Annotated in this window: 107 protein-coding genes (2 of these 107 running past the window's edge); 48 read left to right on the top strand and 59 right to left on the bottom strand. The window is 60.1% G+C overall.

Annotated features, from left to right (window positions below; all coding sequences use genetic code 11):
• Positions 1-312, bottom strand: partial view of a helix-turn-helix domain-containing protein gene (locus HF955_RS15400; protein ID WP_027837504.1) — the 5' portion only. 27 nt of this gene lie to the left of the window's left edge; only the first 312 of its 339 coding nucleotides appear in the window; it begins with the start codon at positions 310-312; its stop codon lies off the left edge, out of view.
• A 61-nt stretch (positions 313-373) separates the two neighbouring features.
• Here HF955_RS15400 and HF955_RS15395 point away from each other — a divergent pair, with 61 nt between their 5' ends.
• Complete coding sequence (locus tag HF955_RS15395; RefSeq protein ID WP_291076350.1) at positions 374-979, top strand: 2-hydroxychromene-2-carboxylate isomerase; 606 nt, start codon at positions 374-376, stop codon at positions 977-979.
• On the opposite strand, the gene HF955_RS15390 is transcribed toward HF955_RS15395, so the two are convergent.
• Entirely contained in the window at positions 970-1,968 is a 999-nt protein-coding gene (locus HF955_RS15390) for an adenosine kinase (protein ID WP_291076348.1), read from the bottom strand. The two genes, HF955_RS15395 and HF955_RS15390, sit on opposite strands and share 10 nt — an antisense overlap.
• A gap of 82 nt (positions 1,969-2,050) precedes the next feature.
• Here HF955_RS15390 and HF955_RS15385 point away from each other — a divergent pair, with 82 nt between their 5' ends.
• Positions 2,051-2,926: a hypothetical protein gene (locus HF955_RS15385; RefSeq protein WP_291076347.1), complete on the top strand. Its 876-nt coding sequence runs from the start codon at positions 2,051-2,053 to the stop codon at positions 2,924-2,926.
• 3 nt (positions 2,927-2,929) lie between these two features.
• Here the strand turns inward: HF955_RS15385 and HF955_RS15380 are convergent, their stop codons facing one another.
• Together HF955_RS15380 and nth are read right to left on the bottom strand one after the other, a co-directional pair.
• Positions 2,930-3,694 carry a YdiY family protein gene (locus HF955_RS15380; protein ID WP_291076346.1) on the bottom strand — a complete coding sequence of 255 codons (765 nt, stop codon included), beginning with the start codon at positions 3,692-3,694 and terminating at the stop codon, positions 2,930-2,932.
• A gap of 123 nt (positions 3,695-3,817) precedes the next feature.
• Entirely contained in the window at positions 3,818-4,546 is a 729-nt protein-coding gene (gene nth / locus HF955_RS15375) for an endonuclease III (RefSeq protein WP_291076344.1), read from the bottom strand.
• Between the two features lie 54 nt (positions 4,547-4,600).
• Between nth and HF955_RS15370 the strand changes: the two genes are divergently transcribed.
• From HF955_RS15370 to HF955_RS15355, 4 genes are all read left to right on the top strand, one after another.
• Positions 4,601-5,089, top strand: coding sequence for a DUF2244 domain-containing protein (locus tag HF955_RS15370; protein WP_291076342.1), 489 nt, complete (start codon positions 4,601-4,603; stop codon positions 5,087-5,089).
• 103 nt (positions 5,090-5,192) lie between these two features.
• Positions 5,193-6,524 (top strand): cytochrome P450, encoded by a 1,332-nt coding sequence (locus tag HF955_RS15365; RefSeq protein ID WP_291076340.1) that lies wholly within the window; start codon positions 5,193-5,195, stop codon positions 6,522-6,524.
• 62 nt (positions 6,525-6,586) lie between these two features.
• Entirely contained in the window at positions 6,587-7,258 is a 672-nt protein-coding gene (locus HF955_RS15360) for a nitroreductase (RefSeq protein WP_291076338.1), read from the top strand.
• 43 nt (positions 7,259-7,301) lie between these two features.
• Positions 7,302-7,910 (top strand): DUF1287 domain-containing protein, encoded by a 609-nt coding sequence (locus HF955_RS15355; RefSeq protein WP_291076336.1) that lies wholly within the window; start codon positions 7,302-7,304, stop codon positions 7,908-7,910.
• Here HF955_RS15355 and HF955_RS15350 read toward each other — a convergent pair.
• From HF955_RS15350 to HF955_RS15325, 6 genes are all read right to left on the bottom strand, one after another.
• A complete protein-coding gene (locus HF955_RS15350; RefSeq protein ID WP_291076334.1) occupies positions 7,852-9,156 on the bottom strand; it encodes a hypothetical protein in 1,305 nt (434 codons plus the stop codon). The genes HF955_RS15355 and HF955_RS15350 overlap by 59 nt on opposite strands.
• A gap of 21 nt (positions 9,157-9,177) precedes the next feature.
• On the bottom strand, positions 9,178-10,188 hold the full coding sequence (gene scpB / locus HF955_RS15345) for an SMC-Scp complex subunit ScpB (RefSeq protein WP_291076332.1): 1,011 nt from the start codon (positions 10,186-10,188) through the stop codon (positions 9,178-9,180).
• A 10-nt stretch (positions 10,189-10,198) separates the two neighbouring features.
• Positions 10,199-11,020 carry a ScpA family protein gene (locus HF955_RS15340; RefSeq protein ID WP_291076330.1) on the bottom strand — a complete coding sequence of 274 codons (822 nt, stop codon included), beginning with the start codon at positions 11,018-11,020 and terminating at the stop codon, positions 10,199-10,201.
• Between the two features lie 8 nt (positions 11,021-11,028).
• A complete protein-coding gene (gene nagZ, locus HF955_RS15335; protein WP_291076328.1) occupies positions 11,029-12,087 on the bottom strand; it encodes a beta-N-acetylhexosaminidase in 1,059 nt (352 codons plus the stop codon).
• The gene (locus HF955_RS15330) at positions 12,066-12,944 is read right to left on the bottom strand and encodes an SPOR domain-containing protein (protein WP_291076326.1); all 879 of its coding nucleotides are present in this window, start codon (positions 12,942-12,944) and stop codon (positions 12,066-12,068) included. Before HF955_RS15330 ends, nagZ begins: the two co-directional genes overlap by 22 nt.
• Positions 12,945-13,079: 135 nt before the next feature.
• Positions 13,080-14,252 (bottom strand): deoxyguanosinetriphosphate triphosphohydrolase, encoded by a 1,173-nt coding sequence (locus HF955_RS15325; protein ID WP_291076324.1) that lies wholly within the window; start codon positions 14,250-14,252, stop codon positions 13,080-13,082.
• 27 nt (positions 14,253-14,279) lie between these two features.
• Here HF955_RS15325 and erpA point away from each other — a divergent pair, with 27 nt between their 5' ends.
• Both erpA and HF955_RS15315 read left to right on the top strand, forming a co-directional pair.
• Entirely contained in the window at positions 14,280-14,621 is a 342-nt protein-coding gene (erpA, locus tag HF955_RS15320; RefSeq protein ID WP_291076322.1) for an iron-sulfur cluster insertion protein ErpA, read from the top strand.
• Between the two features lie 58 nt (positions 14,622-14,679).
• Positions 14,680-15,867, top strand: coding sequence for an epoxide hydrolase family protein (locus tag HF955_RS15315; protein WP_291076320.1), 1,188 nt, complete (start codon positions 14,680-14,682; stop codon positions 15,865-15,867).
• Here the strand turns inward: HF955_RS15315 and nusB are convergent.
• The 7 genes from nusB to glyA are packed head-to-tail and all read right to left on the bottom strand — an operon-like array spanning position 15,864 to position 20,960.
• Positions 15,864-16,331 carry a transcription antitermination factor NusB gene (nusB, locus tag HF955_RS15310; protein ID WP_291076318.1) on the bottom strand — a complete coding sequence of 156 codons (468 nt, stop codon included), beginning with the start codon at positions 16,329-16,331 and terminating at the stop codon, positions 15,864-15,866. The genes HF955_RS15315 and nusB overlap by 4 nt on opposite strands.
• A complete protein-coding gene (gene ribH / locus HF955_RS15305) occupies positions 16,328-16,756 on the bottom strand; it encodes a 6,7-dimethyl-8-ribityllumazine synthase (protein WP_027837520.1) in 429 nt (142 codons plus the stop codon). The genes nusB and ribH overlap by 4 nt, the downstream gene beginning before the upstream one ends.
• Positions 16,756-17,883: a 3,4-dihydroxy-2-butanone-4-phosphate synthase gene (gene ribB, locus HF955_RS15300; RefSeq protein ID WP_291076315.1), complete on the bottom strand. Its 1,128-nt coding sequence runs from the start codon at positions 17,881-17,883 to the stop codon at positions 16,756-16,758. Before ribB ends, ribH begins: the two co-directional genes overlap by 1 nt.
• Before the next feature lie 5 nt (positions 17,884-17,888).
• Positions 17,889-18,509: a riboflavin synthase gene (locus tag HF955_RS15295; RefSeq protein WP_291076313.1), complete on the bottom strand. Its 621-nt coding sequence runs from the start codon at positions 18,507-18,509 to the stop codon at positions 17,889-17,891.
• Between the two features lie 22 nt (positions 18,510-18,531).
• Positions 18,532-19,179: a RibD family protein gene (locus HF955_RS15290; RefSeq protein WP_291076311.1), complete on the bottom strand. Its 648-nt coding sequence runs from the start codon at positions 19,177-19,179 to the stop codon at positions 18,532-18,534.
• On the bottom strand, positions 19,176-19,646 hold the full coding sequence (nrdR, locus tag HF955_RS15285) for a transcriptional regulator NrdR (RefSeq protein WP_291076310.1): 471 nt from the start codon (positions 19,644-19,646) through the stop codon (positions 19,176-19,178). The genes HF955_RS15290 and nrdR overlap by 4 nt, the downstream gene beginning before the upstream one ends.
• A gap of 6 nt (positions 19,647-19,652) precedes the next feature.
• Positions 19,653-20,960, bottom strand: coding sequence for a serine hydroxymethyltransferase (gene glyA / locus HF955_RS15280; protein WP_291076308.1), 1,308 nt, complete (start codon positions 20,958-20,960; stop codon positions 19,653-19,655).
• A gap of 221 nt (positions 20,961-21,181) precedes the next feature.
• On the opposite strand from glyA, the gene HF955_RS15275 reads away from it, so the two are divergent.
• A complete protein-coding gene (locus tag HF955_RS15275) occupies positions 21,182-21,607 on the top strand; it encodes a MucR family transcriptional regulator (RefSeq protein ID WP_291076306.1) in 426 nt (141 codons plus the stop codon).
• A gap of 14 nt (positions 21,608-21,621) precedes the next feature.
• On the opposite strand, the gene hemA is transcribed toward HF955_RS15275, so the two are convergent.
• Positions 21,622-22,839 (bottom strand): 5-aminolevulinate synthase, encoded by a 1,218-nt coding sequence (gene hemA, locus HF955_RS15270; RefSeq protein ID WP_291076304.1) that lies wholly within the window; start codon positions 22,837-22,839, stop codon positions 21,622-21,624.
• 103 nt (positions 22,840-22,942) lie between these two features.
• Positions 22,943-23,734: a class II aldolase/adducin family protein gene (locus HF955_RS15265; RefSeq protein ID WP_291076303.1), complete on the bottom strand. Its 792-nt coding sequence runs from the start codon at positions 23,732-23,734 to the stop codon at positions 22,943-22,945.
• 168 nt (positions 23,735-23,902) lie between these two features.
• Between HF955_RS15265 and HF955_RS15260 the strand changes: the two genes are divergently transcribed.
• Positions 23,903-24,667 carry an NAD kinase gene (locus HF955_RS15260; protein WP_027837529.1) on the top strand — a complete coding sequence of 255 codons (765 nt, stop codon included), beginning with the start codon at positions 23,903-23,905 and terminating at the stop codon, positions 24,665-24,667.
• 76 nt (positions 24,668-24,743) lie between these two features.
• A complete protein-coding gene (locus HF955_RS15255) occupies positions 24,744-25,307 on the top strand; it encodes an Hpt domain-containing protein (RefSeq protein ID WP_291076299.1) in 564 nt (187 codons plus the stop codon).
• On the opposite strand, the gene HF955_RS15250 is transcribed toward HF955_RS15255, so the two are convergent.
• Complete coding sequence (locus tag HF955_RS15250) at positions 25,308-26,150, bottom strand: alpha/beta fold hydrolase (protein ID WP_291076298.1); 843 nt, start codon at positions 26,148-26,150, stop codon at positions 25,308-25,310. It abuts the gene before it with no gap.
• A gap of 27 nt (positions 26,151-26,177) precedes the next feature.
• Positions 26,178-27,818 carry an alpha/beta fold hydrolase gene (locus HF955_RS15245; protein ID WP_291076296.1) on the bottom strand — a complete coding sequence of 547 codons (1,641 nt, stop codon included), beginning with the start codon at positions 27,816-27,818 and terminating at the stop codon, positions 26,178-26,180.
• Positions 27,819-28,015: 197 nt separating this feature from the next.
• Here HF955_RS15245 and HF955_RS15240 point away from each other — a divergent pair, with 197 nt between their 5' ends.
• Entirely contained in the window at positions 28,016-28,648 is a 633-nt protein-coding gene (locus tag HF955_RS15240) for a TetR/AcrR family transcriptional regulator (protein ID WP_291076295.1), read from the top strand.
• Positions 28,649-28,700: 52 nt separating this feature from the next.
• On the opposite strand, the gene HF955_RS15235 is transcribed toward HF955_RS15240, so the two are convergent.
• Positions 28,701-29,633 carry a phasin family protein gene (locus tag HF955_RS15235; protein ID WP_291076293.1) on the bottom strand — a complete coding sequence of 311 codons (933 nt, stop codon included), beginning with the start codon at positions 29,631-29,633 and terminating at the stop codon, positions 28,701-28,703.
• A gap of 143 nt (positions 29,634-29,776) precedes the next feature.
• On the opposite strand from HF955_RS15235, the gene HF955_RS15230 reads away from it, so the two are divergent.
• Positions 29,777-30,478, top strand: a complete 702-nt coding sequence (locus tag HF955_RS15230) for a dienelactone hydrolase family protein (protein ID WP_291076291.1) — start codon at positions 29,777-29,779, stop codon at positions 30,476-30,478.
• Here the strand turns inward: HF955_RS15230 and phoB are convergent.
• Genes phoB through pstC form a run of 5 tightly spaced genes read right to left on the bottom strand, consistent with a single transcriptional unit; the run spans position 30,475 to position 35,685 of the window.
• Positions 30,475-31,161, bottom strand: a complete 687-nt coding sequence (phoB, locus tag HF955_RS15225) for a phosphate regulon transcriptional regulator PhoB (RefSeq protein WP_027837533.1) — start codon at positions 31,159-31,161, stop codon at positions 30,475-30,477. The genes HF955_RS15230 and phoB overlap by 4 nt on opposite strands.
• Positions 31,162-31,187: 26 nt before the next feature.
• Positions 31,188-31,880 (bottom strand): phosphate signaling complex protein PhoU, encoded by a 693-nt coding sequence (gene phoU, locus HF955_RS15220; RefSeq protein ID WP_291076289.1) that lies wholly within the window; start codon positions 31,878-31,880, stop codon positions 31,188-31,190.
• 10 nt (positions 31,881-31,890) lie between these two features.
• Positions 31,891-32,721: a phosphate ABC transporter ATP-binding protein PstB gene (pstB, locus tag HF955_RS15215; RefSeq protein ID WP_027837535.1), complete on the bottom strand. Its 831-nt coding sequence runs from the start codon at positions 32,719-32,721 to the stop codon at positions 31,891-31,893.
• Entirely contained in the window at positions 32,721-34,277 is a 1,557-nt protein-coding gene (gene pstA / locus HF955_RS15210; RefSeq protein WP_291076286.1) for a phosphate ABC transporter permease PstA, read from the bottom strand. The genes pstB and pstA overlap by 1 nt, the downstream gene beginning before the upstream one ends.
• Positions 34,270-35,685, bottom strand: coding sequence for a phosphate ABC transporter permease subunit PstC (pstC, locus tag HF955_RS15205; protein WP_291076285.1), 1,416 nt, complete (start codon positions 35,683-35,685; stop codon positions 34,270-34,272). The genes pstA and pstC overlap by 8 nt, the downstream gene beginning before the upstream one ends.
• A 132-nt stretch (positions 35,686-35,817) precedes the next feature.
• Here pstC and hslV point away from each other — a divergent pair, with 132 nt between their 5' ends.
• Positions 35,818-36,372, top strand: coding sequence for an ATP-dependent protease subunit HslV (gene hslV / locus HF955_RS15200; RefSeq protein ID WP_027837538.1), 555 nt, complete (start codon positions 35,818-35,820; stop codon positions 36,370-36,372).
• Positions 36,373-36,434: 62 nt separating this feature from the next.
• Positions 36,435-37,739 carry an ATP-dependent protease ATPase subunit HslU gene (hslU, locus tag HF955_RS15195; protein ID WP_291076281.1) on the top strand — a complete coding sequence of 435 codons (1,305 nt, stop codon included), beginning with the start codon at positions 36,435-36,437 and terminating at the stop codon, positions 37,737-37,739.
• A 6-nt stretch (positions 37,740-37,745) separates the two neighbouring features.
• Here the strand turns inward: hslU and HF955_RS15190 are convergent, their stop codons facing one another.
• Positions 37,746-38,549, bottom strand: coding sequence for an NUDIX hydrolase (locus HF955_RS15190; RefSeq protein WP_291076279.1), 804 nt, complete (start codon positions 38,547-38,549; stop codon positions 37,746-37,748).
• Between the two features lie 116 nt (positions 38,550-38,665).
• Here HF955_RS15190 and HF955_RS15185 point away from each other — a divergent pair, with 116 nt between their 5' ends.
• Positions 38,666-39,346 (top strand): EAL domain-containing protein, encoded by a 681-nt coding sequence (locus tag HF955_RS15185; RefSeq protein ID WP_291076277.1) that lies wholly within the window; start codon positions 38,666-38,668, stop codon positions 39,344-39,346.
• Here HF955_RS15185 and HF955_RS15180 read toward each other — a convergent pair.
• The 4 genes from HF955_RS15180 to HF955_RS15165 all read right to left on the bottom strand — a co-directional run bounded on the left by HF955_RS15180 (position 39,343) and on the right by HF955_RS15165 (position 44,161).
• Entirely contained in the window at positions 39,343-40,503 is a 1,161-nt protein-coding gene (locus HF955_RS15180; protein ID WP_291076276.1) for a DUF2336 domain-containing protein, read from the bottom strand. The genes HF955_RS15185 and HF955_RS15180 overlap by 4 nt on opposite strands.
• A gap of 138 nt (positions 40,504-40,641) precedes the next feature.
• The gene (tig, locus tag HF955_RS15175) at positions 40,642-41,979 is read right to left on the bottom strand and encodes a trigger factor (RefSeq protein ID WP_367279802.1); all 1,338 of its coding nucleotides are present in this window, start codon (positions 41,977-41,979) and stop codon (positions 40,642-40,644) included.
• 337 nt (positions 41,980-42,316) lie between these two features.
• Positions 42,317-43,294: a hypothetical protein gene (locus HF955_RS15170; RefSeq protein WP_291076272.1), complete on the bottom strand. Its 978-nt coding sequence runs from the start codon at positions 43,292-43,294 to the stop codon at positions 42,317-42,319.
• A 12-nt stretch (positions 43,295-43,306) separates the two neighbouring features.
• Complete coding sequence (locus tag HF955_RS15165; protein WP_291076270.1) at positions 43,307-44,161, bottom strand: CsgG/HfaB family protein; 855 nt, start codon at positions 44,159-44,161, stop codon at positions 43,307-43,309.
• A gap of 117 nt (positions 44,162-44,278) precedes the next feature.
• On the opposite strand from HF955_RS15165, the gene HF955_RS15160 reads away from it, so the two are divergent.
• From HF955_RS15160 to HF955_RS15130, 7 genes are all read left to right on the top strand, one after another.
• Complete coding sequence (locus HF955_RS15160; protein WP_291076268.1) at positions 44,279-44,476, top strand: hypothetical protein; 198 nt, start codon at positions 44,279-44,281, stop codon at positions 44,474-44,476.
• A gap of 322 nt (positions 44,477-44,798) precedes the next feature.
• Entirely contained in the window at positions 44,799-45,341 is a 543-nt protein-coding gene (locus tag HF955_RS15155) for a heme NO-binding domain-containing protein (RefSeq protein ID WP_291076266.1), read from the top strand.
• The gene (locus HF955_RS15150; RefSeq protein WP_291076265.1) at positions 45,338-47,023 is read left to right on the top strand and encodes an ATP-binding protein; all 1,686 of its coding nucleotides are present in this window, start codon (positions 45,338-45,340) and stop codon (positions 47,021-47,023) included. The genes HF955_RS15155 and HF955_RS15150 overlap by 4 nt, the downstream gene beginning before the upstream one ends.
• A gap of 25 nt (positions 47,024-47,048) precedes the next feature.
• Positions 47,049-47,654, top strand: coding sequence for a response regulator transcription factor (locus HF955_RS15145; RefSeq protein WP_291076263.1), 606 nt, complete (start codon positions 47,049-47,051; stop codon positions 47,652-47,654).
• A gap of 238 nt (positions 47,655-47,892) precedes the next feature.
• Positions 47,893-49,749 carry an alpha/beta fold hydrolase gene (locus HF955_RS15140; protein WP_291076262.1) on the top strand — a complete coding sequence of 619 codons (1,857 nt, stop codon included), beginning with the start codon at positions 47,893-47,895 and terminating at the stop codon, positions 49,747-49,749.
• Positions 49,750-49,821: 72 nt separating this feature from the next.
• Positions 49,822-50,322 carry a hypothetical protein gene (locus tag HF955_RS15135; RefSeq protein WP_291076260.1) on the top strand — a complete coding sequence of 167 codons (501 nt, stop codon included), beginning with the start codon at positions 49,822-49,824 and terminating at the stop codon, positions 50,320-50,322.
• Positions 50,323-50,478: 156 nt separating this feature from the next.
• On the top strand, positions 50,479-51,153 hold the full coding sequence (locus tag HF955_RS15130) for a Crp/Fnr family transcriptional regulator (protein ID WP_291076258.1): 675 nt from the start codon (positions 50,479-50,481) through the stop codon (positions 51,151-51,153).
• A gap of 6 nt (positions 51,154-51,159) precedes the next feature.
• Here HF955_RS15130 and HF955_RS15125 read toward each other — a convergent pair whose 3' ends face one another.
• The 3 genes from HF955_RS15125 to HF955_RS15115 form a co-directional block, all read right to left on the bottom strand.
• On the bottom strand, positions 51,160-51,783 hold the full coding sequence (locus tag HF955_RS15125; protein ID WP_291076256.1) for a response regulator: 624 nt from the start codon (positions 51,781-51,783) through the stop codon (positions 51,160-51,162).
• 27 nt (positions 51,784-51,810) lie between these two features.
• The gene (locus HF955_RS15120) at positions 51,811-53,394 is read right to left on the bottom strand and encodes a nitrogen regulation protein NR(II) (protein ID WP_291076254.1); all 1,584 of its coding nucleotides are present in this window, start codon (positions 53,392-53,394) and stop codon (positions 51,811-51,813) included.
• Positions 53,395-53,474: 80 nt separating this feature from the next.
• Positions 53,475-53,846: a hypothetical protein gene (locus tag HF955_RS15115; RefSeq protein WP_291076252.1), complete on the bottom strand. Its 372-nt coding sequence runs from the start codon at positions 53,844-53,846 to the stop codon at positions 53,475-53,477.
• Between the two features lie 231 nt (positions 53,847-54,077).
• On the opposite strand from HF955_RS15115, the gene HF955_RS15110 reads away from it, so the two are divergent.
• Positions 54,078-55,013, top strand: a complete 936-nt coding sequence (locus HF955_RS15110) for a bifunctional enoyl-CoA hydratase/phosphate acetyltransferase (RefSeq protein ID WP_291076251.1) — start codon at positions 54,078-54,080, stop codon at positions 55,011-55,013.
• Positions 55,010-56,185, top strand: coding sequence for an acetate/propionate family kinase (locus HF955_RS15105; protein WP_291076249.1), 1,176 nt, complete (start codon positions 55,010-55,012; stop codon positions 56,183-56,185). The genes HF955_RS15110 and HF955_RS15105 overlap by 4 nt, the downstream gene beginning before the upstream one ends.
• On the opposite strand, the gene HF955_RS15100 is transcribed toward HF955_RS15105, so the two are convergent.
• From HF955_RS15100 to HF955_RS15085, 4 genes are read right to left on the bottom strand one after another with little or no spacing between them, the layout of a single operon-like run.
• Positions 56,182-57,474: an HlyD family efflux transporter periplasmic adaptor subunit gene (locus HF955_RS15100; protein WP_291076247.1), complete on the bottom strand. Its 1,293-nt coding sequence runs from the start codon at positions 57,472-57,474 to the stop codon at positions 56,182-56,184. The genes HF955_RS15105 and HF955_RS15100 overlap by 4 nt on opposite strands.
• A gap of 3 nt (positions 57,475-57,477) precedes the next feature.
• The gene (locus HF955_RS15095; protein WP_291076245.1) at positions 57,478-59,859 is read right to left on the bottom strand and encodes an ABC transporter permease; all 2,382 of its coding nucleotides are present in this window, start codon (positions 59,857-59,859) and stop codon (positions 57,478-57,480) included.
• On the bottom strand, positions 59,856-60,605 hold the full coding sequence (locus HF955_RS15090) for an ABC transporter ATP-binding protein (protein ID WP_291076243.1): 750 nt from the start codon (positions 60,603-60,605) through the stop codon (positions 59,856-59,858). Before HF955_RS15090 ends, HF955_RS15095 begins: the two co-directional genes overlap by 4 nt.
• Positions 60,606-60,615: 10 nt before the next feature.
• A complete protein-coding gene (locus HF955_RS15085) occupies positions 60,616-61,488 on the bottom strand; it encodes a universal stress protein (RefSeq protein ID WP_291076241.1) in 873 nt (290 codons plus the stop codon).
• Positions 61,489-61,648: 160 nt separating this feature from the next.
• On the opposite strand from HF955_RS15085, the gene HF955_RS15080 reads away from it, so the two are divergent.
• From HF955_RS15080 to HF955_RS15070, 3 genes are all read left to right on the top strand, one after another.
• Complete coding sequence (locus HF955_RS15080) at positions 61,649-64,336, top strand: HAD-IC family P-type ATPase (protein ID WP_291076239.1); 2,688 nt, start codon at positions 61,649-61,651, stop codon at positions 64,334-64,336.
• 102 nt (positions 64,337-64,438) lie between these two features.
• Positions 64,439-64,945, top strand: coding sequence for a pyridoxamine 5'-phosphate oxidase family protein (locus HF955_RS15075; protein ID WP_291076237.1), 507 nt, complete (start codon positions 64,439-64,441; stop codon positions 64,943-64,945).
• A 72-nt stretch (positions 64,946-65,017) separates the two neighbouring features.
• The gene (locus tag HF955_RS15070; protein ID WP_291076235.1) at positions 65,018-65,539 is read left to right on the top strand and encodes a hypothetical protein; all 522 of its coding nucleotides are present in this window, start codon (positions 65,018-65,020) and stop codon (positions 65,537-65,539) included.
• A gap of 18 nt (positions 65,540-65,557) precedes the next feature.
• Here HF955_RS15070 and HF955_RS15065 read toward each other — a convergent pair whose 3' ends face one another.
• Complete coding sequence (locus HF955_RS15065) at positions 65,558-66,025, bottom strand: hypothetical protein (protein WP_291076234.1); 468 nt, start codon at positions 66,023-66,025, stop codon at positions 65,558-65,560.
• A gap of 269 nt (positions 66,026-66,294) precedes the next feature.
• On the opposite strand from HF955_RS15065, the gene HF955_RS15060 reads away from it, so the two are divergent.
• Both HF955_RS15060 and HF955_RS15055 read left to right on the top strand, forming a co-directional pair.
• Positions 66,295-66,774 (top strand): hypothetical protein, encoded by a 480-nt coding sequence (locus HF955_RS15060; RefSeq protein ID WP_291076232.1) that lies wholly within the window; start codon positions 66,295-66,297, stop codon positions 66,772-66,774.
• Positions 66,775-67,160: 386 nt separating this feature from the next.
• The gene (locus HF955_RS15055) at positions 67,161-67,676 is read left to right on the top strand and encodes a hypothetical protein (RefSeq protein WP_291076230.1); all 516 of its coding nucleotides are present in this window, start codon (positions 67,161-67,163) and stop codon (positions 67,674-67,676) included.
• A 121-nt stretch (positions 67,677-67,797) separates the two neighbouring features.
• Here HF955_RS15055 and HF955_RS15050 read toward each other — a convergent pair whose 3' ends face one another.
• Positions 67,798-68,445 carry a BON domain-containing protein gene (locus HF955_RS15050; RefSeq protein ID WP_291076229.1) on the bottom strand — a complete coding sequence of 216 codons (648 nt, stop codon included), beginning with the start codon at positions 68,443-68,445 and terminating at the stop codon, positions 67,798-67,800.
• Between the two features lie 62 nt (positions 68,446-68,507).
• The gene (locus HF955_RS15045; RefSeq protein WP_291076227.1) at positions 68,508-68,939 is read right to left on the bottom strand and encodes a DUF2267 domain-containing protein; all 432 of its coding nucleotides are present in this window, start codon (positions 68,937-68,939) and stop codon (positions 68,508-68,510) included.
• Positions 68,940-69,062: 123 nt separating this feature from the next.
• On the opposite strand from HF955_RS15045, the gene HF955_RS15040 reads away from it, so the two are divergent.
• Entirely contained in the window at positions 69,063-69,500 is a 438-nt protein-coding gene (locus tag HF955_RS15040) for a host attachment family protein (protein WP_291076225.1), read from the top strand.
• Here HF955_RS15040 and HF955_RS15035 read toward each other — a convergent pair.
• The 4 genes from HF955_RS15035 to HF955_RS15020 all read right to left on the bottom strand — a co-directional run bounded on the left by HF955_RS15035 (position 69,497) and on the right by HF955_RS15020 (position 77,536).
• Positions 69,497-71,770: an EAL domain-containing protein gene (locus tag HF955_RS15035; protein ID WP_291076223.1), complete on the bottom strand. Its 2,274-nt coding sequence runs from the start codon at positions 71,768-71,770 to the stop codon at positions 69,497-69,499. The genes HF955_RS15040 and HF955_RS15035 overlap by 4 nt on opposite strands.
• 123 nt (positions 71,771-71,893) lie before the next feature.
• Positions 71,894-75,022, bottom strand: a complete 3,129-nt coding sequence (locus tag HF955_RS15030; RefSeq protein ID WP_291076221.1) for an efflux RND transporter permease subunit — start codon at positions 75,020-75,022, stop codon at positions 71,894-71,896.
• A gap of 3 nt (positions 75,023-75,025) precedes the next feature.
• Positions 75,026-76,117, bottom strand: a complete 1,092-nt coding sequence (locus tag HF955_RS15025; RefSeq protein ID WP_291076219.1) for an efflux RND transporter periplasmic adaptor subunit — start codon at positions 76,115-76,117, stop codon at positions 75,026-75,028.
• Positions 76,118-76,129: 12 nt separating this feature from the next.
• Positions 76,130-77,536: an efflux transporter outer membrane subunit gene (locus HF955_RS15020; protein ID WP_291076218.1), complete on the bottom strand. Its 1,407-nt coding sequence runs from the start codon at positions 77,534-77,536 to the stop codon at positions 76,130-76,132.
• A 274-nt stretch (positions 77,537-77,810) separates the two neighbouring features.
• On the opposite strand from HF955_RS15020, the gene HF955_RS15015 reads away from it, so the two are divergent.
• Positions 77,811-78,443 carry a GNAT family N-acetyltransferase gene (locus tag HF955_RS15015; RefSeq protein WP_291076216.1) on the top strand — a complete coding sequence of 211 codons (633 nt, stop codon included), beginning with the start codon at positions 77,811-77,813 and terminating at the stop codon, positions 78,441-78,443.
• Here HF955_RS15015 and HF955_RS15010 read toward each other — a convergent pair.
• Positions 78,440-78,901, bottom strand: a complete 462-nt coding sequence (locus HF955_RS15010) for a hypothetical protein (RefSeq protein WP_291076214.1) — start codon at positions 78,899-78,901, stop codon at positions 78,440-78,442. The two genes, HF955_RS15015 and HF955_RS15010, sit on opposite strands and share 4 nt — an antisense overlap.
• Before the next feature lie 160 nt (positions 78,902-79,061).
• On the opposite strand from HF955_RS15010, the gene HF955_RS15005 reads away from it, so the two are divergent.
• The 6 genes from HF955_RS15005 (at position 79,062) to HF955_RS14980 (ending at position 89,480) form a co-directional block, all read left to right on the top strand.
• A complete protein-coding gene (locus tag HF955_RS15005; protein WP_291076212.1) occupies positions 79,062-82,301 on the top strand; it encodes an amidohydrolase family protein in 3,240 nt (1,079 codons plus the stop codon).
• A 2-nt stretch (positions 82,302-82,303) separates the two neighbouring features.
• Positions 82,304-83,158, top strand: a complete 855-nt coding sequence (locus HF955_RS15000; protein WP_291076210.1) for a formylglycine-generating enzyme family protein — start codon at positions 82,304-82,306, stop codon at positions 83,156-83,158.
• A gap of 138 nt (positions 83,159-83,296) precedes the next feature.
• Positions 83,297-84,697: a P1 family peptidase gene (locus tag HF955_RS14995; protein ID WP_291076208.1), complete on the top strand. Its 1,401-nt coding sequence runs from the start codon at positions 83,297-83,299 to the stop codon at positions 84,695-84,697.
• A gap of 36 nt (positions 84,698-84,733) precedes the next feature.
• On the top strand, positions 84,734-85,912 hold the full coding sequence (locus HF955_RS14990) for an acyl-CoA dehydrogenase (RefSeq protein ID WP_291076206.1): 1,179 nt from the start codon (positions 84,734-84,736) through the stop codon (positions 85,910-85,912).
• A gap of 1 nt (position 85,913) precedes the next feature.
• The gene (locus HF955_RS14985; RefSeq protein WP_291076204.1) at positions 85,914-87,149 is read left to right on the top strand and encodes a CaiB/BaiF CoA-transferase family protein; all 1,236 of its coding nucleotides are present in this window, start codon (positions 85,914-85,916) and stop codon (positions 87,147-87,149) included.
• A gap of 195 nt (positions 87,150-87,344) precedes the next feature.
• Positions 87,345-89,480, top strand: a complete 2,136-nt coding sequence (locus tag HF955_RS14980) for a TonB-dependent receptor (RefSeq protein ID WP_291076203.1) — start codon at positions 87,345-87,347, stop codon at positions 89,478-89,480.
• Between the two features lie 189 nt (positions 89,481-89,669).
• Here HF955_RS14980 and HF955_RS14975 read toward each other — a convergent pair whose 3' ends face one another.
• The 3 genes from HF955_RS14975 to HF955_RS14965 are packed head-to-tail and all read right to left on the bottom strand — an operon-like array spanning position 89,670 to position 95,313.
• Complete coding sequence (locus HF955_RS14975; protein WP_291076201.1) at positions 89,670-90,581, bottom strand: right-handed parallel beta-helix repeat-containing protein; 912 nt, start codon at positions 90,579-90,581, stop codon at positions 89,670-89,672.
• An 8-nt stretch (positions 90,582-90,589) separates the two neighbouring features.
• On the bottom strand, positions 90,590-92,020 hold the full coding sequence (locus tag HF955_RS14970; RefSeq protein ID WP_291076200.1) for a peptide MFS transporter: 1,431 nt from the start codon (positions 92,018-92,020) through the stop codon (positions 90,590-90,592).
• A 38-nt stretch (positions 92,021-92,058) separates the two neighbouring features.
• Entirely contained in the window at positions 92,059-95,313 is a 3,255-nt protein-coding gene (locus HF955_RS14965) for an amidohydrolase family protein (protein ID WP_291076198.1), read from the bottom strand.
• Positions 95,314-95,559: 246 nt separating this feature from the next.
• Here HF955_RS14965 and HF955_RS14960 point away from each other — a divergent pair, with 246 nt between their 5' ends.
• Together HF955_RS14960 and HF955_RS14955 are read left to right on the top strand one after the other, a co-directional pair.
• Positions 95,560-96,636 carry a PepSY domain-containing protein gene (locus tag HF955_RS14960; protein ID WP_291076196.1) on the top strand — a complete coding sequence of 359 codons (1,077 nt, stop codon included), beginning with the start codon at positions 95,560-95,562 and terminating at the stop codon, positions 96,634-96,636.
• A 126-nt stretch (positions 96,637-96,762) separates the two neighbouring features.
• Positions 96,763-97,749, top strand: coding sequence for a LysR substrate-binding domain-containing protein (locus HF955_RS14955; RefSeq protein ID WP_291076194.1), 987 nt, complete (start codon positions 96,763-96,765; stop codon positions 97,747-97,749).
• Here HF955_RS14955 and HF955_RS14950 read toward each other — a convergent pair.
• A complete protein-coding gene (locus HF955_RS14950; protein ID WP_291076192.1) occupies positions 97,746-98,906 on the bottom strand; it encodes a serine hydrolase in 1,161 nt (386 codons plus the stop codon). The two genes, HF955_RS14955 and HF955_RS14950, sit on opposite strands and share 4 nt — an antisense overlap.
• Before the next feature lie 201 nt (positions 98,907-99,107).
• Between HF955_RS14950 and HF955_RS14945 the strand changes: the two genes are divergently transcribed.
• From HF955_RS14945 to HF955_RS14920, 6 genes are all read left to right on the top strand, one after another.
• Positions 99,108-99,752 (top strand): FMN-binding negative transcriptional regulator, encoded by a 645-nt coding sequence (locus HF955_RS14945; RefSeq protein WP_291076190.1) that lies wholly within the window; start codon positions 99,108-99,110, stop codon positions 99,750-99,752.
• A 120-nt stretch (positions 99,753-99,872) separates the two neighbouring features.
• Complete coding sequence (locus HF955_RS14940; protein ID WP_291076189.1) at positions 99,873-101,246, top strand: aspartate aminotransferase family protein; 1,374 nt, start codon at positions 99,873-99,875, stop codon at positions 101,244-101,246.
• A 1-nt stretch (position 101,247) separates the two neighbouring features.
• Complete coding sequence (locus tag HF955_RS14935; RefSeq protein WP_291076187.1) at positions 101,248-102,720, top strand: NAD-dependent succinate-semialdehyde dehydrogenase; 1,473 nt, start codon at positions 101,248-101,250, stop codon at positions 102,718-102,720.
• Positions 102,721-102,722: 2 nt separating this feature from the next.
• The gene (locus HF955_RS14930) at positions 102,723-104,042 is read left to right on the top strand and encodes a putative porin (RefSeq protein ID WP_291076185.1); all 1,320 of its coding nucleotides are present in this window, start codon (positions 102,723-102,725) and stop codon (positions 104,040-104,042) included.
• Positions 104,043-104,086: 44 nt separating this feature from the next.
• Positions 104,087-105,178, top strand: a complete 1,092-nt coding sequence (gene ald / locus HF955_RS14925; protein WP_291076184.1) for an alanine dehydrogenase — start codon at positions 104,087-104,089, stop codon at positions 105,176-105,178.
• A 30-nt stretch (positions 105,179-105,208) separates the two neighbouring features.
• The gene (locus HF955_RS14920; RefSeq protein WP_291076183.1) at positions 105,209-105,925 is read left to right on the top strand and encodes a hypothetical protein; all 717 of its coding nucleotides are present in this window, start codon (positions 105,209-105,211) and stop codon (positions 105,923-105,925) included.
• Between the two features lie 420 nt (positions 105,926-106,345).
• Here the strand turns inward: HF955_RS14920 and HF955_RS14915 are convergent, their stop codons facing one another.
• Both HF955_RS14915 and HF955_RS14910 read right to left on the bottom strand, forming a co-directional pair.
• Entirely contained in the window at positions 106,346-106,774 is a 429-nt protein-coding gene (locus HF955_RS14915) for a DUF1330 domain-containing protein (RefSeq protein WP_291076181.1), read from the bottom strand.
• Positions 106,775-106,817: 43 nt separating this feature from the next.
• Positions 106,818-107,663: a DUF1838 family protein gene (locus HF955_RS14910; protein WP_291076179.1), complete on the bottom strand. Its 846-nt coding sequence runs from the start codon at positions 107,661-107,663 to the stop codon at positions 106,818-106,820.
• A 140-nt stretch (positions 107,664-107,803) separates the two neighbouring features.
• Between HF955_RS14910 and HF955_RS14905 the strand changes: the two genes are divergently transcribed.
• Positions 107,804-109,069 (top strand): acetyl-CoA hydrolase/transferase C-terminal domain-containing protein, encoded by a 1,266-nt coding sequence (locus tag HF955_RS14905; RefSeq protein ID WP_291076177.1) that lies wholly within the window; start codon positions 107,804-107,806, stop codon positions 109,067-109,069.
• A gap of 20 nt (positions 109,070-109,089) precedes the next feature.
• Here the strand turns inward: HF955_RS14905 and HF955_RS14900 are convergent, their stop codons facing one another.
• From HF955_RS14900 to HF955_RS14885, 4 genes are all read right to left on the bottom strand, one after another.
• The gene (locus HF955_RS14900; RefSeq protein WP_291076175.1) at positions 109,090-110,148 is read right to left on the bottom strand and encodes a VOC family protein; all 1,059 of its coding nucleotides are present in this window, start codon (positions 110,146-110,148) and stop codon (positions 109,090-109,092) included.
• Positions 110,145-111,281, bottom strand: coding sequence for a VOC family protein (locus tag HF955_RS14895; protein ID WP_291076173.1), 1,137 nt, complete (start codon positions 111,279-111,281; stop codon positions 110,145-110,147). The genes HF955_RS14900 and HF955_RS14895 overlap by 4 nt, the downstream gene beginning before the upstream one ends.
• A 19-nt stretch (positions 111,282-111,300) precedes the next feature.
• Positions 111,301-111,903 (bottom strand): VOC family protein, encoded by a 603-nt coding sequence (locus HF955_RS14890; protein ID WP_291076171.1) that lies wholly within the window; start codon positions 111,901-111,903, stop codon positions 111,301-111,303.
• Positions 111,904-112,007: 104 nt separating this feature from the next.
• A complete protein-coding gene (locus HF955_RS14885) occupies positions 112,008-113,081 on the bottom strand; it encodes a PLP-dependent cysteine synthase family protein (RefSeq protein ID WP_291076170.1) in 1,074 nt (357 codons plus the stop codon).
• 117 nt (positions 113,082-113,198) lie between these two features.
• Here HF955_RS14885 and HF955_RS14880 point away from each other — a divergent pair, with 117 nt between their 5' ends.
• Positions 113,199-113,651, top strand: coding sequence for an Lrp/AsnC family transcriptional regulator (locus HF955_RS14880; RefSeq protein WP_291076168.1), 453 nt, complete (start codon positions 113,199-113,201; stop codon positions 113,649-113,651).
• Here the strand turns inward: HF955_RS14880 and HF955_RS14875 are convergent.
• On the bottom strand, positions 113,648-114,547 hold the full coding sequence (locus HF955_RS14875) for a hypothetical protein (protein WP_291076166.1): 900 nt from the start codon (positions 114,545-114,547) through the stop codon (positions 113,648-113,650). The genes HF955_RS14880 and HF955_RS14875 overlap by 4 nt on opposite strands.
• Before the next feature lie 76 nt (positions 114,548-114,623).
• Positions 114,624-115,343: the 3' portion of a TonB-dependent receptor gene (locus HF955_RS14870; RefSeq protein WP_291076164.1), read on the bottom strand. The gene runs 1,620 nt beyond the window's last position; the window shows 720 of its 2,340 coding nt (coding positions 1,621-2,340); its start codon lies off the right edge, out of view; the stop codon is at positions 114,624-114,626.

Below are 115,343 nucleotides of genomic sequence, written 5' to 3'. Positions count from 1 at the left end.
CATGTGTTTCTTGCCCCAATCCCTGAGCGTCAGAAGGGCTGGTGCCAGCTCCTTGCCCTTCTCTGTCAGGACATAATCGAATCGTTTGGGCGTGGTCGTATAGGCCCGGCGTTCCAGCACGCCGGCTTCGACCAGTCGCTTCAGCCGGTCTGCGAGAATGTGCCGTGTCATGCCGCTGGACGCGATAAACTGCTCGAAGCGGGACATGCCGAGGAAACAGTCGCGCAGAATCAGCATCGTCCAGCGGTCGCCGACCACGGACAGGGTGCGCGCCACTGGACACCAGTTTTCTGAAAGATCAGACCATTTCATGCTGACACACCTATACTGATTTGCCATAGTTCCAAAACGACACTTACTTCTGGAGACTTCCATGGCAGGCAAGCTTGAGTTCTGTTTCGACTTTATCAGCCCATTCTCCTACGTGGCCAATGCGGCCGTGCAAGAAATTTCGGAACGGACCGGCGCCGAAATCGATTTTCGGCCGATCTTTCTCGGCGCAGTGATGCAGGCGACCGGAAACCGGCCACCCGGCATGGTCGCCGCCAAGGGCGCGTACATGATGAAGGACCTGCAGCGCTGCACAAGACGCTACAGCCTGCCCTTCCGAATGAACCCCCACTTCCCCATGGTCAGCACCCGCCTGTTGTTGCGTGCCGCATGCGGCTCGCAGAACACCCCCTCGGAACAGAAGCGTTTCATCGATGCCTGTTTCAAGCATATGTGGGCCGCACCGACTCCGCTGAAACCCGATGATGACGCCTCGGTCGCAGCCATGTGCGACGCAGAAGGGTTCGATTTCGACCAGATCAAGGCTCTGGCCGAAGCCCCTGCGAACCAGGACGCCATGAAGGCCAATACGGAATCAGCGATCGCACGCGGCGCATTCGGCGCGCCGACCTTCTTTGTCGGCGACGAGATGTTCTTCGGACACGACCGCCTCGACTATGCCGAGGAGGCCCTGAAGGCTCAGGCGTGAATGCCGGCCTTCTCGGCGAGGGCCCTGTAGGATTGTTCCGGACGCGGGCCCATGTGCGAAATCACTTCCGCGGCGGCGATGTGGCCCAGACGGGCGCAGGTTTCGAGCGGCAGGCCGCGTGACATGCCGAACAGGAAGCCAGCGGCATACTGATCACCGGCGCCGGTTGTGTCTTCCACCTTTGCGACCGGTTCAGCCTGCACGGTGATCGGTTCTCCAGCCCCGATCACGACCGATCCCTTTTCGCTGCGAGTCACGGCAGCGATTGCCGTGTCGGCTTGCAAGGCGGCCAGGGCGGTATCGAAATCCTCGGTCTCGTAGAGGGACAGCAATTCTTCTTCGTTCGCGAAGACAATGTCGACATTGTTCCGGACCAGCTGGAGGAAACTGGCACGATGGCGATCCACGCAGAATTTGTCCGACAGGGTCAGCGCAACCTTGCGACCGGCCGCCCGCGCGACTTCTGATGCGAAGACAAAGGCTTCCTTCGCCTCTTCCCGGTCGAAGAGGTACCCTTCGAGATACAGGATCTTGCCGGCCTTGACGGTCTCCTCGTCGACATCATGCTTGGTGAACATGACCGATGCGCCGAGAAATGTGTTCATGCTGCGCGCGCCGTCATCCGTAACGAAGATGATGCTGCGCGCCGTGGCCGGACCGCTCTCGAGTGGCTTGGTGGCAAATGGCACACCGGTTGCCGCCATTTCGCGCGTGAACTGGCTGCCAAGCTCATCCTTGGCCACCTTTCCGATATAGGCAGCGCTGGCACCGAAACTGGCGAGTCCGGCAATGGTGTTGGCGCCACTGCCCCCGGACGTGAACACCGGGTTGACCGCGGCTGCTGTCAGCTCATGCGCCCGATCTTCATCAATCAGGGTCATCACATTGCGGGCGATCCCCCTGGACTGGAGGAAGGCGTCATCTGTCCGGGACAGGACATCAACAATCGCATTGCCAAGGCCGACGACTTCGAAGCGGATTTCACTCATTTCACAGTTTCCCTCATGTGCCCACGCGGACTGCCAGAGGAGCGGTCTGGACGCAACTGCGGCACATGCTAAAGGCGGTCGGATGAAGATTGCCTACCTCTCCTCACAAGTCACACAACCCGGTTCTCCCATCCGTCGCGCCGATGCATTCGAACATGATTACATGATGCGCGCCCTGCGACCGGAGTTTGCCGAACGCGGCATGACGATCACGGATATCTGCTGGGACGACGAGCGTGCGGACTGGTCAGACTATGATGCTGCGCTGATCGGTACGACATGGGATTACTGGGACCGTCAGACGGACTTTCTGGAAACGCTGGAGACGATCGAGCGCCATACGGCGCTGTTCAATCCGTCGGCACTTGTGCGCTGGAACAGTGACAAGACCTATCTGAAGGACCTGGCCAAGCGGGGCGCCAATCTCATCCCGACTCTCTGGATCGACGACATGACGCCGGATCTCTATCAGGCCGCATTCCGGGAACTCGGCGAAGACAGGCTGGTATTCAAGCGCCAGGTCGGCGCTGGGGCTTCAGGCCAGCATTTGCTGAGCGCCGGAGACCCGATGCCGGACATGCCGCACAGGATGATGGTGCAACCCTTCCTGCCGACAATCCGGACCGAAGGCGAATTGAGCTTTGTCTTTGTGGACGGGGAATTGTCGCACGCCCTGTTGAAGCGCGCCAAGGCAGGCGATTACCGGATTCAGTCGGCCTATGGCGGCCATGAAGACCCGATCCAGCCAATGCGTGCGGATCTGGATGCGGCGCACAAAATCCTGTCGACGCTGGATGACACGCCCCTGTATGCGCGGGTCGACATGCTGCGTCATCCGGACGGATCCCTGCGCCTGATGGAACTCGAACTGATCGAACCCTATCTGTATCCGGAACAGGGACCGCGCCTCGGAGAAAGACTGGCGCGCGCCGTCGCCGCGCGCCTGAAGTCCGGCTAGGCTCTATTCGCCCAACGTGTAGACGAGCGAGAACTTCGTCGCCGTGTCAGTCGCTTCATAAGTTGGCTGTGGCGAGGTATCATGGCGCACGTCGAAGGAGATGCGCGCTGCCAGATGGCCGTTGAGCGCGGCCGTGAGCGCGATGACGTTGCCGATCTGTGTGGATTCCTGACCATAGACAAGATTGGTCTTGTTGCTGAGCGAAACGGCATCATTGAACGCATAGAAATATTCGGACTGCGCCACGGCGCCGAGGGATTCCTCCGTGCTTGCCGGAATGATCAGCACCGCGCCGGTACTATCGGTCGTGATCTGGCGCTTGACCTCGTCGATCTTCAGACCTGGACCGCCGCGAACCGTCCAGTTGTGGTCTTCATCATCAAGAACATACCAGCCGACACCGCCGCCGATGAAGGTGCGGCTGTCGAAACCCGTGAACTGGTCCACCTCATAGGACGCGCGTCCGAAGGTGAACATCGTGTCGTTGAAGTCATGCTCTATGTCGCCAGCCAGGAAATAGCGATTGCGGCTCTCGACGCCGTCTTCCTTGCCATAGTCGCCCGAGATCTGCAGCCCGAAATTCCAGGCGCCGGCATCCCGGTCGACATCGATGCCGAGGCCTGCTTCCGAGGTTTCCGTGTTGCCCGTGGTCAGGCCGGCGCTGAGTGCGGCTTCGCCGCTCCAGCCATTCTCGTCAGCCGATGCGGGGGCGGCGAAGACAAGGCCCAGGGCCGTGGCGCCGACGAGCAGGTTTTCCATGCGGATCATGCGGTTCACTCCGTGTTTGTACAGGCACGAGGCCGTGTCGGTCGGAGATGGCCCTGTTTTGGTTAAATTGGGGCAAACTGGTGGCACCCTGCCCGCATGGCAGGCAGGCCACAGTCCGGCTCGTCAGCGGGATCGCGGCCCGAGCGAGGAGACATTTGCCGGATCCGGCGTCTTCGGCGTGTAGCGACAGAGGTCCGCAATGGCGCAGTGCCAGCATTCGGGCTTGCGGGCCTTGCAGACATAGCGGCCGTGCAGGATCAACCAGTGATGCGCGCCTTTCTTGAATTCGGGCGGTGTGGCGCGTTCCAGCCCGGCCTCCACGGCGTCCGGCGTCTTTCCGGGGGCAAGGCCGGTGCGGTTGCTGACCCGGAAGATATGCGTGTCCACGGCGATGGTGGGCTGGCCGAAGGCCTCGTTGAGCACGACATTGGCCGTTTTGCGCCCGACGCCCGGCAGCCGCACCAATTCTTCCCGGGTTTGCGGAACGTTGCCGTCAAACTCCTCAATCAGCATGCGACTGAGCGCAACCACGTTCCTGGCCTTGTTGCGCCACAGGCCGATCGTACGGATGTATTTGGCGACACCGGCCTCGCCGAGCGCCAGCATCTTCTCGGGCGTGTCTGCCACCTTGAACAGGCGGGCGGTGGCCTTGTTGACGCCGACATCCGTCGCCTGGGCCGACAGGGCCACGGCCACAACCAGGGTGAAGGGATTTACGAAATCGAGTTCAGTACGCGGGTCCGGCCGGTCCCGGGCGAGCGCCGAGAACAGGGCAGTCGCCTTTTCACGACCAAAGACGCGCGGTGCGCGGCGCTTTCGTGCGGGTCTGGAAACCGGAGGGGTATTCGTCATGGTCTCTGTCTAATGCGCCCTCGCCTGCGCACAAGACCGTGCTATCTAGAAGACATGAGCACAGCTGAAGAAACCATCTACATGGACGCCATCCTCCGGCCGAACCGATCCCTGAGTGAACGCGGCTTCGCCATCGTGATGGGTATTGTCGCGGGGGTGAGCTTTTTGACGGGCATCGCGTTCCTATCCATGGGTGCGATCCCGGTGATCGGCTTTTTCGGACTGGATGCGCTGATCTTCTATCTGCTCTTCCGGTCCTCGTTCCGGAAACAGAGGGAAGAGACCCGAATCATCGTGACGGCCAGCGAGGTGCGGCTGAGCCATCGCAAGCCCAATGGCGCGGAATCGTCGGCGACCCTGCCAACGGCATTCGCGCGGGTGGAGCTGGATGATCCCCTGACGCCGACCAGTTGGCTGCGCGTGGAATATGGCAAGACGGCCTATGTGATCGGGCGATTCCTGACCTTGCCGGAACGCAAATCTCTGGCCCGCGCGCTTCGATCGGCCCTGAAAGAGGCCCGGGCAGAACGATTTTCTGCGTAAAAAATGACGCAGGCGTCATAGTTTTTTCAGACAAGCCGTGTTAAAGTGACTCCAACGTCATAAATCGAGCCTGCCCAGAAGGCTCAACGTCGGAGGAATATTCATGGCTGCCGATACGGTTCGTCTGCTCGACCACCCTGCTCTTCAGCGTCCGAAGATCTCGCATCGCGATCCGCTGTTTGAAGGCTATCTTGAAATCGGCCAGGACGTCCCGCCGGCCAGCAGCCTGCCGCTGGCTGACCTCCACCCGGAAGATCCCGAAGTCTGGCGCCAGCAGAAAATGTGGGACCGGTTCGAGCGACTGCGCAACGAGGCGCCGGTCCACTATACGGCAGATTCCTTTGTCGGACCGTTCTGGTCGATCACGCGCTATGAAGACATCATGGCGGTGGACACCGACCACAAGCGGTTCTCCTCCAGCTGGGAGCATGGCGGCATCACGCTTGGCAGCCCGCCAGAGGATTTCGAACTGCCCATGTTCATCGCCATGGATGAGCCCCGTCATTCCGAGCAGCGCAAAACGGTCCAGCCGGCAGTGGCCCCGAACATGCTGAAGGAATTCGAGCCCCTGATCCGGTCAAGAACCCAGGGCCTGCTCGACTCCCTTCCCGTCGGAGAACCGTTTGACTGGGTCGACACCGTGTCGATCGAGCTGACCACGATGATGCTGGCAACCCTGTTCGACTATCCCTTCGAGAAACGCCGCGATCTGACCCATTGGTCCGACATGGCCACCGGCATGAACAATCCGGACATCTGCCCGGGAGGGGAAGAACAGTGGAAGCGCGAGATGATGGAATGTCTCGCCACCTTCATGCAGATTTTCCAGGAACGGGGCGCGCAGCCGCTTAAGAATGATCTGATGAGCCTGCTGGCACATGGGGAAAAGACCCGGAACATGACCCCGATGGAATTGCTCGGCAACGTCATCCTGCTGATCGTGGGCGGCAACGACACGACCCGCAACTCGATGTCGGCATCGGTCTATGCCCTGAACAAGTTCCCGGCCGAATACGAGAAGCTGAAAGCAGACCCTTCGCTGATTCCGAACATGGTGTCGGAAACGATCCGCTGGCAGACCCCGCTTGCGCATATGCGCCGCACCGCACTCGAAGACGTGGAAATGCACGGCAAGACCATCAAGAAAGGTGACCAGGTCGCCATGTGGTATGTGTCCGGCAATCGCGACGAACGCTTCTGGGACAAGCCGAACGAATTCATCATCGATCGCCCGAATGCCCGTCGCCACATCTCATTCGGGTTCGGGATCCATCGCTGCGTGGGCAACCGGCTGGCGGAACTCCAGCTGCAGATTCTGTGGCAGGAATTGATGGAACGCTTCAGCCATATCGAATTGCTGGACGAACCCTCCTTCACGGCGGGCGGCTTCGTGAAGGGTTACACCTGGATGCCGGTGATGCTGCACGGCAAATAATCTTTGGCTGACGCCGCGCCAAGTCATTAAACCTCCCATCTGACCAGATGGGAGGTTTTTTCATGGACGTGTCTCAAGCCGTTGCTCAAAGAATTTCGACGCGGGCATTCCTGCCGGACCAGTTGCCGGAAGCAGACGTGCGCGATTGGCTGGAACTGGCCCAGCGCGCGCCATCCGGTGGCAACACCCAGCCCTGGCGCACCATTGCCGTGAGTGGCAAAGCGAAGGACGCGGTGATCCAGATGGCCGGACCGGTCCTGGCGGCAAACCCCAAGGGCCAGCCGACCGACCGGCCAATCTATCCCAGGGACCTCTGGGAGCCCCATGAGGCGCGGCGCAGACGCGTTGGCGAAATGATGTACGAAGCGCTCGGCATCCCACGTGAGGACCGGGCTGCCCGCATTGCCTGGTTCGCAAACAATTTCCGGTTCTTCGGCGCGCCCGTTGCCCTGTTCTTCGTGATCGACGAGCGTATGGGCCATGGGCAGTGGGGCCATGCAGGCATGTATCTGCAAACGCTGGCGCTTCTCGCGGAAGAGCGCGGATGGGGCACCTGCATGCAGGAATGCTGGGGAATGCTGCGCCCTGCCCTGAAGGATCATTTCAAGCTGGGAGACAGCGAGATGATCTGGTGTGCGATGGCCGTCGGGAAGCCGGATCCGGCGCATCCGGTCAATACGCTTCGGGCAGAACGCGCCCCTCTGGACGAGATCGCGGACCTGCAAGGTTTCTGATTTTCGCCCCATTGCTGCCGGATCGGCATGGCGAAATGCCGACATGCCGACCCGACGCGCCTTCCTGCTCTCCGGACTGAGTCTGCCCCTGGCCCCGGTCCAGCTCGCCAGGCGCAGCCTGCCATGGCCTACCCGTCTGGCCATGGCCGCGCGCGCTCAGATCGGCGTGACACGAATTTATGACCCGGCCTATGTCCGACTGGATTATCCGATGGGAGATGTACCGCGATCCCGCGGCGTGTGTACGGATGTGATCATTCGCGCCTATCGCGACGCATTCGGCATGGACCTTCAGGAATTGGTGCATGAGGACATGCGCAGCGCCTTCGGCGCCTATCCAAGCATCTGGGGACTGACCCGTCCGGACCGGAACATTGATCACCGACGGGTACCCAATCTCGAACGCTATATCGAGCGGCATGGACACGTATTGTCTTTGCCGGATTCGAGTTCTGGCTGGCAGGCGGGAGATCTGTACACAATGCGCTACAAGGGGGCCCTGCCGCACATCGGCATCGTATCCGACCGCGCCAGCCGGACCGGCCGCCCCCTGATCCTTCACAATATGGGGTGGGGCGCCTCCGAGGACGACATCATTGGCCGTTTTCCGGAAGAGCGTCGATTTCGGCTGCCGCCGCCTTCCGGGGCGTAGACCGCGGCGACACAAGCAACAGTATGGCGACCGCAAGAAATGGCAGAACGCGATGATGATACCGGTCTGGCGGTCCCGAAAGGAGGGCAAACAGGAAGTCATTGGCCAAAACCAGCAGGGTGATGGCAATCACATTGCGTCGTGTCAGCGGGTCGGCCTTGTTCCAGTAGAACAGAATGGCGGTAACGAAAATCGCGTACAGCAGGTACCGCATGAAGGTGGCTATCCCTTCTGCCGGGGACGAGGAAAAGACCCCTTCGGCCTGCCAGGATGATTGAAATGGCGGAGGAAAGGTCTCGGACAGAACCGGCCGAAAATCAAACTCAGTATCCGGACCGTAAAAGCTCGCAAAATCCTGCAGGACCGCACGCACCAATTCCGATGGACGATAAACCCATGCGTCCTTCAGGATTGGAAGGGCATGACGGGATTCAAACTCGACGAGATCGAAACGTCCCTCTGTCTGCTTCCAGACATCCCAGAACAAATCTCGCCGCAACCGGTTTTCTGGATCGGCTTTCAGGTCGATGACCAACGCCGCGCTTTCTTCAAGAACGACATTGCCTGACCGGTCTGCTTCGCGCACCAGCAATTCCGGCTGGACCGAAAACACGCGCGCGGCGGGAAATGTCCTGGCGAGCCGAGGCGTGTCCGGCTCGATGGTCGCATCCAGAACAGCATTCATGCCAAAAGCGACGACAGCCGCGATCACAGCAGCCCAGACCGGCCGGCGGGACCGGCACAGCAAGAATGCCAGGACCGCAAACACCACTGCCATGATCTGGCCAGACCCGTGCGCCGACAGAAGAAGGCCTGCAACCGCCCCCGTCATCAAGGGCGAGTGCCTCAAAGACGCTGCGAGCAACACGATGGCCGGGAAGAACCAGGCGTCCACCAGCACGGCACTGGCATAGAGCGGCTGAAGGCTGATCAGAATGAGGCCCAGAAGCACCAAAATGTTCGGTTTCAGATCGAATGCGCGTATCAGCAGCATCCACGCGCCGGCGATCAGTGCACTGTTTACCAGTGGAGTGGCCCAATATCCCAGAGCCTTGTAGGGCAAGGTCATCAACAGGGCGGGCGATTTCGCCCGCATCCAGTTTACCCCTTCTCCCGAATAGGCGATCGAGTCCGACATGACGAGCGGGAACCCGTTGAGCATGGCCGGCGCAATCAGGAGCGCAAATATGGCATAGCCGAAAAGCGCAACCGGAGACGTCAAACGGCGGGCAATGTCACCGGTCATGTGCAGCGTTCCGAAGCAGACCTATTCGTCGTCTTCCCATTGGCCCATGGGTTGCTCTGGCGTACGGGGCTGTTTCGACAATTGAATAACGGCCGCCTTGACGTCCTGGCTATCGAACTCGTCATCATCCGCCTTTGAACGTTCAGGTGCCCGCGTATAGGCAAAGACGCTGACCGGCGCATCGTCGTCTTCTTCTTCGCCCTCGTCGGTATGCTGAGCGTCAACCGGATCGGCCAGATCTGACTCGCTGTCCAACTCGGCATCTGCAATATCGCCATCGTCATCGGCGCCTTCATCTTCCATGAAATCCGTCACGAAAGACTCGCTGTCTTCGACCTCCGGCAGGGTGTCTTCCGGCATTTCCTCGCCCATGAGCGCTTCCTCGTCCGGCATCTGGAACCCTTCGGGTATGACGTCGGACAGCAGCCCTTCCGCTTCGAGGTCAGCCTTGCCCGGCAGGGTTTCGAGGCCCTCAAGGCCGAAATGCTCCAGAAAGGCGTCGGTCGTGCCATAGGTAATTGGCTGCCCCGGCGTCTTGCGGCGCCCCTTGATCTTGACCCACCCTGTTTCCAGAAGCGTATCGATCGTTGTCTTGGAAACGGCAACACCTCGTACGGCTTCGATCTCCGCCCGCGTGACCGGCTGGCCATAGGCAATGATGGCGAGCGTCTCCAGCGTGGCCTGTCCCAGCCGCTTCTGGACCTGACGCTCTTCAACGAAGAGATAAGCGAGGTCGGAAGCGGTCTGAAAGCGCCACTTCCCGGCCACTTCAACAAGGTTGACGCCGCGGTTCACATATTGCGCGCGCAGGGCCATGAGGACTTCAGCGGCCTCGACCCCGTGCGGAAGCGTTTCGGCAATCTGTTCCGCCGACAGCGGCTCGCCCGCGGCGAACAGGATTGCCTCGGCCCGGCGAATACCTTCGACCAGCGCTTCACTTGCCCCTTCGATCAGAGCTTCTTCCGACCGGCGATAGGCGAATGACAATTGGGCGACCGGATCGCGTTCCGCTTCAGGTGTGTCGTCTGTCATCAAGTGTTTCTCAAGCGGTTGCATTGCTGCCCCCCTCTGCTCTGTTCCCCGCATTGCGCAAGTAAAGTGGCGCGAAGTGTTCATCCTGGCGCACATCCACTTCCCCATCACGGGCAAGTTCCAATGCGGCCGAAAACACGCTGGCAGTGACAGACCGAGGTGGCAGTTCAGGGTCCACGTCTGTCATGGTTGATCGGATTTCGTCCAGTGAAGACCACTGTTCCAACTGCTCTCGCAGTGCACGCAGCGTTGTCCGCGCCAGTTCGAGAGGCAATACGAGCTGTTGTTCGATCGTGTGCGGGCGCTCTTTCTCGCGACGGTCCCGTATCGTGCCGAAAGCCTGAGTCAGTTCATACAACGTCGCCGTGAACTCAGTATGCTTCACCACTTTCGGCTGTACCGGGGCACCCCTCAGGAAAACGACATTGTTCAGGATCGGCCCGGATTCGAGTTCTTCAACCGCACTTCGCATGGCATCCAGCCGCTTCAGGCGAAAAGCGAGACGCGTCGCCATTTCCTCGCCGGTCGGCTCGTCTTCCGCCGCCTTTTCCGGCTTGGGCAACAACAGGCGCGACTTCATGAAGGCAAGCCACGACGCCATCAACAGATAGTCGGCGGCCAGATCGATCCGCTTAGATTTCGCCTCTTCGATGAAATCCAGATACTGCTCCGCCAGCGAGAGCATGGACAAATGCAGAAGGTCGACCTTCTGGCGGCGCGCCAGTTCGAGCAACAGGTGCAGCGGGCCTTCATACCCGCCCACATCGACTGTGAACAGGTCGCCGGCTTCGGCGTCCTGCGCGTCTGCAGAGAGCGCGTCAATGGAGATCATGTCCGCGCTCATGCAGCCCCCGCCATTTGCGGGAAGTAAGATTTGAAGGTCTGCCATCCTTCGACGAGATCGAACTCTTCCTGGCGGGTCGACATAGCCTCCGCCCGCTCGGCGCGCTCCAGCGCCCGGCCGGACAGGATTGGCGCAGCGGCGGCCACTTCCGTCATTTCGGCCAGAATGGCATCGGGATCGGACAGGAAGCCCGAACAATGCAACAGGACGTCACAACCTGCCGCAATCGCAGCATGCCCCCGCTCGCCAAGGCTGCCGCCCAGCGCTTTCATCCCCAGATCATCCGTCATCAGCAGACCATCAAACCCGATTCGCTGGCGAATCACGTCCTGAATCATGATTTTTGACAGGGTCGCCGGCACATTGGCGTCAAATGCATCATAGGAGATATGGGCGGTCATCGCCATTGGCGCGTCCGCCAGGCGCGCAAACGCGTCGAAATCGCTTGCGAGTTCATTATCGCCTGCCGTCACGCGCGGCAGCTCCATATGACTGTCGGCCATGGAACGTCCATGCCCCGGAATATGCTTGATGACGCCAGCCACGCCACCTGCCGCGAGCCCCTTCAACGCAGCACCGGCCAGGGCCGCAACAGATTCCGGATCGGTACCAAACGCGCGATCCCCGATGACGTCGTGCGCGCCTGCAACCGGCAGGTCGACGACCGGAGCGCAATCGGCATGGATGGACAGGGACGACAATTCCGCAGCGATCAGCCGGTGGCCGAGCCATGCGGCAGACAGACCCTTTTCCGCATCGCGCGCATGGAGGTCGGCATAGTCCCGTCCGCGCGGGAACAGTGGCCATTCCGGCGCCTTCAGGCGGGCAACACGCCCACCTTCCTGATCGATGAAGATGAGACAGGGCCGTCCAAGCGCCTGCCAGATGTCATCCACGAGTGTGCGGACTTGCTGGCGCGACACGCAGGATCGCCCCATCAGGATCACGCCCCATGGCTGCTGCGTTGCAAACAGCCTGGCTTCAGCCGCTGTGAGCGTCGGGCCCGATACGCTGAGGATGCACGCCTTGACCACTAGCCCGTCACCACGATGCAATTGTCTCCGCCTGCCTTCACGGCCTCGCAGAAATCGGATGCAGATTCACGATCTGCGAAACTCCCAACGCGCAATCGGTAGAAAACACCCTTGGCGCCAAGATCTGCCCGCTGGATTTGCTTCCGGGCGCTGCGATACAGGCCGGGCTTCGCCTTGTTGAGCTGGGACCAGGCGGTCTCTGCGGCTTCTTCCGACCGGAATGCGGCCAACTGGACGAGATAGCTCCCGTCCTGGACGAAATCGAACTCGTTCTCCGCAACGACCGGTTCGGGAGCCCTTGGCTGGCTGAGCGGCGCGGGGGCGATGGTGTCACCTGTGCGGGCCATCTCGACAGGTTGCCGGGAGCCTTCCGGAACGGTCTGCGTGCGCACACCGCCGATAGGCTCATCCTCGTCTTCGGGCATGGTTTCGAGATCCGCGAGGGCGCGCACCTGGTCATCATCCGGCCCGGTCCCTTCGCGGCCGGGCCGCAACTCTATCGGCGGGCCGCCCTGCAACATGCCGTCCGACTCGCCGCCCGCCTCTGCGAAGTCCTTTAAGTCTGATTCCGCCCGTTCGGAATCGTCCATCTGGTCGTAGAAGCGCTTGTCCGTGTCGGGGACGGCCGTTCCACCGCGGTCTTCGGGGGCGCGCTTGTAGGGCTGGGCGTCGGCAATCACGCTGGGAATACCAGCGCCATTGGCCCGAACTCCCTGCCGGTAGGTATTCCAGACGACAGCGCCGAAGACGAGCAGCACGCCGACGGCGAGGGCTAGGATCAGCGGACCGCGCGCAGCATCATCCTCGCGCACGTCGAATCCGCGGTAATCGTCTTCAAACGGGGAGTAGTCCCCACCGTTTTCCCGATATCGCCCCATGGAATCATCCTCGCAAAAAGGTTCACAGAGTTAAAATTACGGCCCGTTTCGTTAACGACGGTTGAATATCCAACAGGATTCTCAGCCGCGCCCCCTTCAGGATGCGCCTAGTACCTGAACCGGGCGGCAATGTGGCTATCTCAGGACGTCCGGGTGATACAGCCGCCGGTGCTCGTCGATGGCGTACCCATCCGTCATGCCGGCGATGTAGTCACACACGATGCGGGCTCTGCGGGCTTCGGTCGCCTGTGACGCATCCTGGCGCCAGGGCGCCGGCAGGGTCTCCGGCTCCTGAAAGAAGATATCGAACAGTTCCGAAAGCATGCGCTTGGCTTTGCTGCGCATCCGGTTAACGGTGTAGTGCTTGTACATTCGCTCATGCAGGAAGGCCCGAAGGGCCCTCTGGCGGCTTTCCAGTTCCTCGGAGAAGGCGACCAGGGGCACAGACATGGCGCGCACTTCCGCTGCGCTCTGCGGCGCATATTCCCGCGCGCGGCGACCCGTCTCCGCAGTCAGGTCGTTGATCCAAACGCCAATCAGGCGGCGCACAGCCTCGTACGACACCATTCGGTCGCTGAGATGGGGATATTCTATCTTCACGCCCCGGAACTGATCTCCCACAATCGGGAGGTCCATGAGATCGTCGATCGTGAACAGGCCGGCGGCGATCCCGTCATCGATATCGTGATTGTTGTAGGCGATGTCGTCCGAGAGCGCCGCGACCTGCGCCTCGGGACCCGCGAACTGGTGAGGTTCAAGATCCATGAAATTCGCATAGGCGCGAAAGGCGGCTGGTAGAGAGTCCAGCGGCGTATCCTCCTGCACCATCGGGCCGTTATGCTTGACCAGACCCTCCAGCAGTTCCCAGGTAAGGTTCAGACCCTCGAAATTCGGATAGCGCACCTCGAGCTTGGTGACGATCCGCAGGGTCTGCGCATTGTGGTCGAAACCTTCATACTCTGCCATGCAGGCGTCCAATTGATCTTCGCCGGCATGGCCGAAGGGCGGATGACCGAGATCATGAGCAAGCGCCAGGGCCTCGGCCAGATCTTCGTCCAGCCCCAGTGTTCGGGCGATGCTTCGGGCAATCTGCGCCACTTCGAGGGAATGGGTCAGGCGCGTGCGGAAATGATCGCCTTCATGGGCCACAAATACCTGTGTTTTCTGTTTCAGACGGCGGAAAGCGGTTGAGTGGATGATCCGGTCACGATCCCTCTGGAACGGGGTCCGCGTCGCCGAAGGTGCCTCCGGAAAATACCGGCCGCGACTGTCTTCGTGCCGTGTGGCGTACACTGCTCTCTTTTCCATTGGCCCGGGAATCCCTATGTTGAGGTCATGAGCACGACGATGGCCCCTGATGTGACCCTTACAGCCTCTGCTGCCAAGCGGATTAATGCGATTCTGGCGAAACAGGACGGGGCAGATTTTCTGCGCGTTTCTGTCGAAGGCGGGGGATGTTCCGGATTTTCCTACAAGTTCGATTTCGATTCCGCTGCCGGGGAGGATGATGTCGTGCTCGAACGGGATGGTGCGAGAGTCCTGATTGATGAAATGAGCCTGGAATTCCTGAAAGGCTCCGAGATCGACTTCACGACTGAATTGATCGGCGCGGCGTTCCGGATCAACAACCCGAATGCCACCGCTGCGTGTGGCTGCGGAACCAGTTTCTCGATTTAACTTGCATTGCCCCACGGCAGGCTCGCTATGGTGAACGAACCGTAGCGAGGATGAAGTCATGCCCACTGCAAAGCCCTATCGCATTGATGTGCCACAGGAAAAGCTCGACGCCATCATGGCGCGCGTGAAGGCCTATGACTGGTTTCCTGCCCCGGCGAACGAGGAGGGATTTGCCTATGGCATGTCCACTCCAGTCATGAAGGACATCCAACGCTACTGGCTGGCCGGATATGACTGGCGCAAATCCGAGGAAATCCTCAACAAGTTCCCGAGTTACAAGGTCGAAATCGATGGGCAGGTGATCCACTTCGTTCATGTGGTTGGCGAAGCGGGCGGGCGCCGCCCCCTGCTGCTGACGCATGGCTGGCCGGGATCGGTCTTCGAGTTCTGGGAAACCATCTCGCCCCTTGCTTTCCCCTCCCGCAATGGAGGCGCCGCCGAGGATGCCTTTGACCTGATCATCCCGTCCCTGCCCGGCTACGGGTTTTCCGGACGTCCGAAATCCCCCATTGGACCACGGGCGACAGCGGCGCTGTGGGACACGCTGATGCGCGACGTGCTGAAATATGATTCCTATCTGGCGCAGGGCGGAGATTGGGGCAGCATGGTCACGTCCAATCTCGGCCTCCATCATGGAACGGTCGACGACAAGGGCGGATGCCGCGCGATCCATCTCAACATGGTCGGATTCCGCCCGACACCGGCAACTCCCCAGTCAGAGGAGGAAGGTCGCTGGCTGTCGGGCATGCAGGATGCGATGCAGCGTGAGGGTGCGTATCTGATGCAGCAAATGACCAAGCCGCAAACCCTGGCGATGGCGCTGATGGATTCTCCCGTCGGAACGGCGGCCTGGATCATCGAAAAATTCAATGGCTGGTCCGATCTGTCCGAAGGCGGTCTGCTCGACACCTATTCGAAGGACCAATTGCTCACCAATGTGATGATCTATCTCGTGAACGACGCGATTGCGACCAGCGTCTGGTTCTACAATGGCTTTGCTCAGGAGGGCGGCAATGCGCTGCCGGAGGGGGTTCGCTGTGAAACGCCCACCGCCTTTGCCAATTTCCCGGGTGAGCCTGTTTACAAGCCGGCCCCCCGCAGCTGGATGGAGCGCGCCTACAATCTCGTTCGCTGGACCGACATGCCAAGAGGTGGACATTTCGCCGCCATGGAGGCGCCGGACCTGTTTGTCGAAGAAATGCGCAGCTGGGGCCGCAGCGTGGAGACGACTGAAGCTGAAAGCTAGCTGCGCAGATCCTTGCCCAGATTGTCGAGCACGGCATTGGCGAATTTCGCTTCCTGCTCTTCAAAGAAATCGTGCGCCAGAGAGACGTATTCATCCAGAATGATGGCATCTGACAGGTGCTGGTGCTCAATGAATTCAGCAGCTCCTGCCCGCAGGAGCGCACGCATCGTGGCGTCCAGACGGGTCAGTTTCCAGCCGGAAGCAAGGCGTCCCAGGATCGCCTTGTCGATAGCGGTCTGGTGGGTGACCACGGCATTCACGATCGACTTGAACAGATCCGGATCGGCTTCTTCCACCGGCTCCTCGTTCGGGCCGATGCCCAGACGATCCTCCATGAAGGCCCGAATGGTGGCCCTGGCAGACTTGCCGGTCTGCTCCATCTCGTAGAGCGCCTGAACTGCTGCGAGGCGCGCTCCCGCCCGCCTCGCCCGAGTGACTTCGAAAGGTATCTTCTGGTCGGTCACCGAATGAGTTCCTTGCGGAATTTGATCATGGCCAGACAGGCTTCGGCGGCATCCTTGCCCTTGTTGCCGCGCTTGCGGTCAGCGCGTGCCAATGCCTGCTCTTCATTCTCGACGGTCAGGATCCCGTAACCGATCGCCTGGCGGCGCTGGACAATCAGATCCATCAAGCCTCGGGCGCTTTCACCGCAGACATAGTCATAGTGCGTGGTTTCCCCGCGGATCACGCATCCGAGCGCAACCGCACCATCAAACCGTCCACTGTCGGCCGCCATGGCGATCAGCCCCGGCAGTTCAAACGCGCCGGGGACTTCCATGACCGTCACCTTGGCGCCGGCAGCTTCGAGGGCTTCGAGGGCGCCTGCCTCGAGTTCATCGGAAATGTGCTTGTAGTATCGCGAAATGGCAACGAGTACGCGGTCTGCCATCAATTGCTCTCCTCATGAAGGTTGCGCCACCCCTCTATGGTCAGGCCGTAGCCGTCAAGGCCTGCCAGGCGGGACGGCTGCGTTCCGGACAGGTAGATCATGCGGCGAACGCCAAGGTCTCTCAGGATCTGAGCCCCGACGCCATACTCTCGGATGGGGGCCGTCGGGTCCGGAGATACTGAAGGTTTCAGGCCAAGACGTTCGGCGATTATATTCGGCCGCATCGTGTTCACGAAAACAATGACGCCCGGCTCGTCGGCATCTGCGATCATCCGCATGGCGCGCTCGACCAGTCCATGGCGCGGCCCGCTCTCTCCCAGAACGTCAGACAGGATATCCATACGGTGCACGCGCACGAGGGTCGTACTGTCCGGGGTGACGTCGCCATGGACGATGGCAATGTGTTCGGAATTGTCGAGCTTGTTGCGGAAGCAAACCGTGCGGAATCCATCACCATATCCGGAGTCGAGCTTCGCCTCGATGCGTCGCTCCATGAACCGGTCATTCTTGCGACGCCAGGCGATAAGGTCTGCAATCGTGCCGATCTTGAGATTGTGCAGCTGGGCAAAGGCAACCAGTTCCGGCAACCGGGACATGGTGCCGTCTTCGTTCATGATTTCGCAGATCACGCCTGCCGGATAGAGACCTGCCATACGAGAGATGTCCACGGCTGCTTCCGTGTGGCCGGCCCGCACCAGAGTGCCACCCTCCCGCGCAATCAGCGGAAACACATGCCCTGGGGAGACGATATCGTCATGATCCTTGGTCGGATCGATCGCGACGGCAATCGTGCGCGCGCGATCATGCGCCGAAATACCGGTTGTGACCCCTTCCTTTGCCTCGATCGAGACAGTGAAGGCCGTGCCCATGCTTTCCCGATTGTTCCGGGTCATCATGTCCAGGTTCAGTGTGTGCGCACGTTCCTGCGTCATCGCCAGGCAGATCAGCCCGCGCCCATGCCGGGCCATGAAGTTGACGTGTTCCGGCGTTGCAAAGTTGGCGGGGATAATGAGGTCTCCCTCATTCTCCCGGTCCTCGGCGTCCACCAGGATGTACATCCGGCCGTTGCGGGCGTCCTCGATAATCTCGTCAATCGAGGAGATTGCGCTGTGAAATTCGCTGCTCATCTTGCTTACTGCCCTTCCGGCGCATCGGCGCCAATCATCCGCGCCACGTAGCGTGCCAGCATGTCGATCTCAAGATTGACGCTGGAGCCGGGCTGCAGATCGCCCAGCGTCGTCACCTGCCAGGTATGCGGAATGATGGCCAATTCGAAATCCCCGTTTGGCAAGGCTTCAGCGACGGTCAGAGACACGCCGTTTACGGCTGCAGAGCCTTTCGTGGCGAAGTACCGGGCGATGCCTTGGGGGGGCCGGATCGTGAGACGATAGCTCTGGCCTTCCGGTTCGACGGAAACGACCTGCCCGACACCATCGACATGGCCAAACACGAAATGCCCGCCGAGTTCGTCGCCAAGCTTCAGGCTCTGTTCCAGATTTACCCGCGACCCGACATGCCAGTCGCCGAGGATCGTCTTTGACAACGTTTCCGGCACCGCCTCGGTTGCGAACCATGCGCCGCGCTCGCCCTGTCCCATGTCGACCACGGTGAGGCACACGCCGGAATGCATGATGGACGCGCCCATTTCAATTTCGTCGAGCGGATAGGCGCTTTCCACTTCGAAACGCCGCAACCCATTGCGGTCTTCCACGGAGCGGACCGTGCCGACATCCGTAACGAGGCCTGTAAACATTTTCCTGCCCTCAGTTTCTTATTCAGACCCTTACATAGGTATCGAGCACGTCGACCCCAATCCGTTCCGTCGCGACAGCGCGCCAACGTGACGCCTCCGACAGGGCATTGAGACCGAGGGCGCCCAGCGCGGGCAGGCCGTCTCCGCCGATCAGGATGGGCGCGCGAAACCACGCGATTTCGTCCACCAGGCCCGCTCGGATGAAGCTTGCGGCAAGGGTCCCGCCCCCCTCGATCAGGATCGATGAAATGCCTTCGATTTCCGCGCGGCGAACCAATTCTGTCACATCGACCCGAATGCCGCGTCCGCATCGCCATATTTCGACCCCGCTGGCCGCCAGGATGTCCTGTGGTTGCCCATTCGTGGCGACAACCACACGGCCCGAGGCAGCTGACTGGACGAGGCGGGAACTGCGCGGAGTGCGCCCATGAGAGTCGGCGACGATGCGGACCGGCTGCTGCTTCGGCAGTGGCACGGTGCGAGCAGTCAGCAATGGGTCGTCAGCCAGGACGGTGCCGATACCGACCAGAATGGAGTCATGGGCCGCCCGTAACTGGTGGGCACGCGCACGTGACTCACTGCAGGTGATCCACTGGCTCGTTCCGTCTGACAGGGCGATGCGCGCATCCAGCGATGTGGCCACTTTGAGGGTGACCTTGACCCCGCTCATTCCGCGTCGCTTTCATCGTCCAGCGATGTGGCTTCAATGAATTGCGCGAAGTCATTGGGGTCCCGGAAATCCTTGTACACGCTGGCAAAGCGGACATAGCCGACAGGATCGACCTGACGAAGCGCCTCCATGGCAAACTCGCCGACCTCATTCGACGTGACTTCCGTTTCGCCGCCACTTTCCAGCTTGCGGGCAATTCCGGACACCATCTGGTCTATCTGCTCACGGTCCACCGGGCGCTTCCGAAGTGCAATCGTGATGGATCGCGTCAGCCGGTCACGATCAAACGGCACGCGCTTGCCATCCCGTTTGACCACCATGATTTCCCGCAGCTGGACGCGTTCGAATGTTGTGAACCGGGCTCCGCATGCCTCGCACACCCTGCGGCGGCGCACAGCCGTATTGTCCTCGGCGGACCGGCTGTCCTTGACCGAAGTGTTCTCGGATCCGCAGAACGGGCAACGCAAGGTCTATCAGCCTCCCAAACCATTATAGATCGGGAACTGGGCCGTAAGGGCTTTCACCTCTTCGCGAACCTTGTTCTCGACCGCGGCGCTGTCGCCCGATGCGACCGCGTCCACGATTTCGCCGATCCAGTTGCCGATCTGGGTGAATTCCTCTTCGGCAAACCCGCGCGTTGTGCCGGCAGGCGAACCGACACGGATGCCGCTGGTGATCATCGGCTTCTGGGGATCGAACGGAACCCCGTTCTTGTTGCAGGTGATGAAGGCGCGTTCCAGGGCGTGCTCGGCATCGCGGCCGGTTACATTCTTGGGCCGCAGGTCAATCAGAGCCACATGCGTATCGGTGCCGCCGGACACGACGTCCAGCCCGCTCGCCTTGCAGGCCTCGGCCATGGCCCGCGCATTGGCAACCACTTGCGCTGCATAGGCCTTGAAATCCGGGCGGAGCGCTTCGCCGAAGGCGACCGCCTTGGCCGCAATCACATGCATCAGCGGGCCACCCTGAATGCCGGGGAAAATGGCGGAGTTGATCTTCTTCGCCAGCGCCTCGTCATTGGTCAGGATCATGCCCCCACGCGGCCCCCGCAGGGTCTTGTGGGTTGTTGTCGTCGCGATATGGGCATGGTCCAGCGGGTTCGGATGGGCGCCCCCGGCCACCAGGCCGGCGAAGTGCGCCATGTCCACGAGGAACAGCGCCCCGACCTCGTCGGCAATCTCGCGGAACCGCTTGAAATCAATCTGACGCGGATAGGCAGATCCCCCGGCAATGATCAATTGGGGGCGATGGGCCTTGGCAAGCCGCTCGACCTCGACGAAATCGATCCGGTCATCCTCGCGGCTAACACCATACTGGACCGCGTTGAACCATTTTCCCGACTGGTTCGGTCGTGCGCCATGGGTCAGGTGTCCCCCGGCGTCGAGACTCATTCCCAGAATCGTGTCACCCGGTTTCAGGACGGCGTTGAAAACGCCCTGATTGGCCTGGCTGCCCGAATTCGGCTGCACGTTCGCAAACCCGCAATTGAAGAGTTTCTTTGCCCGCTCGATGGCCAGTTCCTCAGCAATGTCCACAAACTCACATCCGCCGTAGTAACGCTTGCCGGGATACCCTTCGGCATACTTGTTGGTCAGAATGGTGCCCTGGGCCTCCAGCACGGCCTTCGAGACAATGTTTTCCGACGCAATCAGCTCGATCTGTTCCTGCTGACGGGTGCGCTCCTTCCGGATGGCGTCGAACAGGTCCGGATCCCGCTCCTCCAGTGACTGATTGAAGAAATCCGTCGTATCGAACCGAGTGGGCTGGGCGGTATCTGCCATGATGGGAATCTCCTGCTGGGTTCGCGGTATTTACGCTTCAGGAGGTCAAGTCGCAACCATGCGTGCGCGCTCACGTCACAATATCGCACCGGAACGACCTTTTTGAGAGAAAGGACCCGGAATATCGTGCAATTACTTGGAGAAGTATGGTATTTGGGGGTTAATTTGGGGCGTGGATGCGCAGTTTTAACTTCAAATACCTGACAGAGTCTTGTTGAGCCATGAGTGAACATGAGACATCAGATCTGCTCGACATGACGACCGAGATCGTTTCGTCCTTCGTTTCGAACAATCAGGTCGAGGCAGAATCACTGCCGGAGCTCATCCGGAGCGTGTTCGACACGGTTTCGGGCCTATCGGGTACCATGGAGCCGCCGCCCGCCGCTCAGGAGCCGGCTGTCCCGATCTCGAAGTCGGTCATGCCGGACTTTCTGGTCTGCCTGGAAGATGGCCGGAAGCTGAAAATGCTGAAGCGCTATTTGCGATCGAAATTCGACATGACTCCGGAAGAGTACCGGGCCAAATGGGATCTTCCGCCGGATTATCCCATGGTGGCGCCCAATTACGCGAAGTTACGGTCGAAACACGCCAAACAGATCGGGCTTGGCAGGAAGGCCACCCCGCCTGCGAAGAAGAAGACGAAATAGGCTGAACAGGCCGCCTAGGCTGCCTTGTCGAGCCCCAGCTGCTTCCAGACGGCCAGGATCGCGGCGACCAGTTCGTCCATCATCGCTTCATCATGCACCGGGCTCGGCGTGAAGCGCAGGCGCTCGGTCCCCTTCGGGACGGTCGGGTAATTGATCGGCTGAACATAGATGCCAAAATCGAACAAAAGCGTGTCAGACAGTGCCTTGCAGCGTTCAGGATCGCCCACGAGCAATGGCACGATGTGCGTATCCGTTTCGATCATCGGCAGGCCGGCCTCACGGAATTTCTGCTTCAGCATGGCAGCATTGGCCTGGTGCTGGCGGCGCAGATTGCGGCCTTCATCGGTCCGCAGTTTCTGGATGCTGGCCAGCGCGCCGGCCGCCATGACCGGACAGGTCGATGTCGTGAAGATGAAGCCCGACGCCATCGACCGGATGGCATCAACCACGGTTTCATGGCCGGCAATGTAGCCGCCCATCACGCCATAGGCCTTGCCGAGCGTTCCCTCGATAATGTCGATCCGGTCAGCCAGATTCCACATTTCGGCAACACCGGCACCATTCTCACCATACATGCCGACCGCATGTACTTCATCGAGATAGGTCAGTGCGTTGAACTCGTCGGCGAGATCGCAAATCTCCTCCATGCGGCCGAAATCGCCGTCCATCGAATAGACGCTCTCAAACGCAATCAGCTTCGGACGGTCCGGATCATCATTCTCCATCAGGGCACGAAGATGATCGACATCATTGTGGCGGAAGATGCGACGGTCCGCGCCCGACCGGCGAATGCCTTCGATCATCGAGGCATGGTTCAGCGAGTCGGAATAGATGATCAGATCGGGCAGGATCTTTCCGAGCGTCGACAAGGTCGCCTCATTCGACACATAGCCCGACGTGAACAGGAGCGCTGATTGCTTGCCATGCAGGTCCGCGAGTTCACGCTCGAGGTCGACATGGTAGCGGGTGGTGCCGGAAATGTTGCGCGTGCCGCCGGAGCCGGCGCCGAAACTGTCGATCGCCTCGTGCATCGCATTGATGACGTGATCATCCTGGCCCATGCCAAGATAATCATTCGAACACCAGATGGTGACTTCCCGCTCGCCGTCCTCGAACCGTGCCGTAGCTTTCGGAAACCTGCCCTTGTGACGGTGCAGGTCCACGAAAACCCGGTAACGGCCTTCGCCATGAATGGAATTGAGGGCGTCCTCGAAGGCCTTCAGATGCTTCATCTGTCTACTTCCCGATCTCTTCCGAGCCTACATAATGGCCGAAACGGCAATTGATAATGGCTCCATACGTCGCGGACCGCTTTTGTCGCATAGGGGAAACCCCTTAGGCGTCATAGCCCGGCATCTGGCGGTCCAGTTTGCGCAGCAGCGCAGGCCAGATCAGTTTCTCCGTGATCATGTTCATGCCGGAACTGTGTTCCGTCATTCCGCCCTGACCGGCAACCTTCTCCTGCAGATCGGATTCACATTCCAGCACGCCATCTCTTCCGGCCGACAGGGCCATGATCTGCATATTGCAGGCGCGCTCGAGGAAGAACATGCGGGTGAAGGCAGACGCAGCCGTGTCGCCGATGGTCAGCGTGCCGTGATTGCGAAGGAGCATGGAGTGCTTTTTCGGACCAAGGTCGGCCACGAGCCGCTCGCGTTCATCGAGATCAAGCGCAATGCCTTCATAGTCATGATAGGACACATCCTCCCGCACGATCATTGCGGTCTGGCTGAGCGGCATCAACCCTTCCTTCTGGGACGACACGGCCACCCCCTGATCCGTATGAAGGTGAATCACCACTTTGGCATCCTCGCGCGCATCATGGATCGCCGAGTGGATGGTAAACCCTGCCGGATTGATGAAGTGATCGGTCTCCTGCACGACATTGCCTTCCAGATCGACCTTTACCAGAGAAGATGCCGTGATCTCCTCGAAGAAGTGACCATAGGGATTGATCAGGAAATGGTGGTCCGGGCCGGGCACACGGTGGGAAATGTGCGTGAAGATCATGTCATCCCAGCCATGCAGGGCGACCAGTCGGTAGAGTGCCGCAAGGTCCACGCGGGCCTGCCACTCTTCTGCGGTTACTGCGGACCGGATGTCTGGTTTCTGTGCGCCGTCGGCCATGATCGTATCTCCCTTGTCGTTCTGGCGACAATTTAGCGGAAAAGGCGATATCAGGCCAGAAAAAGCTGACGCCCGCGTCACGAAGCTGTCTGCCGGCCATTTTGCTGAGGCCGCCCGTTCCGCAAACCGCCTTGACGCCAACCCCTCCGGCAAAGCAGATGAGCCCCCATGAATGGAATGCGCTTACACTTTTACGCGTCAAAACGCCCGGAGGCGCAGGACGCCTGGTCTGTCCTGACGAAACGCTATGGCCAGTGTGACGAGGAAGATGCGGACGTCATCGTGGCGCTGGGAGGCGACGGCGCCATGCTGGACTCGCTGCGCCGGCAATTCGAGGGGGGCAAGCCGGTCTACGGCATGAACCGTGGCACGGTTGGCTTCCTGATGAACGAGTTCGGGACAGACGATTTGCCCGATCGCATAAACGCGGCCGAACGCGCGGTGATCTCCCCGCTCCGCATGATCGTGCGCGACGTGCATGATCAGGAACATCGTGCCCTGGCCATCAATGAAGTCTCGATGTTCCGGCAGACCGCCCAGACCTCTCGCCTGCAGATCACGGTAGACGGCAAGATCCGGATGACGGAACTCGCCTGCGACGGATTGATGGTGGCAACTCCTGCCGGATCGACTGCCTACAATCTGTCGGCTCATGGCCCGATCCTGCCGATCGGGGCCGGTCTGCTGGCGCTTACACCCGTCAGCGCATTCCGGCCAAGGAGATGGAAGGGCGCGCTGCTTCGCCGGGACGCGCATGTCCGGATTGATGTCGTTGCTCCGGTCCTGCGGCCGGTCGCGGCTGCAGCAGACAATCAGGAAGTACGCGACGTGGTCAGTGTGGATGTGCAGGAAGACCGCAGGCGCCTCACCATGCTCTTCGATCCGGGGCACGCCCTTGATGAACGCATCCTGCGCGAGCAGTTTGGTTTCTAGAACGATTTCAGTGTTCTTTGGTCAGTAAAACGTTAAGCCTTCGACGCTAGGGTGGTTCCAAATACAGGAATACACCATGCTCAAGGCTTTGATTGGCAAGCTGAAACCCAGCTCCGGCTCCCCCTCTTCCTCGTCAACGGCACCGGTTACCCCGGACATCAGTCGCGTGATCAAGCTGACCCCGGCTACATCGCCCCCGGAAGGTATTGAAGACACGCAGGACAACGGACACGATCCAGACGAGTTGGGCAATCGCGCAGAAGCGGCTGTGGACGGCCTTGCCTCGCAATTCGATGCCTGGATGCAAGCCGATCTCGACCGCCTCAAGACTGCCTGGGTCGCCGCCCAGTCCGACACGGCTGGTCTTGCCGACTACAAGATGCTGGAAACCTGCGCCCACAATATTCGTGGCGTGGCCACATCCTACGGATATCCGGCAATTTCCCGCTTGTGCGGCTCGCTTTGCACTCTCGTTGCGAAGTCCGAACCCGGAGAGAATGTCGCGCTGATCAATTTGCATGTTGAAGCCTGCGCAGCGGCGTTCAGTTCAATTGGTCGGGGGGATGCAGCGCAATCTGTTGCGGACGCCGTATGTGATGCCCTGGAAGAGCGCGTCGCCGTCAAGACTTCCGCGACCTGATCACGCCGCGGCGATGCCTTCCGACATGTGTTCGGACAGGAAACTCCGGATGACCTGACCGGTCTCCCCTGCGCGCGTGACAAGGAAAAGATGCCCCCCCTTCTCGATGACATGAAGGCGCGCATCTGGAAGCCCGGCCCTGAGTATCCGTCCGTTCACGAGCGGCACGATTGTGTCCCGATCCCCCATGATGACCAATGACGGCATGTTCAGGAAGCGGATGAATGGCAGGCTGGTCCACCCGGCGAATGCCAGCAATTGATAGATATAGCCCTTCGGGTCCGGGGGCATCAGATTGTCTATGTGACGGCCTGCCTCCCCCTCTACAGCCTCGCCATACAGGCTCTCGAAACTCTGGCGCATGAAGTCGGGGTCGGTATAGCGACGCGCGTCCACCATCTTGGTCAGGGACTTTGGGTGTCCCGGAATCATCGTCACGCCAGCGCTTGTCGCACACAGGACCAGACGCTGGACACGGTTGCGATACTGGAAGGCGAATTGCTGGGCCAGCGCGCCGCCCCAGGACACGCCCATGACATCGACAGCGCCAATACCGTTGCGGTCCAGAAGCTTGCGCGTCCAGCGCGCCAGCATCCACGGTCGGTATGGCCATCGCGTAACGTCGCTGCCCCCGACGCCCGGAACGTCAAACGTGAAAATTTCGCGATCCGGAAACATGTCCCCAAGACCAGCCGTGAGCTCCAAATTCGCACCGATCCCGTTGAAGAAGAGCAATGTTGGCTGTGTCTCCGGACCGTCCAAAGCCCAATGAGCTGTCCGCAGGCGCAAGCCGTCCAGTTCCTGCATGGAAATCTCTGGGTGACGGTCTGGCTTGCTCTTCATGGGCCCCTACTCCGGTACAACAGGGCTTCACTCGTCGAAAACGTAGCGGCCCGGCGCCTCATAGAGAGGGGGAAAGGCATCGCTTCCGCAAGCCTCGGGCGCAGTTTTCAATGCGCCGGACCGAGCCTTCAGCCACGCTCCCCAGACAGGCCACCAGCTGCCCGTCTCTTCACGTGCGCCAGCAAGCCATGCTTCGGGCTCCGATGGTCGTTCGCCATTCCGGAACATGCGTGCCTTCGGGTTTCCCGGTGGGTTCAGGAGGGACTGGATATGCCCGCTCGACGACAAAACGAACTCGACATTCTGCGAGCCGAGGAGCCCGAGGGTTCTGTAGCAAGCCTTCCATGGGGTTATATGGTCCGTCATTCCCCCAACGACGAATGCGTCAGCGGTCACCTTCGACAAATCCAGCGGATGGCCAGCGACATCAAACTCACCGGGGTGATCGAAGGGCTGGTTCAGTCCGATGTCCAGATAGTCGGAATGGAGCTGGGCCGTCAGATTGGTGGAATCATTGTTCCAGAACAGGATGTCAAAGGGCGGCGGATCCTCGCCCAGAAGGTAATTGTTGACGACATAATTCCAGATCAGATCATTCGGGCGCATCCACGCAAACATGCGTGCGAGATCCTTGCCCTTCAGGATTCCTTTCCGGCGGGAATAGGCGCGAGCGACTTCGAGACTGTGGTCGGATGCAATCTGTCCGAGTTCACTGTCATCCCGCTGGGGGTTGAGCACACAGACCATGAAGGTCAGACTGTTGATCCTGTCATCGCCTGCAGCGGACAGGAGGCTGGCAAGGACCGCAGCCGTGATCCCGCCGGAGCAGGCCCCGGCCACATTAATCCTACCGGACCCGGTCACCTTGCGGATTACCGCGCTGGCCTGGATCAACGCATCCACATATTCCCGCATGCCCCAGTCGGCATGCTCCTTTTGCGGGTTTCGCCAGGACAGCACAAATGTCTGCAATTCCTGCGCCCGCAGGAACCGGACCATCGATGTGGCCGGCGACAGGTCCATGGCGTAGAACTTGTTGATCTGTGGTGGAACGATCAGCACAGGTGTTTGATGTACCTTGTCCGTATTCGGCTCATACTGGATCAGCTCGAGCAGTTCATTCTTCCAGATCACCTTGCCCCGGGACGTCGCCAGATTTCGCCCGACCTTGAACGGTCGCTTGTCGACCTGGCTCGGCAGACCATCATTCCGGGTCAGGTCCGAATAGGCATTCTGAAGGCCCCGCAACAGCGATAGCCCGCCCGTCTCGACCATGCGTCGGTTGGCGTCCGGATTGCCGATGAAGGTGTTTGTCGGGGCGGCAGCATCCAGCAGCATGCGGGTCATGAACCTGGCGCGGGCATGTTCAAGTTCCGACATGCTGAGATTTTCGACCCAGTCCTGAACATGCTCCTGAGTTGCCAGATAGGCCTGCATGCCGCGGCGATAGAATGGATTCTCGCGCCATGCCGGGTTCTGGAAACGGCGGTCGCGCGGGTCAGCCTGTCGATCCGACTGGCCCATGAGGATACGGGCGCTGTCCGTCGCCATCCGGCTGGCGGCCTTGGCTGTCGAGACGGGGTTGGACATGGATGCCCGCAGCATCATGGCCACCGCCCCGACCAGTTCTTCGGTATCGAATTCAGCCATCAGCGGATGGGGCGGCATGAAATCACCTCCCCTTGCACGACGTTCGGCCCACCGCAGGAGCCCACTTGATTGATTATTCTACCCTTCATGACGGTCTCCACCCCAACCGAAACATAGATCTTACTGCTCTTTCGTATTCGGAAAGAGTATCCTTCAAAATTTCAAATAAAATTCGTTTCATAGTGAGAATTGCGTGTCAAACTGCCGGTCGACCCATGAAAACCCGCGACCGCATACTTCATGTCAGCCTGCTGCTCTTCAACGAAGAGGGCGAGTCCCACCAGACGGCCGTCGACATATCCAATGCGCTGGATATCAGCCCGGGCAATCTCTACTACCATTTCAAGGGCAAGGACGCGATCATCCGTACGCTCTTTGACCGTCACGATGCAGAAATGAAAATCATCCTGAACGGTGCCAGAGGCCGTCTGGCGCAGATCGAGGACAGCTGGATCTATCTCTACATCCTGCTCGAAGAAATTTACGATTTTCGCTTCTTCTATCGCGATCTCGGCCTGCTGCTGGATCGGTATCCCGATCTTGCGGTGCGGTTCCGGGGGATCACCGGGCAGATGCGCCACGCTCTGGTGGACATGTTCGACGAATTGACGGCCGGGTCTGTCCTGCGGCTTGATCCCCGCCTGCGGGATGTCCTGACCGACCAGGTCATGACCACCCTGACCTTCTGGCTGGCAGAAGACCGTCTGAATACGGAGCGGCATGATGGCCCCAGCCTGATCCACAAGACAGTGCTCCAGGTCATGTGCCTCCTGCCGCCCTATATGGGGGAAGAGGGCGTGGATGCGCTGGCCGGCCTGTTCGAACATTATGATCGCGTGACCGCATGAAAAAGGCGGCCGTCACGCGGCCGCCCTGATCACAATACCCGGTTTGCGCAGTTTACTTCATCAGGGCCCGCGCCTGCTTGACCCAGCCATCCCGCACGATCCGGCCCCTGGCCATGATTTTCGCATCAAGCGCGTCAATGTCGGCCTTTTTCAGCGCTGCGATCTGGGCAAAGCTGGTAATGCCCGCAGCCTTGAGCTTGGCGGCGAAGGCCGGACCGACTCCTGTCATGCGGGTGAAGTCATCCACACTTGCCTGTCTGGTCGCCGGCTTCGGTTTGGCGGCGGGCTTTTCCGGAGACTCCGCCGGCTTCGTCATTGCCGCCTGAACGGCCTTGCTTGTGCGGGTAACGGCCTTCTTGCCCGACTTGGCCAGGTCAGCGCCGGTTTCGGTCGCCACCGCCTCGATCTCTTCGGTCAGGCGCGTGATGCGCTGCTTCAGATCATTTGTGCGTGCCTTGGACTTTGACCGGGCCTTGGAGACGGTTTCAGCGACTTCGTCCTCCAGCTTGTCCAGTTTCGCGGCCAGCTTGCTGCCCTTCTTGCCAAGGCCCTTCACGCCCAGCAGGTCGCGCATGCGCTCCATGCGGGCTTCGAACTCGTCGCGCGCCTGGGTCTGGAATTCGCGAGCAGCTTCGGCATATTTCGCAGCGCTCTTCGTGGCGGATTTCATCGCCTCATTGTCCTCGACACGGGCGCGGACATCCTTCTCGATTGCTTCACCCCGCTTGACGAGATCCTCGAACAGTTCGGTGGACTGCTTGTTGAAGGCCTTGGTATTCGCGATCGCCGTATCATAGGCCTTGCCGTACGCGCCAACGCCGGCCAGCCAGATCTTGTGGGCCATGTCGGCCGTGTTGAGGTCGGGCGCGACGGTCGTCTTTCCGGCCTTGCCAGTCTTCTTGGCCTTGGACGATTTCTTTGCCGTCTTGCCGGATTTCGCTTCCGCCGGTTTCGGGGCGGTCTTCTTGTCTTTCTTCTTCGCCATGAATGCCTCCAGGGAGTTGGATGTATCGATGGTTCTGAAGGTACAGGATAATCCTAGAATCCTCATACTAATCCCGACAGGCCTTGAAACCGGGAGACGAATGCCCTGTATCAGGCAGACACCCACCGAAGGAGAGAAATGACATGAGCGCAGTTGATTACACGGTCGACGGGAAGACCTTTGAAGGCTTCTTCCTGCGTCCAAAAGGCAAGGACGTCGCCCCGGTCGTCATCATCGCCCATGCCTGGGGCGGCCTTGGCGATAATGAACGGGAGAAAGCCGCACGCGTGGCCGAGATGGGCTATGCCGCTTTTGCAATCGACGTTTACGGCAAAGGCAAGCGCGGGACTACGGTCGAAGAGAACCAGGCCCTGATGAATCCGCTGGTCGAGGATCGTGCGGAGCTTCAGAAACGTCTTGCCGGTGGCCTTGCCGCCGCAAAGCAGCAGGTGGGTGTCGACCCGAAGAAAGCCGCCGCCATCGGGTTCTGCTTTGGTGGCCTCTGCGTGCTGGACATGGCTCGCGCCAATCAGGATGTTCTGGGCGTTGCCTCATTCCACGGCCTGTTCCGTCCGGCCGAGAACCTGCCTGCCCCGAAGATCACCGCCAAGGTATTGATGGAGCATGGCTGGCACGACCCGATGGCCACGCCGGAGGATGTGATGGCCGTGACGAAGGAAATGGACGCTGCTGGCGCGGACTGGCAACTCCACGTCCACGGCAATTCCATGCACTCCTTCACCACGCTGGGCGCAGACAACAAGGAGATGGGCACGGTCTACAATGCTGATGCAGACCGGCGCAGCTTCGAAAACCTCGAAAGCTTCCTGGCGGAACTCTTTTAGTCGGCGCGCAGCGCATATCCGGCGGAACGGACGGTCCGGATCGGATCGTCCCCGCCTTCCTGACGCAGGGCCTTCCGCAGGCGCCCGACATGCACGTCAACCGTGCGCGCCTCGACATAGACGTCCGATCCCCAGACCGTGTCCAGAAGCTGTTCGCGTGAGAACACGCGCCCCGGATGCTGCATGAAATAGTCGAGCAGGCGGAATTCCGTCGGGCCGAGATGGATGTCCTGACCATTGCGGGCCACCTTGTGGGCGACGCGGTCGATCTCGATGTCCCCCACCGTGATCTTGTCATCCTTCAGGCCCGGACGAATCCGGCGCAGCACCGCCCGGACACGGGCCATGAGTTCGGTGGTCGAGAAGGGCTTGGTGACATAATCGTCGGCGCCGGTATCAAGACCGCGGATCCGGTCACTTTCCTCACCGCGCGCCGTCAGCATGATGATCGGCAGGTTGGGATTGGCACCCCCGCTGCGAATCCGACGGCACACCTCGATCCCGCTGACCTTGGGCAACATCCAGTCGAGCAGAAGCAGGTCCGGCGCGCGCTCCTCGATCATGAGCATGGCTTCCTCGCCATCCCCCGCAATCGCGACCTCGTAGTCTTCCTTCTTCAAATTGTAGAAGAGCAGTTCCGAGACGGCGCTTTCGTCTTCAGCGATGAGTACGTAAGGCTTCATGACAGATCCTCTCGTGCCGCGTCCATTCAGACGCCGGTATTCGGCGATTTCGGGCGCTCATGGGGCACCAGATATTCGCCAGTGATTTGAAAGTAAATAAATTCCGCGATGTTCGTGCAGTGATCACCGATGCGTTCGAGATTCTTTGCCATGAACAGCATGTGTGCCCCGGCACCGATCATGCGTGGGTCCTCGATCATGTAGGTGATCATTTCACGAAACAGCGAATTGTAGTGTTGGTCGATGTCGTCGTCGCTCTCCCAGACGGTCTTGGCTGCCTCGGCGCTGCTGGTTGCATACGCATCCAGGACCGAATTGAGCTGCAGGGAGACAGGACGGGCCATCCGTGCGACGCCATTGCGCATGTTCGAGGGAACGGCATCGTCGAGCATCAGGGTGCGCTTGCCGATATTCTTCGACAAATCTCCGATCCGCTCCAGTTCGCCGGCAGTCTTGAGGGCTGCGAAGACGGAGCGGAGGTCATGCGCCATCGGCTGGCGGCGGGCGATGAGGCTGACGATCTGGCGTTCGACCTCCTCTTCCAGTCGGTCAACACCGGCATCGCGCGCGATGACCTCCTTGGCCAACTGGATGTCGTTCCGGTCAACCGCCGCGCAGGAGTCCAGGATCATCGTCTCGACGATGCCGCCCATGCGCATCAGATCCGCCGCGATCTTGTCGAGTTCGTCTGTAAATGCAGAGACGATATGATCTGCCATGAGGACTCCCTTAGCCGAACCGGCCGGTGATATAGTCTTCCGTGCGGCGTTCGCGCGGACTTGTGAAAATCTGGTCTGTGTCCCCCATCTCCACCAGATGGCCGAGATGGAAAAAGGCGGTGCGTTGCGAAACCCGTGCCGCCTGCTGCATCGAATGGGTCACGATGACGATGCAATAGCGCTTGCGCAATTCATCGATCAATTCCTCGATCCGCGCCGTCGCGATGGGATCCAGCGAAGAACAGGGTTCATCCATCAGGATCACTTCCGGGCGGACGGCGATGGCGCGTGCGATGCACAGGCGTTGCTGCTGCCCCCCCGACAGACTGGTCCCGGGCTGGGTCAGGCGATCCTTCACCTCGTCCCACAGGCCGGCCCGGCGGAGGCTTTTCTCGACAATCGCATCAAGCTCATGCCGGTCATCCACCAGGCCGTGAATGCGGGGCCCGTAGGCGATGTTGTCATAGATCGATTTCGGGAATGGATTGGGCTTCTGGAACACCATGCCGACACGGGACCGCAACAGGACCGGGTCCACATCCGGCGAGTTGATATTCTCGCCGTCCATATAGATCTCGCCGGATACCCGTGCCCCGTCGATCGTGTCGTTCATTCGGTTCAGGCATCGCAGGAATGTGGACTTGCCACAGCCGGAAGGCCCGATCAGCGCCGTCACGGAGCGATCGAAGACAGGCAGGGAAACATCGTAGACGGCCTGCTTGCCATTATAAAAGACGCTGACATTCTGACAGTCGATGCGCGGGTAAACGAGGTCACGGCTTGAATCGGCGCCCTCCCCCGTCAGGGCTGGATCATGTTTTGACTGGGTCGTCGTGTCCATCACCATCTCCGCTCGAATCGACGTCGCAACAGAACGACGATCAAATTCATGACTACCAGTATCGACAAAAGGATCACGATGACAGCCGCCGTCATCGGCTCCCAGGCCCGTTCCGCATTCGATGCCCAACTGTAGATCAGCACAGGCAGGGCTGTCGCCTCGTCCGTGGTCGAGGACGGCACCTCGGCAACAAATGCCACCATGCCGATCAATAGCAGCGGCGCTGTCTCGCCCAGCGCCCGCGCCATGCCCAGGATCGCTCCCGTCAGCATACCTGGCAAAGCCAGAGGCAGGACATGATGGAAAACCGCCTGCATCCGGGACGCGCCGACCGCCAGAGCGCCACTGCGAATGGACGGCGGCACAGCCCGCAAGGCCGCGCGTGCCGCAATGATCACGACGGGCAGGATCAGCAGCGCCAGAACCAGTCCCCCGACCAGCGGGGCCGAACGCGGAAGTCCGAACGTGCCAAGCAAAAGCGTCGCCCCCAGCAGGCCGAAGACGATTGATGGCACGGCCGCCAGATTGTTGATGTTCACTTCGATCAGCTGGGTCAGTCGATTTCGCGGTGCGAATTCCTCCAGGAAGATTGCCGCGAAGATCCCGATCGGAATGGCGACCGATGCCGTTACCAGCAATGTGAGCAGAGAGCCGACAATGGCAGCCAGAGATCCTGCCAGTTCCGGATAGGTGCTGTCTGTGCGCGTCAGCAGGCTGCCATGCGGCACACGCTGGATCACTCCGGCGGATTTCAGAGACAAAGCCCAGGCAATCTGTTGGTCCGAAATGGCCCGCCGCGACTCCGAGGAAGGCAGGATAAAGATCCGCAAGGGCTCAGCCTGAAATGGTTCTGCCGTCCCTGCGAGCAATTCCAGATCGACTGTTTCCCCTGACAGGCCTGTCATCCTGGCAACACTCTGTCCTGCCATGATGATCACGGAAGGCACCTCATCACCGGCCAGAGCCGCAAGCTTTGCCTCCACCTGTCCGAGCGCGCGATGCCGCAACCGAAGGCCCTGCTCTGCCTCGATCGGTTCCCCCGGGCCAAGCCGCATCAGAATTACCCGCGGAGCCGCGCGCTTGAGGAACATATCCACATCATCCGAGACCGGAATATTGACCATGACGCTCTGGCCAATAAGCGAAGGGGTCTCCGCGACCCGGCGTGCCAGAGGCAGAACCGCCAGTCGGTCAACCAGGGCATTGAATTCCTGTCGCGCCTGAACCGTTTCCGCAGCACGCGGGAATAGCGACGAAAGATCGTCGCGAAGCAGGGAATAGAACCCCTCGATATTGCGGGTAATCTCGCCGGGCGACGCATTGCCGTCGGGAACAATTCGTTCCGGAACCAATTTAATTTCCGTCTTGACCACATGGTATGTAGCTGCCCCTGTCGCCTTCCAGGCAATTGCCCCCATCAGAAAAACAAGAGACAGCAGCGCGAACCCCAGCGCACACAAGCCATAGGCACGAAATCTTGCGTCCGCCGCGCGGCGACTGCGCAACCTCTTGAGTGCCTGTTCCGTCTGGAAGGTCGGTTTGGGAGAACTAGTCATATTTCTCCCTGTAACGTTGCACCACGCGCAGGGCGATGAGGTTGAAGCAGAGTGTCACGGCAAACAGGACGAGTCCCAATGCGAAAGCTGACAAGGTTTTCGGACTGTCGAACTGGGTCTCACCTGTCAGCAAGGCCACGATCTGTACGGTTATCGTGGTCAGATCCGTCGACGGGTCAAAGGAGATACGCGCCCTCTGGCCTGCTGCCATGACCACGATCATCGTCTCACCGATGGCACGCGACACTGCCAGCAGCATCGACGCCACGATTCCCGGCAACGCGGCCGGCAGGATGATCTGCTTGATTGTTTCAGACTTGGTGGCCCCCATGGCGAAAGCCGCATCCCGCAATGTGCCAGGTACGGCGTTGATCACATCATCCGACAGGGATGACACAAACGGTATGACCATCACGCCCATGACAAGACCTGCTGCCAGTGCACTGGTGGGCTGCGCTGCCAGAAGTGGCTCGGACCGCAAGCCGGCTTCTATCAGAAAACTGTTCACCCCGAGCGAGGCCGCCCGGACGGCAGGCGCAATCACAAGCAAGGCGAAGAAGCCATAGACCACGGTCGGAATGCCAGCCAGCATTTCCAGAAGCGGTTTTGCAAGGCGTCGCGTTCGGGGCGACGCGTATTCGGAAAGGTAGATCGCCGAGAACAGCCCGACCGGCGCGGCGACGAACATGGCAATGAGCGCAATCATGAACGTGCCGAAGAACAGCGGCAGTGCGCCAAATTCCGCGCTGGTCTGAGCGTTCCAGTGCAAGCCGAACAGGAAATCGGTGATCGGCACCTTCGAGAAGAAGCGGAGACTTTCGTAAAGCAGCGACGCCACGATGCCGACCGTGGTTGCAATGGCGATGGCGGCGCAAAGAAACAGGAACACTTCTGCCCCGCGCTCCACCTTGATACGCGCCCTGAAGGCAGGCGCCACGCGACTGCGGGCATAGGAGATCCCGGCTATCGCCGCGCCGATCATGGAGACCAGTGTGATCGCCTTCAGCCCGCCGGAAAGCTCGAGATAGCGTGCGGTCACCGTGGCAAATATCCGGTCCGCACCGGAATAGCCGCCGGTACCTGCAGCATTCGCAACAGCCTCGAGATAGGATTGCAGCTCTGCCGCAGACAATTCATGGAAAGCTGACGGCAATTCGCCGCTCAGAACATGGAACAGGGCCGATTGGGAGAAAAGCGCGTAAAAAGTGGCAATCAGCAATGGAGGGACAAACCCCCACATTGCCACATAGTAACCATGGTAATTGCCGCGCGAATGGAATCTGTGGCCGCCGGCCACCATGTACCGCTCAGCCCGTACGCGTCCGATCGAGAATCCGGTTGTCACCACGAATACGATCAGCGCGGTCAGCAACCATCCCATCGGTAGTTGGCCGAGCTGCTGCACCATTCAGGCGGTCCCTTTCCATCCGCGCCCAGATAGCCGCGCAAAGCTACACTTATATGACATAACTCTGTGGAAATTCATGTAACAGGAACTCCCTTGAACCGCAGGCCCGGATCGGCCACATCAGACCGCATGATGAATGACAGCAACAGTGACGCCATCTGGCATGGCACCACCATCCTCGCCGTCCGCAAGGGCCAGAAACTTGTCATGCTCAGTGATGGTCAGGTGTCCATGGGGCAAACCATCATGAAAGGCAATGCCCGCAAGGTTCGCCGGATTGCGGGCGGAGAGATTCTTGCAGGGTTTGCCGGCGCGACCGCTGATGCCTTTACCCTGTTCGAACGACTTGAAGCCAAGCTGGAGCGCCATCCCGGTCAGTTGCAGCGCGCGGCGGTAGAACTTGCCAAGGACTGGCGGACCGAAAAATACCTCCAGAAACTGGAGGCATTGCTGATTGTTGCCGACAAGGAGTCGACTCTGGTCATCACCGGTGCCGGAGACGTGCTTGAGCCGGAACACAATGTCGTTGCAGTCGGATCGGGCGGAAACTATGCGTTGGCAGCCGCGCGTGGCCTGTATGATTATGAGAGCGACGCCGAAGAGATCGGTCGCAAGGCGATGCAGATCGCCGCTGACATCTGCGTCTACACAAACAGCCATTTCACGCTGGAATCGCTGGACCTCTAGGTGTCCCGTTCCAGGCCTTCTTTCAAGACTGACGCCCAGGTCAGCGCATACCGGAAAACCTGATGAAAGACCTCACCCCCCGCGAAATCGTTGCAGAACTTGATCGCCATATTGTCGGCCAGGCAGGGGCGAAGCGCGCCGTGGCCATTGCGCTTCGAAACCGCTGGCGCCGCAAGCAGGCATCTGAATCCATTCGTGGTGAAATCACGCCGAAGAACATCCTGATGATTGGCCCGACCGGGGTCGGCAAGACCGAAGTGTCCCGGCGCCTCGCCCGTCTGGCCAATGCACCCTTCCTGAAAGTGGAAGCGACGAAATTCACCGAAGTGGGCTATGTCGGACGAGACGTTGAGCAGATCATCCGCGATCTGGTGGAGGCGGCAGTCTCGATGGTACGCGATCAGAAGCGCGAAGGCGTAGCCGACCAGGCACGGGACGCGGCCGAGGAGCGCCTGCTGGACGCGCTGGTCGGTGAGGATGCGCAATCGTCCACGCGCGAAGTGTTCCGCAGGAAACTGCGCGCGGGGGAACTGGACGACAAGCCGGTCGACCTGGACATCGCCGAATCCGGTAGCCCGATGCAGATGCTGGACATCCCCGGCCAGGGCGGCTCCATGGGCATGATCAATCTGTCGGACATGCTGGGCAAGGCCATGGGCGGGCGCACGAAACGGGTCCGGACCACCGTCAAGGAAGCCTATCAGCCCCTTGTCGAGGAAGAATCCGACCGGCTTCTGGACGAGGATGCGATTGTCCGCGAGGCCGTGCACGCCGTCGAAGAAGACGGCATTGTGTTCCTGGACGAAATCGACAAGGTCGCAGCAAAACAGAATCGCGGCGGCGCGGATGTCAGCCGCGAAGGTGTGCAGCGGGATCTCTTGCCCCTGATCGAGGGAACGACCGTCAGCACCAAGCGCGGCGCCGTGAAGACCGATCACATCCTGTTCATCGCGTCAGGCGCATTCCATGTCTCGAAGCCATCGGATCTTCTTCCGGAGCTGCAGGGCCGTTTGCCCATCCGTGTCGAACTCGACGCCCTGACGCGGGACGATCTGCGTCGCATCCTGGTCGAACCGGAGGCCAGCCTGATCCGGCAGTATCAGGCGCTCATGGAAGCCGAAGGCGTCACGCTCGAATTCGAGGATGCGGCGATCGACCGACTGGCGGACCTGGCCGAGGCGGTCAACAGCAGCGTCGAGAATATCGGCGCCCGGCGGCTTCAGACCGTTCTCGAGCGCCTGCTGGATGAAATCAGTTTCGATGCCCCCGACAAGAAGGGCGAAACGGTCACGATCACCCCGGACTATGTCGATGAACGCGTCGCCAGCCTGGCCGGAAATGCCGACCTGTCGAAATTCATTCTCTGACAGGGTTCAGACATTGACCCGCGATAGCAATTCGATGGTCTGACCGTAGCCTTCCACCTCGGGAATCACTAGACAGGGTTCGCCTTCGGGCGTCTCCGATTGCTGCGGCTTCACGGTGATCACTGTCTCTGCACCGAAGCGCTCAACCGCATCGGCGACAGATTTGGCCGTGGCCAGCTTTTTCAAATTCATCCGGGTCGGGAATATGATGACAGCTTCCCCTGCCTCTTCCGCGTCGAGCGCAGCCTGGGCCCCGATCCATACGGAATCCGTCGTCTCCCGCCCATCATGGGCGGCGATCTGGTCCGGCGGCGCTGGCGCAAGGTAAAAGTGGGTATCGAACCGTTTCGGCATCATGTCCGGCGTGATCCAATGTCCGAAATGCACAAGACTGTCGAGCGCCAGAACGAGCCCATTGTCCCGGATGAGTTCCAGAAAGCTTTGCTCTCCCCGATCCACAGCTGAGCGGAAGGGATCGAGCTTTTCGGCTGTCTCAGGCCCGACCAGGGGCTGGTTGGTTCCGCGTTGGGCCTTGTGGCGCGCCAGCAGCAGGCCGGACTCCTCGAACGCTTCCCGAACCGCGGCGATCCGTGCGTCCTGCTGGACCGGCCCGAAATCCCCGTCGGTATAGGCGTCCCAGTCCGGACTGGAATCTTCAGGCGTTGCCTTCCCGCCCGGAAAGACCAGCGCACCGGCGGCAAAATCGATCTGGTAGTGCCGTTTCACCATCAGCACTTCAGGCAGCGCGTCTCCATCACGAACGACAAGTACGGTGGCGGAGAGCTTGGGGCCTGCAGGCTGTGACGACATTCTTGATCTCCCGATTAATTGAAATTTCTTCTAAATCCGCACGGATTTCTGCGCGTGATCTTCAATTATCTCCCTTAGGGAAGGCAATAGGCACGGTCAGAAAGACAGGAAGAGTGATGCGGGAATTATTTCAAACGAAAGTTGTCGCTCACAGTGGACAGAAGGTCCATCTCCGTTTCCAGCCCGTCATGCATGTGCTTGACGGCACCGCCTACGGCACGGTTTGCGAACTGTCCCGCCACTATGAAGAACGCGCCGCATTCGGCCCGGCGAGCCGGTCAAACACTGCGTCAGAACCAGCAAAATGGCTGAGCGACCGTCTGGCGGAAGTCGCAAGCGCGGCGCACACGTTCGACAATCGTATGCGCCCGATCATCGTCCCCGCCCCGGCAGCCGCTCTGCGCGACAAGAACACGGCAGTGGGTTGCGACGCTGCCATTCGTCGGACAACACTCTGCCAGCAGGAAGTCAGTCTCGAATTCCCGGACGCTGCCTTTTCCGACGGACACGCGGACGCCATCAATCATGTTGCGGCTTTGCGCAAGCGCGGCTTTCGCGTGTCCATCGACATGCGCAAATCCTGGCAATCTCCTCTCCGTCAGGGGCTTGGCCTGTTGATCGACAGCATCCGCGTCGACGCAGAGGAAGTGTCCGAAAGTGACGAATTGATGGATATCTGCGAATCCGCCAGCCATGCCGGCATTCTCGTGATCGCAGACAAGGCCAATTGGCGGGATGGCGCCTTTCTGGAACGCATCGGCGTCAAGGCCGGTGTCCGCCTCCGCAGCGACTGCTAGGCGACATCCATCGAGCCGCCCGCTTCTTCCATGGCGGCCATCTCTGAATAGTAATCCAGTTTTTCCAGCAGGTAGTCGAGGTCTTCCTTTGGAATGGCCTGAAACTGCGTGAGCACGCGTTCGATCATGCGGGCCCGGAAACGGGCGCGGTCATTCGGACCGCCATCATGGCTGGTCTCGTGGAAGACGTTCACGGCTGCGCGAAAGGCCGGAAGCATCTTGCGCGGCATGCCGGCGCGATCAAAGACGGCCTGCAGACCCAACGGGCCCGCATCATGGATCATCAACCAGACACGCTGGTGCCCGACGCCGGACAACTCTGCCAGGGCATGCTCTACGAACGGCATCTGGCCGCAGCACAGGGCGCGCATGATGAGGGAATGGGTCAGCCTGCCATTCAGGTGCAATTGTGACACAAACCTTGGAAGATCATAGGTGCGACCCGCCTGCTCGACCAGATCCAGCGTGGCGCGCTCTCGTGACGCCGAGGCCAGGTCGATCGCCAATTGCGCAGGAAGCTCGTGCCGATTGACCAGCAGGTCGAACAACTGACCCGATACGAGAGAGACCATTTTCTCGGCGATATGAACCGGAATGAATTCGCGGCTGATCAGCCCCTTCTGCACCCCTTCGTCCGATCCGAAACGCCGAATCGAGTGATCATAGGCCGCGTCGTTCCAGTCTGCGCCCTCATTGGCCGACAGAACCCGGACGGCCTCTACCGTTCCATGCTCTGAGATGACCTCGGTCAGCGTTGTGGAAAGGCTTTCGCGGTTGGCAATGGCCGCTTGTTTCGCGGCCGTCACGGACAGGACCAATTCAATCAGGTCCTCATCAGAGAAAACCGGAGAATCCTGCAGGACGGGAATGGCCACCGCCTCGACATCCTGAGCAAGCTTCAGCGCAATATCCCGCGGCAGAATGGGCGAATTCCGCAAGGTGACCGACAAGGTCCGCCGGACGAGGTCGGCCGCATCATCAGCCAGTATGCCCATGATTTCCTGAGCATATTCCCGTTCGCGATCGCTGAGCACGTCAAGCGCAATGCGCCGACACAGACGATGAGCCACGGACGCACGATCCTCCGGCGTCTCGCCCTTGATCAGGCGATGGATATCCTGTTCGGTCAATTGCGGGCGGATGCTCTGGACGCTCATCTTCTGATGCCTCTTCCTTGCGATTCGACACAAATTCGCGAGATGCGGTTAATATCCAGTTTACCTATTAGGGTTCGGCGCATGAAAAAAGCCGGCCCTGCGGACCGGCTTTGTTCAGACTGCAGTCTTCTGTGAAGTTTACTCGTCGTCTTCCTTGAACAGGTCCTCGCGCGACACGGTCTCTTCCGTGATTTCGGCGACGTCCAGAATGTGGTCGACGACCTTGTCTTCATAGATCGGTGCGCGCAGCTGGGCCATGGCACCCGGGTTCTTGCGGAAGAATTCCACGACCTGGGTCTCCTGCCCCGGATACTGACGCGCTTCTCGGATCAAGGCCTGATTCACTTCCTGCTCGGAAATCCGCACGTCGGCAACGCGTCCGATTTCTGCCAGGACCAGTCCGAGACGCACACGGCGCTCGGCAATCTTGCGATACTCTTCCTTGAGTTCGTCTTCCGACTTGTCCTTGTCCTCATCGGCCGTGCGGCCGGCATCCATCTCAGCCTGCAATTGCTGCCAGATCTGGCCGAATTCCTGTTCCACCATGTTCGGCGGCAGATCGAAGCTGTGAGCTTCATCCAGTTGGTCCAGCAGATTGCGCTTTGCCTTCGCACGGGACGCATTGTCGTGCTCTGCCTTGAGCTGGTCCTTAACCAGGCCTGTGAGCTGTTCCAAGCTTTCCAGTCCGAGGCCCTTGGCGAATTCCTCATCGATTTCGGGGGTCTTCGGCGCGCGCACTTCATGCACTTTCACTTCGAAAACAGCATCCTTGCCAGCAAGATCGGCAGCACCATAAGCTTCCGGGAAAGTGACATTCACTTCCTTTTCCTCACCAGCCTTCACGCCGACCAATTGGTCTTCAAAGCCGGGGATGAACTGACCGGATCCGAGCACGAGCGTCTGCTGCTCGGCGCTACCGCCTTCGAAGGCTTCTCCGTCGATCTTACCGACGAAATCCATCACGACCGCGTCACCATCCTTGGCCTTCGCGGTCTTCGCACGAGCCTCATATTGGGTGTTTTGCTCGGCGATACGCGCGAGTGCTTCGTCAATCTGCTCCTGGGCCACGTCTGCCACTGGGCGGGTAATCTTCAGCTTCGTCACGTCAGCGGGTTCGAACTCCGGCATGACATCGACGTTCATGTTGTAGGAAAGGTCGGCCTCGCCCTTCACAACCGCTTCCATGTCACCTTCGATTTGAACGTCAGGCTGGCCGGCCGGGCGCAGTTCATTGTCTTCCAGCGCCTTTTGATTGGTCTCGGTGACAAGCTTGTTGATCAACTCGCCCATCAAATCCTGGCCGTACATCTTGCGCACGTGGGATGCGGGAACTTTGCCCGGACGGAAGCCTTTCAGCTTCATTTGCGGCCGGATTTCCTCGATCCGCTCATCGAGTTTCGCCTGCAGCTCTGAGGCTGGCACCTTGATGGCAAACGTGCGGCTGAGACCTTCTGCCTTGGTCTGGGTAACTTCCATCGGTTCAATCATCCGTAATCTTGGGTCACGGGCGCAAGAATTGCGCGCGGGCGCCCTGTGAATCCTGTCTGAAGGGGCGGCTTATGTCATAGCCGAAAGCCCCTGTCCACGCTGGACTATGCCCGGATAGCAGCACTTTCCGCCATGCCAATACGGGAAAGGCTGAATGAAGGGTTTTCCGGTCAAGCTGACGTCATGAAACTCGGGTCCGAGCAAGAGAAAAAGGCCCGTCGCGTGAGCAAACGGGCCTCGATACCAGAATGATATCCTGCAGATCATGAGGGCGCCGAACGTTCATTCGGGGGACTAAAAGGCCGTCCGGCGCCCTCTTCCGCACTTACTGCACCGAAATGTTCACCGTGTTGCCGATGGATGCTGCAGTCGCAGCAGCCTCGGCCCCATGGCACACTTGGGCAGCCAGTGAGGAAATCTGGTGACCCGAATTGGCTTGGTTGATGCGGGTCAGAACGTTGCCGACCAAATCCGAGTTGAGGCTGGTCAGCGATGCCGAGTTACCGATCGCTGCAGCGGTTGCCGTGCCATCTGCAAAACCGGACAGGCGGCCGTTCAATTCGGCAACCATAGTTCCGGAATTGTATTGCCGTGCGCTCATGGTGCCGCTCCCCGGAATCTCGACTGAAAGAGAGTTACCAATGGACGCGGCGGTAGCTGTGGCCTCGTTCATGTCAGTGACGACAGCGTTCATTTGCGAAGTCATGTAACCGCTGTTCGATTGTACGGAACGGCTAGCAATCGTGCTGACCTCGGACGCGACAGAAGCGGTGTTGCCGATAGCGGCAGAGGTCGCTGTGACGGTGCCGGAATTCTGGATATCCACATTCGCGTTGGCGTATCCGGCGCCTGAGTTGGTTTGGTTCACCGACGACACCGCATCAGCGACCGATTCGATCGAGTATGAGTTGCCGATGGCAGCTGCTGTTCCGGTGACTTCCCCCAGCTTGCCGCCCAGAAGTTTCAGGGTCGCCGTCTGGTTTCCGGAGTTCGCCTGGCGTGTAGCGTAATCGACGGCATTCGATGCCGCGCCCGCGACATCACCAGCCACAGAACTGTCCAAGCCAAGATTCACATCAGCGTCCACCAAAGCGTCTCCACCGAGTGTGATATCTGCATCGACAAGGTCTCCACCGAGGACATCGACATTGGCATCGACCAGGCTGTCACCACCCACATCGACCGTCGCGTCCACGACACCGCCAAGACCCAGGTCGACATCAACAAGGCTGGAATCCTGCGCCATCGCAGCTGGGGCTGCAAGAATGAGGGCAGAAGCGAAGAAAAGAGCAGACCGTTTCATGAGAAATCTCCTTTAATTTTGGGTCTGTTGAAGGGCAGGCACGTCCGACATGACGAACTCTGCTTGAGAGCAGGCTTGCGCGGACGGGCCGGCGATGCCTGAGACGAGGTCGAAAACAGCGCTTTCGACAATCGTTCGAATTGCGGTGTGGACCGGTTCCTGGGCGCGTTCGCCCAAGCCGATGTCGATGGTCGTGTCGCCTATGAACTCGAACACGCCCGCGCGAATTTCGCGCCCGCGAATAACTTTCCGTTGGCTGACCAGGTTGACCACGGACAGGTCCGTCGTGTTCACCAGCCGAAGATCAAGCGCCACAGTCATGGCATAGTGTCTGGCACCGCCGATGACTGGACCGATACGTGCCTCTCGAACACCGCTATGCACATTGAAATTGAGTTCTGTGATGCCGCCCAGCAGGATGTAGTCACTGCCCGCGATGGAGCCGGTGAAAACCTTCCGGTAGTCCTCTGTTGGCTCGCCCGCTTCACTGATCAGGCGATTATTGGCAAATTCGAGCTCCTGCTCGGCCACGGCCGTGTCGAGACGCTCGGCCAGAGGAAATCCTGCCTGGCTCAACGCTGTCATCACCATCAGGGATGCCCCCTGCGTGGCGACTGCGCCTTCGAATGTAGAGAACCTGCCGGTCATGTCCCGTATGTCGCCGACTGCAATCCGTGGTTTCTCAGCCCCAGTTGTTCGCTTCATGCAGGCGAGTTGGCTGGAATACGCAGTTGTGCTGGCCTCAACGATCGCTCCGGTGGAAAGATAGTCCGGATCAGAGACCACAGCGTCCATCGATGTACATGCGGTTGCTGCAAGCAGACCTGCGCCGGCAAGGGTTGTGAAAAATGCTTTGCGATACGTCATGATCAATCGCCCCCGCCTGCCGGCAAGTGAGCGACGATGGCGGTCTGGTTTCCCGTATTCACTTGGGACGCATCGACGACCACCGTGTTGTTGTTGCCTTCGATCTCGACACTGATCATGTTTCCAATCGCAGTCGCCTGGCCTCCTGTGGTGGTCCCCGACCAGGATGGCATCATGGGAGTCGCGCTGATGAACGATCCGACCCTCTCGGAAGGACTGCCCCCCCCACTGGACAGCACGACACGGTTGGCCTGCGCATCGGAGCTGAAACCGAGAGGCCGCTGCGACCACCCCGATGGCTCCATGCTGATCTGAGCCGAAGCGGACGCCGCAGACAGCAGGAACGCCGCAGCCCCAATCGTTTGTATTTTTGGATGGAAGTAATTCATGTCGTATCCCCGAATGAGTACCAAGCTCACGGCGATAGATGCCCGGTTTCACCCGGCACGGATATTCTCCGGAAGAACGGTCATGCAGCGCAAAGGGTGGGGGCCACCCTGACCTTTTGGTCAGGTAGTCGCTCCATTCGATCACTGTTATCTGTTCGGAAGTGGAGCGGTCGCACTTCCAAACCGTGAGATACCGAGGCGCAGGTCGCTAGAAACCAGATGAAAGGGGCAGATACTTGAAAGGTGTTGTGTTCAGACAGTTCCTGGATTTTGCCGAACAGGAATTCGGCGAAGTGATTGTTGACGAATTGCTGAACTCCGTCGAACTGGAATCGGGCGGTGTCTACACCAGCGTCGGGTATTATGATCATTCAGAAATGATCGATTTGGTTGGCGCCCTATCCGCAAAGACCGATGTGTCTGCGCGTGAGCTTCTCGTCAAGTTCGGACAGAGTCTCTTTCCGAGTCTGATTGCAGGACACCCTCAGGACAATGTCCATCATGCTTTCGATCTCATCGAGCGCATCCACGGCGTCATCCATCGGGATGTCCGCAAACTGTACCCGGACGCCGAAGTCCCGGAAATCCTGCCGCAATCACGTGATGGCGATCGCGAAATGAAGATAAGCTACGCGTCCGCGCGTCCCATGGCCGATTTGTGTGAAGGCATGATCCTCGCGGCCCTTGCGCATTACGGAAATCTCGCAGATTTTGAGATCGTGAGAACCGATAGTAAACACCGTTACCTGTACAATGCGGACTTTCACATTCTCCGCAAGGATGGACGTTGAACGGAACGGACGACACGGTTGCAAGGCTGACGCGCAAGCTCGAAAGGGAGACGGCGGCGCGCGCCGCTGCCGAGCGCCTGCTGGAACAGCGATCTGCCGAATTGTATGACATCACCGAGCGCCTGCGCGAGGAGGCCATTCAGGTCAAACACCTGACGACCGCGATTGACGTATCCGCGGACGGGATCGCCATCACAAACCGGGATGGATTCTTCACATACATGAACCCGACCCATGCCAGCATGTTCAGCTTTGCGCAGGCAGATGAGTGTATCGGCATTCACTGGAGCACGCTGTACAGTACCGATACGCTACAACGTTTCGAGACAGAAGTTTTTCCGGAATTCCAAAGAAACGGATACTGGCGTGGAGAGGTCACCGGGTTGGGCAAGGACGGCTCGAAAGTGCACCAGGACCTGTCACTGACGGCCCTGTCAGATGGAGGAATCCTCTGCGCCACGCGGGATGTCGGCATCATACGCCGGCGGGAAGCGCAACGGGAAAAGATGCACGAGATGCTGGCGGATGCTGAGCGCAGGGACGCCCTCGGGCGTATGGCGCAGTCTGTCGGGCATGATTTTGCCAACATTCTCGCCATCATCAACGCGTCCGCTCAGCTGCTTGGCGATGACTCGCAAGCGGATATTTCAGATCTGCTGATCGCCCGTATCCAGCAATCCTGTGATCAGGCAAATCAACTGGTTGAAGACCTGATGCATTTCGATACCACACCGGAACGCAAGGTCTGCGCGCTCAACCGTCTTGTCCGGGATGTGGGCGAACTCAACAGCAACCAGTTTCTTGCGACTCAGGGGTTCGAACTTCTGATCACTCAGGACAAGCTGGTGTGCGAAACCGATCCGACCCTGTTCTCTCGCATGGTGTTCAACCTGCTCAAGAATGCCCGCGAGGCCATCTTGCCAGACGGGCAGGTATTCCTGTCCCTGATGCAGATCGCCCAAGACAGTGCTGTGGAACCGGATTTTTCCCCGGCTGCAGTCTATGAGCGTGGCAAGTGCAGCACGTTTCCGGCAGCGCGTCTGATTGTCCGCGACAATGGAGCAGGAATGTCTCAGAAAGCGCTGGACACAGCTTTCCTGCCCTTTCAATCGACAAAGGGAACAGGCCGCGGGCTTGGTCTGGTTACAGTTGATGCCCTGCTTCAAGGACAGCCCGGTCGCCTGCGCGTCTACAGCCGGCCCGGCGAAGGGACCATGATCGTGATTGATCTTCCGCTGCTAGAACCGCTCCAGGCACTTCCTTCATCAATCGGTGCGGACAGTGTTGAAGCTCAGGTGACAGGAACCGGCGCCATGGTCATTGACGACGACCAGTTTCAGGTCGACATGCTGGTATCCCTGTTGAGGGATTTCGGCTGGGACCCCGTCGGATTTACCAATCCTCTGGAAGCGCTTGAAGTGTTCCGCGTTGCACCGTCCGCCTTCGGACTGGTTGTAACGGACCGGCGAATGCCACAGATGAGCGGGGATGAACTTGTTCCTCAATTGAACGAAATCTCGCCATCTGTTCCGGTTATCATGAGTTCAGGCGCACTCGCTGCGCCGCTCCCCGCCGGGCTGGCCGCCACACTGAAGAAGCCGATCTCGCGCGAAACTCTCTGGGCGACACTCGACCGGATCGGTAGAACTGCACCTCTCGACCCCGCGGACGAACCCATCTAATCGGGCAATTGAACGGACCAGATACATGCGCATTCTCATCGCCGACGATCACGACCTTGTGCTGGATGCCGTGCGCTCGCTTCTTGAACATGAACTGCCGAATGCGGATGTATCAGTCGTGCGAACCGGACAAGCAGTTCAATCTGAACTGGAGAGCGGCGCACGGTTTGATCTCGTGCTGCTGGATCTGCGTATGCCGGGCATAACAGGCGTCCAGGACGTCAAGGAAATGATTGCCAACTTCTCCGATCAGAGTTTTGCGATCCTGTCCGGCGTCGCGGGACAAATGGAAGTAAACGCCCTGATGGATGCTGGCGCCAGGGGGTTCATTCCCAAGACCATGCCGGGGGATGGGCTTGTTGCAGCGGTCCGGCTCATTCTGGCGGGGCAAGTATTCACACCGGCACAAACCGAAAATGCATCCGGTCCGGACGGAACCGATCTCACGCCGAGAGAACGGGAAGTCCTGTTTTGTCTGCAGCGGGGGGAGTCCAACAAGCTGATCGCGCGCTCCCTGGATATTCAGGAAACGACCGTCAAACTGCATCTGAGATCGCTCGCTTTGAAACTGGACGCCCGCAACCGAACTGAAGTCGTTGTAAAAGCCATTCAGTCCGGATTGATCGCGTAAGCGAAGGCAGGTTCTCGGCCTTGTCCTGATCCTGTTTGAGCAAGCTGCAGACATGAAGCCTGCGAACACGCGCAGGCTCACACATTGATTGAACTTACGGCCCGGCGCAAACGCCAGAACCGTAGACCCGAACACCGAAGTGCGGGTATTGATGATGATCAATACTGACGCCCCGTCTTTCCGGAACACAGTGAGACTCGTCTCAACTTTTGATGTGTTCTGCGAAATGCCTGAAGATTTGACTGGTCCAACAGACGAAACAGCCTCGAAACAGGCGCAATGGCCGTTTCCCTGGCTGTCCCGGGCAACGCCAGCATGGCATGCCCCATCTCTCGCGCCCTTCTTCGAGTCTCGGCGTGACAGCTACGCGTCGACTGCTCTTGGAGACGTGCTTGACCGGTCGATGCACGCCCACATCGCCCAATTCACAGGTGGCTTGTCCCTGATAGGATTATGGCTGGCCTATGCGGACTGGGCCATTCATCTGGCTGTGTCACCGGGAAAGCAGATGCAGCTGCGTACCAAGGCCGTTCGAAAGGCATTGCGCTATCTAAGCTGGCTCGATCGCGCTGCGCGGGAAGACGACGGTCAGGAACGCTGCATTGACCCCCTGCCCCAAGACCATCGCTTCGACAGCCCAGCCTGGCGAAGCTGGCCCTACAATATGATCTGCCAGGGATTCCTGCTGACCCAGCAATGGTGGCACAATGCGACGCGCGACGTGCGCGGCGTAGATGCGCAGAACGAAGCCATCGTCACATTTGCCACACGTCAATTGCTCGACCTGGCGTCGCCCTCCAATATCCCCTGGCTGAACCCGGACGTTGCTCAGGCAACGCTGTCCACCGGCGGCCTGAACCTCGTGCGGGGCTTTCAGAATTTCGTTGAGGACTGGGAGCGTCTGGCCGGAGGGCACGCTCCGATTGGTGCAGAGGCATTCGCTGTTGGGGAGACGCTTGCCATCACGCCCGGAAAAGTTGTCTACCGAAACCGGTTGATCGAGCTGATACAGTATTTACCGACGACCAAATCCGTCCGTCCAGAACCGGTGCTCATCACACCGGCCTGGATCATGAAATATTACATTCTGGATCTCGGCCCGGACAATTCCCTCGTCAAATACCTGACGGACCAGGGCTATACAGTCTTCATGATTTCCTGGAAGAATCCGGCGCCGGAAGACCGCGACCTGGGCCTGAACGACTATCTGGAGCTCGGCTTCCGTGCCGGCCTTGCCGCCGCGCGTGACATCTGCGGTGGCGCCAGGGTTCACGCCGTTGGATACTGCCTCGGCGGCACACTGCTTTCGATTGCCGCAGCCGCAATGCGGTCAGATGCAGAACGGCAACTGGCCAGCCTGTCCTTCTTTGCGTCCCAGTCCGATTTTACGGAGGCCGGCGAGCTGACCCTGTTCGTCAATGAGAGCCAGCTGGCATTGCTCGAGGACGTCATGTGGGAGCAAGGCTTTCTCGACAGTTCGCAAATGGCCGGAGCGTTTCAGATCCTGCGCTCGAATGATCTCGTTTTTTCGCAGAATATGCGGACCTATCTGATGGGCGAGCGCGCAGCCATGTCGGACATGATGGCGTGGAATGCCGATGGAACGCGTATGCCGTACCGCATGCATCGTGAGTATTTGAGGCAGCTGTTTCTGGACAATGATCTCGCCGAAGGAAGGCTGAAGGTGGACGATCGGCCCGTCTTCCTCAGCGATGTTCGAACCCCCACCTTCGCGGTTGGCACAGAACTCGACCACATCGCCCCATGGCCGTCGGCCTTCAAGATTCACCAACTGACCGATGCGGAAGTCACATTTGTACTGGCCAGTGGCGGCCACAATGGCGGAATTGTATCCGAACCCGGTCGGGAAGGCCGCCATTTCCGTATACTGACACGCACGCATGACGCCCCGCATATGGATCCGGACGCATGGCTTTCTGCTGCCACACATTCGGAAGGATCCTGGTGGCCCGCATGGATTGACTGGCTGGACCGGCATTCGGGCGATCCTGTTGCGCCGCCTTCACCCGGTGGAGGCCTGGAGGAATATGCGCCTCTCTCGCCCGCGCCCGGCCGCTATGTGTTGCAACGCTAATCTCAGGACTTGACCTGCAACAAGCGTCACCGAGTTGCCCACACTAGTCTACGACGAAAACAGGAGGTTCGTGTGTCTATTCTGATCGTCTACTATTCCCGGACCGGGAACACGCAACTGCTGTCAAATCATCTAGCAAATGAACTGGGCGCCGATCTGGAAGCACTTCACGATGGACGCGACTGGATCAGTTCATGGGGCACGATACAAGCGGCACTTGCGTCGGTTCTGGGCGGAAACTCCCGCTTGGCACCACTTGGCAAAAACCTGTCAGATTACCAACTTATCCTGATTGGAACACCGGTCTGGGTCGGTCGTCCAAGCGTACCGATCCGGACATTCATAAAGATGTATCGTCGCCAATTGCCCAATGTCGCTTTCTTCTGCACGCAACAGGGCGAAGGCGGAAAAAATGTCATGAACACGATGCAGAGTCTTGCACGTCGAGTTCCGGTCGCAAGACTTGTCCTGCGTGAAGGCGACCTTGCGGGCATTCATGAGAATACGGATGCAGACCGTTTTGTGGACACGATCCGGACTTTTACGAAGGATCAAATCACCCAGCCGGCTTGAGCATCGTCCATCACACCGGACAAACCTGTATCGGGGAAGACGAGCTGCGTGTCGCAGCCTGCGTACAAACCCTTATGCGTAATGTCCCGTAATGTCAGGTGCCACCCGCTTGCGTCATCCTGAGACTGTCACATCACGCAGCGTCAGGAGACCGACATGACCCGTACTGAAGCCCAAAATGCAATTCAGGCGAACATGACGGGACAAAGACGCGTGTTCGCACCGGCTGAGCATCTGTTCCATCAAGGTGATGCCGACCGCGGACTGCACAAGATCCTGTCAGGTACGGTCACAGTCTATCGTGTGACGGCCGACGGATACCGGCAGATCGAGGCCTTTGCAGGCCCCGGAGACTATGTCTCGTTGTGCCTGTCTTCCACCAGCCCCACCAGCGCAGAGGCATTGAGCCCCGTCGAAACGGACTATGTCAGCCGAGCCGCGTTTGAACGACGACTGCTGGAGGATGCGGAGTTTCGCGCGGAGGTTTTCCGCGACATAGACAAGGCGGCTGCGGATGCCCGTCGGCAGGCGACATTGCTTGCATGCAGGTGCGCAAAGGAACGCGTGGCCGATTTCGTTCTTTTCCTCGCCGGACGTTTCCGGCCTCGAGCGGATGGATATATTCCGATCCCAATGAGCCGCTGTGACATGGCAGATCATTTGGGGCTAACGCTTGAAACCGTCAGCCGGATGCTGAATCGGCTGAAGCAAACAGGGATTATCGACCTGCCCCGTCCAGATCGCTTTCGCATAGCAGATATCGGCCGCCTGCGTCGGCAGGCCGGTCGTGGAGATAGTGGCGCGTGCGACCCGGGCGAAATCGCCGTCTAGAGCCCGTCAGAGCTCGGCGCCGCGCGCAAGGAAAGCCAGTCGCACCAATTCCGCAACACTTCCTGCCCCGGCCTTCTCGAGTACGTTGGCCCGGTAAAATTCCACAGTCCGCGGGCTGAGATCGAGCGTCCGTGCGACCAGCTTGTTCGACGCGCCGGTGATCAACTGGTCGAAAACGTCCTTCTCTCGCGGTGTAAAGCTCAAGATCGCGTCCAGCGCTTGCTTGCGGGCTTGCGCGAGTTCCGCGGCCGCACGCGCATTGTCGGACGCACGCTCAATGGCATTGAACAAGGCATCCTTGTCCCATGGCTTTTCAATGAAGTCGGTCGCACCGGCCCGCATGGCCTTCACCGCAAGCGCAACGTCGCCATGTGCCGTAATCATGATGATCGGGCGCGTGTCATCATTGGCGCGAACCGTCTGTATGGCCTGCATCCCGGACATGCTGCCCAATGAATAGTCCATGAGGATAATGGCCGGGTCTGCTGCGTTATGCTGGTCAAGGAACGCCTCGGCAGAAGCAAACAGCTCGCAGGCATAGCCCTTTGCCTCCAGCAATGCGTCCAGCGAATCCCTGACACCGGCATCATCGTCAACCACGATAATCTTGCAGGCATCAGGCGCTGTCACGTCGGGCTCCCCTCTGTTCTGCCCAATCTACACCACACGGCGTGGAAGGGTAAGGGTGAACTCGGCACCACCCCCAATTGCATCCGCAAGCGTGATATCGCCGCCATGAGCCTGTGCAAGCCGGCGGACAATTGACAGGCCCAGCCCCATTCCGGACCGACTCCTGCGAAAAAACCGGTCAAATATCTTGGGTTTGTCGTCGTCCGCGATGCCTGGACCTGTATCGCGGACGATCAACTCCAACACAGAAGCGTCCTGTCGCGTTACGACAGTGAGTTCCGCCCCCTGCTGGTTGGCCATCGCCCGAAGCGCGTTGCTGACCAGATTGATCAGGATCTGCTGCACCTGAACCCGGTCAAACAGGGATGGGTCCCGCCGCCCGTCATGACTGAAACGGATCGCGACCCCCTTGGCGGATGGCGCATGGGACAGCATCGCCATGGCTTCTGCCACTGCGCCGTGGAAATCGTCGAGTTTCATCTCACTGTCGCCGCGCAGGGTCATCCGCCGGGTGCGCGCGATGACCTGTCCGCCCAACCTGGCCTGGGCTGCCGACTTTCGGGCAAGTTCGAGCGCCTCCTCGAGATCGCCGTCCCTCGGCGATTTCAATCGCAGCTCCAGCGCGTCCATATAGTTGGCAATCGCTGTCAGGGGCTGGTTCAGCTCATGGGCGATGGTTGCCGCAAACTCTCCCAGCGCGCTTTGCAGGGCGGCCGCATCCAGCGCATCTCTCAACGATTCGACTTCTGCCTCACGCGCCACGCGGCGAGAGATGTCCCGGACGATCCCGATGAATTCCGGCCCGTCCCGCCCCGGCAGTTCACTCAGGGCCACCTCCACCGGGAATACGTGACCCGATTTGTAGCGAGCCTGGAGCGTGCGACCAAAATCGGGCAACTTCCGCTCTCCCGTCTCCAGAAACGCGGCAAGATAATCGTCATGTTGACTGGCATATGGCTCTGGCATCAGCAGGCTGAGAGGCTTGCCGATCATGTCTGACGCCGTCCACCCGAACACACGTTCTGCGCTGCCGGTGAAGTCCAGGATCGTTCCCTGCCGGTCGATGCGGACGATGGCATCGGGAGCTGCGCTCAGAAGGACTGACAGCATGGTTTGCTGGTCGGTCATCTTCGAACGCAGGCGCCGGTCCTCGACGACGATGCCTGCGAGTTGAGTGATCTCGTCCAGGAAGCTGCTGAAGACCGTATCATCCGCCTCGTCCTTCGGATCGCGGACCGTGACCAGGATCGCCGCCGGTTCTTCGCCAGCAATGCGCAGGGGGAACAGCCGTGTCCTGTGCACGGGGCCATTGTCCAACGAGACAGCCATGATCGCAGGCAGGCCGGGCAATGACGCACCGGACAGCGTTTCATCAATCCGACTGCGAAGCATGTCTGATTCAACTGAACTGAAGGATGGTCCCGACACGAGTTGCGCTGTGTCCGACGCCCCCCGCAGATAGATGGCGACCCGCCCGGAACCGGGCACGGCTTCGATCGCCTCGATCAGGGGACGCGCGGTTTCAGCCAGGTCCGGATCGTTGTCCACACGGTTCAGCGCGTCGTGAAGAAACGCCGTTACGGGTCTCAGGACCGTGTCAAAAAGTTTCAATCTGTCCAACCGGACCGTCCCATCAGTGTCGAGGCATCAGACCAGCCGCAGATTTCGTTCCAGGTCAATTCAGGCCCGGATCACTCCTTGGACGCTTCCTTGTGCGATCCGTTCATCGCAATCTTCATCACCCGGTCCAGTTGATCGGCATAGTCATGCGCCGCCTCGCTGGCTGCGCGCAGCCATACTTCTGCGCCTTGTGCGGGTGTCCGGCAGGCACCGAACTCGCTCAGATAAGAGAAATCCTTGATCAGGCGCGTATTGTAGAAGCGGGCCATGTCCTGTCCGGTTTCGAACCAGTGTTTCATCGCCTCGGTTCCGTAACGCATGCCATCCGCGAATGGCAGCGGCATCGCCGCGGCGGGATCGAATCCGACCGATGCCTTCTTCGTCGTCCGACTGGTACGGGGACTGGCGGCCGCCTGTTCCGCCTGCGCTCGCTTCTGGGCCATGTCAAATCTCCTCTGGCTAATCCTGTGATGCCCCCATCAGGTCAGGTCCAGTAAGCCGCCACTTTCCGCGAGGCTCAATTGCGGGGAACTACCTAGCGGCATCACCCCGGAGAAATGCGTATTGAGGCATCCCCATCTTGCGAGCTTGTCTGACTTGCAGGTTGGCAGCGGGGCCACAGCTGAGCAACACTGAGCGGACACACGCCAGAACGAGTCGTGAGGAGGAAAACCATGTCCGACACGCCTTCCCTACCCTTTGACGACATCCGGTCCCGGGCCACTGCGCTCAGTGGCGAGCCCTTGCGCGTAGCAGTGGTTCATCCGGTCAGCACGTCGAGCCTGAAAGGCGCTCTGGACGCGGCCCGGTTAGGGATCATCATTCCCATCCTGATCGGCCCGGAGGACAAGATCCGCGCCGCTGCCAAGGCTGGCGAACTGGACATTGACGGCACCGAACTCGTGCCGACCGCCCACAGTCATGCAGCTGCGTCCAAAGCGGTCGAATGGGTTCGAAACGGACGAGCCAACGCTGTCATGAAAGGTGCGCTGCATACCAATGAATTGATGGAGGCCATTGTCAAACGCGATAAAGGTCTCAGGACGGACCGGCGAATGAGCCATGTGTTCCTGCTGGAGACCAGCGGCTATCACAAACCCATCCTGATCAGCGACGGTGCGATCAACATCGCACCGGACCTGCCTGCCAAGCGCTGGATCACTCAAAACGCCATCGATGCCGCGCGCGCGATCGGAATTGAACAGCCCAAAGTGGCCATCCTCTCGGCCACGGAGGAAGTCGATCCGGTGATCCCTTCCACACTAGATGCGGCGGCCCTATGCAAGATGGCTGAGCGGGGCCAGATAAAGGGCGGCCTGCTGGATGGTCCCCTGGCCTTCGATCTGGCCGTCTCGCCAGACGCGGTTACCGCAAAGGGGCTGACCTCGCCGGTTGCGGGCGACGCAGACGTTCTGATTGTGCCAACCCTGGAAGCCGGGAACATGTTGGCCAAGCAACTGGACTATCTCGCCGGCGCTTCGGCCGCCGGAATCGTTCTGGGCGCCTCCGTTCCGATCATTCTGACCAGCCGGGCAGACACTGCGGAGGAACGTCTGGCCTCCTGTGCCTTCGCTGCGCTGGTTTCAAACTGGTATCAGAGTGTTTCATGAGCGTTCAGGCCGTTGCCACTTTCAATATCGGATCCTCCAGCCTGAAGTTTTCAGTCTATGGGCTCCAGCCGGACAAGAAGCTCTCGGCGTGCCTTCTCCGCGGCGCGGTGCGCGACCTCTCCGGCGCACGCAGTGTCGACATTTCAGATCCGGCAATGCTGGAAGGCCTGGAAGTCGAGATTCGTCAGTGCGAAGAGCCACACCAATTGACGGAACGCCTTGCGGGCTGGCTGTCCCGCCAGACCGAACAGTTTACTCTGACCGGCATCGGTCACCGGATTGTGCACGGTGGTCGGAAACATGCGCGTGCGGTCATCGCCAATGAGACCAACCTGGAAGAGCTGGAGGCATTGTCGGTCTTTGCGCCCGCGCACCAACCGCACAATCTGGCAGGCGTGCGCGCCGTTCAGGCTGCCCTGCCAGACCTGCCCCAGACACTGTCGTTCGACACGGCCTTCCACCGTACCATCCCCCGCATTGCCGAACTCTACGCTCTGCCCCGCGCATTGAGCGAGGAGGGCATTTTGCGTTTCGGGTTCCATGGACTTTCCTATGCCCACATCTCCGAGAGCATTGGCGAAATTCTCGGCAGTCGGCCTGCGCGGCTCATTGCCCTTCATCTCGGCAGCGGCGCAAGTGCCTGCGCGATGCGCAATGGCGCAAGCATCGCGACCTCCATGGGCCTGACGGCGCTCGACGGACTGCCTATGGCAACGCGGTGCGGCGACCTCGACCCTGGGGTTGTCCTGCATCTGGTTCAGGATCGCGGCATGTCGCCTGACGACGTAGGCGACCTGCTCTACAGGCAGTCCGGCCTGCTGGGCGTGTCCGGCATATCGAGTGATCCAAGAGTGCTGCTCGAAAGTAGTGCGCCGGAAGCGCGAGAGGCGCTGGATCTGTATTGCTATCGTATCGCCAGTCAGGTCGGCTCGCTCATGGTGGATCTTGGCGGCATCGATGCCATCGTGTTTTCCGGAGGCGTCGGCGAAAACTCACCCGAGATACGCAACCGGATCATCGAGCATCTGGAATGGCTCGGCCCCCGGATCGAGCAAACCGCCAACCTCGCCAATTCGACATTCCTCTCCCCGCCCGATGCACCTGTGTCGGTCATACGCATCGAAGCCGATGAAGAACGGATCATCGCACGCGATTGCGCCAGCCTGCTCTAGCGTATCAGGAAATCGCAGCCGCTGGCGTCTGTGTCCCAGCTCGCGGACAGGGGAACCGCATCGGCGGTCATACCCGGAGACTCTTCCATCACGGGTCCTGCAGATTGCCGTGCCCGAACGAGGACGCGATCTTCGATGCGGCTCGAGGGATGCTCAACCAGCGTGTCACCGGGCTCGAGCCCAGCAAGAATCTCTGCGACCTGTCCGTTCATGTGGCCAATTTCGACCTGGCGCAAACGCGCGCGTCCGCGCTCCACACGATAGACCGACCAGGCGCGGTCCTGCTTGAACAGGGCGGTCATCGGCGCGGTCAACACATCATCAGCCGACCAGACCTCGACAGCCACATCGACACGATAGCCATGGCCGAGTCGTGCGGAGGGCTGTCCGGGAGACAGATCCATCACCACATTGACCCGTTGCTCTTCAATGCCGAGTGCGGAGACTTTCGTGAAGGCGAATGGCTCTATCCGGCGGACTTTTCCGTAAAGATCAGGTCCGCCCCAGTCCGAGATCGTCACCGGGTCCCCGGGTGAAATCCGTACGGCGTCTTCCGACAGGAGGTCCGAGATGATTTCAATTTCGTCCGGATCGCCCACTTCGACCAGAGGCGCCCCCTGCGCGACCGGCCCCTCGCTCTGTCGCAAACGACGCAACAGCACGCCGTCAATCGGTGCAATCACGTCAATCAGTTCGCCACCTTCAGATGCGCTGCTCGGGCGAAGGGCCGCACGCGCAGCGGCCAGTTCCTGCCGTCGCATGGCCAGGGCCGCTTCAGCGGCCCGTGCGGCGGCGTGCAAAGTCCGCTCTTCCGCCTCGGCACGCTCGAGCACCTGCCGGGCGATCGACCCTCCCGGTGCGAGCTGACGATAGCGGTTCGCGTCGGTTTCTGCGCGCGAGAGTTCGGCCCTGACCCGGTCCAATTCTGCAGCTGCTGCCCTGACGGCGGCGGCGGCGGCGTCTGCCACCGCGGAGAGCTGCTTTTCAGACCGGCTGTCCAGGACCGGGGCCGCAATGGGTTTGATGACGGCCACCACTGTCTCACCCTCATAGACACAATCACCAGCATCGAGACCAATGCGCTCCAATTGCCCGGCGACCGGCGCCGAAATCTCGAACACGTCGTGAATGCGGGTCTCACCTTCTTCCTCAACCGATACGGTCATGGGACCGCGCTGCACTTCGACGATATCGACGTCCACGGCGCGCGGTGAGAAGGCCCACACCGCCAGACTGACAACAACAAGGGCAATGACTGCCCAGAACAGGATACGGTTTCTCAGGGCCATGGGTTACTCCCGGGTCTTCAATACGGCGATCAGATCGAGTGACTTCACTCGATTTCGGACAAACAGGGCGGCTGCAATGGAGGACGCGATCACGATCAGCGCCGCGAACCCTTGTGTTGAGGGGTCAATCGTCAGTGGTACACGGAATAATTCCGTAGCCATGGACGTCGCCACAAGATAGGCAAGCCCAGCGCCGAGCAAACCGCCGAGCGGCAAGGCGAGAAAGACGAGGAGTGCCAGTTCTCCAATCAGGATGTAGGATACTTCGCCTTCGGAGAATCCCAGTACGCGGAGACTCGCAAGTTCTCGCCCCCGTTCGGTCAGCCCGATACGCGCGGCATTGTACACCACGGCGGCCGCGATGGCCCCGCCGATGAGCGCATAGATGGTCATCATGATGTTCACATTCTCTTCCATCGACTCATTGAAGCTTTCGATGGAGGCGCGCTGCAGCGTTACACTGGCAATTCCGGGGCGCTCAAGCACCGCATCGCTGAAGTCCGCTTCAAGGTCAGGATCGACCATGACGTAGACTCCGCTGATCACCCTGCTTTCCCCCAGGAGCCTGCCGAGCGCCGATGTGTCCATGAAAGCAGGCCATCCCATCGGTTCATTGACAATCGCCGTGACGGTCGCTTCGACAATGGGACGTTCACCTTCGAGAACCTCCAGCGTAACATGATCGCCCAATCCTGCCGCGATCATGTTGGCCAGCTGCGCCGACAGGGCCAGTCCCCTGTCCGGCACTTTCATGTATCGTCGGTCACCATCCAGAATCCGTCTTTGGCGACCATCGGCATCGAGCCCAACCAGCCAGGCCCGCTCGTCCAGATGCCGGTGGCGCAATCTGACGGACACGTCCCGACTGGGCTGCACCGACAGGACACCCGGCAGGCGTTCGATTTCTCTCAGCGCACCAAAATTGACAGGTTCGACAAAACTGATCGCCGCATCATATGCATCGGTACGGTGGAATCTCTGCTCCAGCATCTCGTCAATCGCATCAAAGGCAAACAGGGTGCCGACCAGAAGGCCCTGCGCCGCGGCCACGCCGGCAATCGTGACAGCGGCCCGGACCGGCCAACGCGTGATATGGCGCAGGATCATCCGTGTTGGCTCGTCCAGTTTGAAGAAACCGAACATGCGCTGAACCAGTCCCTTGCTGTACATGGTCGGTGGCGCGGGCGACATCGCTTCGGCAGGCGCCAGTTTCGCCGCGGAGCGCGCTGACCCGACCGCACCGATGACCGCCGCAAACGCCGCCGCACCGCCACCGATCACGAAGGCGGAAGGCTCCAGGCGAAAGATCATGTCGGGAAAGCGGAAACTGTCCGAATAGAGATTGGTCATCAGCCGGGCCAGCGCTGCCCCGAGGCCGAAGCCGACCAGGATGCCACCCGCCACCATGCCCAGAGCCATTTTCACATAATGCCAGGCAATTTCCCGCTGATCGAACCCGAAGGCCTTCAACAAGCCGATCTGCTGGCGTTCCGTGGCAATCAGACGCGCCAGTATGGCATTGATGAGCATTGCGGACACGACCAGAAAGATGGGCGGGATGATGGCGGCAATGGCCGCAAGCTGCTGCATCTCGCTCTCGATGAACGCGTTCGACAACTGATCTTCCGCGCCATACGCGCCGCCAGTCCCGTAAGGCTCGAGCAATGTATCGAGCGCATCGATCACATGGTGCGGATTGGTGCCGGGATTGAGGGACACGCTGACATCATTGAACGCGCCATCAAGATCGAAGGCCGCTTCGAGTGCGCGGCGCCCCATCCAGAAAATGGCAAATCGTTTCTCGTCCGGAAGCAAGCCGCCCGGACCAAGCATGTAGATATGTTCCGGTGAATCGCCGATGCCGACGATCTCCACATCACGAGCCCGTCCGTTCACCACGGCCCGGACGCTTCCGCCCAGTCTGAAGCCGTGCGCATCCATGAAGGATTTCGAGACGACCGCTTCGTCCGGCCGGCCCGGATCCGGGAAGCGTCCGGAATACAGCAACACCCCGTTCAGGCGAGGCTCGCCAATTTCCGGCAGCGAGACGAGTTGCGCATTGGCCGGCTCCCGAAGCCCTTCGATATCGAGCGTGACCAGACGGGAAATACGCGTTTCGACCGCGCGTACACCGTCGATTTCCGCGATGTTGCTGACCAGGCGTTCCGGGGCGCGCTTCGCATTGCTGAACACGTCGGCAAAGCGGAAACGCTCATAATAGGTCGACCGGCTGAGTTCGAGAGAGGAAATGGCGCCGAGCGCCATGACCATGATGGCGACCCCGCAGGCAACGATCGCCCCCACAGCCATGCCCTGCCCGCGCATGTGCAACAGATCCCGCAGCAATTTGCGGTCGAGAGCGGAGATCCAGGCGCCGAACTTCACCAGGACAGTTCCGACGGCTTCTTTGCGCGATCAATCTGGCGGGTCTCCGCTATCTGTCCGTCGGACAGGCGGATGGTGCGGTCCGACATGTCGGCGATCCCCACATTGTGCGTGATCACCACGGTCGTGGCGCCGAGCTCGCGATTCACGTGATCGAGTGCTTCCAGGACCTGAATCCCGGTTGTGCTGTCGAGCGCGCCGGTCGGCTCATCGCAGAACAGCAGCGAGGGACGTTTGGCAATCGCCCGGGCCACGGCAACCCGTTGCTGTTCCCCGCCGGACAGTTCAGCCGGAAAATGGTCCAGCCGCTTGCCGAGCCCGACCATGGACAGCGCATCTTCCGGCGGAATGGGGTCGCGCGCGATCTCCGTCACGAGCGCCACATTCTCGCGGGCTGTCAGGCTTGGCACGAGATTGTAGAACTGGAAAATGAAACCGACATGATTGCGCCGATAGCGGGTCAGCCCCGCATCTGTCCGCCGCGTCAGCGATTTTCCTTCAAACAGCACATCCCCTTCACTGGGTCGGTCCAGACCGCCCAATATGTTGAGCAGGGTCGACTTGCCGCTTCCGGACGCGCCCAGCATGACGAGAAGCTCCCCCCGGAAGACGTCGAGGTCAACGCCGCGCAGGGCCTGCACCTTCACCTCGCCGGTGTCATAAACCTTTGTCAGTCCACGCGCAGACAGCAGGATGTCTGCTTCAGCCGTGCGGTCGGGATCCAGGCTGAATGCGGTATCCGCCATGATTCGGGTCCTAGTGGATCATGAGAAGGGGTTGGTTGGCGTGTCGCAGCATGTGCAGTGTGACCCCTCCCAGCATGCTCTCGCGCAGTCGCGAATGCGAATACCCGCCCATCAGGACAATGTCGCTGCCGGTGGCCTCGCACTGATTGAGGATCCGTTCGGCAATGGGCCGGTCGGGCCATTCGACCGTGCGGCTCTTCACCTTCACGCCTGCCCGTTCCAGCCAGAGCCGGGCGGCTTCGATGCCGGGCGTGCCGAAATCCGTTTCGCCGATGGTGAGGAGCGTGGTTTCCTCGCTCATCTGCAGAAGGGGCAAGGCGCACCGCAGGATGCGGGATGCCTGAAGGCTGCCATCCCATGCGACCAGCGGGCGACGCGGGGCCGCGTCCAGTCCGTCGCGTGGCACAAGCAGCACGGGAGCGCCGGACTGCATGAGAATTTCTTCAAATATCTCCCGTTCGAGCAGGATTTCCTTCGGGTCCGGATTGGACATCACGACCAGATCCGCGACCCGAGCCGCCATGGCATAGTTTCGCGTCATCGCGCCGGTTTCCTCCGACCATGAGGCCGTGACACCATTGTGTTTGAGCGCTTCGGACACCGGCACGATGTGCGCACCATCCTCGTCACACCGCTCCTCGAACGCAACACGCATGGTGCGGGCAAAGGCTGCGGTTGCTTCATCATGGCTTTCCATCGCCATGGTCGTGGCGCTTGCGGCAGCCGGAAAGAACTCCATCGGCGGATAGGAGGCGAACCGTTGGCGGACATGGTGCGCCATGACATGTCCATGAAAGGCATGGGCCATCTTCAGGGCGGCATCGGACACGCTTTTCGCGGTTTGCTCAAACGCCATGGGCACGAAAATGGTCTTGAAGCTCATGCGACTCCCTCCGGGCTGACAGATCGTGCGCCAAATTCGCCACAGGCAGGCATTCCCGCCTTGATCCCAATCAAACGGAGTGGCGATCCACCGTCCTAGGGACTTGAAACCCGCCCTTCAGGCCGGGTCCCGTTTCCGCTTCGCCGCCTGGAGCCGATCCATGACCGCAGGCCGTCCTTCAGAAGTTGTCACGCATGCCAAAACGGTTGATGCGGTCCTGGAGCAATTCGGAACCAGCCGAGAGGGTCTCTCCAGCGCCGACGCCGCGATACGGCAGGACATTCATGGGGCGAACCGGATTCCCCGCGCGCGCAAGACACCGATTGTCCTCCGGTTTCTGTCTCACTTCCATAACGCGCTGATCTATGTGCTGATTGTCGCGGCCATCGTCACCTGGTGGCTCGGCCAGCCCATCGACTCCGCGGTCATCCTGTTTGTCGTCCTCGCCAATGCCATCATCGGCTTCGTGCAGGAAGGCCGCGCTGCTGCCGCACTCGAAGCGATCGAAACCATGCTGTCGCCGCACGCGCACGTGGTGCGGGACGGACGCCGGATTACCCTGGACGCCGAGCAATTGGTGCCGGGGGACAGTGTGTTCGTTGAAGCCGGAGACCGGGTGCCGGCTGATCTGAGGCTATTCGAGGTGCACGGCCTGCAAGTGCAGGAAGCGCTCCTGACCGGCGAGTCTGTTCCAGTGAACAAGGCCATTGAGCCAGTACGCGAAGACGCACCACTTGGGGAACGGACCTGCATAGCATTTGGCGGTACCATCGTTACCGCCGGACAGGCCCAAGGTGTGGTCACAGCCATCGGCCCCCGGACAGAAATCGGGCATGTGAGCGGCATGCTGTCCTCGGTGGACACGCTTCAGACACCGCTTCTCGGTCAGATGAATGCGTTTGCACGCTGGCTGACCGTGCTGATTCTGCTGATGGGAGCAGCATTGTTGTCCTATGGCGTGTTCATTCGAGAGGACGATTTTACGGACACGTTCATGTCCGTGGTGGGTTTGTCGGTCGCAGCCATTCCGGAAGGCCTGCCGGCCGTCCTGACGATCACGATGGCCATCGGTGTCCGCGCCATGGCCCGCAAGCACGCCATAGTCCGGCGCCTGCCGGCAATCGAGACGCTTGGCGCCGTTTCTGTTATCTGTACGGACAAGACCGGCACGCTGACCCGAAACGAGATGGTTGTGCGTGCAGTGTGGACGGCGGGCCAGTCATATGATGTGTCCGGAGAGGGATACTCCCCGACAGGACTCCTCTCCCCTCGTCCACAGCTTTCCGCGACCTGCCCTCTGCACACCTTCGCCATAACGGCCGCCCTGTGCAATGACTCACGATTGCTGAAACAGCCGACGGGTTGGGCGCTGACCGGGGACCCCATGGAGGGCGCCCTTCTGGCCCTTGCCGGCAAGGTGCTGCCGGATCCTGAGGCACTGCGTACCGAGCAAACCCGTCTTGATGTGTTGCCTTTCGATTCCCGCCATCGCCTGATGGTGACCCGGAACCGGGATGGCGACAGCGAAGTGCTGCATGTCAAAGGCGCGCCCGAGGCCATTACGGGGCTTTGCTCCGACATGCTGGACGCTGATGGTTCAGCCATTCCCATCGATCGCAGGGAAATTCGTGCCGTCACGGACCGCTTCGCCGCGCGTGGCATGCGGGTCCTCGCCCTTGCCACACTGAAGAATGCGACCGAAACGGAACTGGGTCCGGAAGCGCTGTCAGGTCATCTGACCTTCATAGGCCTGGCAGGTCTGGCCGACCCTCCCCGCCCGGAAGCGATCCGCGCGGTCGCGGAGTGCCGGGCGGCCGGTATTCAGGTCAAGATGATCACAGGTGATCATGCGGGCACGGCCACGGCCATTGCCGCCGAGATCGGGCTGGAAACTCCTGGGCACGTGCTTGAGGGCCGCGATCTGGATCATCTGGACGATGTCGCGCTGGCTTCTGCGGTTCGCGACACCAATGTCTTTGCCCGGACCAGTCCCGAACACAAACTGCGTCTCGTCAAGGCTCTCCAGAGCCAGGACCTGATCGTGGCCATGACCGGCGATGGCGTGAACGATGCGCCCGCGCTCAAGCGGGCGGATGTCGGTGTGGCCATGGGACAGAAAGGCAGCGAAGCCGCCAAGGAGTCCGCTGCCATAGTGCTTGCGGACGACAATTTTGCCTCCATTGCCGCCGCCGTCACTGAAGGCAGAAGGGTCTATGACAATATCCGGAAACTGATCCGGTGGACACTGCCGACCGGCGGCGGGGAATCCAGCGTCGTGATTCTGGCGCTCCTGTTTGGTCTTGTCCTGCCGATCACCCCCATCCAGATCCTGTGGATCAATCTGATTACCGAGATGACGCTCGGGCTGGCCCTCGCCTTCGAGCCGCTCGAACCCGGGACAATGAGCGCGCCGCCCCGCAAGCGGACAACGCCTCTTCTGGATGCCGGCCTGCTTGGAGATATCGTCGTGGCAACCCTGTTGTTCGCAGCCGCCATCTTTGGAATCTTCACTTACACGCTCAACGAGACCGGATCGCTCGACCTTGCCCGAACCGTGGCCTTCAACGGCCTGGTCGTATTGCAGGTCGCCTACCTGTTCTTTGTCCGGTACCAACACGGCGCGTCCACCACACTTGCCGGACTGCGCGGCACCCCGGCTATCTGGATCGCCTTGTGTGTGGTTGTTGCGGGTCAGTTGGCCGCGACCTATTGGCCGACGGCCCAGGCCGTGTTTGGCACCACAGGCCTTCCGCTAAAACATGCCGGCATCGTTCTCGGCGCAGGAATTGCCGTTTTCGGATTGCTGGAAGTGGAGAAACAGTTGCGGCTTGCCATTCAACGCACGTGACGCCGCGCGGCATGCCTGAATTCTCAACGCCTTGATCAGCATCAAGGCGGTCCGGCTTGACCCGTTCCATTCTGAAGACGCCATATGACGGAGGTTCCAGCCATGAAGTCCGACCTGGAAAAGAAGGCAATCGCCATTCTGGACGCCAGCAATGATCTGGCCATCGCGACTGTTCGACACGACGGCTTTCCCCAGAATACCACGGTGTCTTTCGTCCATGACGGACTGACCCTGTTCATCGGTGTGGGCCGGGACTCCCAGAAAGCGAGAAACATGCGCCGCGACCCGAGGGTCTCGCTGACAGTGACGCCGCCCTATTCCGACTGGGATCACATTCGCGGCCTGTCCATGGCCGCCCGGGCAACGGAAATGACGACAGAGGAAGAGAGCGCAGAGATCGTCGGCATGATGCTGAAGCGGTTCCCCCAGATCGCGAACATGGACCCAATGGAAGGCATCCCACCCGCCTTCTTCCGCATAACTCCGACCATTCTGTCCATTCTCGACTACAGCCTGGGATTTGGACACACGGATACAATGACAGTCGACGATACGGACATCGCCGATACACGCGAAAGCATGCAGCACAAATGGCTCATTCCGACCTGATCGGGAAACTTCCGCCCCGAAGTGCCGACTTCAGATAGCCCATCACGCCCGCCAAAAGGAGACTCATGACTCATGTGCACGCTCAATCGAACCCGGTATTTCGCCACCTGCATGATTGCCGCCAGTGTCGTGGCAGGATGCGCCCTGACGCCTTCACCTACGCCGTATCAGCCTGCAAGTGATCTTCACGGCTACACAGACGAGGCTCTCGCTGAAGACCTTTTCCGTGTCGGTTTCCGGGGAAACGCCGGCACGAGCCAGCAGGACGTAGAAGACAGCCTGTTCCGACGTATGGTCGAGATCGCCGAGACCAAAAAAGCCGGAAGCTTTTCAATCGTCGGCCGGGAGACAACCTGCACCACGACGCTACGGACGACACCCGAAACGACCTGCATCTATCACCAGTCAGCCGACACGACGTTCCCCTACTATTTCGGCATCTACGAGCTCGAGAGCCCCTGGCATTCGAGCCCGAAACGCGAGTATGAGGCGGTTGCAACCATCCGTCTCTCATCTGAAGCCGATTGCGGAGATTATCGGGATTGTTTCGTGACGTCAGAGGCTCGGGCCAGTATCGGGAGTGACAGCGAGTGATCCCTTGAGCGCGGATTTTCAGCGCCGTACACACGCGTCCAGATCCGACAGGACGCGCCCCGTCTCGAACACACCTTCCGTTTCCGACGCGGGCCGCAAGTCAAGGAATTCCACTTCAGCCGTGGCGAGGAATTCCTCCTCTACATTCACGATCGAATAAGCGAAATAGGTCATGTAGTAGGGCGAATGGCACGGGTTTGGCTTGTCGACCTTGTGTTGTTTCACAGTCCGGTTCACGAACCGGAATGTTTCGGCGCCTCTTGATCGAGCCAGTTCCGCAGAGCGGTACAGCAGGAAGAGTTCCACATCCTGTCGGCTTGTATGTGTATTGCCACGAAAGCTGACTTCAGCGCGATCTCCTGAAAGCAGACGATCACTGTAGCCATAGCCTCGCTCGGCTTGTTGATAGGGCGTGGCCGTTGCACAGGCCGTAGCCAGAGCCAGCGTGATACTCAACAGCGCATATGTCGTGCGGGAACCGAACACCGATCTCGTCTTTCGAAACAATCTTGACGGAGACATGAGGCTGCCATGGAACACCAGAAGCCAAATTGACCGGCGTCAACCTGCCGGACCGATTGAGACCTGCATGCAACTAGAAAGCGGATCGAAGCGCCAGTTTCGGCAAGACGCGACAGCAGACTCTGTCCATAATCTGGTTTCACCTTTTCATCCGGACAAAGATTTCCGGCAACAGATAACGGGCTCGAGTCAGGACCAAACGCCTGATGGTATCGGCCCGGGGGATTGATCATATGCGTCTCAAGCTGCTGCTTTTGCTTCTGATCCTAAGTCTAACCTCCGCTCTCGGATCTCCCTCCCATGCTGACGTCCGGTTTCACGTCAAAAACTGTACGGATCAGTCAATCGGGTACTGGACCTTTGATGGAGGGGACAGTTTGCGCATCATCCAGGCCAGTCATGGAACACTTTCAGCTTTCCACCCGGCTGAGAAGTCTGGCGAAAGTGACACACGGTTCCACACGATATCTTGCGAGACCGGTTCCCATTGCCAGCTTTACCTGCACCCCTCAGAATTTTTCAACAAGACCTTCAAGTACAATATCGGCAAGAACGTTTACATGCGCATCATCTCGTTGGTGCAGTTCGAATATGATGACCCCGCAATCGCTGCGCGGGAAGGCACACAATACGCTTTGCGATTCACTCTTTCCAGCGGAACTGAACGTTGTGACGACCCGACCGACAGCTACGCCTCATTGGCAGCGGAGTGAAACAGATGCTGTTCGCCCAAACACTCCTGGCGAACAGACTCGCAGTCGTCCTGTATCTCCGTCGATCGAGACAAGGGCAAGGCAATCACATCGCACAAAGCCACCCCACTCGCGCGGCACGGAAAGAAAAGACTACTTGGAAATCAATCGGGAAAACTGTGCTCGCGATCGGTTCCAGCATACACCGAAGCCCGCCGCTCCAGCGGATGCCGCATCCGACTTATTCCGTGCACTCCCGAACCGAGGTCTACCAACTTGAACGCGAGCAGCGAAAGCTTTGTCGCTCTTTTCACCTGACGCCAGAATGCATGAGGACTCTCAAAGTGATCATCCGAAGAGTTCGACCGAACGGTCAGTTAAATCGCTTCCATACGCAAACCAGGGACATGCCGAGGAGCCGCGACAGCGTTCATCCCATTCATGGCATTGTCAGATCTCCGGCGGTGGCCGGCCTGTTCCGAAAGGCGGCCTGTTCGTGTTTGGCAGTCATCATGCTCTCCAGCATGGCTACCTCAGCGGCGCACGCTGATGTCCATATTCGCGTAAAGAACTGCTCTGACTATCCCGTCAAATTCATGACCTTTGATGGAGCAGACTGGCTCGATGCGGTCCCCTACAAGGTGGGAACTGTTTCCGGTCGGCATACGAGTGAAGCCGATGCTTCACCGAAACGAACCGCCTGCTCTTCGGGTGAGTTTTGCAAGATTGATATCATCCCTCAGAATTTCGACATCGAAGTGAAAAAGAGACTGAAAATCGGCGCTGGAAAATATCTCCGGATCACCCGTATCGACAGGAAATATGCCCCGCCGGACAATCCCACGATGGATAATCGGGAAAAGAGCTATCCGGTGATAGGGTATACGATCGATGCCCGGGAAAAGCGCTGCCCGAATAGCTGAAGCGCGTCACGGCATTCGTTGAAGAGGTCCTTTACGGCTCCATACGGAGGCGTCCAAATGCACGATAGCGATACGCCTGCAGGTCAAATGCAGTTCAGCGCGATTGCATAGATCCGATATTCTACCCCAGACGAAGCCTGTCCTCTACGGAGACAACTCCCGGCGCGGCCCATGCGGCCTGTTCGGCGACTTCCCGATCATGCCAGTCCTCCACGACACCATCCAGCACCACATTGCCGTCGACTACGGACACACGAATGCCGCTCGCTTCGGTTCTCGCGTGCCGGACAAGAGCCTTTTCGATCCGTGCCTTGATGTCGGACGGCGAGGCCCGCTTCCTGACGCTGATCGCGTTTGACACACCTCGAACACCCGGCAGGCTGGACACCCGCCACTTTGCAGCGTCCCGTTGATAGTTCCAGTCGACTTCTCCGGAGAGCGTAACCCAGCCATTTTGCACGCGTACCTGAATCTCGTTGTCAGGCAAGGAGACATCCCAGTCGAGCACATCGGCCGCCTTGCTGGCGATTTCATCATCATCCGTCTTCGGCCGGCCTGTCAGGCGTACCTCGATCTCCTGGGCAATGCCCCGAACACCCTTGACGCGCTTGACGGCGTCCTCGGCGGCCAGTTTCTCCGCAAAGGATGAGACGTGTCCCATCAGCGTCACCACGCCGTCCTCAACCGCCACACCAATACTGGCTGCGTCAATCCGCGGCTCCCATTCCAGTTCATCTTCCACAAAGTCCCTGAGAGTCAGATCGTCCATTCAAACCTCCTGCCTTGGCATGTGTCCATTACAGGTCCTGAAGTCTACTGTATTGACGCGGGTCAAGCAGGCTCAAACAAGGGGCGCAACGGTTCCGGCAAGGCATGAAGGACATGGTCAAACTCACCGGCCGAGACATGCTTTCTCAAGGTCGCGAAAACGGCGCGGGCGATGGCGTCTTCATCCTTTTCCGGATCGGCGCCGAATATGGCAGTGACCGGCGCCAGAAACTCCCGGACTGACCGTATGTTCCCTCCGCATCTGGAGGGCTTCCAGCCATCGTAGAATACGCCTTTCAGGATCAGGGGTAGTTGCGCCGACAAATGCGCACCCTCTTCCACGGTCAGCCTGTCGCGCAATGCGTGCAAGGCTGCGCGCAAGGCGCTGTAGGCCGCGCGCCGGTCCGTCCATCCGAGTTGGTCCGTGATATCCTTCAGCCAGACATTGGTCAGATGAAGGCTTTCGTCGAATTGGCTCACACTCGCTCGGCTCATGGCGCGCTCCTCCTCATGATATCTGACCATTTTGGCATTCGGATGCCGCGATTGGCTTGATAGGCGTCAATCCGGCGCCTCAGGACGCGTGCAATCTGAAGTCACAGCAAGGAGGAGTCCCACATGCAACTGGCAACCGGAACCTATGTCTTGGTCAGTGATGGCGCCAAGGCGCTTCTGCTCCAGAACAAGGGCGATGATGGCATCATTGACCTGCGCGTTGTGAAGGCGCTGGAAGAGAGCACGCCGGCCGCGAAGGAGTTGTCGAGTGATCGCCCGGGGCGGTTCAGTACGCCGTCCGGCGGACAGGCTGCCACAGAGCAGACGGACTGGCACGAGGTGGGTGAAACCCGCTTTCTTGCACAGGTCGCACAAGCAACGCTGGAGACCGTAACTCAGACGTCGCCCGCGAACCTCGTTGTGGCGGCGGACCCGAAATCCCTTGGGGAACTCCGCCGTCTACTGATCGATTCCGGCTCAATCAAGCTGCTTGCGGAGATCAACAAGGATCTGGCGCACCAATCCATTCCGCAAATAGAAGAGGCGATTACCGGCGCCTAGGCCGGAATCTCCGCCCGCACCTTGGCGGCCAGATCCTCGCCCAGTTGCGAGATTGGGGCCGGGCGTCCAAAGAGGTAGCCCTGCACTTCACCGAACCCGGCCAAGTTCACAAAGCGGAACTGTTCTTCGGTTTCGACGCCTTCGGCAATCACATTGATATCGAGCACACGGCTCATTCCGGACAGAATTCCCAGGACCTGGCGCGCGCGATCGCTGTGCTCGGCACGCACAAAGAAGGACCGGTCGAGTTTTACCCGGTCCACCGGCAAATTCTCGAGACGGCTGAGCGAAGAATTGCCGGTGCCGAAATCGTCCAGTGCGATGGTCACCCCCAGATCCCGAATGGCTTCGATGACTTCACAGGATGTGTCCAGATTGCGCAGGACGCCGCGCTCGGTGATTTCGATCTCCAGGAGATTTGGCGGAAAGTGCGTCTCTTCAAGAATACGGGTCACCGACGCCACGAACCCATGCGACAGGAGTTCGTTCGGCGACACATTGACACTCAGGCGGACGGTCTGTCCGAACTCCGTCATCCAGGCCAGCATGTCGGTGCAGGCCTGCCGCATGACATATTCGCCAAAAGCGATGATGTGCCGGCTGGCCTCCGCGATCTCGATGAACTCGGCCGGATCGATGGCCCCATATTTCGGATGGGTCCAGCGCGCCAGCGCCTCAACTCCGACAAGCGAACAGTCCGACACACGCATGATGGGCTGATAGTGCAGGCCGATCTCGCCGCGCGCGATGGCGGACATGAGGTCGCGATGGATCGACACGCGGCGTTCCAGCCGCTCCCGGATATGCGGTTCCGGAACAATGCAGGCATCGCCGCCCTGGGACTTCGCATCATAAACAGCGGCGTCGGCAAGCTCGAGGATGTATTCGATGCCCTCTCCCCGCTCGCCCGTAGATGCCCCGACCGACGTGGTCAGATCAATCAGGCGGCCGTCATAGGAAATGGGTTCGGACGCCAGGTTCTTGATTCTGCGGGCGAGGCCAGACACTTCCTTTAGGCTCGCACTGCGCAGGAGGATGCAACAGAACTCGTCCCCGCCGATGCGGAAGATGCGCAGCCCCGGCTCCTCGATCGCAAGCCGGGTCAGGCGCTGGCCGAGCGCCACAAGCGCGGCGTCGCCACCTCCATGACCATGGCGGTCGTTCAGCTCCTTGAACTTGTCGAGATCAAGATAGAACACGCTGACAGCCTCGGGATCGACACCGTCCTTGAGGGATTCGATCAAGGCGTTGAAGGCGTGGCGGTTTTCCAGACCTGTCAGCAGGTCGGTCGTGGCCTGCTGTCTCAGCCTCTGCTCGAATTCCTCGCGCACGCTGATATCGTGGGCGATGCCAATATATCCGCGGAAGACACCGTGCTTGTTGAATTGCGGACGCCCGCTGAACTCGACCCGGTACTGTTCCCCCCCGAGGCGCAGAATGGCCTTTACCTTCGAAAAGGGTTGGCGCTCCATGATCGTCTGGTTCAAGGCCGTTTCTTCCGCGTCCCATCCGATGAGGACATCGCGCCAGTGCCGCCCGGTCGCGTCCCCCTTGCCGAAAAAGTGGATGATCTTCCCGGCTTCATCGACTTCCAGATGCCAGTCCGATGAAAGCTCGGCATAGGCCATCGAGCGGTTCAGATTCAGATTCTCCCGCTGGACCCGGCGTTTGAGCGCGTCATAGACCTGACGCCCGAAATGCTTCGGCAATACAGCCGCAATTCCGCATCCGACGGCAATCAGGCTGAGCGAGACGCCTGTCAGGAATGTGTCATTCGCACCATTCACGATGACGTCCAGACGCGCCGCCGGACCGACATACCAGTTGATGAATGTAACCACACAGCCTGTATACAGAATGCTCATCAGAGGCGTCGTAAAGAGACCCCAGATGATCGGCGTGATACTCAACAATTGCAGCGCCAGAAAAATCCCCTGATCATCCATCAACAGCATGGCCAGCAGATTGGCCGGCACGCTGATGCACAGCAGCAGGCCCTGGAGGAGCAACTGCCGACGCTTGCTGGCCAGATAGGCTGCACTGCAGAGAGCCGCTACAGTCAGACTGTCAATGATCGTGCCGAGATTGAGATTGTATTGCCCAGCCACAACGAGACTGACGATGACAGCGAACATGATTACGAGCACCGTCAGCGACGAGTACAGGATGATCGAATGCTGCAGCCTGTCCGGCGCCGCAATCGCGACGACAGCCTGATCGTTCGCGCCAGCCCCTGCGGACGGCTCGGTTATCGTGAATTTTTTGCGCATTGGCTCCTCGACATGCGAGGTTAACCCTATCGCGGGCGTGTTAGCCCTCCGCAAAAGCGCGGCGCGAATATCCCTCTTTCCCGTTAGGTCTCTGTTAGGGGTGCGCCACAGCCTGCACTCGAACTATTCGGCCGGGACGCTGACCTCTGCGGTTTCGCGCGCCTCGGATTCGAGTTTCCGGGCCACGTCGCCCGGAGATCCTGTTCCGCGTGCAATCAGCGCATACGCCGTCGGCACGAAGAGAACAGTCACAAGCGCTGCCACGATCACTCCGAACAGGATCAACACACCAATCGCCGCCCGCGTCTCGGCACCCGCCCCGCTGGACAGGATCAGCGGCAAGGCGCCTGCTGCCGTTGTCAGGCTGGTCATGATGATCGGGCGGAACCGCGCCAGCGAGGCTTCCCGAATCGACTCCCTGAATGGATGGCCTTCATCGCGCAACTGATTGGCAAACTCGACGATAAGAATGCCGTTCTTGGCGGCCAGACCGATGAGCATGATGAGCCCGATCTGCGTATAGATGTTCAGCGAGTTCCCGGTCAGCCAGATGCCCGCCAAACCACCTGCGAGAGTGGCCGGGACGCAAAGCATGATGATCACCGGGTGGCGATAGCTCTCGAACTGCGCCGCGAGCACGAGAAACACGATGACCAATCCTGTTGCAAACACGAAGAGGATCGATTGGCCGGATGTCTTGTAATCCAGCGACTGCCCCTTGAAATCGATCGTGGCTTCCTGCGGGAGCACATCCCGCGCCCGCGTCTGCATCGCCTCCAGCACATTGCCGAGCGATGCCCCTTCCGCAAGACCGGCCTCGATCGTGATCGAGCGAACACGATTGTATCGGTTCAGGGAGGGACTGTCCGCAATCGGACGTATGGAGATCAAACTGGACAAGGGGATCAGCTGGCCGGACCGCGCTGACCGCACATAGATGTTCTGGACGTCGTTTGGTGTGTTCTGTTCCGACCGCAAGCCTTCGAGGATGACATCGTATTCCTCGCCATTCTCGATATAGGTCGTCACCCGGCGGGACCCGAGCATCGTCTGAAGCGTGACGCCGATATCCGCGACCGTCACCCCCAGATCGGCCGCACGGTCATAATTCACGTCGATCCGGTATTGCGGCTGGGTTTCCTTGTAATCCCAGTCGATATCCACGAGACCGGGATTGTCCGCTTCAAGTGAGGCGACAAACGTATCCCGCCATTCTGTCAGCTGCTCATAGGATGGGCCGCCCAGAACAAACTGTATCGGCTTTCCGGTGCCGCCTCCCAGGCCCTGACGCATGATAGCGAAGGCCCGAATACCGGGCAGGTCCGAAAGATCCCGATTGACGTTTGAAATGATCTCATCGGCTGGCCGACGTTCCGACCAGTCGTTCAACACGACAATGACAAATCCCTGATTGAACGCCGAACTGCCGAAGCCGGGGGCCCGCATCAGCAAACGGTTGACTTCTCCTGTATCCGTATACGGCAGCAGGCGCCGCTCGATTTCGTCCATATAGCGTTCCATATACTCGTAAGACGCCCCCTCCGGACCCCGAATGGACACAAAGAACGCACCACGATCTTCCGACGGCACATATTCCTGCCGGATCGTCTGTGACAGTCCGAAAGCACCCACAGAGAGACCCAAAAGCAGCAAGCCTACCAGGATGGGACGGGAGATCAGCCGGTCAAGAATCCAGGCATATCCACCGCGCAGACGAGTAAAGGCCGCATCGATGGCATTCGGCAATATTGCGAAGACGCCGAGTCCCCGCTCCCGCTTCAGCAATTTGGACGCAAGCATCGGCGCCAGCGTCAGGGCCAACAAACTGGAAAAGGCCACGGATGCGGCCATGGTCAATGCGAACTCGGTGAACAACCGGCCGACATCACCCTGCATGAAGGTGATCGGAACAAAGACCGAGATGAGCACAAGCGTTGTCGCCACGACGGCAAACCCGACCTGACGAGTCCCGCGATAAGCAGCGACCAACGGTGTCTCGCCATGCTCGTCCATGCGGCGCACAATGTTCTCAAGTACCACGATCGCGTCATCCACAATCAGGCCGATTGCAAGGACAAGCGCGAGAAGGGTCAGCAGATTGACCGACAGGCCGAGTGCATAGAGCACGATGAAAGTGGCGATGATGGAAATCGGCACGGTGACCGCCGGTACAATCGTGGCCCGCACGCTGCCAAGGAAAAGAAAGATCACCAGCGTCACAAGTCCGACCGCGATGGCCAGGGTCGTGTAGACTTCCCGGATCGAGGCATCGATGAAAACAGAACTGTCAAAGCTTCGGGCAATCACCATGCCGTCCGGCAAAGTCTCGTTCAGCCGTTCGGCCAGCGCACGAGCAGATGCCGCCACATCCACCGTGTTGGCTGTCGACTGCTTGATTATGCCGAGGCCCACCATGGGCACACCATTGCCGCGGAACAGGGTCCTGTCTTCCACGGTGCCCCGCTCGACACGCGCAACATCGCCAAGGCGAACAAGGTATCCATCCTCGCCCTCGGCAACGACAAGTCCTGCAAAATCCTCAGGCGTGCGAAACGCGCGCTCGATCCGGACCGTGAAGGTTCGCTTTTCGGACTCGAGGCTTCCGGCAGGCGCCTCGATGTTTTCACTGCGCAGGGCCTGCTCGAGATCCGCGACGGTCAGCCCACGCGCCGCCAGAGCCTTGCGATCAATCCAGACCCGCATGGCATAGTCCCGCGCACCTCCAACCTGAACGCGCGCCACACCGTCAAGCGCAGAGAAGCGGTCTACGAGATAGCGCTGGGCATAGTCGGACAATTCCGGCGTCGTCATGGTCTCGCTGGCGAGATTCAGCCAGATGATCACGTCATCATTTGAGTCCGCCTTCTCGACCTCGGGCGGATCCGCATCTTCAGGGAGGTTATCCATCACACCTGAAATCCGGTCCCGGATATCGTTCGCCGCAGCATCAATGTCCTGGTCGATCGAGAACTCGACACTGATGCGTGACCGTCCGTCGCTGGATCTCGAGTCGATGAAGCGTATGCCTTCCACTCCGGCTATGCGGTCCTCGATGATCTGAGTGATCCGGGTCTCGACAACGCTGGCAGACGCTCCCGGGTAACGCGTATCAATGGAGACAATCGGCGCGTCGATGTCCGGATATTCGCGCAAGGGCAAACGGTCAAACGCGACGAGCCCGAAGATGACCAGGATCAGCGACAGGACCGATGCGAACACCGGCCGTTTTATGGATGTGTCCGACAACAACATGGCTTATCGCCCGGACGATGCTGGAGCGCTCGAGGCGTGACCGCCCCCCTGCATGCCGCCGCTGCCTGGCGGCAAGAGCATGGACTTGTCCCGGATCACGACTTCGCCTCCTTCGCGCACCCGGATCACTCCCTCCGTGATCACCACATCGCCGGCGTTCAAACCGGAGAGGACCTCAACATGTCCTGCCTGACGCTGGCCGAGTGTCACTTCCTGACGCCGGGCAATCCCGTCCTCGACCCGAAACACGAATGTTCTCGGGCCGATCGGTTGCACAGCCTCCTCCGGAATGGACAGGGCTTCGCGCGGCTCCGCCAACAACGTCACCTGCACAAACATGCCGGGAACCAGCAGCCGCTCAGGATTGGGCAATGTCGCCCGAACGCGGATCGATCGGGTGACCGGGTCGATGGCATTGTCGAGAGAGGCGATGCTTCCAGCAAAGCTCTCTCCCGGAAGGTCGTCCGTGCGTGCCTCGATCCGCAGACCCGGCTCCAATGTCGTCAGAAATCGGGACGGCACAGAGAAATCGAGATTCATCTCGCTGTCGTCGATCAGACGGGCGACCACATCGCCTGCCCTGACATAGGACCCAACGCTCACCATGCGAAATCCGAGCACACCATCGAACGGAGCCACAAGAACGCGATCCTGCTGGCGCGATTGCACGGCGCGCAATTGCGCCCGCGCATTGTCCAGATTGCGATTGGCCTCGTCGAGTTCGGATTGCGAGACCGCCTGCTGCTCCGCCAGCCGCGCCAGTCGTTCCTGCTGACGGCGCGCTTCATCTACATTGGCTTCGGCCGCTTCGACCAAGGCGACCTGTTCGCGCTGCGCCAGCGACAGAAGCGTCTTGCCCTGGCGCACCCGGTCTCCATCATCGAAATATATTGCGCTCACCCGGTCCGCCACATTCAGCGTAAGGTCCACCTGCTCATTCGGCTCAAGTGTCCCAAGCGCTTCGATGCGCGTTGCGAAACTGCGCGTCTCGACAGATTCTGCAAACACGCTGGCTGGTCCGCCGCGCTGTGCATGAACAGGCAGCGCCACGAGTATCAGGCAAGAAACGATCAGGGGCAGCAAGATCAGGCGCATGTCGGTTCCATTCTAGTTCGGTTCAGACGCAATGTCGTCCGCGTCTTCTGAAATTCCACCCAGGGCTCGGTACGCAGCAATTGCTGCTTCGGATGTCTGTTGCCGGCTTTCGGCCAGCCGGTCTTCCGCGTCCAGCAGGGTGCGTTGCGCATCCAGAACATCGAGATAGTCGTCGACGCCTTCTTCGAAACGAAGCCGTGCAAGTTCAAGTGATCGCCTCGCAGAGGTCGCCGCGCTTTCGAGGTCGTCGCGCCGCCGCAATTCACTGACATATTGTGTCAGGGCGGATTCAACCTCACTCAGCGCCGCAAGGACCGTCACCTCATACTGGGCGATGGCCGCCTCGGTGCGGGCATCGGACGCATCAATATTGGCGCGCACCCGGCGCAGGTCCGGGCCGGCCCACTGAATCGCCGGGCCGATGCCGAATCCGAGGCTCGAGAGATCACCGACGCTGTTGTCCGGGTTGAAGAGGGCAAATACATCCGCGTTCCACACTATGGTCGGGAAAAGCTCGGCCCGCGCCGCCTCACCCAACGCAATCTGCCGACCAAGCGCCGCTTCGGCCGCGCGGATATCGGGCCGGCGGCGCGTCAGGCTTTCCACACTTCCCGTGAGGATTGCGCCCTGATGTTCGGGAATGTCGTCCGTTTCCAGAACCAGGCGGGCCAGCTCTTCATCGGGATCGGTCGCCGGCTGCCCTGTCAGGGCGGCCAATGCGTTCAAGGATGTTTGAATGGACGCTTCAAGTCGCGGAATGGACGCCAGAGTGGTGCGGTACTGGGTGTCAGCCCGTTCCAGATCGAGCCGGGTTGCCCGTCCATTTGCGAACAGTGATTGCAGCAGGTCCAGCCCTTCCAGCTGGGTCCGCGCATTCTTTCGCGCGACATGCAGGCGAGCCTGGGCACTGCGGAGAGTGACATAGGCCAGCGCAGTGTCGCTGGCGACAATCACCGCAACATCGCGCCGGAGCTGGCGGGCTTCCTGCACGGAGAATTCGGCAGCCGCGATTTCGGCATCAATCCTGCCGAACAGGTCCATTTCCCAGCTTGCACCGATATTGCCCGTCGCGGATGCCTCGACATCCTGTCCGGCACCCGTCGAACGCCCGACATTGGCCCCCGCGCTGGAGGATGTGCCATAGGACCGGTTCAATCGCGCGCTGCGGGCAAGGGATCCGGCCAGGCGAATGTTCGCCTGCGCAACGTCGAGCGATTTGTTGGCGGCCAACGCTTTCGCGATGAGAGACTCCATCTGGGGGTCGTCAAAACGGGTCCACCATTCAGTATCAAACGCAACTTCCTGCAACCCCTCCGAGAATGCCGTTCCAAGCGCCACCGGCGCAACGTCAGGCGCTGGAGGCGCGGAGGCGCAGGCGGACACCAGAAAGATGCCACCTGCAAGAACTGCGGAGGTCAAACGCAAACTCATGAAGGGGCACTTACGTCAGCCGGAACGGAAAACCAATCCAGAACACGGCATTGCAGATCACATATTTGTCAGCAGGATTGGCACCTGCGTCATGCAACCTGCAATTTCCGTAAACCATCCCATGGTTAATCCTTCTCCCTGAGAAATACTTTTTCCACTTGCCGCTTGCGAGATTGCGTTCGCCACTCTGCATGTTACTCCAGCCGATCCTGCATACTGCCCAACAGATACCGGGCAGGATTGCACCAGATTTCCGAACCGAATGCGCGCGAGAATGACCCCGTCCTGCCCGATCCTTGACCTGTCTGAATATCCGGAGCGCTTTGGAGCGGCCTACGATATCTACGAGACGTCCCTGCCCGCTGCCGAGCGGAAGAGCCGTGGCGATATCGAGGCGCTCCTCACCCGGGACGATTACGCCCTCAGTGTGGCCATCTCGGACACCGCCGTGGTGGCAATCTCGATTGTCTATGTGGACCGGACCCACCAGTTCGGATTGCTCGAATATATGGCGACCCGGCCAGATTGCCGGAACATGGGACTGGGCCTTGCCCTGTTTGAGCATGCGCTTGCGACCTGCCGGAACCGCACCCTGCTGATCGAAGTGGAATCAGTATCAGGCGCGCCCCGGGAACGGGCAACCCAGCAGCGCCGACAGGCCTGGTACACCCGTTTGGGGTGTCACCGTCTCACCAGTCTGAACTATTGCATGCCGCAGCTGCAGAACCTGCCGCCACCGCCGCTGGATCTGATGTACCATCCCAACGGCCGACAGACGCCGCCCCGGAAGGCGGACCTTCGGGCCTGGATCAGCAGCATCTATTCGAACGTGTACGGCCTCGACGACAGTCAGGACATCGTCGAGGCCATGTTCTCATGCTTGAAAAGCGACTAGCCCTCTGGATCGTCCACCGCCGTGTCGGTGACGATCTTCCACTCTCCGTCGATCTTGCGCCACACAGTCACGTAATTGCCGGTCGTTTCCGGATCGCCATCGACGGAAAAGCTTCCCCATGTGATCCCGAGATCCCCGCTGGTCGCGCCCATCGCGCCGATGGGCTGCCAATGCACCGGAGACGGCACCGTATCCAGTTGCCGCTCGGCCATGATCGCGTCCTCGCCCACCAGGAATCCGTCGCCTGCCTCGATCATGAATCCCTTGTCGAAATCCACGAATTTCCGCGAAGCCGCTTCGTATCCATTTTCCAGATTGTAGGCCTCATATGCGCGGTCCGCCGCAAGCAGTTCCGCTTCAACCTGATCCGGGGATACCGGCGCGCTGACGCAGCCTGCACTCATTGCGACAAGGGTGCCGATAGCGACAGCCCGACCTGTGTTGACAATCTTGTTCATGAAACGCTCCTCTTTGTGCCTGACTGTAGCGACGGCATCGCGGGACCGGCACTGCGTTTTGCGGCGACATCGGTGCGCCATCAGCACCAGTCTGTCGACAGTTTGCATCACCCTGCGAGGAGACGGGGTGATATCGTGCCTACTGGAGGAGAGATATCGTATGTACATCCGCTCACTGATTTTTGCCGCCCTCGCCTGTGCTCTGGCGCCTTCCGGATCGGCCGACAGCCCGGCATCTGCCCCTCCGTCGCCCTCACGTACGGTGTCGCTGGACCTGTCTGAAGGCACATGGATGAGTCTCGATGTCAGCCCGGACGGGGAGCACATCCTGTTTGACTTGCTGAACGACATCTACGTGATGCCGGCGTCCGGCGGCACGGCCGTTGCCGTGCATGACGGAGCCGCTGCACAGCGCAGCCCGCAATTCAGCCCCGATGGTCAAAGCATGGTCTATCTCAGCGACGAGAGCGGTGCGGACAACATCTGGATATCCAGTCTCGATGGCAGCGGCACACAACAGATCACGCATGAGACACATGCAATGATTGCCGGACCGGCCTGGTCTGCCGATGGAAACGCAATTGCCGCCGTGAAAACCTATTCCGATATCTTCCGTGTCCGAAACTCCGAGATACACCTCTACAGCCTTGATGGGTCTTCAGACGAAATCATCGTACCTCCCCCAGCCAGCGGCAAGGATGTTCAGGAACCTCGCTTCGCCCCGGATGGCCGTCACCTCTATTACACCGAACGTATCGGGGGCGATCACTATGTGTACATGAATACCGGCCTGAAGAACTTCGCCATCAATCGACTGGACCTTGAAACCGGAAAGAAGCGGCGCGCCATTTCCGGTTTTGGCGGCGCGTCCACACCCCAGGTGTCGCCGGACGGCAAGTCGGTTGCCTTCATCCGCCGATTGGGCGCCAAAACCGTTCTCTTCGTGAAGAATCTCGAAACGGGGTACGAGCAGCCGATTTTCGACGATCTCGGGCGCGACCTGCATGGCGACTACCTGCCACAGGAACATTACTATCCGTCATTCGACTGGTTTCCGGACAATCGCACCATTGCCATCTGGGCGAAGGGCAAGATCGTTCGCGTCGACACGCAGACAGCCTATTCGGAAGTGATCCCCTTCACCCTGACAGCCAGACATGAGCTGCAGCCCGCGATACGGTTCCGTCAGGACCTCGCGCCGGACGAAGTGACGCTTCGCACCCTGAGACAGTTTGCGCCCCACCCCGACGGTCAAACCCTGTTGTTCCGCGCGATTGGCAAGCTATGGAAGATCACCCCAGACGAAGCGGATACCCCGGTCCGGCTGACACAGTCCGATGCAGCCGAATCCGAACCCGCCTGGTCTCCGGACGGGAACACGATTGCCTATGTCAGCTGGACGGATCAAACCGGCAGCCGCCTGATCCTGCGGGATGCGACCACGGGGGAAGAACGCACCCTGGTCGAGAGCCGGGCCGTCATCCGGGAGCCCCGTTTCTCGAATGCGGGAGATCTTGTTGCCTATCGCCTCATGGATCCCGATCCATCCTTCAATGCAGCCGGTCCGGAAACAGGCGTGTATGTGATCGACGTTGCCGGGAACTCTCCGCAATTCGTTTCTCCGGCTTCCGGACTTGTCGGGTTTTCACCGGATGACAGCAGGGTTTTCCTGTTCGCCGAACCAGCATTCTATCAGCGTCGCGCTTCCGTTCTGATGAGCCTTGCCCGCGACGGGTCAGACCCGGTCGAGCACGTGATCGCGGAGACGGCGGATATTCGCAATCTCAGTCTCAGTCCCGACCAGAATTGGCTGGGCTTCAAGTATCACAATCTGCCTTATGTCATGCCGGTCGACCTGACAGGTGAGCCGCTCATCCTCTCGATGGAAGACAATCCCTCCGTCCGCCGGCTCAGTGACGTCGGTGGCTATGAGATGAGCTGGACACCGGATTCGTCCACACTCTACTGGACCTTGGGCGCCAATCTGATGTCCGTCTCCCCCGGATCGCCCGATGCCGTGATCGTCTCGACCCCGATCCACATGAGTATGAGCACGGACAAGCCTGAAGGCATTATCGCCTTTGTAGGCGGCAAGATTGTGCCCATCGAAGGGGATGTCATCAAGAATGGCACCGTGATTGTCGAGGGCAACCGGATCACCGCGGTTGGGCCCCGCCGAAAGGTCAAGATCCCTCGAGACGCGAAGCGGATCGACATCAAGGGCAAGGTACTGATGCCCGGCCTGTTCGACGCACATGGCCACATCGAATGCTGTTTCCGCGCCGGGACAATGCCTCAACAACATCCGACGCGTCTGGCGGCCCTGGCCTATGGCGTCACGACGAATTTCGACCCGTACTCCAATGACTTGATGTCCTATGAGAGCGGAGAAATGACTCTCACCGGCGAACTGGTTGGCCCACGCTGGCTGAAGTCTGGGCAGGTCGTGCACGGCCTCGAGGCACGAACGGATGGCGTCTATCATCCACTGGCCTCACTGGAAGAAGCCCGCAACCTTCTCGAACGGCGCGAGGCGCTCGGCCCTTCGATCCTGAAGAGCTACAAGCTGTCGACGCGCGCGCAGCGACAGCGCCTGCTGCAGGCCGCGCGGGAACAGGGCTTCATGGTTGATGGAGAAGGCGCGGGCCAGTTCTATACCAATATCGGCATGATCCTGGACGGACACACCAATCTCGAACACAACCTTCCCGTTGCGACATATTACGAGGACTTGCAGAAGCTGATTGCCGCCTCTGACGTGTCAATGACCCCGACCCTGATCGTGACGTTCGGCGAACTTTTCGGTGAGAATTTCATCTACGAGAACGAAGACCCCTGGAAAGAAAAGAAGGTGCAGACCTTCATTCCAGACGTAAACAATGCCTACAACCCGATCGCAGGTCCGGGAGGCGCACCGCTGCATGTTCGCTGCATGCATTCGATCCACGTCTCGGACGAGATCTACGATATCGGCTTTCGATCCGTAGGAAGATCTCTGACAAAGCTGGCCGAGGCGGGCGCGACCGTGAATGTCGGCTCCCACGGGCAAGCCTCTGGGGTCGCCATGCATTGGGAAATGCTGTTGTTCGCCGAAAGCGGCATGGCCCCGATGGATATTCTGCGCGCGGCCACACTCAATGGTGCGAAGACGTACGGGCTCGACCATCAACTCGGCTCCATCGAGCCCGGGAAACTCGCCGACATCATCATTCTGGACAAGGATCCAACCATCGACATCCGCAATGCAAACAGCGTGCGCTACACGATGGTGAATGGACGCCTGTATGACGCGCACACCATGGACGAAATCGGCAATTACGACCGCCCCAGAAAGGAGTTCTATTGGGAGACACAACCGACCAATGGGATCGACTGGAAATGGACGTGGTCAGGAGACTAGACATGAAACTTCTTTATCTTTTCACGGCGTGCCTGGTCGCTGCTGCGTGTTCGATGACGACCGACGAGGTCACGTCAGGCCCGGAGATGGCAACCATTCCCGCTGCAAGTTTCTTCATGGGCGAGACGGTTGACTATGGGTATGGCGAGATTGACGGCCCTCGTCATGAAGTCATCATTGATCGGCCATTCGCCCTGTCAATCACAGAAGTCACTGTCGGAGAATTCCGGAGATTTGTGGAAAACACAGACCATGTGTCCGAGGGTATTTGCAATATCTATACGGACGAAAAGTCTTGGCACATCGATCCAAGCCGGAATTGGGAGCACCCTGGTTTCGCACAAGAGGAAAACCATCCTGTCGTCTGCGTCAGCTGGGAAGATACTCAGGCCTATACGGCGTGGCTCACCCGGCAGACCGGCAAGGCATTCAGATTGCCGAGCGAAGCCGAATGGGAATATGTCGCGTCCACTGGCGGGGTCGAAGGCGACAATGGAATCGTGGATCATGAAGAGGCCAATATCGGGCTGGTCGAATGCTGTGGTGGACGAACCGAAGGCCGGGACCAATGGATCGAGACGGCCCCGGTCGGCAGCTTTCCGCCAGACCGGTTCGGTGTCCACGACATGCGGGGCAATGTATGGGAGTGGCAGGCCGACTGCCATCAGGACACATATGATGGCGCCCCGGTAGATGGTTCAGCGAGAACCGAATGCGATACGCCGGACAAGCGCGCCATCCGGGGCGGGTCCTATGGGGACGCCGGAGACTATCTGTCACCGCGCTACCGTTTGCCAGGACCACAGTCGCAAGGTTACTTCACTGTCGGCTTCCGGGTCGCGCATGATGTCGACTAAACAATGGTGCGAAAAATGCACCACATGTGCTCCAAATCGCATCTGTCTCTCGCGCCCTCAGAACAACTAGAGTGAAACAAAACAGCAGGGATCGGACACATGATGGCTCGCAAAACGCGCAACTCCGCAAGAAATTCGATGCTGGGAGCAGTCCTTGCCACTGCGCTGCTGACAGCTTGCGCAGCCCTGCCACAGGGCGCCGTTGCGGAGCCTGATGGCCAAGCCGAGCTTCCCGCCCTGATCAATGACGGATTCGACAGCGACACCGCCTTGTCATTCGACTGGCCGATGCTGGAAATTGGCACGGGCCAATACGAGGATGGTCCGACGGGCCTGACCGTTCTGAAATTTGGAAAGAAGGTAAACGCCGCTGTCGATTCCCGCGGGGGTGGTCCTGGCACCGTGAACGCGAAGTATCTGGAACTTGGCTACAATCAGCCGGAACTGGATGCCATCGTCCTGTCGGGCGGATCCTGGTACGGTCTGGAAGCCGTAACGGCGGCCAATACGGCCCTGCTGGACGACCGGTATCGCGGCGGCCGCTGGGACAATGTCGGTCTTGTCGTCGGATCGATCATTTATGATTTCGGCGGACGTCGTCTCAACGAGATCTATCCAGACAAGCGCCTCGCTCAACTCGCCCTGCGCGCAGCGCGGCCGGGGATTTTCCCGAATGGCGCTTATGGAGCCGGCCGGTCCGCCATGAATGGCGGCATCTTCGGCTGTCACGCTCGCTCCGGACAAGGCAGCGCTTTTCGTCAGATCGGTGAGGTCAAGATTGCCGTCTTTACCGTCGTCAACGCGCTCGGTGCAGTCACTGACCGTGACGGCAACGTCGTGGCCTGTCACAAGGGCAGCAACTGGCCCGACGACCTGAAGGCCTCCGATCTGATGAGAGCCGCGCCCGCCAGCCTGCAACCTGGCTGGAATGGTGATGATTCCGGACATGACGCCGAACGCAAGAATACGACCATCAGTGTGGTGGTCACAAACCGGTCCATGAGCCCGGCTGAATTGCAAAGACTGGCCGTACAGGTCCACACCTCCATGGCGCGTGGAATTCAGCCATTCGCAAGCGAATTCGACGGCGACGTCCTTTACGCGGTCTCTACCAATGAAGTCGAAACCGGGCCGGGTCAGACCCTGCCCAGCATGGAGATCGGTGTTACGGCTTCCGAACTGATGTGGGACGCCATTCTCGCGGCAATGCCCGCCGAACAGGTTACGCAACCTGAGCCGGACCCGGACCTGAACATCCCGCAATCAACCCTCAATTCCTATGCCGGCACATATCGCTTCAGCCATCTGGCAGAGTTGACGGTGCGCGTGGAAGACGGCGCGCTGGTGGCTTCCGCCACCGGAGAACGCGATGTCTTCCAGGTCAGCAAGGGCTCCCCCCGTGCCTTGCTGGCCGCCACGCCAGATACATTTACCGTCGAGCGTGGCCGCTATCCGTTCAGCCTTCAGTTCAAGGATGACACAGTCGTCGTCAATCCGGGCCGGTGGCAGCAAACCGGATATCGCGTCGAAACCGACTGATCCGCACCCTACAGACCACATTTCAGGAACTTCAGGATGACCCAACACTCAGCCTTTGACTGGGCCGATGCCCTTCTGCTCGACTCCGACCTGACCGATGATGAGCGCGCCGTTCAAGCCACGGCTCGCGACTTCGCCAGAGACCGGCTCCTGCCCGGCATCGTTGAAGCCAACCGGTCTGCACATTTCGACAGGCAGATCATGAAAGACATGGGCGCACTCGGTTTGCTGGGGCCGACCCTGCCGGAAGAGTATGGCGGCGCCGGTGTCAGCCATGTGGCCTACGGACTGGTCTCCCATGAAGTGGAAGCGGTGGATTCCGGATACCGCTCCGCCCTGAGCGTGCAATCCTCTCTCGTCATTCATCCTATCCATTCCTATGGCACCGACCAGCAGCGCGAACGCTGGCTGCCCGGACTCGTATCAGGCGATCTTGTCGGATGTTTCGGGCTCACCGAGCCTGATCACGGGTCCGATCCGGGCAATATGGCGACGCGCGCCGAAAAGGTCGATGGTGGCTACCGCCTGAATGGCGCGAAGATGTGGATCACCAACAGTCCGATTGCTGACGTCATGGTTGTGTGGGCGAAGCTGGACGGCGTGATCCGGGGATTCGTGCTCGAGCGCGGCATGACAGGACTCACCACACCCGAGATAAAGGGCAAGCTGGCGCTTCGCGCCTCGATCACCGGTGAAATCGTCATGGATGATGTGGTCGTGCCGGAGAACCATCTCTTGCCCAATGCGCACGGGCTGTCCGGGCCGTTCGGGTGCCTGAACAAGGCAAGGTTCGGCATTGCCTGGGGCGCTTTGGGGGCAGCGCGCACCTGCTGGACGGCGGCACGGGACTACGCAGTCGAACGGTCGCAGTTCGGCCGGCCGCTGGCCGCCAACCAGTTGATCCAGCGCAAGCTGGCCGACATGCAGACCGAGATCGCCATCGGCTTGCAGGCCTGCCTCAAAGTGGGCCGACTTCTGGACGCCCATCGCGCGAGCCCGGAAATGATCTCCCTGATCAAGCGCAACAGCACGGGCAAGGCACTCGACATCGCGCGGGCCGCCCGGGACATTCATGGCGGCAATGGTGTCTCGGACGAGTTCCACGTCATGCGCCATATGTGCAATCTGGAAGCGGTGAACACATATGAGGGCACGCACGATATCCATGCCCTGATCCTGGGACGCGCCCAGACCGGGCTTGCAGCATTCAACTGACATGACCCAGGCACTGGCCGGCATTCGTATCCTTGATCTCAGCCGGGTCCTGGCCGGACCATGGGCCACCCAGCTTCTGGGCGACCTCGGCGCGGAAGTGATCAAGATCGAGAAACCGGGAAGCGGCGACGATACGCGCAGCTGGGTACCGCCTTTCCAGTACGGCACCGACCCGGAAAACCGGGAGGCATCATACTTCCTGAGTGCCAACCGGAACAAGAAGTCGGTCTGTATCGACATGGCGTCATCACGGGGTCAGGAGATCATCCGCGAACTGGCGCGCACGAGTGACGTGGTGGTCGAGAATTTCAAGACCGGCGGCCTGGCAAAATACGGGCTCGATGCCGACAGCCTTCGCAGGTCCCATCCCGGACTGATCTATTGTTCGATCACCGGGTTCGGGCAAACCGGCCCCTATGCGGCCCTGCCCGGCTATGACCTTTTGATACAGGCAATGGGCGGTCTGATGAGCGTGACCGGCGTCCCCGACGGGCAGGCCGGTGCCGGTCCGATGAAAGTCGGTGTGGCGCTGGTGGACATACTGACCGGTCTTTATGCAGCGAATGCCATTCAGGCAGCACTGCTGCACCGGACGCGCACCGGCGAGGGTCAGGTGATCGATGTCGCCCTGTTGGATACGTTGGTCGCAGCGATGGCCAATCAGTCCCAGGGATTTCTCGCAACAGGTGAAAGTCCGGGCCGGATGGGCAACGCGCATCCAAGCATTGTGCCCTATGACGTCTTCCCGACAGCCGACGGGCATATTGTGCTTGCCGTAGGAAATGATCTGCAATTTGCTGACCTCTGCGAGCGTATCGGGCTGGTCAGGCTGCCAGAGGATACACGTTACGCAACCAATGCCGCCCGGGTGACAAACCGCGCGGAGTTGACCCACATCCTCAGCGAAAGACTGACATCAGCCTCGACCGCGCATTGGCTGGACCTGCTAAAAGGTGGCAAGGCTCCAGCAGGACCTGTCAACAGGATGGAAGATGTGTTCGCAGATCCTCATATTCGCGCCCGAAACACGCAGATCGCACTGCCCCATTCCAAACTGGGATCAGTGCCAGGTGTCGCCTTTCCGGCGCGGCTCAGTCACACGCCGGCCCGCTACCAGGCGGCAGCTCCTGTGTTGGGGGAACACACAAGGCAGACCCTGCAATCTGTTCTAGGCTATTCGGACGATGACCTTCGCCAGCTCGAAGCGGAACGGATCATCGCCCCGCCGCCCAGCTGACACCATCCCCCTGCATCCTCACCGTCCTTGTACCGCACGCTTCTCAACGTTACGGCGCAAACTGACATGGTGCCCGAACGCGCATGTATTGCAGGTGCGCAATTCGCACCATGTGGCTCTTTTTTGGCATCTGCCCAAGATTTTGTTTGTCCGTCTTACTTCCAGGTAATGTAGCAAAAGCGAGCGGGAGAAGACATGAAACGTAAATATCTATGGACATCCAGCAGCGCCATCCTGGCACTGATGCATGCTGCGACAGCGGGTGCGCAAACGGCTGAACCGCCGTCGGACGAGACGGAGCTGGTGCAATCCGCGATCATGGTCACAGCACAGAAGCGCGAACAGCGCCTGATCGATGTGCCAATGGCCATCGAATCCATTTCAGGGGACGAACTCGACAAGCTGGGCATTGAGAGCGTCCAGGACCTGTCGTTCAATGTACCTGGCCTGACCATGCGGGAAGATGGTCCGGGCAGCTACACCATCTTCATCCGGGGTCTCGCAAACCAATCCGGTTCGGGCGCCCTTGTCGGCATGTATATGGACGAAGCGCCCCTGTCGCTCAGCGGATATGACCAGCTGAGCCCGGTCGCTCTGGACCTTGCGCGCGTCGAAGTCCTGAAAGGCCCGCAGGGCACCCTTTATGGTCAGGGCGCAGCGGGCGGCGTCATCCGCTTCATCACGGCGGACCCGGTCCTCGACAAGGTGGAAGGCAAGGTGAAGGGCGAGCTCTACACCGTCTCGGATGGCGAAATGGGCCAGAAAGGCGAATTTGTCGTCAATGCACCAATCGTTGAGGACCAATTGGCGGTCCGCCTGGCTGTCGGTCTCGAAAGCGGCGGTGGCTGGATCGACCAGCCAGAAGCCGGCATTGAGGATGGCAATGGCACCGACCTCGTGAACGCCCGCGGCAAGATCCTCTGGGTACCGACCGAAAACTTCTCCGCAAAAGCCATGGTTCAGGTTCAGCGGGCCAAGACACAATTGGGCATGGGATATGAAGAGCCGGACCGCGCCGTCGATGTCGGCCCGGACCGCAGCAAGGTGATGATCCCGAAAAAGTTCGATTTCGACATCTACAATCTCGAACTGACCTATGATTTCGGATTTGCGGAACTGACTTCGTCGACCACCCAGATCGATCATGACCACCAGTATCCGTTCAGCTATATTCCCCGCGAAGGCAACTATTCCTATGGCGTTGTCGAAGGGAATGACGACCGCTTCGTGAAAGCGGAGCAATTTTCGCAGGAACTCCGTCTGTCAGACGCCGGCGAGAAGCTCGCCTGGACAATTGGCGCCTTCTACAGCGACGGGGACCGCTCCCTGACCGTGGACTATGAATATGCCTATGCTCCGGGAGCTGACCTCTATGAAGGCGGCGGGGTTCTGTATGATGACCTGTACTACTATTCCGCATCTACCTCGGAATCCTACTCCCTGTTTGCGGACGGAGCCTATGACCTCACCGAGAAGCTGACGGTCGGAGCAGGCCTGCGTTATTTCCATGACGAGCAGACCAGCCTGATCGAATACGCCCCCGGCACAGGCACCGAACTGTCGGACACATTCCAGTCCGTCGATCCGCGCCTCTACATGACTTATGAATATGCGCCGGATGCCACGCTGTATGCCAGCGCCGGATCGGGTTTCCGCAGCGGCGGTTTCAACTCGGCGCCGTTTGATCCGTATGATCCCGAGAACATTCTCACCTACGAGATCGGCACGAAGGGCTCGACAAGCAATCTTCAATACGACGTCGCGGTCTTCTTTACCGAGTACAAGGACATGGTGCGGCGCCGCCTGACCGAGGTGAACGGAGCTTTCCTGGCCGAATCCAGCAATATCGGCAAGGTCGAAGTCAAGGGCGTTGAAGCCGGTCTGGCCTACCAGCCTACGTCTGGCCTGACCCTGTCCGTCAATGCGGCTTATCTCGACAGCGAGATCGTCGAAACTGCCGACACTGACCAGGTCAACGAAGTGGGCGACCCGACCGACTACACGCCGGAACTCAGCTACACACTCGGTGTGAACTATGACTTTGACCTGACCCCGGATCATCCGGCCTTCGTCCGGGTCGATTTCAACCACCGTGACAAGGTCACATATATCGACCGGTCGAGCTTCCTGCCATCGGCGCTGCCGCAAAGCTCGGACGCACTGAACCTGCTGAATGCCCGTGCCGGTGTACAGCTGGGGCAGTTCGACCTCGAGATCTTCGCGACCAATCTCACCGACGAGAACAAGTCGATTGACCCGTATCAAGGCTGGGCGAACGCAAACCGCACCCGTCCCCGCGTTGTTGGTGTCAGCGCTGCCCTCAATTTCTAGAGAGCTGCCACACAAGAACTGACGGCCTTGGCATCAGGCTCTGGCCGTCAGCCCAATTCAGACAAGGCCCGCAACTCTCCAGAGTGCGGGCCTTTTTTCATATGCGTCAACCGACAAGAAAAGAGGCCGACCCGTCATGAAACGGGTCGGCCTCTCTATTGTTTGTCAGGAATAAGGGTTTCTGCGGGCTCAGAGTCCGCAGGCGTCCTCGTCATCGTGAAGGACGCTACCATTGTCCTCCACGCCCACGGCCTCGGCATTGTCCAGAAGCTTGCCACCGCAAATCAGGATCTCGCTGTCACCCGAGGCGCGCGCGCCATAGGGTGAATTGCTCAGGATAGCCGTACGCCGGCTGACGATCCGGGCCCGGTCCTCGGTGTAAAGGCCGTCATCCTCGTTCCCGTCGATCACGCTGTCAGTCACATTCGCCGTCGCATCGCCATAGGCGGCAATGGCAGCCGACTCACTTCCGATGATACGGCTGTCCTTCAGATCAATGACCGCGAACTCTTCCAGCCATACCCCAAGATGAGAGTTGGTGATGGACAGTCCGTTTGCAGTAATGTGTCCGTTCTCCCGTCCGGTAACCGCCATTTTGGCCACGCCGCGGATTTCCACATCGTCCAGCATTACCTGGCTGTTGATCGTGAAGATGCCGTGACCGTCATACACATCGTCCTCAGGCTCCTCATAATGGAAACCGGAAACTTCGAGGCCGGAAATCCTGACCTCCGAATTCCTCACCACCATGGCGCTCACGGGATAAGCCGGGTCGCCCTGAATGATTGCACCCGTGTCGGCCAGCAGCGCAACTTGCTTGTCATCGATCACCACGGCGCCCCGGACTGCGAGATCCTGGAACGGCACATCACGATGAGCGTGCGGCGTGTAGAGACCGGGCCGGATGCGGAGCGTAGCACCGGGGGCGGCTGCGTCGATCGCTGCCTGCAGGCCCGCAATACCGACATGATCGCAGCCTGCGGACTCGGACTCGTCTGCGCAGACAATGATCTCTGCATCTGCTTGCTCCGGCGCGTCTGCAATGGGTCCACAGGCGGCCAGTGCAAGAAGGCCCGGCATGGCAAAATGGGAAGAACGCATGTTCATGATTATTGAATTTCCGATTGAAGGGCTTCCGAAGAAGCGATGTCCGGCTCGTTTTCCAGACGCATCAGTCGCGTCAGCGTGGACCGGAGTGCGAGAATGAGAACGGCCGCTGCCCCGACGATCGCGGCATGCATCAACCAGAAACCGGACGCCGACATCTGTTCATAGAATCGTGCCAGCCATCCGCTGAACAATCCCCCAACAAAAATGGCCAGATAGTACGATCCCACCATCATGGAGTTGACCGATTCCGGCGCCGCCCGGGATGTCAGGGCCAACGCGATCGGACCGACATACAGAAACCCGATGGCACAGACGAAATGGAAAATCGTCGGCCAGACGAGCGCCACGGCTCCATCGCCCGACAGCATGTCGCCAAGTCCCAGCAGAACAAAAGCGGCCGCAAAGACGGCACAGCCCAAGGCCAGCTTGATCAGATCGCCGGGCTCGGCATTCCGTCGCGACTGGTGACGCCAGTACCAGAGCACCAATGGGGCCAGAAGCAACACGGCAAGCGAATCCAGGGACTGGAACCATGTGACGGGCACATCCAGTCCGAATATGGTGCGGTCCACGTCCGAACGCAGCCACAGGGGATAGGCATTCCAGACCTGGCTCTGCGCCGTCCAGTACAGGGAAGTCAGCGCCAGCATGACCAGGATCGACAGGATCACCACGCCATCCCCCTTTTGCAGGCGCGGTCGCGCGTCGCTTTTCTCCACTGTGTCCACAGGCAAATGGGACAGGCCGGACAGGTAAACCGCCAAGCCGATCATCATGCCAATGCCAGCCGCCCCGAACCCGTAATGCCAGCCATACACTTCGCCCAGCGTGCCGCACACCAGGGGTGCGATGAAAGCGCCGACATTGATGCTGAAAACATAGATCGAATAGCCGGAATCCCGGCGTTTGTCTGACTTGTCGTAAAGGCCCCCGACCTGCGCAGCCAGATTGCCCTTCAGCAAGCCGGACCCCAGGATCAAGGTGCCGAGCGCCAGCAGGAAGCTTGCCTCGAAGGCCATGAGAAAATGCCCGGCTGCCATCAACAAGGCGCCAAGCAGGACGGCTTTCGTCCGTCCAAGCATCCGGTCACCGATCAGGCCGCCCAGCACGGGCGCAAAATAGACAAGCCCGACATAGGCGCCGAACACCTGGGAGGCGAGCGCCTGAACACTCAAGGGACCGAATATTGCCTCGAACAGCCCACGGAATGGTTCAAAAGCGGCGACATTCCCGGAGTTTTCGGGCAGGAACAGGTATGTCGCCATGTACAGGATCAAGAGCGCCTGCATGCCGTAGAACGAGAAGCGCTCCCACGCCTCCGTGAACACGATATAGGCAAGGCCCTTCGGATGACCGAAGAAGACTGCATCTCCTGCTGTTCGCTCCAGCGTACCTGCAGCCATGTCAGCGTCTCCGGGCGTATCACTCATTACACTTTTCTCTCCGATGGGTGACTGGGACAACGAACTCAATGCTCGCCCCAGGCTGGCTTCCACTGGATATGCTTCGGCACATCATTGACTTCCCAGTAGAACGGGCGGCGCGATCTCTCATGATTGCCGATTTCGTTCATGGAGCGCGTGTCGAAGAGACGGCCGTTCACCATCGTCATCGAAACAGTCTCCGTATTCCGGATATCTGTGAGCGGATTTTTCTCCAGCACGAGAATGTCGGCGAGCTTTCCGGAACGGAGCGACCCGATCTGGTCTTCCAGGCCCAGTGTTTCTGCGCCGTTGAGGGTGCCGGCCTTCAACACGTCCTCAGGGCTCATCCCGCCTTCAGCCAGCAATTGAAGTTCCCAATGCATCGCCAATCCGTAGACCTGGCCGTGGGAGCCGGCATTTACCCGGCCTCCTGCATCGCTCAGCGCCTTCATCGACCTTGCTGCAGCCCGGAAACCGATATCCCAGATCTCCTCGGCGGCCTGCAGGCCCGTCATCCCGCGGACATAGGGAGGGGCACCGACAGGAACGGCCAGCGGGCTGTAGGAACTCGTGGTCGTCTGGACAAAGGTCTCGACACGGGGATCCTCCCACAATCTCGATGATGTGTAGAGATAGTTTTCCCCCATTACCTCACCGAACAGCACGATCAGGGTGGGTGTATGCGCAACGTCGGACGCGGCCATGAGCTGAATGAAATCATCATAGAGCGTTTCCACCGGCACATTGTGCTGAAGGTTCAGATTGCCGTCCAGAATGGCCGAGATTCCGTTGAAGTAATGGCTCTCACCTTCGACATCCACCATGATGCCATGCGCGCGACCGGCCTTGTTGAGCATCTGCCGCTGCCGACGCTGAATCTGGCGATAGCTCTTGATAATGGTGCCGCCGAGCGCAGTCTTGCGTTCCATCACCGTTTCGGCGTCCGCATAGGAATTGATCGGCACGAAGACCGGATCATATTTGCGTTTGCGGCCGAAGATGACGCTGCCGACCGCAATGTTACGGGGGCCGACCATGTCTCCCGTGAGGGTCATTTCAGACGCGCCATAGGTCGGAAGCTCGGACGTGTAGGGGTCGTAATTCGTGGTCACGCCGAAGGCCAGTGCAGCATAGCGCGACGCCTGCTGCTGGGGAGGCAGGCCGGCGGAGGCGTAGTAACAGGTATCGAGATGGCCATGCATGTCGACCAGTCCCGGCATGAGCGTCTTGCCTGTGACGTCCACGACAAAGGCATCGTCCGGTACCGCAACCTGCCCTTCGGCCCCGATGGCCGCGATCCGGTTGCCCTCGACGAGGATGGTTCCGCGTTCGATCGAGCCGGCCTGGTCCAGGGTGATGATCCGCCCGCCAACCAGGGCTGTAACCCCTTCCGGGCGATCCGCCGTCACGCGCAGATTCACGTTTGCGAACAGCTCCGGCCTGTCATCGGGATCTGACACATCAGCCCGGAAAACCTGCGGCCCCAAGGCCCAGTAAACGGTTTCGGACTCCCGATCCCAGATCAGTTCATATCCGCCTGCCGTCTCCAGCTGACGACCGGCAGTGGCGTCCAGAACCGACTCATCCGCATCCCGGTCAAACCGCGCCACATGGTAGGTCTGATAGTGACGGTAGGCGAGCCATTCCAGATCGGGACTCAGTTTCAACTCGCTCGTGTCAGAATCCTGTGTCCGCAAATGCGTGCGGTGATCGTCTCCCGCAATCGAGATGCTTTCAAGCGTCGTGATGAGCGTCCCGTCGGCATAGCCTTCCGTGGTGAAGTAGACACGTGACCCGTCCGGGGCGAATCTCGGATTCCCTCCGGCCACGCCCAGCGGTACCGCAACACCGCCGTCGGCCGGAATCCAGTAGATTCCGGGATCAGCCTTGTGTCCGCCCAGACAGTCGTCACCCGCCGCGATCTGGAACATGATCTTCGAGCCGTCCGGTGAGAATGCCGGCTCGCGAACTATGCCGGCTGATGTGAACAGGGTTGTAACCGCTCCATCTGCCGACCGGATCTTGAGACTGCCCCCCGTCACGTCATCCCATTCGATGAAGGCGAGCCGGGAGCCGTCGGGCGAAAATGCGGCTTCCGACTGAGAGGCGTCGCTCGGCGCGAGTGCCAGCGGCTCTCCACCGGACACTGGTTGCTGCCAGACCTTTCCCAAAGCGCTGAAGGCCAGCGTGTCCTGATCCGGAGAAATGGCCAGGCGGGAAATGGCTTTTACCTGTACCGTTTCAGGGTCGAGATTCTGAGTGAATCTTGCCGGTTCTGTCAGCTTGTGCTGCGCGGTGAGGGCAAACGGGAGGTCTTCGGCGCGCCCGTCCTCGAGATGGATCCGGTTGATCTTGCCGCCGGCCCAGATGCCGATGGACTTGCCGTCCGGAAACCAGGAAAAACGCGGATAATACGTCCCCTGGCCGAGAAAGTCGGCCTGTCCGTCACGATCGAGCCCGTCATATACCGGGACCTGCTCACGCGTTTCGAAATCATAGGTGAACAGCAGTGTCTTGTCCTTGACGCGGCGAACAAAGGCCAGCTTGCGACCATCGGGCGAGACCGAAGGCGCAAGCGCTCCGCCGAAGCCCCCGATCAGAGTGTCGATCTTGCCGGAGTCTAGGTTCTTCCGGCGGATCGCGAAATTCTTGTGGTTGGCATCGACATAGACCCCGGAGTCGTGCGGTGGGGTCACCTTCTCGACGAAATAGAGGTGAGAACCATCCGGCGCATAAACGGCGTCGTGCACGTTTTCCCCATTGTCGGGCATCGGCACGATCTGTTCCGCCGGGCCGCCATCGGAGGGATAGGTCACCAGTTCGGATGCGTGCAGCTTGTCGGCAGTGTCGAACATGCGCGCTGCGACCAGCGTCTTGCCGTCTGCGCTCCAGGCCGGATCGACCACGGCGCGGGTGGCTTCGAAGGACACCTGAACCGGATCGCTGCCATCTGCGGCAGAGGTCCAGACATTGTCCGTCCCGTCGGCATCGCTGATGAAGACAATCCGCGTTCCGTCCGGGCTGAATACGGGAGAGTGCTGCATGGCTGGCCCGCCGTGCAGCAGCCTCGCCTCGCCGCCGGTGGCAGGCATCGCATAGATGTCGCCAAGTACATCGAAGACGATGGTTTCGCCGGACGGGCTGACCGACACGCTGATCCAGGTGCCTTCAGTGAGGCGCAGTTCGACCGTGCGATAGGGCTCCCCCGTGTTCGTGACATCCCAGGCCTGTGCCGTCGACATGCATCCGGTCGTCAAAAGCAGTCCGAATGCTCCCAGAACCAGCGATGTAAGTTTCATCAATGCCTGCTCCCCCAGTCAGTGCCGTCGACGCGTTGTTTTCAGAATGCGCAATCGACGGTTCGGCGTGTAGGTTTTTCCTCAGCTGCAACTTCACCATGCCCCGCCGCTGTCGGCGAAGGGGCCTAGGATGCAACCGCAGGTGCGAAATCCGCACCACCCAGCGCGCGCTTCGCATCTGTCGGGGGATGAAACCTGTTTGCGATAGTCCGGAACGGTCATGTTCACATGGTGTCAGGAGGTTTCATGACGTTTCCCAGAGTCCGGATTCTTCACAAATGGATCAGCCTGGCGTTTCTGTTTGTCTGGGCCCTGCAGGCGGCTTCGGGCCTAGCCATTTCCTTCCGGGCGGACATCGATGATTTCTTCCTGGGTCAGGCGGCAACTGAGACCGATCCGGCCGCAATCGAGCGAACGGTCGCGCAGATGCAGGCCAACGGCGACGATATTTCCTCCATCTGGATATCCGGCGGACAGGACGGGCAATTCGATCTCTATCTCGACCGCGCAGGCGACAGCCGGACGGTTCGCATGGACGGCACCGGCCGCCTGGTGCGCGACCGCTCCGATGCGGTCCTGTTCTCGGACGGCGCGGTCTTCGAGACCCTGACCCGGTTTCACAAATCCCTGATGCTGGGAACTGTCGGATATGCCTTCCTGACCCTGTCCGGCCTGCTGCTCGCATCGAACATCGTGCTCGGCCTCGTGGCCGGCTGGCCGCAACGCAAGCGCCTCAAGGCCTTCGCGACGTCTTCCCGGGCGCCGAAGCCAGCCGCCCTGTCGGGCTGGCACTGGCGGATCGGTTTCTGGGGGGCCTTGCCCGCCCTCGTTGTTGTTCTGGCCGGCGTCGCCCTCACCCAAGCGGACGTACTGGCCGACGGATTGGGAGTGCAGCAGGAGACGCCGGAAATCATGCAAGCGTCGGATATTGCGGCCATCCCGCTGGATCAGGCGATCGAGACGGCTCTGGCGGAGTATCCGGGCGCATCGCTCGTGGCGATAAACCTGCCTTCGGACTCCCGCCCCTGGTACAAATTCCGCCTGAACGCTCCGGGGGAGATGCCGCGTCTTTACGGGGCAACCCGTGTATTCGTCGGACTGGACGGTGCGGTCCTGCTTCGTCACGACGCCGCACACAGCGCCCCCAATGAACGCATCACGGAAGCCCTCTACCCCCTGCATACAGGTCAGATCGGTGGAATGGCCGGCCGTCTGCTGAACGCAGCCACCGGTGCCTGGCTGCTCAGCATGATCATACTGGGCCTGCAGCTCTGGAGCGCGCGCAGGCGCCAGCGCGCCACGAAACCTGCCCAGGGAGACTGAAGCATGATCAGCCTTGAAATCGGGCGCGATACGCCCGCGCCAACAGGCGAGTCAGCCAGCGGCTTGACTTCGCATCGACCCGCGCCGTCAAATGCAGGCAAGACACGCGATCACAGGGACCCCCATATGGCCGACCGAAAGGACGACCTTCCCAGAACCGGACAACAACCGCCACAGCGCAAGGCGCTGCCTCCGTTCGAGGGCCTGCGTGCCTTCGATGCCATTGCCCGGCTGGGGGGTGTTCGCAAGGCCGCCAAATGGCTGGACCGGGATCATGCGGTCCTCAGCCGCCATTTGCGGACGCTTGAAGAATGGGTGGGCATCACCCTGGTGGAACGCGCGCCAACCGGCCTTGTCCTGACAGAGGCCGGAAAGGACTATCACCGCTCGATTGCCACGGCCCTCGATATGGTCGCGCATGCCACGCTGGATGTTCTCAATCAGGGCATCCACCATCAATTGCTGATCTGGAGCACGCCCGGCTTTGCCCAACAATGGCTTTCGCGCCGAATCGCATCCCTGGAACGTGCCAATCAGGGCGTGGAAATCGAACTGAAGCCTTCCGTGACCGCGCCGGACTTCCTGTCTCACGAGGCAACCGCCGACATCCGGTACTGGGCGTCCTATGAGGATTTGGGAGAATTGCCGCCGCATCTGCGCAGTCAGGTTATCGCACAATCCCCGATCATTCCCGTAGCGAGCCCGGATTACCTGGCCAACGCCCCCGAAATCGAAACACCGGAAGACCTGCTGAACCATCAGCTGTTGCACGAGAATACAACCGAGACCTGGAAGATCTGGCTGGAGTCGCTCGGCGTGGATTGCGGAGACGGCCTGAAGGGTCCACGCCTCTGGCAGGGCAATCTCACCGTTGACGCCTCACGGCACGGACGCGGCATTGCACTGACCAACCCCCTGCTCTCCGAAAAGCATCTTGCACGTGGCGACCTTGTCTGGATCGGCAAGGACAATCCCGCCTTTCCGCCAAGACGCGGTGACTATGTGCTGATCGCACGCCATGACCGGTGGAACGAGCCGAGCCTGCGAAAATTCCGGCAATGGCTGACGAACACAATCGCCAAGGACACGCCGGAATTCAAACCGTCCCGCTAGGACAGGGCCTCCACGGCCGCGTTGAAGAAATCATTGTCCAGAATGGCTTCGGCGAATTTCGGCTTGGACCGGCAACTCAAAACAGTTAGCACAATGTTCCGTGCAGGGTTGATATAGATATACTGCCCGAAGATGCCGCGTGCACTGAAGGCCCCGTCCGTGAAATTGCCTTCGCGATCCGGAACCGGCCACCACATATAACCGTAATTCAGGGGCGAACCGCCTGCCATGCGCGGCTCTGTGGCTTCCCGGAACCATCCGTCCGGAACGATTGCTTCGCCGTCGATCACGCCGCCCTTCAAGGCAAACAGTCCAAGCCGGGCATAGTCATGCAGCGTCGCGCAGATTCCACTGCCGGCCACTTCCAGACCATTGGGCGCCTCCAGCCACCATTCGGCGTCCGCCTGCATGCCAAGCCGCGACCACATGGTTTCGGAACAATAATCCGCAAGCCATTTTCCGGTGGCCGCTTTCACCAGCGCCCCGACCACATGCGTCTCGCCGGTACTGTAATTCCAGACATCGCCCGGCTCGGCGATGCGCGGCAGGGATGCCATGAACTCCATGATCGCCCCTGACTCCTGGGCAACCTGCAAGTCCAGCATGATCCTCCGTTCCGATCCCGCCGTGGTATGGGTGTCATCCCACTGCACGCCGGACGTCATCTGCAGCAAGTGCCGGATGGACACCCCATCATATCCGCTGCCGGCCAGCTCGGGCATGTATTTCACGAGTTGATCGTCGACACTGTCGATGAACCCATCCTGGATTGCCGTGCCGACCAGTGTGGTGGAGACGGACTTGGCCATGGACATCGACATCCACCGCGTATCGGCGGTGAAACCAGCATCGTGGAACTCATGGACGATCTCACCATCCTTGATGGCCAGCAGTCCGACCAGGCGGTTTCGAGACACATAGTCGTACAGGTCATACATCTCGCCATTCGCCGCGATGGGCATGTCCTCGAGCATACTGGCCGCGCGGGGGATCGGCACTGCGCTGCCGCCGGCCTTTATCGTGCGTGTCGGGAAAATCCTGTGCGTGTTGGCGAATGTCCGCATCTGCACATCGGGCATGAGCTTTCCGGCATAGGCAGACACGATGTCACCCAGTTCCGTGTTGCGCTCTTGGGTCAGCTCGGGGGATAAGGTCACAAAGGGTCTCCTTGCAGGCATGCCTCGGGTCGCAGTCACACGGCCGGTCTTTCGGAAACCTTACAGGGTCGGGACGTGCCGCTCAGGTGCGAAGGAGTTGCACCCCGGTGCCCTCGCCGCACCGGTGCCGGGAAATTACGCGCCTGACAATCGGGCCGCAGGCAGGAAAACTGGCGCGAACACAGCACAGGGAGACACTTCATGACCAGCGAAACCCCGCCATGGGACATGTATATTCCAAAGGCCTATCGCGCCGAAGATCCCATTGCCATCATCGCTGAGCATCCTTTCGGCCAGCTTGTCACGAGCAGCGATGGCCTGCCCTATGCAACCGCGATCCCGATGTATCTGGACGTGGCACCGGATGGCTCAACGGAGCTGATAGGACATATGGCGCGTCACAATCCGCACGCTGCAACGCTTCAGGCAGGTCAGAACGCCTTGGCCATCTTCAACGGACCGAATGCCTATATCTCCGCGAGCTGGTATGCCGAACGACCGACTGTTCCGACCTGGAATTATGTGGCGGCACAGGTGCGCGGTGTGCTTACACCTGTGGATGATGATGACGCGCAGCTGGCCATCATGCGCACGACAATTGCAGAGAGCGAAGCGGATTCCGGCAGCAGCTGGTTGATCGAACATGCGCCCGACGGAAAGGTCGAGACCCTGCTGCCCCACATTCGCTCTTTCCGCATTGCCATCACCCGAATGGATGCCGTGTCAAAGCTCAGCCAGACTCATCCGGCCGGAGACCAGCAGCGCGTGGTGCAGGCCCTCGAAATGCGTGGCGGTGTTCAGGACCGGGAGATTGCCCGGCTCATGCGCGGTCTCTGGAAAGATTGAGCAGGTGGTGACGTTTTCGGTGTTCGGTGCCGAAACCGCACCGCCCCCATCGGTTTAGTCATCTTCTCCGCATCCCGGCGGCGGCCCAACATGGCCTCAAAGACATGAAAGGGACGCGCAATGGCGATCGCACATCGGAACACAGCACAGTGGCAGGCACTGGATGCCTCTCACCACATTCATCCCTTCTGCGATCCGAAATCCCTGGCCGAGCGCGGCGTGCGCGTCATCACCGGGGCGGATGGATGTTACGTCACCGACAGCGACAACAATCGCATACTGGATGGCATGGCCGGCCTTTGGTGCGTAAATGTCGGCTACGGGCGCCAGGAACTCGTCGATGTGGCCGCCCAGCAGATGGAACAGCTGCCCTTCTACAATTCCTTCTTCCAGAGCGCCACGCCCAGCCAGATCGAACTGGCGCAGAAACTGTCAGAGATCGCGCCCGGGAATTTGAACCATTTCTTCTTCGCCAATTCCGGCTCGGAAGCCAACGACACGGTCATCCGTATGGCACGCCATTACTGGCATGTGCGCGGCCGGCCCGAGAAATACAAATTCATCGGTCGGAACCTCGGCTATCATGGCAGCACGCTGGCCGCGACCAGCCTGGGCGGTATGAAACACATGCACGATATGGGCTCATCCACCCTGCCCGGCTTCGAGCACATCATGGAACCCCACTGGTACGCCCACGGAGGAAACATGACTCCGGAAGAGTTCGGCGTTCGCGCTGCTCAGGCGCTGGAAGACAAGATTCTCGAAATTGGGGCTGACAATATTGCCGCCTTCATCGGCGAGCCGATCCAGGGCGCCGGCGGTGTGATTGACCCGCCGTCCACCTATTGGCCGGAAATCCAGAGGATCTGCCGCAAGCACGACATCCTGCTGGTATCGGATGAAGTCATCTGCGGCTTCGGTCGTCTGGGTGAATGGTTCGGTTGCGAACATTATGGCGTCCAGCCCGACATCATGCCGATGGCCAAAGGCATGTCTTCCGGCTACCTGCCGATTTCCGCCATCGCGTTCAGCGACGAAATTTTCGAAACGCTCAACGAGGGCGGGCCGATCTCACATGGCTACACCTATTCCGGCCATCCGGTGTCTTGCGCCGTGGCCCATGCCAATATCAACATCATCGAACGCGAGGGCCTCGTCGCCCGTGTTCGCGAGGATGTCGGCCCCTATATGCATGCGCGCCTTCAGGAACTTGCTGACCAGCACGCCATCATCGGAGAAGTGCGCGGCGCGGGCCTGATCGCCGGACTTCAGCTGATGAAGTCCCACGAGGCACGCGAAGCCTTCACCGCCGAGGACAATGCGGCGAACATCTGCCGTGACATCTGTCTCGACAAGGGCCTGATCATGCGGGCGGTGGGTCAATCCATGGTGATCTGTCCGCCTTTGACGATCACGCATGAACAAATCGACGACCTCGTCCGGATCGCATCCGAAGGCCTGTCCGAAACGGCTGCACGGTTCGGGATCGCCTGACATGTCACACACGATTTCTGCCATGCCGCACCTGGCTGCGGAGACGAATGCTATGCTGGAACGCATCGCCACGAGACTGGATTCCTTGAACGCGGAAACCCGTTTTGACGTCGTCAATCCGTCAGACGGCGCGATCATCGCCCGCATTCCCGATCTTGATGCCGCTCATGCCGAAGAGGCCGTGGTCCGTGCGCGTACGGCCCAAGCCGACTGGGCTGCGCTGACGGCCCGGGAACGTTGCAGCATCCTGCGCCGTTGGCACGACCTCATCCTGTCGGCCGAGCGGGAATTGGGGGAAATCCTGACACTGGAACAGGGCAAGCCGCTCGCCGAGGCGCGCCGCGAAGTCAGCTTCAACGCGGCCTATATCGAATGGTTTGCCGAAGAGGCCAAGCGCGCCTATGGCGATGTGATCCCCACAAGCGCCGCGTCCCGGCGCCAGATCGTGATCCGCCAGCCGGTCGGCATTGTCGGCGCAATCACGCCGTGGAATTTCCCAAGCGGCATGATCACCCGCAAGGCTGCGCCTGCGCTGGCGGCCGGGTGTGTGATCATCCTGAAGCCATCGGATGAAACCCCGCTGTCGGCGCTCGCCCTGGAAGTGCTGGCGGAAGAGGCCGGATTCCCGGCCGGCGTGTTCCAGGTGGTCACCGCCAAGGACCCGGCCCCCATCGCCAGTGTCCTGACGGGCCATGCAGACATCAGGAAACTCTCCTTCACCGGATCGACCCGGGTGGGCAAGTTGCTGATGCAGCAAAGCGCGGCGACCATGAAGCGCCTGTCACTCGAACTCGGCGGCAATGCGCCCTTCATCGTCTTCGAGGATGCCGACATCGATGCGGCCGTCGCAGGCGCCATGGTGGCCAAGTTCCGCAATGCGGGACAGACCTGCATTTGTGCGAACCGCATCCTGCTGCACACGGCGATCCGCGACGAGTTTCTGGCAAAGTTTGCCGCCGCGGCAGATGCGATGAACGTGTCGGACGGCTTCGATCCGGCCTGTGACATGGGACCGATGATCAATCTGGCCGCCAAGCGCAAGGTGACGCAACTTGTCGAAGGCGCCCTGTCCGGCGGGGCCCGCCGGATCACCGCGCGTGTGCCGGAAGAGGCAGGAAATTTCCATCCCCCGACGATCCTGACCGATGTCACATCCGAAATGGACATTGCGTCCACGGAGATCTTTGGTCCCGTAGCCCCGGTCTTTACATTCGACACCGATGCGCAGGCCATCGCCCTGGCCAATGACACGCCCTACGGGCTGGCAGCCTATTTCTGGACCCGTGACTATTCCCGCGCCTGGCGGATGGCGGAAAACCTCGAAGCCGGCATGATCGGCCTGAATGATGTGGCCATTTCCGGAGATTCCACGCCGTTTGGCGGCGTCAAGGAATCCGGCATGGGCCGCGAAGGCTCGCGCTACGGCCTCGATGACTATCTCGAAATCAAATATGTCGCCATGGGAGGGATCTGACCATGCCCTGCGCCCCATCCCGCTCCGCTGCCAGACCCGTCCGGACCGCGACCGCACTTGTCCTGATCCTGCTGACGGGCGCGCATTTGCCGGCTGCGGCCGAAGCGCCGGACGCAGACGACCAGGCGGCGGTGATTGCCGAGCTGCAGGACCGGATCCGCGCACAGGAGGCGCGTCTGGAACGCCTCGAAGCCCTTCTGGCAGCAGGAACCCCTGAACGCCGGGACGCGTCGCCAATCCTCCAGCCTGCAGCACGTCCTGATCCGGCCCTGACTGCGCCGGATTCCGTGCCCGGGCCGGCGGCCGCGTCCCGGTTCCGGCTCAGCGGCGATGCCCGTCTCAGATACGAATACAATACTTCAGAAGGCTCGCAGCGCACCGATTCCCGCGGCGTGGTCCGGGGGCGGCTCGCAGCATCCTATCAAGCCTCTCCCGACCTTGAACTTGGCGCCAGGCTGGTGACGGGGGATCCGGATGACCCCAATTCCGCAGATGTCTCCCTGTCCAATTTCAATGATGACCTGCAGGTCAGTCTCGACCGGCTCTATGGCCGGAGGACATTTGGCGCCCTGACCCTGACCGGCGGCAAATTTGCCAATCCTTTCCGGCGCACCGATCTGGTCTGGGACGGGGATGTCAATCCGCAGGGCCTCGCCGCGCAGTACGCCGCCCTCGACACAGGCGCCACACAGCTTCAGGCCAATGCGCTTCTGTTCCCGATCGAACGGTCCGTCGCTGATGCCGACAGCATCGCGTCCGGGCTTCAGCTGGTCCTGGACCACCAGGCCGGGCCCGGCTGGAAATTCGGTCTCGCGGCCGGCTATTATGACTATGAACTCGAAGCACTCGGCACTGCGGATACGGGCGACACGAGAACCAACCGGCTCGACGCGTCCGGCGCCTATGTTTCCGACTATGACTTGATCGACGTTATCGCCTCAGCCGCCTATACTGGCCTTGGTGATCGCTGGCCGGTACAGGTTCAGGCCGATATCGTGCAAAACCTCGGCGCAGACGATTATGACACCGGCTATTCCGTGACCGCCGCGCTCGGACGGGCGAGCACGACCGGTGATGCCCGCTTCAGCTATGGATACCACAGCGCCGAGGCCGACGCGGTGTTTGCCGCCTTCGCTCAGGACAATATTCCGTATGGCAGCAATTATCTCCAGCATGCCCTGTCGGCATCCTATGTGCTGGGCGAGCACCTGACGCTGGACGCCACGTTCTCCGCCTACCGCGTCAAGGATACCGAACTGATCCCTGTCTCGACGGAAGACTGGCAACAACGCCTGCGCCTGAACCTTGTCAGCCAGTTCTGACACACTTTTCCCATTCTCACTGATTATTTCGAAGGATCGTAGACTTGCGTATCGGCACTCCAAAAGAACTCAAGAACCGTGAATACCGCGTCGGCCTCACGCCGCAGGGCGCACAGGAACTGATCCGGTCGGGCCACACTGTTTCAGTCGAAACAGGCGCTGGATCCGTGGTCGGCTTTACAGACGAATTGTACGAATCCGTCGGCTGTTCCATCGTAGCTGATGCAGACGCATTGTTCGAAGCGTCCGACATGATCATCAAGGTGAAGGAACCGCAGCCCGTTGAAATCGCCCGGCTGCAGCCCCGCCACACGCTGTTCACCTATCTGCACCTTGCGCCCGACCCGGAGCAGACAAGAGGGCTGATGAATTCCGGCGCGACCTGCATCGCCTATGAGACGGTGACGGACCGTTTCGGACGACTGCCGCTGCTCACGCCGATGAGCGAAGTGGCCGGACGCCTGTCGATCCAGGCTGGCGCAAAATATCTCGAAATCTCCAATGGTGGGTCCGGCACACTTCTGGGCGGCGTCACCGGTGTAGCGCCGGGCAATGTCCTCGTCATTGGCGGCGGCGTCGCGGGCCGGAATGCAGCTGAAATGGCGGTGGGGCTCGGCGCCAATGTAACCATTCTCGACCGCTCTCTGGACCGCCTTCGCGAACTGGACGTCATCTTTGCGGGCCGGGCGCGCTGTCTCTATTCCACCTCGTCTGCCATCGAATCCCTGCTGCGCACGGCAGATCTTGTGGTGGGCGCCGTGCTTCTGCCCGGCTCGGAAGCGCCGAAAGTCGTGTCCGCAGACCAGATCAGCCTGATGAAACCCGGTTCTGTCGTGGTTGACATTGCCATCGACCAGGGTGGCTGTTTCGAAACAAGCCGGCCCACCACGCATGATGATCCGGTCTATGAAATTGGCGGTGTCATCCACTATTGCGTCACCAACATGCCGGCCGCAGTGGCCCGGACGTCTACGATTGCCCTGTCGAACGCAACCCTTCCCTTCGCCATGGCGCTTGCGAACAAAGGTGTCGACGCGGCCATCCAGTCCGACCCCCACCTCGCAGGGGGCGTGAACGTGGCAGGCGGCAAGATCGCGCATCCCGAGATCGTGGCCGCCATGGACGGCAAGCTGTAAATCCCGTTCAGAAACCTGGAGGACCAGTTCATGCGGTCGACCGTGACAGCGCTCACCCTCGCCACCAGCTTTCCGGCATGTGCCGAAGCCGAAGGACGATCCCTGTTTGCTGAAGCAGGCTTTGCCAGCGCCCTGAATGACCGCGGTGAACAATTGAGCGCCGAAACGCTGGAATTGCTGGCCGGACTGGAGCAGTCGACCGCCTTCGGGACCGTTTACGCGACAATATATAGAATACAGCCCCTGGACGGAGCAGCCTCACCTTTCAGTGAGGAAACAGACTACTCAGTCGGCCTTGTCGTGGAGGACAGCGCCTATTCACTCGACCTGTCAGCCAACTGGTTGACCTATCCGGGATCCAGCGACGACTCCTCTCTGGAGCTTGTTGCCGCACTCGATCTTCACGTCTGGGCCAAACCACACATCATGATGTTCCACGATGCGCATACGGATGATGCCGGAGTCGAAGTTTCAGCAGGCCCGGATTGGGAGTTCGCGAAATGGAAGACGCACATCCGCGCGCGCCTCGGCAGCGTGCGGCTTGGCGACGGATCTCCGGGCCGGACCTATGCCGGATTTGAATTCGGCGCCGAGCGCGCGCTATCCAGATCGTCCGATTTGGGCGTGTTTGTAGCCTATGATGCATCGAGCCGGAAAACACTGTCTGCTGAGACCCGGGCGGGTGAAATTACCCATCTTCGCCAGCAAGGTGTCGCGGCGGGTGTATCGGTGGCAACACGGCACTGACCGGTCTTCAGCGCGATTCCGGAGAAGGTTCCGACGTGCTCGCTCCACTCATGGCGGCCCCAAGCGGCACAATTCTTGGCTGACGCAACCCTCTCTTCTCGAGCAGCGTCATGTGCCCGTCTGCACCATTTGCAACAACCGCGCAGTCAGCGGTGATGATCTTGACCTTTCCGACCCGCTCAATGTCAAAGATCGCGGGACCGAAGCGTCGTACATTCAAAGTGGAGCTGGACGGTTTGACACGAGAATAGATGGTCTCGGAAATGGCGAAATTCAGCTCTCCCGACTGAGTATATGGCTCGAGATGGGGATTGGAAAACACGTGAAGATCTACTGCCGGATCCTGCGCGTCCCCTTCCCTCCTGTTTTTACGCAGAAGGCGCCGCACAGAGCAACCGATGCAGGACGATTCCCGCCGCGCTAGTCCGGTTCAGGCAGTCCCTGCACCAGGATCACGTCGAAATCACCCCACTGATTGTCGATGCGTGCCGCTTTCAGCGGCGCATATTCCGGACTGTTCCAGAAGGCACGGGCCGCCTCCATATTCTTCCACTTGCCGATGACCACGCTCGCGGCCGAATAGTCGCCCTCCAGGATTTCGACCGAAGGCCCGCCCGTCACGGCGAGATAGGTGCCACCATACTTCTCGTACAGCGGTGCCAGCTTCGAGGCATAGCCCGCCATGAAAGCATCCCGGTCATGTATTTGGCCCAGTACCAGCATGTAGGCAGGCGCTGTCTCGGCGGCCGGTGATGCCGCGACCGGGGCCGTGTCCCCCACGCTCGCACACGCCGCGCTCAGCAGGCCAGCACAGACCACGCCGGCAAATCCTGATATCCGCATCACCATAACACTCTCCTCTGCCCGTCTGTCGCGTCCGCCAAGACGGAGCTCAGTCGCTGAACCCGGTTCCGCTGTCCTCGCGCTGGATCGCCTCGATCTCTGCGAGATCTTCCGGGGGCGACAACCATTGGGGCTTGTTCTCCTGAGCCCAGGCAAGCAATTCCGGCGGAAACTCGTCATGGCTTTCAACGCGCCATGACAGGAGGTGGTAGATGGCCTGTCCACCACCAGCCCACGCCGGCAGCTTGCCATAGCGTTGCCAGCTCATCTGATGGGGTTCCTCGACGCTTCCCTCGGGGTGAATGAAGAAATCATAATTCTCCCAAGCCTGGTATTGCTCGCCACTTGGCAGCGGGAAGTCCAGCCAGACAGACGCCGTATAGGCCCAGGTGTCTCCCATTGGCGTGGCACGGACTCCATCGGTCGCCTTGATGTCCCGCACCCGATCGCCCGTGCCCTGGGTCACATCGCCATAGATGCGATCATTCTCGTAGCGATAAGTGATGAGCTGATACGGATAGGCAATCGGCTCGACAGGCTGGCCGTTGTATTCGGTCAGGATCTCGCCAGTTTCGGCATCCGTATACGCAAACGTCTTTCGCGTGAGATGCAGGATCGGGCCGCCTTCCTCGTCCGGCCAGATCACCTTGGACGAATCGAACCCGATCATGCCAAACAGCTTCTTGCCTGACGGATACTCGTAAACCCCGCCATCCGCGATCCAGTGAACTGGCGCTCCGGTCCCGGCACGCGCATCCACCCAGGTTTTCAAGGCGTCGCCAGACGCCATCTCCACGGCCGGCTGCGCCCCGTCCTGTCCGGTTTGCGCCGTGCTCGCACATCCGCTCAGCATCAGGATGGCGGCGGCTCCGAAAACATGTTGAACGGATTTCATGGTCGTCTCCCCAAAACTATTTGATATATCTTTTACGACGGACCTTGATCTGTCCAGAACTAAAACGCCTATTGTCCCGACTTTGTCTGCTGCACCACGTCGAACTGTCCTCCAGCAAGGCTCTCCAACAGAAAGCTGCCATGTCCGTTCTCACGCCACTTGAAGCCCTGATTGAATTCCGCGCCCGACTTCCGCAAAAGGCCCGCCTCTACGTGGCCGGCTGCAGCGCTGAGCCGCTCGCCATGGTCGACGCCTTTCGCCAGGCGCCCGATCTCGCTGCCGGACTGACATTCTTCGGCATCTGGATTCCCGGGATAAACCGGACCGACTGGGCAGGCCTCCACCCGGATGCGCGGGCGGAATCCATATTCATCGGGCCTGATCTGAGGCACTCCTTTTCCGAGGGGCGCACAGCCTTCCTGCCCCTGTCCTACACGCAGGCCTGGCGCTGGCTCGTTCAGACGCCGGCAGACGGCGCCATCGTGATGGTCAGTCCGCCGGACTCCCGTGGCACGGTCAGTCTGGGTATTTCAGCCGATTTCTCGACTGCCCTGCTGGACAGGGAGGCCATTCCGGCGCTCGCGCTGATCAATCCCGCCTTGCCGGCACCGGAGCATGCGCCGCGAGTTTCCCTGGACAGGTTTACCCTTGTGGCGCAGGAGACCACGCAGCTGGTCCAATCCCCCTCCACGGATCTGCCGGATACATTTGCAGAGATCGGCCACCGGATTGCGAGTCTGGTGGAGTCTGGCGACACGTTGCAATTCGGGTTGGGCAATGTGCAACAAGCCGTACTCGGCGCACTGACCCAGCACCGCGACCTGCGGATACATTCAGGCATGATTACCGACCCGCTGCTCGACCTGCTGGAGTCCGGCAGCGTGCCGGAACTGCCCGACAGCATCGTCACGGGAGTCGCCATTGGAACGGACCCGCTCTATGCGCGTGTTGCTCAGGATGCGCGCTTCCGGTTCAGCCCGGTTGCACACACACACGCCTTGACGACACTCGCAGCCATTCCGAGACTTCGCGCAATCAACTCCGCCATTGAGGTCGATCTGTTTGGGCAGGCAAACGCGGAGTTCATCAACGGCCGACAAGTGTCGGGCGCGGGCGGCCTGGTCGATTTCATGCGTGGCGCAGCCGCATCCGATGGGGGCCGCGCCATCACCGCGCTCGCTGCCTCTGCACGCGGCGGCAAGATTTCCCGCATCGTCCCGCGCCTGGCACCGGACGCGACATCCATCGCGCGGGCGGATATGGACACGGTGGTCACGGAATTCGGCATTGCCAAACTCCGCAACCGGACGATTGATCAGCGTGCCGAAGCGCTCATAGCCATTGCCGCGCCGCAATTCCGGAACCAGCTTTCAGACGAATGGGATGCCTGCCGCCGCGCAATGTAACCGGCAGCAATCGGAACACCTCAGTTCAGAACCTGATAAATCTCGAGACGCCCACCATCCGGTGCAACCATAGCCACCGACCGTACGCGCCCATACGGCGCCATGTCCAGCGTCACCGGATCAGCTTCAAATTTCCCGCCCCGCTCCGAGATCGCACGCATCGTCGCCTCCAGATCTGCGACCGGGTATCTCAGGACGGACAGGCCAATATTGGCCGGTTTCGCATGCCCGGACAGGTCACGACCGCTGGCGCCGTCAAAGGCGAGCAGTTCCACCGATCCCTCGTTCACGCCCTGCGGGTGCAGAATGTATACGATCCGATCGATCTCCGCGGCTGCTTCGTGCGGCAGGCCCAGCACATTGGGACCGGGCACCTCGCTGGCGCCCACATGTTCCAGATAAGTCTGCATGCCCAGCACGCCCTGGAAGAAAGCACGTGCGGTGTCCATGTCCCGGACGGTCTGCGTTGCATTGAAGGTGCGGCTCATGATCTTGAGATCGGGCCAGCCTTCCAGCTCCGGATTGAGACGTTCGATGAATGCAACGCGGACCCCGTCGTGCCCCCGCGCGATCCATTCAATCACCTCGAACGGTCCGAACGTGTACTGGATGGGCGCGCTGTCACCCTGCCAGCCCCGGGCAATCATCTTTTCGCGCAAGGCCCACAATCCCGCCACGCGCACGTTGAAGTCGAAGTAGCCGCCCGTGTCCCAGGGCCGGTCATCGACCCGGATCATTTCCTGTTCCACGCCTTCCAGTTGCACCAGCCGAATGAATCCCCGTTGGGCACCGATATTGGCAAAGACGTATTCCTCACCCGTCGCGGTTGACGGCAGGTTCCACAAGACCTTCAGGCCCGCCCCGACAGGCTGCCGGGCGCGTAATTCCCACCCGGCATCCTCGGTAAGAAATGCGTGCCAGTCCGAAACATTCCGTGTCGTGATCACGATCTCGTTCCACCCGGTCAGGCCAGCAACGTCGGAATGGTCCGCATCTACGCCCGAACCCGCAGAGACATCAGCGCTTGCGCATCCGGCAACTGCGAATAGCGCGATCATTGCCAGCAGGATCCGTATCATGGCGCAACCGTCTCGAAGACTTCGATCAGAAACTCGTTCGGAGCCAACAGTGTCGCTGCGCGCACCTTCCCGTGCAGCGGGTCCGCAAACTCGACTGGCCCATGGACGATGGGCGTGCCGGCCTCACGCGCGCGCCGCAGGACCTCGTCGAGGCTAGTGACCGGGTAGGACCACATGCCGATCCCCAGATGCGGAACGCGCGGGGCCACGCCGGAATCAATGCCGTCAATATTTGTGAAGTCCACGAACAGCATGTGTCCGCCGGGGCCATGGCCCGGAGACATGAGTATCGTGAACCGGAATTCCGTACCGTCCGGCAATGCCATCGCGCCGTCGGATCCCGCCGACTTGAAGATACTGTCGCGGCGGACCTCCAGGCCGAGCACGCCTGTGTAGAATGCCAGAACGGAATCGCTGTCATCAATCACCTGCGCGGAATAGCCGGGCCCGCCCAGCCCGGTATCGCTGTCCACGGCGCCGAGAGGCAACATGCCAACGCGGTCGATGCCGACCGCGTGAACATGATCCGGGGCATCGAAGATGGTTTCGTGAATGGAGTACATTGAGCCATCTGTACGCGGCACGTCATAGATTTCTGCCGAACTGGCGCGGGCTCCAAACCCCAGTCCGCGAATTTTCGCGTCCAGGCCAATCTGATCCTTGTTCGGGAAGCCCATCGAGAACCCGCCATAGGATCTCGAATCCCAGCTGTCATGAACGCTGGGCACGTCCTGGTCGACCACAAGGACCCGTATGGCCATGGCGGGCCGCCCATGGATGTCGGCGCCGGGCCGAGTCAGGTGAAACTCCTGCCAACCGAGCCCTTCCGGCATGTCCCAGAGCTCAGCCTGACGGGCCTGCACATCCGCCCCGACCTCGACAGGACCGGAGAGGGTCATTCCAAGGCCGTCCACATAGAACCGTTCAATAGCCGCAATATCGCGGGTGGACAGCGTGACGACTTGCAACGGCAGAGCCAGCGCGTCCGCCTTGCTGGAGGCTGGTGACATCGTGTCGAGCGGATCGAACCCGGCCGCGACTGCAGGCGGGGCATCGGAACTGGATGGCGTCCCCACGGAACAGGCAGCCACAGTCGCCAGAAACCCGGCGAGAAAGAGTGTGGTCGTTTTCATGTCAGTTTCCCTCCTCGCCCTAGTTCTGGCGCGGGTCTGAAACCAGTTGGTTGAGCTCAACCGTATGCCCGTCATTATCGACCAGCATGGACACATTCACGACGATGTCCCCGGCCTCCGACGGATAGCGACGTTCATGCGGCTCGCCGATCACCGTGACGCCGGGCGCAGCCGCCGCTGCAGGGAATGTCGTATCGAGCGTCTTGGAGTTGAAAAGCAGCACGATCTCTCCTGGCGTGAAGTCCGCCGCGTCCGGCTCCGCAAGATCCTTGTCGGTCTGGTCGAGAAACTGCCAGAGACCCAGCATGCCGATAAAGCTGTCATTTGCCTTGAGAAGAACCAGACGCGAGCGGTTCTTGCCGTCGGCGCCATGACGACCGGTCAGCCCCGGAGACGTGAGTTCCTGATCATACTCCACCGTCATGCCCAGGGCATCCCGGTACAGCGCCAGGGAGGACTCCATGTCCCGCACGATCAGGGTGGTCCGGCGCAGGTCGAGAGGGTTGACTTGTGGCGCCGTCTCGGCGGGCGTTGGTGAGGCGGTGACACTCTGGCCCACGGGGCCGGTCGCGCAGGCTGCAAGCAAGGCGGCGCCGAGCGCCCCTGTCAAAAATCTCTTCATGTGGAATACTCCCCTCAGGCTTCCCACTAATGATATATCATTATAGGGGATTGCCTAGTCCCCGAGGAGGATTTGTTTGCGATCGGAGGGATATTTCTGGAGCGTCAGGCAACGGCCCGCACAGCCGCAGGGTCGATCCGGCCCGGAATGCAGTCATATCCAAGGAATTCCACATCCGGTGTCAGATAACCGGGTCTCACAGGTTCTTCCCTCGAGAGGTCCGTGGACAGATACTTTTTGTTGTCGTCCGCGAAAACCGTGGCCACAACCGCATCGTGTCCCATCCGGTCCTGCACCTTCAGCGCGCCAATCAGGTTGGCCCCGGAGGAAATGCCGACCCCCAGACCCAGTTCCGCAGCCAGTCGCTGGGCCATCAGGATCGCATCGCCGTCATGGGCCGACACAATTTCATCCAGTTCGTCCAGCTTGACGATGGCCGGAATGAAATCATCCGACACGCCCTGGATGCGATGGTGCCCGATCTTGTGCCCCGTCGACAGTGTCGGCGATTCTGCCGGTTCCAGGGCGTGCAGGCGCACATCCGGATTGATCGTGCGCAGCGCGCGTCCCACACCCATGATTGTTCCGCCGGTGCCGACACCTGCAACGAACGCGTCCGGCATCTTGCCGACCTGCTGGAGCTGCCAGGCGATTTCCGGGCCAGTCGTGCCCATATGGGCATTGCAATTGTCGCCATTGGAAAACTGACGCGGAAGGAAGACATCCGGGCGGGCATCGGCCAGGGCCTCCGCCGCGGCGATTGCCCCGAGAAATCCGCCCTCCTCCCGACTGACAAGATGCAACTCTGCCCCGAGGGAGCGCAGCAAGCTTTTGCGCTCGTCGCTCATCCAGTCTGGCATGTAGATGCGCACCTTGTGGCCAAGGGCACGCCCGATGGCGGCCATGGCAATGCCGGCATTGCCGCTTGTCGCCTCGGCGATCAAATCGCCTTCCTTGAGCGCACCGCACCGATACCCACATCGCAAAATGTTGAGCGCCATACGATCCTTGATGCTGCCGGTCAGATTGTAGTGCTCTGCCTTCGCGAAGATCGTACGGCGCTCTCCCCGGCATTTCAGGTGCACGGCGAGAAGCGGCGTGTGTCCCACCATCCCGCCAAGTGCCACAAGTCGGCTGTCACGCGTGACGTCGTGACCGATCTGTCCTGAAAATGCCATTCGTCTCTCCCTGTGAGACGATTGATTTTCCACATGCATGGGCAAAAATCATCTGAATTTTAATCACGATATTCGATTTTTTGGTGACAGTATTCTGTTTTGGTGTATGTTTACCGAATGATCGATGAAACTGACCGAAAAATCCTGAGACTGCTTCAGCATGATGCGACGATTTCCCTGGAATCAATCGCAGAAAAACTGAGCGTCTCGGTCAATACGTGCTGGCGGCGCGTCAAGCGCCTTGAGGAGTCCGGCACGCTTTCCCGCCGTGTGGCCCTGTGCGATCCGGAGAAGGTCGGACTTGGTCAGACCGTGTTTGTCGCCATTCGCACGAACGAGCATTCTTCCGAATGGCTCGAAGCCTTCGCCCAGACCGTGGAGTCGATTCCGGAAGTGGTCGAATTTTACCGAATGGCCGGAGATGTCGACTATCTTCTCAAGATCACGGTCGCCAGCGTTGCGGAGTATGACCGGGTCTACAAGGCGCTGATCTCCCGGGTTCATGTGTCGGATGTGAGTGCCACATTTGCCATGGAATGCCTGAAGAACACGACCGAACTGCCTGTCTAGTCCTCCCTGCTTTCCGGTGCATACGAACAACTTGCCTGCAGCCAGCGCAGATTGAGCCCCAGCCGCTCGGCTCCGGCCTCGCCCCACGCATAGGAGACCGCGCGGTCACTTTCACCTTCCATCACATACAGGGTCAGCGATGGCCGGTTGGTGCCATAGGGCCAGTCGACATCCCGTAGCTTCAGGCGCACTTTGCGCGGCGGCGTTTCATCCGTCACCAGTTCGGCCACACCGCCCTGATCATGCAGCTTCACGCCCCGGCGAAACCACCAATCATCCATGCCCGCGCCGCTGTCGCCATGGCTGGTCCCGCGAAGGATGGCCGTCCAGCATTCAAAGGGACGCGCCCGGCGCATCCGCAACTCCACGACGCCGTCGCCAGTAACTCGGCTGATCCAGAATTCCTGGTCCGAGAGCGTCATTGTGAGGATGCCGGTGCCAAACATCGCCTCGCACCCTGCGCCTGCAGCGGCGCCTTCGAACTGGGAGCCGGTCCTCGTCCAGGCAATTCGACACTCGGGCAGGTCCGGATGGCTCACCGTCTGCACAATGGTTTTCGCGTCGGCATCAAGGGAAAGCACGTGACGCAGCCTCAACTGTTCGCCGGTCGGCATGTCCGTAACGGACTGAAGGGCATGACCCGTCTCGTCGTCGGTCATGTCCGAGGCTCGGAATGTCGTGTGCTGCCGCGGCGCGATGCCGTCCGGGTCCATGCCGGCATCCTCCGCAAAAAATACGTGCCGGTCATTGTCCCAGCGCCCTTCAAGCCGTTCAGCAAACTCGACGAAATCCTTTTCGAGCCAGCCAGGAACGTTTTCAGAGTCTTGCGCCAGCGCGGGCCCCGTAAACATGCCGCCCAGCATGGCGCAGGCGACGAGCTTCCTCAGGTCAGTCATTGTCTCTCCCTTTCATGCAGAAACGGCCCGACACTGCGTGCCGGGCCGTTCGGTTGGGTTCAGGACCGCATCCCGCCTAGAAGCGCAGCGTTGCGGTGGCGCCCCATTGCGACGCCGGAGCCGGTGTCACACCAAAGGCGCGCGTGCTGCCGGCGGGCGATGCTGGCGCATTGAAATCGACATAGCGCAGGATGCCGGAAACCGTGTCATCCTCGAAGACGTTCTTGCCCCAGATCTGGAACGAGATGTTGCCGAACTCGGCACCGGCCCGGAGGTTCACGCGCGTGGCGTCGCCCGTTTCGGCTTCATTGTGAACCTGGGCGTAGAAGGACGACCGATAGGTCAGGTCCCCGCCGATATAGTAGTCCACATCGCTGGACCCGATATCGAAATCATAGCGTGTGCCGATGGCTGCCTGGTGGTCGGAAACGAGTGGCGGCGTCTTGCCCGAAATGTCGCCCGCTTCCGCACACCCTGCCGCAGCCAGGTCATTGCACGCAGCGCCGGCCAGCAGGATCGCATGGTCGCGGTCCACACCTTCGGTGATTTCCGCATCCAGGTATCCATACGAACCGTAGACGGTCAGATCGTCGGTCAATGCCTTCACGAACTCGACTTCGATACCGAAGATTTCGGTTTCGCCGATATTGGCCCGATAGGAATCCACACCGCCAGCACCGGTCGTGTAAGTGTTGGTCAGGACCTGGTTTTCAAACTGGTTGAAAAAGGCCGACACGTTCAAACGGTCGAAACCGAATTTCGATGTCTTCGCGCCCACTTCGAAACTCTTGAGTTT

The organism is Hyphomonas sp., assembly GCF_017792385.1.
GTDB lineage: Bacteria > Pseudomonadota > Alphaproteobacteria > Caulobacterales > Hyphomonadaceae > Hyphomonas.
The sequence above is the reverse complement of the archived record's forward strand: the minus strand, read 5'-3'. Positions and strand labels throughout refer to the sequence as shown.

Excerpts from the sequence above, each read along its gene's own strand:
- HF955_RS15395 (WP_291076350.1), top strand. The coding sequence starts at position 374 with ATGGCAGGCAAGCTTGAGTTCTGTTTCGACTTTATCAGCCCATTCTCC.
- HF955_RS15390 (WP_291076348.1), bottom strand. The coding sequence starts at position 1,968 with ATGAGTGAAATCCGCTTCGAAGTCGTCGGCCTTGGCAATGCGATTGTT.
- HF955_RS15385 (WP_291076347.1), top strand. The coding sequence starts at position 2,051 with ATGAAGATTGCCTACCTCTCCTCACAAGTCACACAACCCGGTTCTCCC.
- HF955_RS15380 (WP_291076346.1), bottom strand. The coding sequence starts at position 3,694 with ATGATCCGCATGGAAAACCTGCTCGTCGGCGCCACGGCCCTGGGCCTT.
- nth (WP_291076344.1), bottom strand. The coding sequence starts at position 4,546 with ATGACGAATACCCCTCCGGTTTCCAGACCCGCACGAAAGCGCCGCGCA.
- HF955_RS15370 (WP_291076342.1), top strand. The coding sequence starts at position 4,601 with ATGAGCACAGCTGAAGAAACCATCTACATGGACGCCATCCTCCGGCCG.
- HF955_RS15365 (WP_291076340.1), top strand. The coding sequence starts at position 5,193 with ATGGCTGCCGATACGGTTCGTCTGCTCGACCACCCTGCTCTTCAGCGT.
- HF955_RS15360 (WP_291076338.1), top strand. The coding sequence starts at position 6,587 with ATGGACGTGTCTCAAGCCGTTGCTCAAAGAATTTCGACGCGGGCATTC.
- HF955_RS15355 (WP_291076336.1), top strand. The coding sequence starts at position 7,302 with ATGCCGACCCGACGCGCCTTCCTGCTCTCCGGACTGAGTCTGCCCCTG.
- HF955_RS15350 (WP_291076334.1), bottom strand. The coding sequence starts at position 9,156 with ATGACCGGTGACATTGCCCGCCGTTTGACGTCTCCGGTTGCGCTTTTC.
- scpB (WP_291076332.1), bottom strand. The coding sequence starts at position 10,188 with ATGACAGACGACACACCTGAAGCGGAACGCGATCCGGTCGCCCAATTG.
- HF955_RS15340 (WP_291076330.1), bottom strand. The coding sequence starts at position 11,020 with ATGATCTCCATTGACGCGCTCTCTGCAGACGCGCAGGACGCCGAAGCC.
- HF955_RS15330 (WP_291076326.1), bottom strand. The coding sequence starts at position 12,944 with ATGGGGCGATATCGGGAAAACGGTGGGGACTACTCCCCGTTTGAAGAC.
- HF955_RS15325 (WP_291076324.1), bottom strand. The coding sequence starts at position 14,252 with ATGGAAAAGAGAGCAGTGTACGCCACACGGCACGAAGACAGTCGCGGC.
- erpA (WP_291076322.1), top strand. The coding sequence starts at position 14,280 with ATGAGCACGACGATGGCCCCTGATGTGACCCTTACAGCCTCTGCTGCC.
- HF955_RS15315 (WP_291076320.1), top strand. The coding sequence starts at position 14,680 with ATGCCCACTGCAAAGCCCTATCGCATTGATGTGCCACAGGAAAAGCTC.
- ribH (WP_027837520.1), bottom strand. The coding sequence starts at position 16,756 with ATGGCAGACCGCGTACTCGTTGCCATTTCGCGATACTACAAGCACATT.
- ribB (WP_291076315.1), bottom strand. The coding sequence starts at position 17,883 with ATGAGCAGCGAATTTCACAGCGCAATCTCCTCGATTGACGAGATTATC.
- HF955_RS15295 (WP_291076313.1), bottom strand. The coding sequence starts at position 18,509 with ATGTTTACAGGCCTCGTTACGGATGTCGGCACGGTCCGCTCCGTGGAA.
- HF955_RS15290 (WP_291076311.1), bottom strand. The coding sequence starts at position 19,179 with ATGAGCGGGGTCAAGGTCACCCTCAAAGTGGCCACATCGCTGGATGCG.
- glyA (WP_291076308.1), bottom strand. The coding sequence starts at position 20,960 with ATGGCAGATACCGCCCAGCCCACTCGGTTCGATACGACGGATTTCTTC.
- HF955_RS15275 (WP_291076306.1), top strand. The coding sequence starts at position 21,182 with ATGAGTGAACATGAGACATCAGATCTGCTCGACATGACGACCGAGATC.
- hemA (WP_291076304.1), bottom strand. The coding sequence starts at position 22,839 with ATGAAGCATCTGAAGGCCTTCGAGGACGCCCTCAATTCCATTCATGGC.
- HF955_RS15265 (WP_291076303.1), bottom strand. The coding sequence starts at position 23,734 with ATGGCCGACGGCGCACAGAAACCAGACATCCGGTCCGCAGTAACCGCA.
- HF955_RS15260 (WP_027837529.1), top strand. The coding sequence starts at position 23,903 with ATGAATGGAATGCGCTTACACTTTTACGCGTCAAAACGCCCGGAGGCG.
- HF955_RS15255 (WP_291076299.1), top strand. The coding sequence starts at position 24,744 with ATGCTCAAGGCTTTGATTGGCAAGCTGAAACCCAGCTCCGGCTCCCCC.
- HF955_RS15250 (WP_291076298.1), bottom strand. The coding sequence starts at position 26,150 with ATGAAGAGCAAGCCAGACCGTCACCCAGAGATTTCCATGCAGGAACTG.
- HF955_RS15245 (WP_291076296.1), bottom strand. The coding sequence starts at position 27,818 with ATGCCGCCCCATCCGCTGATGGCTGAATTCGATACCGAAGAACTGGTC.
- HF955_RS15240 (WP_291076295.1), top strand. The coding sequence starts at position 28,016 with ATGAAAACCCGCGACCGCATACTTCATGTCAGCCTGCTGCTCTTCAAC.
- HF955_RS15235 (WP_291076293.1), bottom strand. The coding sequence starts at position 29,633 with ATGGCGAAGAAGAAAGACAAGAAGACCGCCCCGAAACCGGCGGAAGCG.
- HF955_RS15230 (WP_291076291.1), top strand. The coding sequence starts at position 29,777 with ATGAGCGCAGTTGATTACACGGTCGACGGGAAGACCTTTGAAGGCTTC.
- phoB (WP_027837533.1), bottom strand. The coding sequence starts at position 31,161 with ATGAAGCCTTACGTACTCATCGCTGAAGACGAAAGCGCCGTCTCGGAA.
- phoU (WP_291076289.1), bottom strand. The coding sequence starts at position 31,880 with ATGGCAGATCATATCGTCTCTGCATTTACAGACGAACTCGACAAGATC.
- pstB (WP_027837535.1), bottom strand. The coding sequence starts at position 32,721 with ATGGACACGACGACCCAGTCAAAACATGATCCAGCCCTGACGGGGGAG.
- pstA (WP_291076286.1), bottom strand. The coding sequence starts at position 34,277 with ATGACTAGTTCTCCCAAACCGACCTTCCAGACGGAACAGGCACTCAAG.
- pstC (WP_291076285.1), bottom strand. The coding sequence starts at position 35,685 with ATGGTGCAGCAGCTCGGCCAACTACCGATGGGATGGTTGCTGACCGCG.
- hslV (WP_027837538.1), top strand. The coding sequence starts at position 35,818 with ATGAATGACAGCAACAGTGACGCCATCTGGCATGGCACCACCATCCTC.
- hslU (WP_291076281.1), top strand. The coding sequence starts at position 36,435 with ATGAAAGACCTCACCCCCCGCGAAATCGTTGCAGAACTTGATCGCCAT.
- HF955_RS15190 (WP_291076279.1), bottom strand. The coding sequence starts at position 38,549 with ATGTCGTCACAGCCTGCAGGCCCCAAGCTCTCCGCCACCGTACTTGTC.
- HF955_RS15185 (WP_291076277.1), top strand. The coding sequence starts at position 38,666 with ATGCGGGAATTATTTCAAACGAAAGTTGTCGCTCACAGTGGACAGAAG.
- HF955_RS15180 (WP_291076276.1), bottom strand. The coding sequence starts at position 40,503 with ATGAGCGTCCAGAGCATCCGCCCGCAATTGACCGAACAGGATATCCAT.
- tig (WP_367279802.1), bottom strand. The coding sequence starts at position 41,979 with ATGGAAGTTACCCAGACCAAGGCAGAAGGTCTCAGCCGCACGTTTGCC.
- HF955_RS15170 (WP_291076272.1), bottom strand. The coding sequence starts at position 43,294 with ATGAAACGGTCTGCTCTTTTCTTCGCTTCTGCCCTCATTCTTGCAGCC.
- HF955_RS15165 (WP_291076270.1), bottom strand. The coding sequence starts at position 44,161 with ATGACGTATCGCAAAGCATTTTTCACAACCCTTGCCGGCGCAGGTCTG.
- HF955_RS15160 (WP_291076268.1), top strand. The coding sequence starts at position 44,279 with ATGTTTCCAATCGCAGTCGCCTGGCCTCCTGTGGTGGTCCCCGACCAG.
- HF955_RS15145 (WP_291076263.1), top strand. The coding sequence starts at position 47,049 with ATGCGCATTCTCATCGCCGACGATCACGACCTTGTGCTGGATGCCGTG.
- HF955_RS15130 (WP_291076258.1), top strand. The coding sequence starts at position 50,479 with ATGACCCGTACTGAAGCCCAAAATGCAATTCAGGCGAACATGACGGGA.
- HF955_RS15115 (WP_291076252.1), bottom strand. The coding sequence starts at position 53,846 with ATGGCCCAGAAGCGAGCGCAGGCGGAACAGGCGGCCGCCAGTCCCCGT.
- HF955_RS15110 (WP_291076251.1), top strand. The coding sequence starts at position 54,078 with ATGTCCGACACGCCTTCCCTACCCTTTGACGACATCCGGTCCCGGGCC.
- HF955_RS15105 (WP_291076249.1), top strand. The coding sequence starts at position 55,010 with ATGAGCGTTCAGGCCGTTGCCACTTTCAATATCGGATCCTCCAGCCTG.
- HF955_RS15100 (WP_291076247.1), bottom strand. The coding sequence starts at position 57,474 with ATGGCCCTGAGAAACCGTATCCTGTTCTGGGCAGTCATTGCCCTTGTT.
- HF955_RS15090 (WP_291076243.1), bottom strand. The coding sequence starts at position 60,605 with ATGGCGGATACCGCATTCAGCCTGGATCCCGACCGCACGGCTGAAGCA.
- HF955_RS15085 (WP_291076241.1), bottom strand. The coding sequence starts at position 61,488 with ATGAGCTTCAAGACCATTTTCGTGCCCATGGCGTTTGAGCAAACCGCG.
- HF955_RS15080 (WP_291076239.1), top strand. The coding sequence starts at position 61,649 with ATGACCGCAGGCCGTCCTTCAGAAGTTGTCACGCATGCCAAAACGGTT.
- HF955_RS15075 (WP_291076237.1), top strand. The coding sequence starts at position 64,439 with ATGAAGTCCGACCTGGAAAAGAAGGCAATCGCCATTCTGGACGCCAGC.
- HF955_RS15070 (WP_291076235.1), top strand. The coding sequence starts at position 65,018 with ATGTGCACGCTCAATCGAACCCGGTATTTCGCCACCTGCATGATTGCC.
- HF955_RS15060 (WP_291076232.1), top strand. The coding sequence starts at position 66,295 with ATGCGTCTCAAGCTGCTGCTTTTGCTTCTGATCCTAAGTCTAACCTCC.
- HF955_RS15055 (WP_291076230.1), top strand. The coding sequence starts at position 67,161 with ATGCCGAGGAGCCGCGACAGCGTTCATCCCATTCATGGCATTGTCAGA.
- HF955_RS15050 (WP_291076229.1), bottom strand. The coding sequence starts at position 68,445 with ATGGACGATCTGACTCTCAGGGACTTTGTGGAAGATGAACTGGAATGG.
- HF955_RS15045 (WP_291076227.1), bottom strand. The coding sequence starts at position 68,939 with ATGAGCCGAGCGAGTGTGAGCCAATTCGACGAAAGCCTTCATCTGACC.
- HF955_RS15040 (WP_291076225.1), top strand. The coding sequence starts at position 69,063 with ATGCAACTGGCAACCGGAACCTATGTCTTGGTCAGTGATGGCGCCAAG.
- HF955_RS15035 (WP_291076223.1), bottom strand. The coding sequence starts at position 71,770 with ATGCGCAAAAAATTCACGATAACCGAGCCGTCCGCAGGGGCTGGCGCG.
- HF955_RS15030 (WP_291076221.1), bottom strand. The coding sequence starts at position 75,022 with ATGTTGTTGTCGGACACATCCATAAAACGGCCGGTGTTCGCATCGGTC.
- HF955_RS15025 (WP_291076219.1), bottom strand. The coding sequence starts at position 76,117 with ATGCGCCTGATCTTGCTGCCCCTGATCGTTTCTTGCCTGATACTCGTG.
- HF955_RS15015 (WP_291076216.1), top strand. The coding sequence starts at position 77,811 with ATGCGCGCGAGAATGACCCCGTCCTGCCCGATCCTTGACCTGTCTGAA.
- HF955_RS15010 (WP_291076214.1), bottom strand. The coding sequence starts at position 78,901 with ATGAACAAGATTGTCAACACAGGTCGGGCTGTCGCTATCGGCACCCTT.
- HF955_RS15005 (WP_291076212.1), top strand. The coding sequence starts at position 79,062 with ATGTACATCCGCTCACTGATTTTTGCCGCCCTCGCCTGTGCTCTGGCG.
- HF955_RS15000 (WP_291076210.1), top strand. The coding sequence starts at position 82,304 with ATGAAACTTCTTTATCTTTTCACGGCGTGCCTGGTCGCTGCTGCGTGT.
- HF955_RS14995 (WP_291076208.1), top strand. The coding sequence starts at position 83,297 with ATGCTGGGAGCAGTCCTTGCCACTGCGCTGCTGACAGCTTGCGCAGCC.
- HF955_RS14990 (WP_291076206.1), top strand. The coding sequence starts at position 84,734 with ATGACCCAACACTCAGCCTTTGACTGGGCCGATGCCCTTCTGCTCGAC.
- HF955_RS14985 (WP_291076204.1), top strand. The coding sequence starts at position 85,914 with ATGACCCAGGCACTGGCCGGCATTCGTATCCTTGATCTCAGCCGGGTC.
- HF955_RS14980 (WP_291076203.1), top strand. The coding sequence starts at position 87,345 with ATGAAACGTAAATATCTATGGACATCCAGCAGCGCCATCCTGGCACTG.
- HF955_RS14975 (WP_291076201.1), bottom strand. The coding sequence starts at position 90,581 with ATGCGTTCTTCCCATTTTGCCATGCCGGGCCTTCTTGCACTGGCCGCC.
- HF955_RS14970 (WP_291076200.1), bottom strand. The coding sequence starts at position 92,020 with ATGAGTGATACGCCCGGAGACGCTGACATGGCTGCAGGTACGCTGGAG.
- HF955_RS14965 (WP_291076198.1), bottom strand. The coding sequence starts at position 95,313 with ATGAAACTTACATCGCTGGTTCTGGGAGCATTCGGACTGCTTTTGACG.
- HF955_RS14960 (WP_291076196.1), top strand. The coding sequence starts at position 95,560 with ATGACGTTTCCCAGAGTCCGGATTCTTCACAAATGGATCAGCCTGGCG.
- HF955_RS14955 (WP_291076194.1), top strand. The coding sequence starts at position 96,763 with ATGGCCGACCGAAAGGACGACCTTCCCAGAACCGGACAACAACCGCCA.
- HF955_RS14945 (WP_291076190.1), top strand. The coding sequence starts at position 99,108 with ATGACCAGCGAAACCCCGCCATGGGACATGTATATTCCAAAGGCCTAT.
- HF955_RS14940 (WP_291076189.1), top strand. The coding sequence starts at position 99,873 with ATGGCGATCGCACATCGGAACACAGCACAGTGGCAGGCACTGGATGCC.
- HF955_RS14935 (WP_291076187.1), top strand. The coding sequence starts at position 101,248 with ATGTCACACACGATTTCTGCCATGCCGCACCTGGCTGCGGAGACGAAT.
- HF955_RS14930 (WP_291076185.1), top strand. The coding sequence starts at position 102,723 with ATGCCCTGCGCCCCATCCCGCTCCGCTGCCAGACCCGTCCGGACCGCG.
- HF955_RS14920 (WP_291076183.1), top strand. The coding sequence starts at position 105,209 with ATGCGGTCGACCGTGACAGCGCTCACCCTCGCCACCAGCTTTCCGGCA.
- HF955_RS14915 (WP_291076181.1), bottom strand. The coding sequence starts at position 106,774 with ATGGTGATGCGGATATCAGGATTTGCCGGCGTGGTCTGTGCTGGCCTG.
- HF955_RS14910 (WP_291076179.1), bottom strand. The coding sequence starts at position 107,663 with ATGAAATCCGTTCAACATGTTTTCGGAGCCGCCGCCATCCTGATGCTG.
- HF955_RS14905 (WP_291076177.1), top strand. The coding sequence starts at position 107,804 with ATGTCCGTTCTCACGCCACTTGAAGCCCTGATTGAATTCCGCGCCCGA.
- HF955_RS14900 (WP_291076175.1), bottom strand. The coding sequence starts at position 110,148 with ATGATACGGATCCTGCTGGCAATGATCGCGCTATTCGCAGTTGCCGGA.
- HF955_RS14895 (WP_291076173.1), bottom strand. The coding sequence starts at position 111,281 with ATGAAAACGACCACACTCTTTCTCGCCGGGTTTCTGGCGACTGTGGCT.
- HF955_RS14890 (WP_291076171.1), bottom strand. The coding sequence starts at position 111,903 with ATGAAGAGATTTTTGACAGGGGCGCTCGGCGCCGCCTTGCTTGCAGCC.
- HF955_RS14885 (WP_291076170.1), bottom strand. The coding sequence starts at position 113,081 with ATGGCATTTTCAGGACAGATCGGTCACGACGTCACGCGTGACAGCCGA.
- HF955_RS14880 (WP_291076168.1), top strand. The coding sequence starts at position 113,199 with ATGATCGATGAAACTGACCGAAAAATCCTGAGACTGCTTCAGCATGAT.
- HF955_RS14875 (WP_291076166.1), bottom strand. The coding sequence starts at position 114,547 with ATGACTGACCTGAGGAAGCTCGTCGCCTGCGCCATGCTGGGCGGCATG.